We start from the raw sequence: 115,343 nt of genomic DNA on the forward strand, positions 1-115,343 counted from the left end.
CCTTTTCAGCCTTTCAAATCTTTCTTCTTTATCCTTTTCACTTATCCTCTTCCTCCGAAGCGGAGTGCAAATGTAGAAGAAAATTTCCGGGCTGCAAAACAATATGTAGAAATATCTTGTTTAAACCCGCTAAGATGCTGTGAGACAAGGCAAATTATTTGCACAGCTTTTCACAGTGCTTCGTGTAGCTTGTACAATAAGCGCTATGAGCTGGTTTGAACTTCAATTGCTAGGCACATACAGGCTTCAACTCGATAGACTCCTCTAGCTGTTTACAACAAATCTCAAAACGCTGTTTAACAATGCTTTATTGCCAGAGACTCCATTTTACCGGCACATTTTAGTGTTACAGAGGTGTGTTATTTATCTGTAGCGAAGAAAGATCCCCTACCCTTTTTAATGTCCAGGATTACCAACCTTCAGCCAAAACATGCATCTAGCTACATCCAGCTTGATGTAGCATATATATATATAGAGTATCAACCTTTACGATTTAATATCACCGCCATCGTACCAACCTCAAGTCTGCCGTCAAAACAAGTAGTAGGGTGACTAAAACGGCTTTCTTATTGCTCTTAAAGGGCTTTCCGACGCCTCTTAAACGCCTTTTCTTCGCCTGGAGGCGAACAATAGGCGAACAATACGCGGTCAAGAGGCGAACAAGAGCCGCTCAAGAACAAAAGCTGTTCGCTGCCCATCCCCCCTGTAGTTTTATATAGTACTTACAACTAAGGCTTATTCAAGCGGGTTGTCCACAGTTGATACTCCAAATAAGACTACGCCCCAAAGAAGTCCTGTGTTGATGCTATTATTCGAACCCCCATAACATTCAATAGCAAAGTTGCACCCTAGGCTCGGCTATTCGAAACTTTCAACCCGTCTGGACTTCGATTTTTCGACTGCTTATTAGCAATCCTAGGAGACCTGCTTAATTTTTGAAATATCTCATCGCACTAAACACTAATATTCAGTACATTAGCTTACCAGCCCAGATAGCGCTTTATAAAACAACCTACTCAGCTGATCTACATCCAGGAACTCGACTTGCACTTAACGCACTCTTTTTAAGCTGCCACCCGTCCTTACAATGCCCTAAGCTTTCTTCCAGAACACCTACGAAACTGAACAGGTCACAAGCATTCATCATTACTGCCCGTTTATGCAACCGATGTGATCCATCGCCAAGCTTGCAATCAACTTAAACCATCATATTATGAAAAACTTGAACATTAAAACCTTATTCCTGCTCGGTCTGATTGTTCTGCTGGGATGTGAAAAAAAGGAAGAAAACTTTGAGCGCGAGGCAAGCATCGATGTTGAAGCGGCGGCAACAGTACCACTATCGAAAGTACGGGTGCAGAACGAATTTGGAAAGTACTTTGAAGCGTTGGACACCATTTGTGCACCTTACCTCAGGTATACAACAAAAATGGACATTTCAAAAATTCCTAATGAAACGTTTGTGTCTACGTTACAAGATGGAAATTTAACAATGACTTTATCCTTTGGTGACGACAGTTCACCCAGGAAATACAACCCTACCACAACCGGGTGGTGGAGAAACTGGAATGAAAGCCCATATGTTGAAGAAAAAAATCCGCACGTGTTGATTACGAGTGACTGGTCTACAACTACCATAACGCTTTCCAAGAAATGTTACGTTTTTGGATTTGAGATGTCAGCACTCCTGAACTTTAGCAGTGACGATCCTGTTGTATATGGCGCAAGTTACCTGGATACAGACCGGCTACCTGACGATCGTCCGATCGGGCGAATATACCAGGAGGTGAAATCGCCTGGAGGTGCCCGGCTGTTTGCAGTTAAATCGGCAATTCCGTTTAACCGGGTGACAATCTACTTTACAGAAGGCTCAGCCACCTTCACCAGGGCCTATGCCATAACAAACCTGCGGTATGTGACGAGCAAGAAAATCTTTGAACAACATAATAACTGATCACCACCTCCTACATTGGAATACACAAAAAAGGGTACCTGACCGGTACCCTTTTTTGTGTATTCCTAAACTTGCGACTAATACTGCCCGGTAGCCAGCATCACCAAGGTACAAGCTTCAACGGGCTCAATCGCATTGCTCTTCAGCAATGCTTCCAACTCATCGTTTTCTGTACCTGGATTGAAGATCACCCTTTTCGGATTGGTCTTCAAAATATAATCGTAATATTCACTCTGCAAATGTGGACCTACATACATTGTAATCGTATGCACATCCTGATGGATCTCACCTGGCTTCTCAATGTCCACCCCAGCAACTGCCCCGTTCTTAATGCCCACATTGATGATGTCGTGGCCTTTAGCTTTAAGCATCTGAGCCGCCTTGTAAGCATATCGGCTGGGGTTTGGCGTTGCGCCTATGATTAATGTATTTTTCATAACAATATATATAAGGATGATAAAACAAGATTGTATTTAATCCATGCTTTACAACAAGTCCCCTAAATTAATGTTTTATTGAAACTTTAGCACAGCATTCGCGCAGTTGATGCCGTCAATTGCCGCAGACACGATCCCACCAGCATACCCTGCACCTTCGGCGCAAGGAAATAAGCCCTGCACCTGTGGATGCTGGAAACTTTCCTTATCCCTCGGAATGCGTACCGGGGAGGAGCTTCTGCTTTCCACACCTACCAGAATAGCTTCATTGGTATAATAACCTTTCATTTTCTTGCCGAATCGCGGCAGGGCCTGCTGCAAACTGGTAAATACAAAGTCTGGCAGGGTATCCTTTAGCATAACACTTTTCGTACCCGGCAGATAGGAGTTCTTCGGTAGATCGACGGACAAGCGGTTCTCTACAAAATCGACCATCCGCTGTGCGGGCGCAACAAGATCTCCGCCACCAAGCTTGAACGCCGTTCTTTCAATCGCGGCCTGAAAATGCATCATCCGCAGCGGATCCTCTCCTGGTACATCATTCAAGTTGATCTGCACTACCGTTCCTGAATTTGCAAAAGGGTTATTTCTTTTAGAAGGCGACCAGCCATTTACCACGATCTCTTCTTTATAAGTAGCACATGGTGCAATGATCCCCCCGGGGCACATGCAGAACGAGAACACCCCACGTTCTTCCACCTGCTCTACCAGGCTGTAGTTGGCCGGGGGCAGAAAAGGACTGCGGATATCGCAATGATATTGCGCGGCGTCAATGATCGCTTGCGGATGCTCAATGCGAACGCCAAGTGCGAAAGGTTTAGCCTCTACCAGAATGTTCTTCCGGTGCAGCAATTCATAAATGTCACGTGCCGAATGCCCTGTTGCCAGAATTACGGCATCAGCCAGCAGCTTCTCGCCGTCGTTTACAATCACGCCCTTGATCTTTCCTGACGACAGGATAAGATCAGTAACCTTACGGTCGAACTGCACTTCACCACCAGCTTCAAGAATGGTCTCCCGTATGGCAGTTATGATTTGGGGCAGCTTATTGGTACCAATATGTGGACGAGCATCAATCAGGATATCTTCTTTTGCACCGTGTTGTACAAAAATTTCCAGTACCTGATTTACATCTCCGCGTTTATTGGAACGAGTATATAATTTACCGTCTGAGTAGGTGCCTGCCCCACCCTCACCGTAGCAGTAGTTGGATTCGGTATTTACCAGCCCTTGTTTGTTAATGGCTGCAAGATCCCGGCGCCGTTGCTTTACGTCCTTACCGCGCTCCAGTACAATCGGCTTAAAGCCATTCTGGATACACTGCAGTGCCGCGAATAAACCAGCGGGACCAGCACCAACAATGAGCACAGACTTTTTATCCGCTACATTCGGATACTTTACAACATCGTTTTCCGGTTGGGGGACTTCGTCAATGAAAACGCGAACTTGTAAACGGTAAATGACCACCCTGGAACGGGCGTCAATGGATCTTTTCAGAATCTTGTAGTCATTTATTCTGGCCTGGTTGATCTTTAGCACATCTGCCAAAGTGTGCAAAATAACAGTCTTGTTGTCCAGATTTTCCGGAGCGAGTTTAATTTCTATGTCTTTTAGCATATTCCTGTCAGGTTTTTATCCTGAATCGTAACAAAGGTACAGAAATTGATTCTAAACCGTATATTAACGTGGATAAACCAATGTTATAGGTGAAGCTAAAATTTAAAACTTCATTTAATTAATTTTTAAGACATGAAAAAAATTGTATTAGTAGTTGTAGGTATTCTGGTTCTATTTGTGGTCTTCAGCGGTTGCAGTGGCTACAATAACTTAGTTCAACTTGATGAGGATGTAAAAACAAAATGGAGTCAGGTAGAGACACAATACCAACGCCGTTCTGATTTGATTCCAAACTTAGTGAGCACGGTTAAAGGTGCTGCGAAATTTGAGCAGACAACGCTAACGCAAGTTATCGAGGCACGTTCAAAAGCTAGCCAGATTACGGTAGACCCAACTAAACTTACCGCAGAGAACATTGAAAAATTTCAGAGTGCTCAAGGTGAGGTTAGCCAGGCTTTAGGACGTTTAATGGTGCTTACGGAAAACTATCCGCAGCTACGTGCCACACAACAGTTCAGCGATCTTTCCGTACAACTGGAAGGTACGGAGAACAGAATTGCAACCGCACGTCGTGATTTTAACCAATCGGTACAGACTTTCAACACGAAAGTACGCTCCTTCCCGAACAACCTAACTGCAGGTTTATTTGGGTTCCAACAAAAAGCTGGTTTCAAAGCTGATGCTGGTGCTCAAAATGCACCTAAAATTGAATTCTAATTTATTGATCACATCTGGTAAGGGTAAAGCTGGTTTTTTCTAAGACCAGCCTTACCCTTATCTTTATTATAGCAAGCTATGGCTATTTTCACAGAAGAAGAACAGGAACTTATTGCAGCGACCATTGCCGATGCGGAGAAATTAACCTCCGGGGAAATCCGCATTGCCATTGAAAAGCATTGTAAAACCGATGCTTTTGAACGTGCAACGGAATATTTCTTTAAGCTGGACATGGATAAGACGGCCGAGAAAAACGGCGTATTGATCTACCTGGCTTATGAAGACCATAAGTTCGCCATTATCGGCGACAGCGGAATCAACCGTGTGGTTCCGGAAGATTTCTGGGAGACCACGCAGATTGCGATGAAAGCGCATTTCGCCAGTGGGAACTATGCCAGTGGCATCATCGCCGGTGTTACACTTGCCGGTGAGAAGCTTGCCGTATTCTTCCCTACTGCGCATGATGATGTAAATGAGCTGCCTAACGACATCATCGATATGGATAAACATAAATTTTAACACGGCATGAAATTACATGATCTTGCAATCTACACCATGACAAAGATCATGTTACCTTCATCAATAAAACCAAACATACAACAGATGAAAAAACTAGTAATAGCTTTTTTACTGGCGCTTACCTGTGGAACTGTTTTTGGGCAGGACTTACCTGAGAAGCCCAGTAAACTGGTAAACGATTATACAGGAACTTTGTCCGCCTCGGAAGTACAGCAGCTCGAAAATAAACTGGTCGCCTTTGATGATTCCACTTCAACACAGATTGCAATTGCTATCGTAAAGACAGTTGGGGATTATGACATCAACGATTATACTTTACAGCTGGGCCGTAAATGGGGCGTTGGCGGTGCCGAGAAGAATAATGGGATCATGATTGTAGTTGCCCTTGGCGACCGGAAGATCTCCATCCAGACAGGTTATGGTGTAGAGGGTGCCTTGCCAGATATTTATACCAACCGGATTATAGAGACAGATATCAAACCTGCTTTTAAAGCCGGCGATTACTATGGCGGCCTGCAGGCAGGTACCGACTCTATGATCAAGTTGGTTAAAGGCGAATATAAGAATGATAACCCGCGTGCTAAAAAACGCGACAACAGCAGCGCTATTCCGGTGCTGATCATCATCATCGTTATCATCATCCTGATCATCAGAAAAGGCGGTGGCCGGGGCGGAAGTCAGGTTATCGGTGGCCGTGGTGTTGCAGATGCGCTATTCTGGAGCATGCTCCTTGGTGGCGGAAATCGCGGTCATCATGGTGGTGGCTTCGGCGGAGGTGGTTTTGGCGGGGGCAGCGGTGGCGGAGGCTTCGGCGGTTTTGGCGGCGGAAGTTTTGGCGGCGGTGGAAGCAGCGGCAGTTGGTAATTAAAACAATACATGGAAATTAAAAAATGGGATAAGCTTTCCACAAGATATGTGGTTAGAGAAAAATGGGCTACGTTACGTGTCGACACCTGTAAACTGCAGGACGGCGTTATTAAAGATGATTACTATGTACTGGAATACCCGAACTGGGTTAATGCTGTAGCCATTACCAAAGAAAACAAGATGATCCTGGTAAGGCAGTATAGACATGCTGCAGACATCATTTCCCTGGAGATACCCGGTGGTGTGATCGATGGCGATGAGGATCCGGCAGATGCCGTAAAAAGAGAGCTATTGGAGGAAACCGGCTATTCCTTCGAAAACATTGAGTTAATTGCAACCTTATACCCCAATCCGGCGACATCCACAAATCAGACTTTCACCTACCTGTTAACCGGTGGCGAGAAAACGCATGAACAAAGCCTTGATGAACACGAGTTCCTGGCCGTGGAAGAGTATACGCTTGAAGAAGTTAAACAGTTGTTATTGAACAATAAAATTGACCAGGCATTACACAGTGCGGGTATCTTCTATGGATTGGCGAAACTTGGTGTTTTAAGTTAGCATTTACTTCAAAAAAGAAAGGCCCTTATGAACGTTCATCAGGGCCTTTCTTTTTTGAAGTGAATTTTAGCTCATCTTCAGCTTCTTCTGGATATCGTGTACATATCCTTTAAATTTCTTGTCTGTTTCGATCAGATCTTCCACAGTTTGGCAGGCATAGATTACGGTTGAGTGATCTCTTCCGCCAAAGAATGCGCCAATAGTCTTTAACGATGATTTCGTATGGCTCTTAGAAAGGTACATCGAGATCTGACGGGCCTGAACGATCTCACGTTTACGTGTAGGTGATTTTACCATATCTACAGGAACCTCGAAATACTCGCATACCAACTTCTGTATGAACTCCATTGAAATCTCTTTAGAAGTGTGCTTAATGAAATTCTTAAGCATTGTTTTCGCAAGTGCCAGGTCAATTTCCTTCTTGTTCATGGTGGACTGAGCCAGCAATGATACCATCGCGCCTTCCAGCTCACGCACATTGTTATCAATGTTATGGGCTACATACTCGATCACCTCTGAAGGTAACTCAATACCGTCTGCATACATCTTCTTTTTAAGGATGGCAATTCTGGTCTCCAGGTCCGGCACCTGTAGGTCGGCAGAAAGGCCCCACTTGAAACGGCTTAACAAACGCTCTTCTAATCCGGATAGATCTTTTGGTGATTTATCAGAAGATAAGATAACCTGCTTGCCCGATTGATGCAGGTGATTGAAGATGTGGAAGAAGATATCCTGTGTTTTCTCCTTACCGGCAAAGTTGTGCACATCATCCATGATGATTACATCCATCGCCTGATAGAAGTTTACAAAGTCATTAATGGTGTTGTTCTTCAAGGAATCCACAAACTGCTGACAGAACTTTTCACAAGAAACGTAGATGACCAGCTTGTCTGGCATGGTTCTCTTGATTTCATTTCCGATAGCCTGTGCAAGGTGTGTTTTTCCAAGACCTACACCACCATAAATCATTAGTGGATTAAAAGAAGTACCACCTGGTTTAGCAGCAACAGCATAACCTGCAGAACGGGCTAAACGGTTGCAATCTCCCTCAATGTAGTTTTCGAATGTGTAATTAGAATTTAACTGTGGGTCAACATTCAGTTTCTTCAATCCTGGGATGATGAATGGGTTCTTAATGTCTTTGTTGATGGCTACAGGAATAGGCATCGACTGGATCTTCGCTTCAGCTCCGTTACCGTTGGAAGGCATGTTCGTGGTGTATGGATTACCCGTGCTTGAGGACTTGTCAACAACGATGTTATATTCCAGTCTTCCTTCATCCCCAAGTTGCTTTTTGACAGTCTTACGAAGCAATCCAACATAGTGCTCTTCCAGCCACTCATAGAAGAATAAACTAGGCACCTGTATGGTTAAAACTTTGCCATCTAACTTAAGGGCTGTGATCGGCTCGAACCAAGTTTTGAAACTTTGGCTCGGGATGTTATCCTTAATGATTTGAAGACAGTTTTTCCACACTTCGGTACAAGTTTTTTCCATTGTTATTCTTAATTTGTTGGTTTACAGTGACGATAGGAGCGTAATGAATTGGCTCATTCGAGAGATCAAAAATTCAAAAAATTATCAACAAAATGAACAGAAATTTGATTTAAATCGTAACTGCTTAAGACGTAGCTGCATACCTCACCGAACTTCAACGTTTAATGTGGATAACTCTAAAATCGGCAAATAAATTGTGCAAATCCGGTTATTTTTAGTATTCACCAAAAGACGCTCTCAACACGTCCGCAATTTCACCCAAAGTGGCATAAACCTCCACTGAAGCTAATATAAAGGGCATTAAGTTGCTTTCTGTTGCTGCTGCAGCCCTTAAATCATCCAGCGTTTTTTGCACCAAATCGGCATTCCGCTGCGTTTTCAACAATCTTAGCTGCTCCATCTGAAAAGTACGGATGGATTCATCAATTTCCATGGTTTCAGTAATGTTTTCAAGATTTTGAGTAAACTTATTAACACCGACAATGATCCGGCTGCCGTTCTCCACCTCCAGCTGGTGTTGATAACTTGCTGCAGCAATCTCGTTCTGGATGTAGCCGTTCTCGATGGCTTCGACCGAACCGCCCATCGCGTCGATCTTTTCGATGTAAATTTGGGCTGCCTGCTCGATCTCGTCGGTTAGTGCCTCTATGAAATAGGAGCCCGCAAGAGGGTCTACAGTGTCAGTTATCCCACTCTCAAAGGCAATGACCTGCTGGGTGCGCAGGGCGATCTTGGCAGCCGCCTCGGTAGGCAATGACAGGGCCTCATCATAGCCATTTGTATGCAAGGACTGGGTGCCGCCAAGCACTGCCGCCATGGCCTGGTTGGTTACCCTGATCACGTTGTTCAGGGGCTGTTGAGCCGTCAATGTAGAGCCCCCGGTCTGGGTGTGAAAACGGAGCATCTGCGCCTTCTCATCGGTCGCGCCAAGACCTTTTGTGAGGCCTGCCCACATCCGCCTTGCGGCTCTGAACTTGGCGATCTCTTCAAAGAAATTGTTGTGACAGTTAAAAAAGAAGGACAGTCGTTTTGCGAATACGTTAATATCTAAACCCTTCTCTAAGGCGGCGTTTAAGTATGCTTTTCCATTAGCTAAAGTGAAGGCCAATTCCTGCACCGCTGTAGATCCTGCCTCGCGGATGTGGTATCCGGATATGGATATGGTGTTCCACTTGGGCACCTCCTTACTGCAATATTCAAAGATGTCGGTGATGATACGCATGGAGGGTTTAGGCGGATAGATATAGGTGCCACGGGCCGCGTATTCCTTAAGTATATCATTTTGTATGGTACCGGAGATCTTCTTCAGGTCAGCGCCTTGCTTTTTGGCCAATGCAATGTACATCGCCAATAATATAGAAGCCGTAGCATTAATGGTCATGGAAGTGGTGATGTCTTCCAGCTTGATGCCATCGAAGAGGATCTCCATATCTCTTAAAGAATCAATAGCTACCCCTACTTTTCCGACCTCTCCTTCTGCCATGTCATGGTCGGAGTCGTAGCCGATCTGCGTGGGCAGGTCAAAAGCCACCGACAAGCCCATGGTACCCTGGCTTAGGAGATAGTGGTAGCGTTCATTGGAAGCTTTAGCAGTAGAGAATCCGGCATATTGGCGCATGGTCCAGAGCCGGCCGCGGTACATATCTTTCTGTATACCCCTTGTAAAAGGAAATGCTCCGGGCTTTTCAGGTGTACGATTATAAGGTGGATAAGTTTCTTTGATTTCAATACCAGAACTGGTCACAAATTTCTTTTCAGTCATGTCAATGAGGTCTAGGCCTACGGATTTTTGTTTAAGTACCGTAATAATTAATGCTTTCGCATCAACAAAAATGTACAAATTATTTATATTAATTATATTTGTTATTCCTAAAATGAAACAAGATGAGTACAGCAGTTGATACAGCATTTGCACCTGTTATTTTTACAGAAGGCGCAGTAAAAGAACTACTTAAGCTGAAAGACCAGCAAGAGATCGGTGAAAACTTTGGCTTACGTGTTGGCGTAGAAGGCGGAGGTTGCTCGGGCATGAGCTATGTGTTGGGTTTCGACCAGAAGAAAGAAGGCGATCAGGAATTTATCATCAGCGGAATTAAGGTTTTCATGCATAAAGCACACCAGATGTACCTTTTAGGAATGCAGGTGGACTGGCAGGATGGCTTAAATTCCAGAGGATTTACTTTCAGCAATCCGAATGCAGCAAGTTCATGTGGATGCGGCAGCAGTTTCTCCGTATAAATAGTAGATATTCTTTGTAACATATCACAGGGTCCCGTTGTCTTAACAGCGGGACTTTTTTGTGAAGTCCCTTTATTGGCTAACCACATACTTCAATGACTTATCAAGAAAACGTCCGGCTCGCGCTGCAATCCATTCAAAGTAACCGTCTGCGTACCATGTTAACGGCATTGATCATTGCGATCGGACTCATGGCACTGGTAGGCATTCTAACAACCTTGGATGCAGTTAAGAAAAGTATGACGGACGCTTTCTCTAGCATGGGTGCCAATTCCTTTACCATCCGCAACCGCGGGATCGGTATTCGTGTAGGTGGCTCGGGCCAGCGACCAAAACCTTTCCCGGTGATCCGTTACGAAGATGCCATCAAATTTAAAGAACAGCTTAATACACCAGCTACCGTAGCGGTGACCATTAGGGCCACTGGGGGAGCAACAGCGAAATATGGTTCGATTAAGACCAATCCGAACATCAGCGTGCAAGCCATTGATGAAAATGGACTTGCTGCACAAGGACTGGAACTCGTAGAGGGACGGAACCTGAACAAGTCGGAAATCTTCACCGGTACCAATAACTGCATCATCGGAAATGAATTGAAGACCACCTTGTTTAAAGATGAATCTCCGATAGATAAGATCATAAACGTTGGTAACAACAGATTGAAGATCATTGGGGTCTTGGATGCTAAAGGCTCGAGCATGGGCAATAACAGCGACAGATCCGTTTACGTACCACTGCTTAGAGGAAAACAGATGATCACCAGCTCCGAGCCTTCCTATACCATCACGGTAATGGTGCCGAGCAATGATCTAATGGAGAACATCATTGGTGAATCGACCGCGGAATTCCGGAACATTCGGAAGCTCAAAGTTAAACAGCCTAACAATTTCGAGATCACCAAGAGTGATGCCGTAGCACAAACGCTATTCGAGAACCTGGCCTTCATTGCAATTGGCGGTGTAGCCATCGGAGCAATTACGCTCATTGGGGCTTCCATCGGACTGATGAATATCATGTTGGTTTCGGTAACGGAACGTACCCGGGAGATCGGGATCCGCAAAGCTATCGGCGCCAATCCCTCAACCATCCGTAAGCAGTTCCTGATCGAAGCGGTGATGATCTGCCTGTTTGGTGGTGCGCTAGGCATATTGCTTGGAATTGGTCTCGGGAACGCCATATCGCTCGCCATGGGTGGTACTTTTATTATCCCTTGGCTGTTCATCGTTGGAGGCTTTGCACTCTGTGTGTTTGTAGGTATTATTTCAGGCTACTATCCTGCTAAGAAGGCATCTAAACTCGACCCCGTAGAAGCTTTACGTTACGAATAACTATCTATACCGCGTAAAAGAATTAACCCGGTTAGTTCCCTGCCAGCACTGCTGGCTTTGTTACTAACCTGGCATATACAAAGAAGGGTGCCGATAATTTATCGGCACCCTTCTTTGTATAGGAACTTATCTATTACTAACGCGCTTTGTACTGCGTGTCATAGTAAGCCTGGTAGTTTCCAGAAGTCACGTCTTTCAACCATTCCTCATTCTCCAGGAACCAGTCTACGGTTTTTGCCAGACCTTCTTCAAACTGCAGGCTTGGTACCCAACCCAGTTTTTGCTGGAGCTTAGTAGAGTCGATCGCGTAGCGAAGATCGTGGCCTGCACGGTCAGTAACATAGGTAATCAACTTTGCAGATTCACCCGCTGGTCTTCCTAGCTTCTCATCCATGATACCGCATAGCAGGTTAATCAGATCAATGTTCTTCCATTCATTATGACCGCCAATATTATATGTTTCACCGCTTGCCGCCTCATGAAAGATCACGTCAATTGCGCGTGCATGATCTTCTACCCATAACCAGTCGCGAACGTTCTCTCCTTTTCCATAAACCGGAACAGGCTGATTGTTCTTGATGTTATTGATGGCAAGTGGGATAAGTTTCTCCGGGAAATGGTGCGATCCATAGTTATTTGAACAGTTGGAGATCACCACATCCAGTCCATAGGTATCATGATAAGCACGTACAAAATGATCTGAACTTGCCTTTGACGCTGAATATGGGCTATGTGGATCATACGCCGTGCTTTCGGTAAACATACCGGTTTCCCCCAAGGCACCATAAACCTCGTCAGTAGATACATGATAGAACCTTTTACTATCGTAGTGTCCTTTCCAGTATGCTCTTGCGGCATTTAAGAGGTTTACCGTGCCAATAACATTGGTCATTACAAAAGCTGTCGGATCCGAGATCGAGCGATCAACATGCGATTCTGCAGCCAGGTGAATTACAGCGTCAAAGTTTTCAGCTTCAAACAGATTGTTCATCTCGGCAGCATCTGTAATGTCCGCCTTTACGAATCTATAATTTGGCTTATCTTCAACATCCTTAAGATTTGCCAGGTTGCCAGCATAAGTTAGTTTATCGAGATTTACAATCTCGTACTCCGGATAAGTGTTCACGAATCTCCGTACAACATGTGAACCGATAAAACCGGCTCCACCGGTGATTAAGATTTTTTTCATGGGGTATATTGTATTAAATGAAGCATTTTCAGCCCACACCTGCTAGAAACTTTCTGGTAAGCCTAAGGCTTCGGCAGTTTCTGCAAATTTGGGCGTATATGCCTTTTTGAGCAATTTATTTAGCGCGTCCTGCAGATCAAACTGCAGGTCTTCATGTAGTTTCAGGAATTTCTTATAAACGGAAAGTGTCGTACGTAGAAAGTACAACACCATCCGGTCATTATATTTACTTAAAGTGGCGTGAATACTTGCGGTCAGCACCAGTGGAATCTGGTTCAGCAGCTGCATACGAAGCTCAATTTCCGAGTTCAGATCTTTCGTTACTTTATAGTGGTGATTGATCTTACCATTGAGGGTACGCAGCAGAAGCAGGGTATCCTTCACGTTGAACCTGGTATTTGCTGTCAGGGCAGCGATGTTATCTTCAATCAATTCTGAAAGGGCCAATCTTCGTCCTTCCAAATCTGAAGCATCCTCCAGCAGCTTGAAGTGCAAGTGTTCGGTAAGGATCTTATCTTTCGCAATCAACCGCAGCAGCAGCTTATCCTTTTCCTTTGCAGGCAGAGCAGTGATGGCGTATTTAAGATCCTTATGTTCGCTTAAAACCATTAAAACGGGTTATCTTTCAAGTACTTCTCCCAGTTCCATGCCGAACGCATCATCTCCTGAATGCCAAGTTCAGCCTTCCAGCCTAGTTCATTTGCAGCTTTGGTCACGTCTCCGTAAACCTGCTCAATATCCCCTTCTCTCCTTGGACCAATCTGGTAATTTAGCTTTTCACCTGTTGATTCTTCAAAGGCATGGATGATCTCCAGTACCGATGAACCTTTACCGGTTCCAAGGTTAAACACCTCATAATTAGCGCTGGCCACCTTACTTTCCAAACGCTTAATAGCAGCAACGTGCGCTTTAGCAAGATCTACCACGTGAATGTAATCGCGGATCGCACTGCCGTCCGGGGTATTGTAGTCGTTACCATAAACCGTTATCGGACCACGTTTGCCTATCGCAGACTGTGTGATAAAGGGCACCAGGTTCTGCGGTACGCCAATCGGAAGTTCGCCGATCAGTGCAGATTCATGGGCGCCTACAGGGTTAAAATACCTTAAAGAGGTCACGAACAGCTCCGGGCTCACTGCACAGGCCTCAGACAACATTTCTTCAGCGATCTGTTTGGTGTTACCATAAGGAGATTCCGCTCTCTTAACCGGGGCAGCTTCTGTTACCGGCAACTGGTCTGGCTGGCCATATACTGTACACGATGAAGAGAATACAAAATCAATCTTGCTGTTAAAAGCAAAAAGCAGGTTAAGCAGTGAGTAAAAGTTATTCCTATAGTACTTCAGAGGTTGCTGTACCGACTCCCCTACTGCTTTGAAAGCAGCAAAATGGATCACACCTGTAATGTCTGTGTTTGACGCTACAAAGTCCTTTACTTTTGCTTCATCACATAGATCCAGCTCTACAAACTCCGGCTTCTTACCGGTGATTGTTTCTAGCTGGTTTAATATCTTAGGATTTGAATTTGAAAAATCATCAACGATGATGACATCATAACCTGCTGCATATAGTTCTACTACAGTGTGTGAGCCGATGAAGCCCGTACCACCGGTAACTAGTATCTTTGCCATTTACTATTTATTATAAGTTGTAAAATCTTTATGTTCAACGTTAACCAAAGCTTCTTGAGGAAGGGTTTTAAAATATTCATAGGTGATCTTCAAACCTTCTTCCCTGCTCACCTTCGGCTGCCATCCTAAAATCTCTTTTGCTTTTGTGATATCCGGACGACGCTGTTTTGGATCATCCACCGGAAGATCTCTAAGCACCAGCTTTTGTGTGGTACCAGTCAGTTTAATGATCTCCTCGCCAAACTGCTTAATCGTAATTTCATCCGGGTTACCGATGTTCATCGGTAGTGCATAGTCGCTGAATAACAAACGATAAATACCCTCGATCAGGTCATCCACATAACAGAATGAACGGGTTTGTGAGCCATCGCCAAACACGGTAAGATCTTCACCCCTTAGCGCCTGACCAATAAAAGCAGGTAATACACGTCCATCATTCAGTCGCATTCTAGGACCATAGGTATTGAAAATCCTTACAATCCTGGTCTCCAGACCGTGGAAAGTATGATAGGCCATGGTCATGGCTTCTTGAAAACGTTTCGCTTCATCATATACACCCCTGGGACCAACCGGGTTTACATTACCCCAGTATTCCTCAGGCTGTGGATTTACGTTTGGATCACCGTAAACCTCCGAAGTAGAAGCGATGATCATTCTTGCACCTTTAGTACGTGCAAGTCCAAGCAGGTTGTGGGTACCCAGGGAACCTACCTTTAAGGTTTGAATCGGGATCTTTAAATAGTCGATTGGACTTGCTGGAGAAGCGAAATGAAGTATATAGTCCAGGTCACCAGGAACATATACAAACTTTGACACGTCATGATGCGCAAATTCGAAGTTCTCCAGTGGAAATAGGTGTTCAATATTCTTTAAATCTCCGGTAATCAGGTTGTCCATTGCAATCACATGGAAATCTTCTTTTATAAACCTGTCGCACAAGTGCGAACCTAAGAAACCGGCAGCACCGGTGATTAATACTCTTTTGCGTTTCATTTATTTGAGATATAAGTAAGGGTATGACGTTGTACGATTGCAATAGCCTTGGCCGTCTTTAAACTGCCTTTTCTTTAAATTTGTTTCCCTTTAATTTAATTCGGGTATCTTCGGCTAAGATAATAAATAAACATACAAAATGATTTTCCTTTATAATATTGGCATTTTCCTTTACGGACTGATGGTCAGGCTCATCGCTACATTTAACCCTAAAGCGAAACAATTTGTAGAGGGCAGAAAACACATCTTCAAACAAATTGCTGAACGCATCAGCAATGCCGACAAACATATTTGGTTTCATTTCGCTTCGCTTGGTGAATTTGAACAGGGCCTCCCGGTGCTGGAGAAAATCAAGGCAGAATACCCCGGTAAAAAGATCGTTGTAACCTTTTTCTCTCCCTCAGGATATGAGGTCCGGAAGAACTATGCCCTTGCTACAGGTGTATTCTATCTGCCATTGGATACCCGCAGCAATGCAGAAAGGTTTATTGAAGCGATCAATCCTGAACTTGCCATATTCACAAAGTATGAATTCTGGCACCATTACTTTAAAGCACTTTCCGCGAGGGAAATCCCGCTATTTCTGATCTCCGGTATCTTCCGTCCGGATCAGATCTTTTTCAAATTCTACGGCGGATTTAACCGTAACATCCTTAGGCAGGTAAACTGGTTCTTTGTACAAAACCAGCAAAGCGTAGATCTGCTGAAGTCATTAGACATCACTCAGGTAAGTATTGCAGGCGATACCAGGTTCGACCGGGTAGCCGAGAACGCAGCAAATCCGCCAGCCTTAACATTGGTCCAGACTTTCGCGGAAGGCAGTAAGGTCTTCATCGCCGGAAGCACTTGGCCCGCAGATGAAAGCATGATAAAAGCCCTTGACGCAGAAATTCAAGACTGGAAGATCATTCTTGCGCCGCATGAAATTGCTGCTGATCACCTGAAGCAGATCGAGAGCCTTTTTCCAACAGCCATCCGGTATTCAAACTTAAATGCTGAAAATGCCGCGGCATCGAGAATCCTGCTAATCGACAACATCGGGATGTTATCCTCCCTTTATCAGTATGCCCGTGTAGCCTACATTGGCGGTGGATTTGGCGTGGGCATCCACAATACCTTAGAAGCAGCAGCCTTCGGCCTGCCCGTGATCTTCGGACCAAACTACCGCAAATTTCAGGAAGCACATGACCTGCTAAAGCTGGGTGCCGCAAAAAGTATAGAAGAAGAGCAGTCGTTAATTACTGCTTTCCAGCTGTTGAAAAACAACCAGAAAGCAGCACAGCTTGCCAAAGAATATGTAGCACAACAGAAAGGTGCCACCGCAAGCATCTATGATAAGATCAGGAAATACCTGAATTAATTTTTAATCATCTGGATCATCGCTTCGATCCATTTCGGGTGATCATTTAGGCTGGCAACCAACTGTACTTCATCGCCACCAAGCTTCTTAAACTCCTCCCCGTATTCAACGGTAACCTCGTATAAGGTCTCCAGACAATCTGCAACGAATGCCGGACAGAATACCAACAGCCTTTTCTTCCCTTGCGCAGCCAGATCTTTCAGCACATCACTAGTGTAGGGTTGCACCCATGGTTCCTTACCCAGGCGGCTCTGGAAGCATACCGAAAACTTCTCCGAAGGAATGTTCAATTCTGCGGCAATCAAACGTGCCGTATCATGACTTTGTGCGGAATAGCAAAACTTGTTTACATCAGTAAGTCTGGAACAGCAATCCGCAGTTTTAAGGCAATGTTTTCCAGAAACATCACATTTGATCAGCTGACGTTCCGGTAAGCCATGAAAGCTAAATAACACATGATCATACGTTTCCGGTTGATACTTTTTCGCATTATCCGCAAAAGCCTCAATCATCAGTTTATTATCATGGAAGGAGTTTACAAAGCTCACATTTGGTATGGTTGGCCATTTTCCAACGATCTCCATCACCTTCTGAATTACAGAACCTGTACTCGCAGAAGCGTATTGCGGGAACAAAGGCAACACCCGGATGCTATCCACCAGCCCTGCCCGGAGTTTCGCAAGTGCAGACTCAATCGAAGGATTCTGATAACGCATTGCGAGCTCCACCTGGTATTCGTCACCAAGCTGTTCGCGAACCATCGCCAGCTGTACTTCACTGAAATACAACAAAGGCGAGCCATTCTCATCCCAGATCTCTTTGTATAATTTTGCCGTCTTAGGGCTCCTGAACGGAACAATAATACCGCGAACCAACAGGTTCCGGTTTAAAGTAGGAATGTCAATCACACGTTCATCCATCAGAAACTCATCAAGATACTTACGCACATCCTTCACCTCCGGACTATCCGGCGTTCCCAAATTCACTAATAGTACACCCTTTTTTCCCATATATATTCAGGCATCAAACCGCCTGATTCGTTTAAATTTTAATATAATTGAATTTCTTCCTTAACCTTTTCCATGAGCCACATTGGAGTGGATGTTGCCCCACAAATGCCGACACGATCGTTCGGACTAAACCAGCTTTTATCAAGCTCATCAACAGCAGATATGAAGTAGCAATGTTCATTATATTTCTTGCAGACATCATACAAGACCTTTCCATTGGAAGACTTCTTACCAGAAACAAATACAATCTTGTCATAATCGACCACAAACTTTGCGAGATCTTCATATCGGTTGGAAACCTGTCTGCAGATCGTGTCATTCGCTTTTACGTCATAACCTTTATTGATCAGGTGATCCTTAATGGCGTAAAACTTATCCGTGCTTTTAGTCGTCTGGCTATATAAAGTGAACTTTTGTGGCAGGTTCAGCTGCTCCAACTCCGCAACATCCTGGAAAACCAGGGCTTCCCCGTTGGTCTGCCCCTGTAAACCGATCACTTCCGCATGTCCATGTTTACCGAAGATCACGATCTGTTCTTTTTCATCATGGGAATTCTTGATGCGGTTCTGCAACTTTAACACCACCGGGCAGGATGCATCGATGAGTGTAAGCTGATTTTCTAAAGCAATCTGATAAGTAGATGGCGCCTCCCCATGTGCACGGATCAGCACTTTCTCCTGGCGCAGGTTCTTCAGGTCATCATGATCAATGATTCGAAGCCCTTTGTCGGTAAGCCTTTTCACCTCTTCATCGTTGTGTACAATGTCGCCCAGGCAATACAGGTAATCCTCCCGGTCCAGAATATCTTCTGCCATATCAATGGCATAAACCACGCCGAAGCAGAAGCCCGATGCTTTGTCAATGTTTACAGCTAAATTATAACTCATCCAGGTTGCAAGTTTAAGCCACAAATTTACACAAAAAGGCAGTACATTATTACGACTTCTGTTTACCGGAGGTCAATAATTGTTTGCTCAGCGCTTTTACGTAAATCACCAGCAGCATGGCCATTTGTAAGGGATGGGTAAGCACGGTGTATACCGGGTTTTGGAGGGTTAAAAAAGCCGTCATCACCCGGGAAAGAAAAATCAGTCCGATTGGCAGCACCAGCACCTTGATGTCAAAACCGATCAGCACAATTAATGGCCCTAAAACCACGAGAAAGACATAAAGAAAGGCTACCAGTAAGTTGCCATTGAAGTACAATTTCAAGTTTTCAGCCGCAGTAGACAATGCTTCTTCGTCATTATGTTTCGGGCGTTTATACAGGAAAGTATTGCCCAGCAACACCTCCGCTTTCTGCTGGTCCTGCTTCACCATCCTGAGCAACTCGGATGGCCCCTTTTTCAGATCAAGGCGCCCCAGCCATTCATTGGCAAAGCATTTTTCTGCATCGACAAAAAGACAATCCCGGCTTGAAACCGAAAGCACCGGCGTTCTAAAAAGCCGTACCAGTCGTAGCGGAACCATATTCAGCAGTATAAAATCGCTCAATGGAACCAACAGCTGCTGCCGGAAACTTTTTACAACCTGCGTTGGAATAACACTGATGATGCCGAGTTTAAAGATCCGGATTCTATAGATCAAGGAATTCAGCAAGCCTGCCTGAATATGGGTGTTTGAGTCCAGCAGCATCAGGTAATTCCCCTGGGCACGGCTCTCAATCCATGAATAATCGTTTAAGTAGCCCTGAAGCATCGAAAAGCGGGCGTCCTGGCTGCAGAATTGGGCAACGGTTTCTTCATCATGCTGTTCCATTTCGTTATAGCAGATGAACACTTCAAAGTTGGAGAAATCCTGCAGTTTTATAGAATCCAAGAGGTTCAGAAGATTGCTTTCTTCATTCCGCAGCATGATAACAATGGATACGGAGGAGGCAAAAGCAGGTCGGAAAGCACTAAGTTTAGGGTTGGATAGAAAATTAAATAGCGTTACGGTAAACCGAAGCACAAGGAAAACGAGTACCGTAAACGTAAAGACGATCATATCAACTTAAATAAACACCGTCTTCCTCATTAGGTACATCCATCACAACATCAATATGCTCTTTTAATACCGTAGCCATTTTCAGCCCTACAAAATCAGTTGCTATTGGAAAGATCTTATGACTCCTGTCTACCAGAACAACCGTTCTGATCTTCTTATGCGGCGTATTCAGAAATACACCGAGCCCATAAGCAAGGGTTCGACCGCTATTTAAAACATCATCTACGATAATGATCACCTTGTTCTTCCATTTCGCCTCCTCAAGGTCGGTTTTGGCAACCAGTTTACTGTTCTCTTTTTCCAGGTCAATCCGCAGCAGCAAAATATTAAGGCTTGAAATCTCCTGAAGTTTGCTTTGCAGCCTTAATGCAAACTTGTAACCTCTATCCCAGATACCAGCAAGCACGATCTCCTTCTCATTTAGGTTATCTTCCAATATCTGGTACGCTATCCTGTTAATCTTCTGCTGAATTTGTGTTTTGTCTAAGATGAGTAATGGAGAATCTGCCATAGAATATGTTTTACCCTGCAAAAAGAACAATTTAAACGGGTTTAATCAAATATCCTAAAAATATTTACTTTTCACTGCAACGTTTTTGAAGCATCTGCGTCTAATCCATAAACATACCAAGCAGAACATGAGAAAGATCTATACAACATCAGCCATCCTGTTTATCGGCGCCTTGTTATTTAGCAGCAGCGTATTTGCACAATACACTAAGAACATCGCAGTCAACAACTTCAGCAAGGTCAGCGTGTCCAGTGGCATCGATCTATACCTTAGCCAAGGCAGCACAGAGTCCGCTAAGGTTGTTGGAGACAAGGAGCTTGTAGAGAAGATTGTGCTTCAAAAGGAAGGGAACCATTTAACCATCAGGTTCAAGGAAAACAGCAGCTGGTCTGGCATGTTCAGAAATAGACAAGGCATAAAGGTGTACCTGAGCTTCAAGAATTTAGATGAACTTTCTTCCAGTGGCGGTAGCGATGTGTACACACAAAATACGATTAAGACCAATAGGTTAACCTTGGCCAGCTCCGGCGGTTCAGACGTAGACATGAATATCGTCTGCAAAGACATTTCCATAAAGGCAAGTGGAGGTTCAGATGTTGACCTTAAAGGTTCGGCAACGAATATGAATCTGGATATCAGCGGCGGTAGTGATGTAGACGCTGAGGCTTTCAGCGTAGACTACGCAAAGGTACATGCCAGCGGTGGTTCAGATGCAGATGTCCGCGTAAACAAGGCGCTTGAAGCGGATGCAAGCGGCGGCAGTGACGTTACTTTCAGCGGTGATGCTTCTTACAAGAAAACATCATCTTCCAAAAGTGGAAGCGTAAAGCGTAAAAATTAGTTAGTTTGAGTTTTTAGTTAAGAAACCCGGCCGGATGGATGTCCTGCCGGGCTTTTTTATGCACGTTTGGTCTTGTATGGGTAGTAAATGAAGTTTGCACCTTCAGGCACAATCACAAATACACACATGAAGTCCTCAGGCTTCTTGTAGCTTTTCAAAAACAGCACCTTCTTTTCAGGGTTGATGATACCTTTTTCCACAAACTCCTCCAAGGTAGAAGCCTGTATCGTCCAGTTGGTATTCAACTCCTCGCGGTTCAGGATCACTTCGCCGATACTTACACTGTGCTGATGTGCAATAAAAATCGGATGTGAGGAAATTCCCTCAAACATGATGTCAATGGCCACCTCCCGGATGGAGTCTGCATACAGATCCAGATCCTTCTCGAGACTTACCAGCGGACTCTCCTTCTTCTTGTCTTTCTTTTCGCCTTCCGGCTGCTGGGGCATTAATTCTTCTATATCCATTAATTAGCTTTAAGTTTAAGTAAAACAACGTTCTCCACATGTTGTGTGTGAGGAAACATATCTACTGGTTTAATCCGGACCACATTGTATTTCTCATTCAGCAATGCGATGTCTCTGGCCTGCGTTGCCGCATTACAACTTACATAAACAATCTTCTCGGCTTCCATTTCCAGCAAACGGGCTACCACATCCGCGTGCATCCCCGCACGTGGTGGATCGGTAATAACGACATCCGGTTTACCATGACTTTCAATGAATGAGGCTGTAAGAATGTCCTTCATGTCACCCGCATAGAAGATGGTGTTGTCAATGCCATTCAGCGCACTGTTAAACTTGGCATCTTCAATTGCAGTTGGAACATATTCAATACCTACCACTTGCTTTACGCCACCGGCCACAAAGTTTGCAATGGTACCTGCACCTGTGTAAAGGTCATAAACCAGCTCATCGCCTTTAAAGCCAGCAAACGCTTTGGTAATCTTATACAGTTCATAAGCCTGTGCCGAGTTCGTCTGGTAAAACGACTTCGCACCGATCTTAAATTTAAGACCATTCATCTCTTCAAAGATGTGATCGCGACCTGCGAAGGTGATCACTTCCTGATCAAAGATGGTATCATTCTTCTTTTGATTGATGATGTAAAGTAAAGACGTAATTTGCGGAAACTCCTGCTGCAGATAGGTCATCAACCCCTCGATCTGCTCCTGCTCCACATAAGCGAATACCACTACCACCATCACTTCTCCTGTTGAGGAGGTCCGGATGATCAGGTTACGCAAATTGCCAGTATGATTACGCAGATCATAAAAACTAAGTCCCATACGCAATGCATAGTTCCTAACCTGATTACGAAGCGTATTTGAGGGTTCTGCCTGCAAATAGCAGTGCTGAATGTCTAATATCTTATCGAAACGCAAGGGTACGTGGAAACCAAGGGCATTCATCTCCAACTCGGAGGTATCATCCATGTCACCGCGGTTCAACCAGCGTTTGTTCGAGAAAGTATACTCCAGCTTATTCCGGTAATAGGTATCTTCTGCAGAACCCAAAATAGGCTCCATCATGGAGGTATCCACTTTACCCAAACGCTGTAAAGCAGCTTCTACACTTTTATATTTAAATTGAAGCTGTGCTTCATATTGCATGTGTTGCCACTTACAACCGCCACAGGTGCCAAAGTGCTGGCAAAAAGGATCTGTCCTAAGCGCAGAACTGGTGTGCAAGGTTTCTATAACCGCTTCTGCGAAGTTCTTTTTCTTTCTAACTACACGTGCATCAACCACATCACCTGGTACGGCTTTCTCTACAAATACAACAAGATCTTCCGCTTTTGCAACACCCTTACCTTCTTCTGCGATATCAATTATGTGCAAGTCCTGAAGGATACTTACTACTCCGTCTTTTCTTTTTCTACTCATCAGAATGCAAATTTAAGATTTTTATGCATGAAGGAGGAAAAATTCAGGCAATAGCAAGCCCATGTAACGTTTTAACGGTACACAGGAAACAAGAAATCAGGATCTCAAACTTCTACTTGTCAAAGAATTTTAGTAAAAAACCAAAAACACCCCCAACCAGGTTAAAGCTCATATCAAATTTCTCCTCTACCAAAACTGAAAATTCTAAAACCTCTTTGCTCATGATAAACGGCGATATATACCAAATATAGCAGATTTCATACCAAAAACTAGAACGGTCTATGTTAAGAATTTGTAAAGTAAAACGCCGGACCTGCTACAAAGATTTATAAAGCAGCTTTAACCAAGAATGGAAGCAGATCTTTTTGGAAACTCACAAAGTTTTTTCTAACGTCAGACTCGCTAACGGAGGTAAATGCAAATGAAAATACAATGCTTTTGCTCGCTTTAAGCAAAAATGCAAGGCCCTCACGTCGGGAAGGATTGTTTTTAAAATGATCCAGTTCCAGATATGCTGCCAATAGCAGCGATTCCAACTGATCCGATAAATGTTTCAGAAACTCCTGCGAGTTGGCATTTTCGCGAACGAAATCCCAACCGATAAATTCATTACACACGGTATAGGTTAACCGGCAGGTTTTCATCACCAATGCAGTAAGATGGGCTTCCTCATTGGTAAACTGGGCTTTGTTCTTCAGGATCTCTTTCAGGTTCAAATCCAGGTAGTCCATCAGAATGGCGTCCAGAATCTGCTCCTTACTTTCAAAGTACTTGTATATGGTAGCCTTGGCGATACGCGCCTTCTTGGCAATCTCATTTACACTGGTCTTATGATAGCCATATTTGCGAAATAAGTCCTTTGCGGCCCTAATTATGCTTTCTTTAATCTTTTCTGGTTCCATTTAATTAGTGACCTGTATTAGTTGACTGCCCTGAATGCGGACGGTATACGTTTTTAAATAGTGAACTGCCGGGGCTTTCTGTGGACTGCCATCCATCAGTAACCATTTGGCCCCGGTACAAGGATCTGTAACGGTAATACCACCGGCATCCGGTACAATCTTACACAAATTCTCCGGATTAACAGGACTGCAGCGGTCATAAGCTTTATAACCTGTTGCGGTAGCAACAATAAGCAGGCCTGCAACACCCACATCAGGCACCTCATAGATACCATTCTTTGCCTGAATGTTAAACTGCTGAATGGTAAGCGAATAGTTTAGCGGAATCTCCGGCACATACCCTTCCCCTTTCGAGCAGCTTAGCAATACCAGCAACAGCAACCATATATACTTAGGCTTGCACAATACGTCTAAATTAATGCACTTTTAAACTGCTTAAGGAAACGTACATCGTTTTCAGAGAACAGACGCAGATCCTTAATCTCGAACTTCAGGTTGGCAATACGTTCGATACCCATACCGAAAGCAAAACCGCTGTATTTCTTGCTGTCGATACCACAGTTTTCCAGAACATTCGGGTCAACCATACCACAGCCTAAAATTTCCACCCAGCCGCTGTATTTGCACAGCTGACAGCCATCACCTTTACAGATCGTACAGCTGATGTCCATCTCTGCTGATGGCTCTGTGAAGGGGAAGTAAGATGGTCTGAAACGCACCTTAGTACCTTCACCATAAAGCTCCTGCACAAAGTAAAATAACGTTTGCTTCAGATCAGCAAAAGAAACCTTCTCATCAACATATAAACCTTCTACCTGGTGGAAGAAGCAGTGTGCACGCGCAGAAATGGCCTCATTGCGGTACACCCGGCCTGGCATCAAAGCCCGGAAAGGCGGTTTACCATGCTCCATCATCCGCACCTGTACCGAAGAGGTATGGGTACGCAGGGCAATATCCCCTTTTTCACCGCCCTTTTTGATGAAGAACGTGTCCTGCATATCTCTAGCAGGGTGCTCTTCAGGGAAGTTTAAGGCCGAGAAATTATGCCAGTCATCCTCAATCTCCGGTCCTTCTGCAACGATGAAACCAAGTTTATTGAAGATCTCCACAATCTCTCTTCGAACCAATGCAAGTGGGTGACGGGCACCCACTTCAAATCCTTCGCCGGGTAAGGTCAGGTCCATACCGGCATCTTTGCCGCCCTGCTCCTGACTACTCTCTTCTTTTAAGCTTTGGTATTTTGCTTCTGCAAGTTGCTTGAATTCATTTAACACCTTACCCAGCGTTCTTTTCTCCTCTGGTGAAACGGCTTTAAACGCATCAAATATATCTTTGATTATCCCCTTGGTACCAAGGAATTTTATTCTGAATTGCTCCAGCTCATCCGCATTCGTCGTGCTGAATGCATTGATCTCCGCTGTGTATTGTGTTATCTTGTCTTGTAACATGCCGCAAATATACTGCTTAAAAAAGAATTATATTACTCCAAGGTCCTTACCAACCTTGGTGAAAGCTTCAATGGCTTTATCTAAATGATGTTGCTCATGTGCTGCCGATAACTGTACCCTGATCCTGGCTTTTCCTTGCGGAACAACCGGATAGTAGAAACCAATCACGTAAATACCTTCGTCAAGCATCTTCGCGGCAAACTCCTGTGCAAGCTTGGCATCATATAACATTACCGGTACGATCGGGTGAATACCCTCCTTAATATCAAAACCCGCTTCCGTCATTTTCTTACGGAAATACATGGTGTTGTATTCTAGTTTGTCTCTTAATGCTGTCGTCTCGTTCAGCATGTCCAGCACCGCTACTGAAGCGCCCGCAATACCCGGAGCCAAAGTATTGGAGAAAAGATAAGGTCTTGAACGTTGGCGCAGCATATCGATGATCTCTTTACGGCCGGCAGTAAAACCACCTGAAGCACCGCCAAGCGCTTTACCCAATGTTCCGGTGATGATGTCAATACGGTCCATCACGTCATAGTGCTCATGTGTACCGCGACCGTTCTTACCCATAAACCCCGAGCAGTGCGACTCATCGATCATCACTAAAGCTTCATATTTATCTGCCAGGTCGCAGATCTTGTCTAGCTGCGCAATGGTACCATCCATGGAAAATGCCCCATCGGTCACGATGATCCGGTGTCTGCAGCCCTTAGCTTGTTGCAACTGCGCTTCAAGATCGGCCATATTATTGTGTTTATACCGGAAACGTTTGGCTTTACATAAACGCACACCGTCGATGATCGAAGCATGGTTCAGTTCATCGGAGATGATGGCATCCTGATCATTGAACAGGGGCTCAAAAACACCGCCATTCGCGTCAAAAGCTGCAGCATACAAGATGGTATCTTCCGCACCAAGGAAGCTGGATAACTTTGCTTCCAATTCTTTATGCACATCCTGCGTACCGCAAATAAATCGAACGGATGACATCCCATAACCATGTTTATCCAATGCTTGTTTTGAGGCTTCAATAACCCTTGGATCTGATGATAACCCAAGATAGTTGTTTGCACAGAAATTGATCACTTCCTGACCAGTGCTCACTTTGATATCGGCACCCTGGGGACTGGTGATGATTCTTTCACGTTTGTATAATCCGTCTTTCTCGATTTGTTCTAGTTCTTGTTGAAGAACCGGCTGCAGTGTTTTGTACATAAATGTCTATATTGATGTACCAAAGTTAGGCAATTCCCACCTTTGCTGCTAACCCTAATCATGATGAGTTGTCAAACTTTCATACAGGAGATGCTGTTAACGCATATCTTTAGGGCATTAAACGGCCTCTTAATTCATTTATGAACAAACTCTTTCTCGTTTTCTTACTAATTCTCTCAGGTTTTCAGCAAGTCCATGCACAACAAATTAAGGTTCGTGGAACGATTAAAGACACTCAGGGTGCAGCGGTTTCCTTCGCTTCTGTTTACGTTAAAGAAACAAGTAAAGGCACCTCAGCAAATATCGACGGGGTGTACACCATCATGGTTGACCCAGGACAGCATACCCTGTTATACAAAGCTATCGGGTTTAAACCAGTAGAGATCACGATAAACCCAGCCGAAGGGCTTAGGCAAGACGTGGTCCTGCCTACAGAAACCTACACGCTGGAGGGGGTAACCATCTCCGCCAATGCGGAAGACCCTGCCTACGAGATCATCCGGCAGGCCATAAAAAGAAGAAAAGCACACCTGGAGGAAGTGGAGGAATTCAGCTGTAATGTCTACATCAAAGGCCTTCAAAAGCTGGTTGGCGCACCTAAAAAGTTCTTCGGCAGGGACATACAGAAAACGCTGGATCTGGATACCAACCGCAAAGGCATCCTCTATCTCTCCGAATCACAGTCCATCTACAACTACCAGCAGCCCGACAAAATTCACGAAGAAATGATCTCTTCAAAGGTTGCAGGCCGGAATAATGCCTTCAGTTTCAACAAAGCTTCAGACCTGAACATCAACTTTTACAATAACATGCTGCTGGAAAACGTATTAAGTTCCCGTGGCTTTGTTTCTCCACTGGCAGATAATGCCCTGTTTTATTACAACTATAAGTTCCTGGGTATGTCTACCCACAGCGGCGAAACCATCAACAAGATCCAGGTCATTCCACGCAGAGAACATGACCCCGTATTCCGGGGGATCATGTACATCACCGATGACAGCTGGCGCTTACTGGGTGCAGAACTTTACCTGACTAAAAACACCGGGGTAAACCTGATCGATACATTGAACATCAAACAGCAGTTTATCAAAGTCGATAATGCCTACATGCCTTCGAATGTTAATTTTCAATTTAATGGTAATGTGATGGGCTTTAAGTTCGAGGGCTACTACCTTGGCGTTTACACGCAGTATAACCTGCGCCCAAACTTCCCAAAAGGCTTCTTTACCGGCGAGCTGCTGAAAGTACCGCAAACGGTAAACAAAAAGGATTCGATCTATTGGGCGGAAAACCGGCCAATTCCGCTAACATCCGAAGAGCGGGCAGACTATATCCGTAAAGATCAGATCGAACAGCTGAAAGTTTCCAAACGTTACCTCGATTCATTGGAGCGGAGCATCAATAAATTCTCCGTCAGCAGACTCCTGTTGAGCGGTCATAGCATCAATAACCGTTACGACAAGCGCTATCTGAAGTTGGATCCGGTGTTAAAGTCCATGTTTTACAATACAGTGGAGGGCATTGGTATCAACTACGGGCTCACCTATCTACAAGAACTCTCTAACTACCGCTCCTATACCATACGCCCTGAAGTCCGATACGGCTTCGCCTCGGAGACGGTCACCGCAAATCTGAACGCGACCTACATTTACAACCCGGCAAAAAGGGCCAGCATAAACTTCGGTGTGGGTTCCGGTGTGTACGATCTAAACCGTTATGGCACCATGACGATGCTATCAAATTCGTTGAACAACCTGTTATTCGAACGAAACTTCATGAAATTATACCGGAAGTCGTTCCTTTCCGCAGGTACATCCAGGGAAATCTTCACCGGATTACAGGGTAATGTAAACCTGGAATATTCGGAAAACAGGTTCCTGATGAACAATACCAGATTTAGGTTCTTTGAATACAGCGACCGTTCCTTCACTTCCAATAACCCATTCACGCCAGAAGCGGAAATACCATTGTTCCCTGACTACAAGGCCCTGACAGCTCGTGCCACCTTAACCTACAACATCGGCCGCAGGTTCATCACCCGTCCTGAAGGCAAGTTTTACCAGGAATCCAGATACCCGGAGGTACAGCTAAGCTATAGAAGAGGTATCAAAAACGTATTTGGTAGTGACGCGGACTACGACCTGCTGAACCTTGAAATATCACAGGAGCGCATTGGCGAAGGCTTATGGGGCTTCTCTTCTTTTATGATCAGTGCCGGTAAATTCCTGAACCGTGAAACGGTGTACTACCCGGATCGTAAACACTTCCGTGGTAACAACTCCCTGACCACCCTGCCGAATTTGCGCAAGTTCCAGTTTCTGGATTTCTACGAATACAGCACGGATCAGCAATACTTCGAAGCCCATTTTGAGCAGAACTTCGCCGGATTGATCATGAATAAATTACCGGTCATCAGGAAGCTAAAGCTGGAAGAACTGATCGGCGTTAACTTCCTGACGCAGCCCGACAAAAAGAATTACAAGGAATACTACTTCGGGCTGCAACGGTTGATATTCCGTGCAACCTATGGCTTTGCCTATGATGGTAACAAGAAAGTGCAACACGGATTCCGCATTTCATACGGCTTCTAGCGCGGCTGCCGCAGTACACCTGGTACCACAGGCAGCCCTTCGTTTCCGTCCGCACTCAGTGATTGTACGGCAAAGAAGTAGTTGTCTTTGGAATATGGAAGCTTAATGTTGGTTTCTGCAGTGAAGAACTTCTTTTGCCATACCGGACTGGAAGTCTCACGCATCAGTACATAATAGCCCTTTGTTTTACCGGTTGCCGGTGCTTTCCAGGTTAAACTTGTTGAATTGCCCAGTCCAGCAACCAGCATATTAACTTCCTGCGGCAGGGAAGGCGATTTCGCAAGGTTAGCCAGGTTACTCAGGTTCATAGCGGTATTCTTACGCAGGTATTCAAAGTCCATATACACTACCAGATCGCCGTATGCAATCCCGTTTTCCTTACGTACATCCTGGTGCTGGTGATAGAAGTTCTCGTTCATCTCGGTGATGCGCACAGCTGCATAGCCCTGTTGCTGGTACGGCGTATGATCGCCACCGCGCAGAAAACGGTCTGGGCGGTAGATCATCATCACCTGCAGGTTGTCCACGTAACGTTCGCCGGTTTCCTTCACATAACGGGCAAGCTGCCTCGACGGACTTTCATTCTCCAACCCCATAGACCGGATGGTTGCAGCCTTTTTCGCATCCAGCTCATAAACAGGAAGTCCCTCACTAAAAACACGAACCTGTGTATTGTTGATGATGTTCGTTTCATTGCTGTTGTTACTGCCCATAATGTCGTTGTTCAATACCGCAGCGATCTCCCAGTTATCGCGTTTGGCATTACGTGCCATAAAACCGGAGCCCAACAGCCCCTGCTCTTCCCCGCATACGGCCACGAAAATTATGGTAGCCGGGAAATTGTGTTTACTCATGATCCTGGCACATTCCATAACTGCCGCGGTGCCGCTGCCATCATCATTCGCACCAGGTGCATCACCCGTACGGTCCATCACGTTGGTACGCATATTATCCATGTGCCCGCTGATGATGAAAATACGTTTATCGTTCGGATCAGAACCCTTCAGGGTCGCCACCACATTGGTAAGCAGCACAGGCACATCAATACGGCGGCCGTCGGGCTGGTAAGTCGAGGTGTCCAGCTTGGCGGTTAATCGCCCGCCAGAAGTCTTTGCATAGCTATTAAAACGCGACAGGATCCACCTGCCGGCAGCACCAATGCCGCGCTTTTTGTCGGTAAGCGAACTCAGGGTATTGCGTGTACCGAAACTGACAAGTTTCTCCACGTGCGCTTTAAGCGAATCGGCGGAAACTTCTGTGACCATACCAGCAATCTCCGGGTCTTTATTGATCACAACAGGTGATTGTGCAGTCGCTGTAGCATACAAGCCACAGGCAATAATGAGCGTAGAAATTTTTTTCATGGGAATAATTTACCTAAACATAAAAAATAAAATGCCACCCAGGGGCGGCATTTTAAATTAATCTATAAGAGGTGGTTGAGGTTGACAATGGTGTAATTTTTACACTAACTAAGATAGGGTATTCAAATTGATAATGTCAAGCAGTTCCGGTATTTATATTGTAACAGAATTATGCACATGAGATATACAGTATGAGAAAGGTATGTGACAGGTTTTCCGGCTGTGGTTATCATGGCCTTGACAGGGGGTTGACAAGGGGTTGACAAGGCCTTGACAAGGCTAAAGCCTTGCGAACCCTTTGTTAACTCCTTGTCAATACCACTCCAGTTCAAAACCCGGCCCAGGTTAATGGCCTTGCTATTGACAATCGTCAGCGATTTACTTACTTTTGCAACATTTTAACGCCGTTTGCAGCGGTATCAATAACTTATGACACAGTATCAAACCTTACTTTATTACTGCTATTCCCCAATAGCGGAGGCTGAACAATTTGCCGCCGATCATCTTGCATTTTGTAAATCACTGAACCTTACCGGAAGGATCATTGTCGCTGACGAAGGTCTCAATGGCACCGTTTCAGGAACCAAGGAATCTTGTGAAGCTTATATGGCGGCGATACATGCTGATCCGCGATTCGCCAAAACCGAGTTTAAGATAGACGATGTTGCCGAGCCTTCTTTCATGAAGATGCACTGCCGCTACAAAGCAGAAATTGTGCACTCTGGCTTACGCGACAAGACCATCATTGATCCGAATAAACAGACTGGAAAACACCTGGAGCCGGAAGAGTTTAAAAAAATGATCCACGAAGAAGATGTGGTGATCCTGGATGTGCGTTCCAATTATGAACATAACCTTGGCCGCTTTAAAAACGCAGTGACCCTTGACATGGAGAACTTCAGGGATTTCCCGGATAAGATCAATGAGCTTGCGAAATATAAAGACAAGAAGATCCTGACCTACTGCACTGGCGGTATCAAATGTGAGAAAGCAAGTGCTTTGCTATTGCATCACGGCTTCAACGATGTCTATCAGTTACATGGTGGTATCATTAAGTACGGAAAAGAGGCAAAAGGAGAAGATTTTGAAGGTAAATGTTATGTATTCGATAACCGGATCGCCGTGGACGTGAATACGGTAAACCCAACAGTGGTATCTAAATGCTACAACTGTGGAACGGTTACACCGAAGATGATCAACTGCGCTAATCCAGAGTGCAACGAGCACATTACACAGTGTGATGCTTGTGGCGAAAAGATGTTAGGATGCTGCAGTGATGCCTGCATCAGCAACCCACGCCGCCGCACGTATGATGGTACCGGATATTATGTGAAAGTACCGCAACCTGTTAAAGTTCCGGCGAAATAATTACCTTCGTTACTGAAAATACCTCAGTATGAAGCGAAGTAATCTATACCTTATTCTTTTGATCTGTCTGGCCTGCATGTCACTGCAGCTGAAGGCCCTTGCACAGGATGCACGTCCTTTCTGGTCAGAAATTGAAGCCTTTCAAAAACAGGATAGGCTTGCTATGCCAGCGAAAAACGGCATCGTGTTCGTAGGCAGTTCCTCCATACGGATGTGGAAAGATGCGGAGCAGACATTCAAAAAGTATCAGGTGATCAATCGTGGATTCGGCGGATCTACACTCGCAGATGCCATTACCTACCTCGACTACCTGGTGTTCCCTTATGAACCTCGCCAAGTGGTGATCTATAGCGGTGAAAATGACGTCGCGATGGGCGTTAGTGCAACAGAGACCTTTGACCGTTTTAAAACGCTGGTTACTAAAATCAGGGAAAGACAACCAGAGGTCCCATTGATTTATCTTTCCATGAAGGAATCACCATCACGTCAGCAATATCGTGACACCCTTTTGAAAGCGAACAGCATGATCAAAGATTATATCGCGACCATGTCTAAGGCGGTCTATGTAGACGTAAATGCTAAAATGCTCGATAGAAATGGGAATACCCGGCCGGAGCTTTTTCGCGAGGACATGTTACACATGAAAAAACCGGGCTACGACATTTGGAAAAAGGCACTTCTGCCACATTTGTTAAAACCATAAAGTTAATCCTTAACCATTAGCGATGAAAAGACTTCCGTTGATCTTATTGACTTTATTGTCACTGGCAATAAAGTCGAATGCCCAGGATCTTACACCGTTTGTAAAAGGTATTTACGCCAACAAACAAGACACCATCCAATACCGCGTTTTATTTCCGGAGCATTTCGACCCAAAACAGAAATATCCGGTGCTTTTCTTTTTGCATGGTGGCGGCGAACGGGGCAATGACAATGAGGCACAGCTGGTTCATGGCGCAAAGCTGTTTCTGGAACCGGGTATCAGAAAAGAATTTCCGGCAATCGTGATCTTTCCACAGTGCACAAGGGATTCTTATTGGTCGAACACCATAGCTTCAACAGACTCCCTCGGTAAACGTCATTTTGAATTCAGGAAAGGTGGAAAGCCTACTAAAGCAATGCATGCGCTGCTTGGCATGGTCGACAATTTTCTGGATAAGCCATATGCGGATAAAAAGCAGGTGTATATCGGGGGACTTTCGATGGGCGGTATGGGTACCTATGAGATGCTCAGAAGGAAACCACGAACATTTGCTGCGGCATTTGCCATCTGCGGTGGCGATAACCTTGCGAACGTAAATAAATACAAAAAGGTTCCACTTTGGATCTTTCATGGTGGAAAAGATGATGTTGTTGATCCAAGGTTCTCCAAAGAGATTGCCGATCAGCTTAAAATAATTGGGAAAGAGGTGAAGTACACCCATTACCCGGAGGCCAATCACAACAGCTGGGATGCTGCATTTGCAGAGCCTACCCTGCTGCCATGGCTGTTCTCACATAAAAAATAAAGAAGGTTCAGATCATTGATGTTATTTCAGAAAAACGGTTTCAGACGTTTTCTTTTGTTCTTTGTATGCTGCTTAAGTATTTTCAGCAACCTTGCTGCCGAAGATATCAAGCGCATTGGTGTACCCTACATCCAGAACTACAGCAAAGACATGTACAGTTCTGGCAATCAGAACTGGTCCATTACACGAGATAAACAAGGGGTAATGTACTTCGGTAACGGGGAGGGCCTCTTAAGTTACGACGGCAAATATTGGAAACAATATGAGATGCCTGGACGGCAGATTGTACGATCGGTCGCTGCTAATAAAAATGGCAGGATCTACGTTGGCAGCTATGCCGAGTTCGGATACTGGAGCATCAAAAATAACCGGATGCAGTATACCTCGCTGAAGGGCTTGGTTCCGAATACACATGCTTTAGACAGTGAAGTCTGGAAGATCTATGCGGAAGGAACGCGCACCATCTTTCAATCGTTTTCGGCGATCTACATTTTTCAGGACAACAAGGTTACGGTGATAGAACATCGTGGTTCGTTGCTGTTCTTGCATCAGGTGGGCAAGCGGTATATTGCTGAAGTGCTTGGTCAGGGATTATTTGAACTCCAGGGTAATCGCCTGGTTGCACTTAAAAATGAAGGCCTGGTAAATCCTTCAGATGTCCTTTCCATTTTGCCCTTTAAGGACAGGCAGCTTCTAATTGGGACGCGAAAAAATGGTTTGTACCTGTATGATGGACGGCGCTACCGCCAGTTCAAAACACAGGCTGATGAATTCCTGCAGCGTTACCAGCTGAATAACGGAACAAAGATCTTGAACAAATACTATGCATACGGCACGATTCTGAATGGTTTGGTGATCCTTGACGAAAGTGGTGCTGTCATTCAGCGGATGAATAAATCAACCGGGTTACAGAACAATACCGTTTTGAGCATTCTTGCCGACCAGGAGCAAAATCTTTGGCTGGGATTGGATAATGGTATAGACCGCATTGAGCTGAACTCACCTTTAAACTTCTACTTTGATAAGGTCGGGCAATTTGGCACCGTGTACTCCAGTCTTATTTTCGAGGGTAACATTTACCTGGGCACCAATCAGGGGCTGTTCTATAGCCGCTGGGCGCCGGAGGGTGGAAATGCATTTGATTTCAAACTGATCCCCAACTCTCAGGGACAAGTATGGGAACTGAAAAATATCGATGGTCAGCTGTTTTGTGGGCATAACGACGGAACTTTCCGCGTAAGTGCTGGTAATCTGGAGCGGATTTCTACAGCCAGTGGCGGCTGGACGATCACCAGGCTACAACGTGACCCTGAATATCTAATACAGGGCACCTACAATGGCTTGGTGTTATTTAAGAAAGATGCTTCCGGGATCTGGCGATTTCATCATAAGATCGAAGGTTTCGTGGAACCTTCCCGCTATGTAGAGCAGGATGCTAAAGGCGACATCTGGGTGAGTCACCCGTATAAAGGCCTTTACCGCCTTACCTTAAGTGCAGATCTTAAGAAAGTAACGGCTTCAACTTCTTATGATGAAAAAAATGGCTTACCCAATAACATCAACATCAATGTATTTCCTTTTGAAAATAAACTGATTTTTTCCTCCGATAAAGGCTTTTACCTCTATGACGAGGTAAGTAACAAGTTCAATCCCTATACAGCACTGAACAAAGAACTTGGGGTCTTTGCGGGATCGAACAAGATCATTCCAGCTGGCCGGCACCGATATTGGTTCATCAATCACGGGAAGACAGGCCTGGCCGATTTCAGTGTACCGGGGAAAGCGAAAATTGAGTCTGAACGTTTCAGCGTACTTGATGGCCGCATGGTGCAGTATTACGAGAACATCAGCAAAATCAGTGAGGGCATTTACCTGATCAGTGCGGATGATGGCTTTGTGGTCTATAATGAAGCAACGCTGGCTGCAACCAAGGATGTTAAACAACTGCCATCCGTGCTGATCCGTGGGCTCTATGACCTAACCGATACCTACAAGGTAATTTCAGAACATGGAAGCACAAGGGATCCCATCGAGATGGCTTACAGCAGGAACAACATCCGTATCTCCTATTCCCTTCCTTATTACCGCAATGCCAATGTCCGGTATCAGTACAAGCTGGAAGGCTATTCTAAAGACTGGTCAGATTGGAGTACGGCTTCACAGAAAGATTTCACCAATTTAAGCTGGGGTAAATACAGGTTCCTGGTGCGTGCATCCATAGATCGCGAGACACAAAGTAAGGTTACCGTATTTGAATTTGAAGTGCTACCACCCTTCTATGCCACGAACTTTGCTTATTTCATTTACCTGCTTCTGCTTGTTGGGCTGGCCTATCTATCCAAACGTTTATACGAGCACAAACTGCTGCAGGACAAACAGCGGATAACGGAAAAGCTGCAAAAGGAAAAAGATGAGTTCCTGAAGCGGGAAGCAGAACATACCGAAAAGCAGATCATCAAACTTGAACACGAGAAGCTGCAGGCCGAACTCGCCAGTAAGAACCGTGAACTTGCGAACTCGGCAATGAGCCTGGTTTATAAAAATGAATTGTTGCAGAAACTAAGTCAGGAAGTTGCTAAATTGAAAGACGGCACCGGCAAGTTGATCTCGGAAGATCAGCAACGGAAAATTCAGCAGATCATCACCGAAGGCATGAATGATGAACGCGATTGGGTACTGTTTGAAAACAGCTTCAATGATGCGCATGATAGCTTCTTCAAAAAGCTAAAAACAAAACACCCCGAACTGGTGCCAAATGACCTTAAACTTTGTGCTTTTCTGCACATGAATATGAGCAGTAAAGAGATGGCTTCCTTGTTAAACATTTCACTCCGGGGTGTGGAAATTCGCCGCTATCGCTTACGGAAAAAGCTGAATATACCGCATGATATGAACCTCACCGAGTTCCTGATGAGCATTTAATACTACATCAACACTACATCAGGGGGTTAAAAACCCCTTCACACCCAGTACCCAACAAGGGTTTGTACCCCTTTCTCAAAAACACGTTAAATCCCCAACAATCAGGCAGTTCGGCTGTTATACAACATATTACGTCTCTTGTACGAATACACATCCGCTTCCTGATGTATTCATGTATAGGTGAATATTTTGGGATACAGCATTTTGTGCCTGAGATTTAGCCTTCAATATATTTCAAATATAAACGAGTATGAAAAGAATGTTTACAAGAATCTCTGTTCTGACTTTTCTTGGGTTACTTTTTATCAGTAATGCTTTTGCCCAGAATATTACCATTACGGGCATAGTTACAGATGCCGCGGACCGGTCGGCAATTCCAGCTGTAAGCATTGTGGTAAAAGGCACAACTACAGGAACACAAACAGACGCAAATGGAAGGTATTCCATCGCTGCACCAGCAAACAGCACCCTGGTATTTACTTATATCGGTTACACCACCAGAGAGGTGCCTGTTAACAATCAAACAAGCCTTAATATTGCATTACAAACAGAAGCCCAGAACCTGGAACAGGTTGTTGTGGTGGGTTACGGTACGCAGCGAAAAGTTGACGTAACCGGATCTGTAAGTTCCGTAAAAGGAGAAGACATTACCAAACAAGCATCGGTTAACCCGGTAAGTTCCTTGCAAGGCCGCGTGGCGGGTGTGTCTATCACCAACAACGGTACACCTGGTTCCTCTCCGCAGATCACCATTCGTGGTACGGGTACCATTTATGGTAACACCGGCGTGTTATATGTGGTAGACGGTGTTTGGTATGACGATATCAACTTCCTGAACCCGGCCGATATTGCCAATATCAGTATCCTTAAAGATGCATCCAGCCAGTCGATCTACGGTATCCGTGCAGCGAATGGTGTGGTATTAGTAACGACAAACCGCGGTAAAAGAGGTGACGCCACCATTAACTACAACGGTTATGTAGGTTTGCAAAGCGTAACCAACGCCGTGGAGATGACCAATGCAACAGAATATGCAACTGCGGTGAACGAGTTGTATGGTCTGCTAAATCAAGATCCATTATTTACAAACACCAATCTTGGTGAAGGTACCAACTGGAGTGATGTGATCCTGAGAGATGCAATGGTAACGAATCACCAGATCTCCGTTAATGGCGGTGGGGAAAAATCTACTTACAACTTATCACTGGGTTATTTAAACCAGGATGGTATTGTGGAGAACAACAACTACAAACGTTATACGGCAAGGTTGTCCAGCGACTTCCAGATTTTCGAGCCTTTGAAAATCGGTTATAATGTTACTGGTAGTTCAAGTGCTTCGAAAGATGCTCCGGGCTCTATTTTCCGTGGCATGTACGCTGCCTCGCCTGTAGTACCGGTATTTAACCCTGATGGCAGTTACGGAGATCCAAACACCTTTAATCTGGGTAACGGAAGTAACATGAACCCGCAGGCAACTTTGGACTTCTTTAATCAGCGTACTGCACGTTATAAAGTAACCGGTAACGTGTTCGCGGAATTGAAGTTCTTAAAAGATTTCACCTTCAAGACCAGCTTTGGTGGTGACTTTGGACAAGAAGAAGTTCGCTCTTATACCCCTAAATACTTCGCTACCACGGCACAGAATGCGACGGTAAGTGTGTTAGGTGTTAATCGCGTGGAAGACAGAAACTGGATCATTGAGAATACCTTGTCTTACGACAAGACCATCAACGATCACAAGTTCACCATTTTAGCTGGACAGACTGCGCAGCGTTTCAAGAGATATAACTTAAACGCTACTGCCCAGAACGTACCATTTAGCAGCGATGCAGATCTATATCTAAGCTTAGGTGATGCGGCCAGTCGTGTAATCAACGATAGTGGATCCTTAAATACCGCAGCTTCTTATTTTGGTAGACTAAACTATTCCTTTGCAAACAAATATTTATTGAACGCTTCGATCAGAGCAGATGGTGCCTCACAGTTCTTCGGCGGATCTGATCTTTGGGGCTATTTCCCTTCCATTGGTGCAGGCTGGGTGATCACAAATGAAGATTTCATGAAAGATCAAACCATATTCACCAATTTGAAACTTCGTGCTAGCTGGGGTAAAGTAGGTAACGCAGGGGTACCATTTAATCCAACTACACAACTTGTATCGCAAGGTGCGAACTTGATCGCGTACTTTGGTGGACTTCCTTATACCGGTGCCGGTATCACCACTCTTGTGCCACCAGCATTATTCTGGGAGCGTAGTGCAGGAACAGACATCGGTTTAGAAATGGGTTTTCTTAAAAACCGATTGAATGTAGAGTTAGATTACTACAACAGAACTACGGAACAGGCAATCTTTGATATTCCAATTTTTGGATCGCTGGGTACCTCTAACAGTAGATTAATTGGCAACCAGGCTGACTTCCGTAACCGTGGTTTTGAAGTTAGTGCAACCTGGTCTGACAAGACTGCTGGTGACCTGACCTATACCATCAGTGCCAACCTTGGTATCAACAACAATAAGGTGCTTGAGGTAACTACCGGGAATAACCCGATCTATGCCGGTGGAACTGGTCTTACAAGTGGCGCCCTGGCAACCAGAACCGTTGCAGGACGACCTATTGGTGAGTTCTTCGGTTATCAGGTAGCGGGTATCTTCCAAAGCAATGAAGAAGCGGCTGCATCTCCACAAGCGGGAACAACCGCCGGTGATTTCAAATATGTGGATCAGAACGGCGACGGTTTAATCGATGGACGCGACCGTATTCCATTGGGTAACCCAAATCCAAAATACAATTATGGTGTGAACACCAACTTCGCGTATAAAAACTTCGACCTGACCCTGGATATCCAAGGTGTTGCTGGCGTAGACATTTACAATGCGAACCTGGGATACCGTTTCGGTAATGAGAACTTCACAAAAGAGTTCTTCGACAACCGTTGGACGGGACCTGGATCTACCAACAGCTACCCATCTGCTAAATTGGGTGGTTCAACCAACTACCAGCCGAACGAATTCTATGTAGAAAGCGGTGCTTATGTTAGGTTGAGAAACGTTCAGTTAGGCTATTCTTTACCTACTGAGCTGGTAAGTAAATGGAAAATGAGAAAACTAAGGGTATTTGCAAATGCACAAAATGCCTTGAACTTTTTTGGCTACAGAGGCTTCAGCCCTGAAGTTGGCGGATCGCCGACCAATGCAGGTGTGGACGCCAATGTGTATCCATTGTTTGCAACTTATAATGTTGGTGTAAATGTTACATTTTAATTGAACTAACCATGAAAACCCTAAATAATACCTATATCATTAAAAGTCTGGGTGTAGCTTTATTATCGACGACACTCCTGGTATCCGCTTGTAAAAAAAGCTTCCTGGATGTTGACCCACAAGCACAGCAGCCATCATCACAATTCTGGACCTCCGCCGATGATGCAACCAAAGCGGTAAATGCAATTTACGCCAATCTACGCTCCTGGGAGAATGTAGCCTTCCCTGCTTTGGTTATCGAAAGTGTCGGTTCCGATGAAGCGGATAAAGGTAGTACGCCGAATGACGCAACCTTCTGGAATCTGTATGATACCTATACCGTAACCTCTACCGAGGGGTCACTACAGAGCTTCTGGACCGGTCAATACCAGAACATCAATCTTGCCAACCAGGTGATTACGAATATTCCGGCAATTGAGATGGATGAAAATCTAAAAGCAAGATTCATTGCCGAAGCGAAGTTCTTACGGGCTTTATCTTACTTTAGATTGGTGCGGGCTTATGGAGATGTGCCTTTAAGGATTTCCATACCGAAAGACGCCTCTGAATACAACGTGCCACGCGCAGCAAAGGATCAGGTTTATGCACAAATTGAGCAGGATTTAACTGATGCGGCCACTGTACTTCCGCAGAACTACCCTGCTACAGACCTCGGACGCGCTACCAAAGGAGCAGCATTGGGATTACACGCCAAAGTAGCTTTATACCAGAAAAAGTGGAACGACGTGCTGTCGCTGACCAATCAGGTAATGGGCATGGGTTATGCGTTGTTTCCGGACTATGAAAAGCAATTTCGTACGGAGAATGAAAATAACAGTGAATCTGTGTTTGAAATCCAGGCAGAATTGCTTCCAGGTAATGGGCCTGCGTCGAATTCTCAGTACAGCCAGGTTCAGGGTGTAGCTGGTGTACCTGGTGGCGGATGGGGCTTCAATGTACCATCAACGGCATTATCTGCAGCATATGAGCCAAATGACCCAAGAAGGGATGCTACCATCATCTTTAGAGGTGAAATTACTCCTCAGAGAGATACCATTCCAACGACGGTTCCCAATCCAATGTACAACCAGAAGTCGTATGTACCATTCAGACTTCGTGTTTCCAATTTTAATGAAGGAGCGCAACAAAACATCCGCGTGCTGCGCTATGCAGATATCCTGTTAATGAACGCTGAAGCTGCGAACGAACTCGGAGATGCTGGTCGTGCATTAACCTCCCTTAACCTGGTACGTGCCAGAGCAAGAGGCAATAATCCGCTGACTGTATTACCTCCGGTAACTGCAACAGATCAGGCAACACTTAGAAACGCGATCTACAAAGAGCGTCAGGTGGAACTTGCGATGGAAAACGACCGCTATTTCGACGTCATTCGTCAAGGTCGTGGACTGGAAGTATTTGGTCCTAAAGGCTGGAAGGCTAATAAGAACGAAGTATGGCCGGTACCACAACAGGAGATTGACCTGAGTGGTGGCTTACTTACCCAAAACCCCGGCTACTAATACACACACAAACCCTTATCTATATTTTAACTTGAAGGTTGCCGCATCAACGGCAACCTTTTTAAAATCAAGACTATGCTAAAGATTAACCAAAGGCAACTCCTAATCCTCGCAGTTGTATCTTTATTCTCCTGTCTGAGCATCACCGCATCGGGGCAAAAGAAAACTGCAAACTACATTAAACCGGAGTTGAAGATCAAAAAAGGGCTGACGGATGATCAGCTACTTGACCTGGTGCAGAAACAAACCTTCCGCTATTTCTGGGACTTTGCACACCCGGTAAGCGGCATGGCACGGGAACGAAGCAATCGCTCCTTCGACTATGGCGATGAAGTGGTGACTACAGGCGGTACTGGCTTCGGTGTTATGGCTACCATTGTTGCCGCGGAACGTAAGTTCATCAGCCGCGAAGAGGCTGCAGCACACACCAAGAAAATTGTGGATTTCCTTTGGAAAGCAGACATGTTCCATGGTGCTTTTCCGCACTGGCTAAACGGTGCAACGGGAAAGGTCATTCGTTTTAGTCCTAAGGACGATGGTGCTGATATTGTAGAAACCGCATTTCTTTTCCAGGGACTGTTGACCGCGAAACAATACTATACAGCAGATAATGCCGTAGAGCGGGACATCCGTAATAAGATCACCTGGATGTGGGAAGGCATTGAGTGGGATTGGTTTACCCAAGACCAGAATGTTCTTTACTGGCATTGGAGCCCTAATAACGGCTGGAGCATGAACCACCAGATCAAAGGCTGGAATGAATGCCTGATGACTTATGTGTTGGCAGCGGCTTCGCCAAAAAACTCCATTAGTCGTAGAGTATATGAAGATGGATTCGCCAATAACAATACTTTCTTCAATGGGAAAAAATACTTTGACATCACACTTCCCTTAGGCTTTGAATACGGCGGTCCGCTGTTCTTTTCACATTACTCCTTCCTGGGACTTGATCCAAGAGGATTAAACGATGGCAAGGCCGACTACTTTGAGCAGAATAAGGCACACACGCTGATTAATCGTGCCTACTGTATTGAAAATCCAAAAGGCTACAAAGGCTACAGCGCAAACAGCTGGGGTTTAACTGCAAGTGACAGCTGGCAAGGTTATGCGGCACATTCACCGACGGAAGATCTGGGTGTAATCACCCCTACTGCGGCTTTGTCGTCCTTCCCTTATACCCCGGAATATTCTATGCAGGCTTTAAGACACTTTTACGAGGATAAAGGTGATCAGATCTGGACCGAATATGGATTTGCAGACGCTTTTAGTGATCAACACAACTGGGTAGCGAAGTCGCACCTGGCGATTGATCAAGGGCCAATCATCGTGATGATCGAGAACCACCGCAGCGGATTGTTGTGGAAGCTTTTTATGAGCAACCCGGATGTAAAAGCAGGTTTAACCAAGCTGGGCTTTAAAAGTCCGGCTTTAAATCCATAGTATGTTTAAGAGAACTCCACTTTTGATTGCTTTATTATTGCTGTCTGTGCAGTTAATTGCACAGAAGAAACAGCTTACCTATTGCAATCCAATCAACCTGGATTACGGCTATACGCCTATCCCCAACTTCGCTACGCAAGGTAAACACCGGGCGACTGCTGATCCGGTAATTGTGAACTATAAAGGCGACTATTACCTGTTTTCCACCAATCAATGGGGATATTGGTGGAGCAGTGACTTAAGCAACTGGAACTTCGTGTCCAAATCTTTCCTGCGCCCCGAGCACAAGGTTTATGATGACCTCTGTGCGCCTTCTGTATGGATACAGGGCGATACCATGCTGGTTTTCGGTTCTACCTATGCCCGCAATTTCCCGATCTGGATGAGTACCAATCCGAAGGGTAATGACTGGAAAGAGGTGGTGGAGAACTTTGACATCGGTGGATGGGATCCGGCACACTTTGTAGATGATGACGGGCGCTTATACATGTACAACGGCAGCAGCAATGTTTACCCCTTGTATGGTGTGGAGTTAAACCGGAAAACCTTTGAGCCGATTGGTACCCGCAAGGAGCTGTTGTTACTACGCCCGGATCGCTACGGCTGGCAGCGCTTTGGCGAACACCTGGACAACACCTTTCTGGATCCATTTATGGAAGGTGCCTGGGTAACCAAACACAACAACAAATACTACCTGCAGTATGGTGCCCCAGCAACAGAATTTAGCGGCTATGCAGATGGTGTAGCTATAGGTACAACGCCGCTTGGGCCTTTCGAACATCAGTCGCTGCCCCTATCCTGGAAAGCGGGTGGATTTGCCAGAGGTGCAGGTCATGGTGCAACCTTCCAGGACAACTGGAAGAACTACTGGCATGTATCCACGATGGTCGTATCGGTGAAGAATAACTTCGAACGACGGATCGGGATCTGGCCGACTGGCTTTGATAAAGATGATGTAATGTACACCAACACAGCCTTTGGAGACTATCCGCATTACCTCCCGACGAAGGCTGATAATCATCTAAAAAGCAGGTTTACTGGTTGGATGTTGCTAAACTATAACAAACCCGTACAGGTTTCGAGCACCTTAGGTGGCTACCACGCAAACAACGCCGTGGATGAGCGCATCAGGACCTACTGGAGTGCAGCAAGTGCCAAAAATGGCGAATGGATCCAAACAGATCTGGGCCGTGTTTCCACCGTACATGCTGTACAGTTGAACTATGCTGATCAGGATGCAACATTCCTGGGTAAACAGCAGGGCATTTACCACCAATATCAACTTCTATACAGCGTAGATGGAAAGAAGTGGCAGTTGCTCGTAGATAAGAGCAAGAACAAAACCGATGTTCCACACGATTACCTGGAGCTCGAAAAGCCGGTAAATGCCAGATTCATCAAAATAGTTAACATCCACATGCCGACTGGAAAGTTTGCGATTAGCGGTTTAAGGGTATTCGGAAAGGCAGATATCGCGAGACCTGCTCCTGTTAAGGACTTCATGGTTTTAAGAACTGAAAAAGATAAGCGAAGCGCCTGGATCAGGTGGATCACGAATGATGACGCCTATGCTTACAACATTTACATTGGCACGGATCCCGACAAGCTGTATAACTGCATCATGATCTATGGTGCTAACGAGTACTGGTACAAAGGCATGGACAAAGAAAAGCCATACTACTTCCGTATTGAGGCATTGAATGAGAACGGACAATCAAAATTGTCGGACATCATTAAGGCAGAATAAAGACAAGAAATGAATATGAAAAAATCAACTTATCTGATGATAACTGCACTGCTTTTTAGCAGTGGCGGTGGGTTTGCACAGACGAAGCCAGCGGCTTCTGCAAATCCGAAAATGAATTCGTTTATTTCGACACTGATGTCGAAAATGACGATTGAAGAGAAAATTGGCCAGTTGAACCTGGTGACCGGTGGAGAGGCTACAACGGGCTCTGCGGTAAGTTCGGATGTTGAAGGTAAAATTCAGCGTGGCCAGGTCGGCGGTATTTTCAGCATGACCACGCCACAACGCATCCGCAAAGCGCAGGAGATTGCAGTCAACAAAAGCAGACTTAAGATCCCTTTGATCTTTGGTCAGGACGTGATCCATGGTTACAAAACCACTTTCCCTATTCCACTAGGTCTGGCAGCAACCTGGGATCTGCCCTTGATCCAGAAAACAGCAAAAATAGCAGCAACAGAAGCTAGTGCAGATGGTCTGAACTGGACCTTCTCCCCTATGGTTGACATTTCGAGGGACCCGCGCTGGGGCAGGATCTCGGAAGGCAGTGGAGAAGACACTTACCTGGGTTCAGAAATCGCAAAAGCGATGGTAAAAGGCTATCAGGGTGATGACCTGACCAAATACAACACCATTATGGCTTGTGTAAAACACTTCGCCTTGTATGGAGCTGCAGAATCAGGTCGTGATTACAATACCACCGACATGAGCTTACACCGCATGTACAACGAATACCTGCCACCTTACAAGGCAGCGATTGATGCTGGTGCAGGTAGCGTGATGACTTCCTTTAACGACATCAACGGTGTGCCTGCGACTGCAAATAAGTGGTTGATGACTGACCTGCTGCGTAAGCAATGGGGCTTTGATGGTTTTGTTGTTACAGATTATACTGCCGTTTCCGAATTGATTGATCACGGACTTGGCGATCTTCAGCAGGTATCTGCTTTATCCTTGAAAGCTGGTGTGGAGATGGATATGGTAAGTGAGGGCTTTTTGAACACCCTTGGAAAATCGCTGAAAGAAGGTAAAGTAACCGAAGAACAGATTAACAATGCCTGCCGTTTGGTTTTGGAAGCAAAATATAAACTCGGCTTATTTGATGACCCCTTCCGCTACTGCAATGACGCAAGGGCGAAAAAAGAAATCTTAACCCCTGCAAACCTGCAAGCTGCACGTGAGGTAGCGACACAAAGTTTCGTGCTATTGAAAAACCAGAACAATTTGTTACCGCTTAAGAAATCGGGTACCATTGCGCTGGTAGGACCATTGGCAAATACCAGGAGCAACATGCCGGGTACCTGGAGTGTGAACGCTGAATTGAACAACACGCCATCCTTGTTGGAGGGTCTTCAAACTGTGGTTGGCAAAAATGTAAAGATCCTGCATAGCCTGGGTTCAAACTTGCTTTCGGATCCTGCTTACCAGGAAAGAGCGACCATGTTTGGTCGTGAGATCCCACGTGATAACCGTACTGAAGAGGTAATCATCCAGGAAGCGGTAGAAAATGCTAAAAAAGCGGACGTTGTTGTTGCAGCTTTAGGTGAAAGTTCGGAGATGAGCGGCGAAAGTTCCAGCCGTACAGACCTGGAGATTCCAGATGTACAACAACGTTTGTTGGCTGCCTTGTTAAAAACTGGCAAGCCGGTGGTATTAGTACTATTTACCGGCAGACCATTGGCATTGAAATGGGAAAGTGAAAATGTACCTGCGATATTGAACGTTTGGTTTGGTGGTACGCAGGCTGCCCCAGCGATTGCAGATGTGCTTTTTGGAAATGTAAATCCTTCAGGAAAGCTTACCGCAACCTTCCCGCAGAATGTTGGTCAGGTGCCAATCTATTATAGCCATAAAAATACCGGCCGGCCATTGGAAGAAGGAAAATGGTTTTCTAAGTTCCGCTCCAATTACCTGGATGTAACCAATGAACCACTTTATCCTTTTGGCTATGGATTAAGTTATACCACTTTCAGTTATGGTGATATCAAGTTGTCTGCATCATCTTTCAAAGCTGGTGAATCCATTACAGCGAAAGTTACGGTGACAAACACTGGAAACTATGAAGGCAAGGAAGTAGTTCAGCTTTATACCCGTGACATGGTGGGCAGCATCACCCGTCCGGTAAAGGAGCTTAAAGGATTTCAGAAGATCAGCTTAAAGCCGGGTGAAAGTAAGGAAGTGACTTTTGCACTTACGGCGGATGATCTGAAGTTTTTCAACGCCGATCTGCAATATGTTGCGGAGCCGGGCGATTTCAAGTTGTTTATTGGATCAAACTCCAGAGATGTTAAAGAAGCGGACTTTAAACTGCTATAATTGTTATCAGGAGCAAAATAAAAAAAGCGGCTTACACCAGGTGTAAGCCGCTTTTTTTATTTCATTTATTTAACTTTAGTCTGCCATGTTATGGTAAACCGCCTGTACATCGTCGTCTTCCTCCAGCTTATCAATAAGCTTGAAAACATCAGCAGCCTGCTCTTCGGAGATTGGCGTGGTAGATAAAGCTACACGCTCCAGTTTGGCACTCTTCATTTCAACACCTAGGTCTTCAAGCGACTTCTGCATTTTACCGAAGTCTTCGAATGCGGTCTGAACAACTGCAATATCATTTCCTTCTTCGTCAGATTCCAGGTAGAGTTCCTCAAGTCCGGCATCGATCAATTCAAATTCCAGTTCTTCAAGATCGCGATCACCTGGTATAAATCTGAAGATTGATTTACGGTTAAAGATAAAATCCAGGGAACCTGTTTTACCAAGGGTACCGCCGGTCTTATTGAAATAACTACGAACGTTGGCTACGGTTCTGTTGGTATTGTCGGTAGCAGTTTCTATCAGGATGGCTACACCATGTTGTGCATAACCTTCATATACGTGTTCTTCGTATCCGTTCTCATCCTTATTTGATGCACGTTTGATGGCAGCGTCGACGCGATCTTTCGGCATGTTCACCGCTTTCGCATTCTGAACGGCCGTACGCAGTCGGGAGTTGGTATCAGGGTTTGGGCCGCCATCTTTAACAGCCATTACGATCTCTTTACCTATACGTGTAAACTGGACAGCCATTTTTGCCCAGCGTTTAAATTTTCTTTCTTTTCTAAATTCAAATGCTCTTCCCATTGTATTTTGTTGAAGGGGTTACCTTATTTGTTTTTTAAATTGTCTAACATATCCGAGGTCATCTTTGCCAGATCAAACTGTGGTTTCCATGCCCAATCTTTGGTGGCGAAGGAATCATCGATAGAACTTGGCCAGCTGTTGGCGATAAGTTGGCGCGGATCATTGTTGGTGTAAGTTAGCTCAAAATCCGGAATATGCTTTTTAATTTCCGAGGCGAGCACCTCTGGGGTAAAACTTACACCTGCGAAGTTATAACTAGATCTGATGCTGATGTATTGTGCGGGTGCATCCATTAATTCAATTGTACCACGGATTGCGTCATCCATATACATCATTGGCAGCTCGGTGTCCGCATCCAGGAAGGACGCGTAACTGCTTTTTTTCAAAGCATCATGGAAAATATGGATGGCATAGTCTGTGGTGCCTCCACCTGGTGCAGCTTTCCAGCTGATCAGTCCTGGGTAGCGGATGCTTCTAACGTCAAGCCCGTATTTCTGGTTATAGTATTCGCACCATCTTTCACCTGCCAGCTTACTGATACCGTAAACGGTGTTTGGGTCCATGACACAATATTGTGGGGTATTGTTCTTTGGTGAATTCGGACCGAATACAGCGATAGAACTCGGCCAGTAGACTTTGGCAGTTTTGTAAGTCAAAGCAAGCTCAAGCACATTTAACAAGCCGTTCATGTTCAGGTCCCAGGCAAGTTTTGGATTTTGTTCGCCGGTTGCGGATAATAATGCTGCTAAAAGATAAACTTGCGTTGGTTTATACTTCTGGAAGATGGTATTTAAGGTATCTTTTTCCAGAACATTGACGAACTCAAAAGGACCTGAATTTTTGATGTCATAGTCTGGGCGGCGGATATCGCACGCGATTACATAATCCTCGCCGTAAATTTTTCTAAGAGCGGTAACAAGTTCGGTACCTATCTGCCCGTTGGAGCCTAAAACAAGTATTTTCTCACGCATTAAATTAAAGTTTTGGCAAAGGTAAAAAAAGCAGTGAAACCTGCGCAAAATGTTTGGTTTTGTCAAGGGAAGTACCAGCTATTGCACAACACCAACAAAAAAGGGCTAACAACCTGAAGTTATTAGCCCTTATTCAGCTTTTATAAATATTAATAACCTGGATTTTGCACCAGATTCTGATTGGTCAATTGGTTGTTTGGAATTGGGAACAGCAAGTATTTCGGATCATCAACTGTTTTTTCCTGTGTAGGTGTCAGATACTCGCCAAAACGGATGAGGTCTTGTCGTCTCACACCCTCCCAAAAGAATTCCCTTCCACGCTCGTCTAAAAGATTCTGCAGCGTTAGGCTCGTAAATGCTGTAGCCCCACGTACTGCTCTCAAACTGTTTACAATGGTCAAGGCTGGTCCGTTTTGTGAAGTTCTCAGTAATGCTTCAGCTTTCATCAGCAGTACATCCGCATAACGGAAATATACCCAGTCATTTTCGGACACTCCGGTTGCCAGGTTGGCATAGTCGATTGGATATTTAATTACCCGAATCCCAGCAACCTCAAGGTGGTTGGGATCTCTTTCGATTATACTTACTTCAGGGGTAAAAATCAGGTTATTACCCCTTCTGTCCTTCAGCAAGGTTCCGGTTTGGTTAACCTGCTGGCCAACTAAAAACCCAACTTTCACTCCACTAACATTGGTAACTCCAGGGTAGTCTCCACCTCTGCGCTGATCGTTAGCTTCGAATTTGTTATAAAATCCGGATAGCGTAGAAAATCCATTGTTTCCACCAGGGCTTTGACTATAATGTAGTCCGGCTATCCAGGTGCTGTTTACACCACCCGCACTTGCCCCACCAATATTCTGCGCAGTAAAGATATTCTCCTTGGATAGCGCATCATTGTTCGGGGCAAAATTATCAAAGTAGTTTGCAGATAAAGTGTATTTACCCGAATTGATGATTTGATCGGCAAGGGTAATCACCTGGTTCATGTCCGCAGCGTCAAAAGTTGGCGTTTGGCGGTTTAGAAACGCGCCCTTATTCAGGTAGCATTTCATTAGCAACACCCGGGCTGCGTCCTTATTGGCGACATGAACAGGTCCATCCGGAAGATTCGGAAGGATTTCGTTCAACTCTGCGACGATAAAGTCCCAGGCCTCTGCTGCCGGGCGAACCCTTGATGGCTCCGTAACTTCTTCTCCAGGATCACGGTAAGGCACCTGACCCCATCCATCAAGAATAGAGAATTGTGCCATTGCCCGAAGAAAGCGTGCTTCAGCTTCCTGTACAGGTGTGGGACTGAATTGCAAAAGGTTGGTCGCCGCATAAGTGACACTATTTAAATCACGGAAAACACTGGATATCCGCGGATGATCTGCAGACCATCTATGTAAGTGTAATGCCCGCCAAGCGCCATTATCATCCCAGTCACCTGCTCGCGTCGGTGCAATGGCTTCATCTGTTGGAAACTCCTGCAAGGCCCACCAACCGTAGGTACCTTGATAGGGACTACGCATTGAGGTATAGGCTGCATCTAATAATGATGGAACGTTGCCTGCACCTAAATCAGCATTACCCACTTGTCCATTTAATTTTTCGTCCAGTTTGGTGCAGCCCGTCGCAAAAAGCGCGACAGCGACAAAAGCTGCTATATATTTATTCTTCATGTTCTTTAAATTTTATTATAGTGAAAAGTTTACCCCAAAGTTGAAAGTTCTTGCCGTTGGATAAGAAATGTACTCGATACCTGCTGATGGAACACCATTAACATTCTTGTCGACATTCACCTCCGGATCAAAACCTTTGAACTTGGTGATTACAAATAAGTTCTGGCCGTTCACAAAGATGTTTAGGGCTTTGATGGACTTGCCCACATTTCCAATGTTGTAGTTGATGGTTGCGTTTGCAAGTTTTAGATAGTCGCCCTTTTCCAGGTAACGGGAGGAAGCAGCAATTGGGTTTGCCAACGACTCCTGAATTGGGGAGTTTAACAAACCACTTGCGATGTTCTTGCCAGTGCCAAGGTTGGAAAGCGGTAGTACCGAGTTTGCAGTGTTGTTATACAGGTCTTGACCGAGCGATCCGTTAAAGTTTGCCGTTAAGCTTAAATTCTTATAGCGGAAGTTTGTGGTTAATCCCAGTATCACTTTAGGGTTCGGATTACCTACATAATAATAGGTATAACCTTCGTCAGTATACGTCGAAAAACCATTTGCATCAAGTCCATTGAATTCTCTGGTTACGAATGCAAAAAGCGGAAGCCCACTCTGGATGACCTGAACAGTAACGTCGCTTAAACCTTGTCCGCTTAAAGCACCGGTATTGATGAGACCAGTATTTTGATTCTTCACGGTGTTATTCATGAAGGTTGCGTTTCCACCCAATGACCATGAAATATCTTCTTTCTCAATGATACTTCCAGACAATGCAACTTCTAAACCTTTATTGATGATCTCTGCTGGCAGGTTGGTCCAGGTAATGGAAGCTCCAGGGGTAGAAGGATAGAACGGTGTACGAGGGAACAACAAGTCAGTGGTCTTTTTATGGAAGTAATCAATGGAACCGCTCAGCTTGTTATTAAATAGTCCGAAATCAGCGCCAAGATTGATCTGTGTATCTGACTGCCATTTCAGGAACCTGTTGGCATTGTTTACCCCTGCTGTGGATGGCCCACCGGTGTAAGTTAAATTGTATCGTTGCAAAGCTGCACCTGATGGGAATTCCTGATTTCCAGTCAGACCATAACCAGCCCTGATCTTCAATTGGTTTAGCCAGGCAACATCTGTCAGAAAACTTTCATTCTTGATGTTCCATGCTGCTGCAAACGACGGGAAGTATCCATACCGGTTTTCAGATCCGAATTTGGTCGAACCATCCGCACGGAAGGTTGCTGTTAAAAGGTATTTATCTGCGTAATTAAAAATAGCTCTTGCAAAAAACGACTGCAACTGCGTGGTTGGATCATTGAACGAGCTAAGACTGCGGTTTGCCGGGGTGGTCGCCTGCATCACGTCAGTATAATCAGCATCAAGGTCGCCAAATCCTCTGGCAGTGCTTACAAGACCTTTATTAATATAGTTCGTATACTCATAACCAAGGACAGCGTTCAAGTTCAATTTTGAAGCAATCTCCTTATTGAAGTTTAAGGTGTTTGTAAATTGCTGTGTAACCAGTTCACTATTGGCATAACTTGCAAAACCGCCGAGGAAGTTCGGTAGATCTGCTTCAATGCCGGGAAGGTTCAGGTAACTTCTGGTGGATGCTCTTCTAATACCTGTACTGTAGTTGATACTGGCTAGCATTCGATATTCTAAAAAGTCTGTGATCTTATAGTATGGAGACACCGATCCCAGAATTGTAGAAACCTTTGACTTGTCGCTAGAAGCTTCTGACATTGCAAGTGGATTCACAATGGATGACCGGGGTTCAATAAACAATGAACCATCAGGGTTGCGGAATGCCCGGGTAGGATTCCAGGATAGTGCCTGACTGATTAAACTGCCTCTGAATCCTGCATCCGTGGTGATCGGTGCAATATTTTCCAGATACTGGCTGGTCACCAAGTTAATGTCCATGCCAAGTTTTTTGCTGTCGAGGAATTTAAAATTGCCATTTACCGCGGCACTATATTTTTTGAAATCGGTTTTCTTGATAATACCTTGCTGATCCTGGTAGCCGAAAGATGCCCGGTAAGTATTGTCCTGATTACCGCCACTCACAGCTAAAGAGTAGTTTTGGTTGTAAGCGCTACGGGTAATTTCATCCATAGCATTCACGTTTGCACCAAAGTCAAACTGGCTCACGCCATATCTGTTTAATGCTGCACGATACGCATCTCCATCAAGAACATCAATTTCTCTGGCCATGTTGCTTACGCCGGCTGATGCGGAAACATCAACTTTGGAGGCGCCAGTCTGACCACGTTTGGTTGTGATTAATACGACACCATATGCCGCACGTGAACCGTAGATTGCTGTTGCAGAAGCATCCTTTAAGACTTCCATGCTGGCAATATCAGCAGGGTTGATAAAGTTCAATGGATTTCCTCCGGGTACATTTCCTACTCCACCGCTTGCAGAAGGACGTGCGGAGCGGTTATCGAGCGCAACACCATCTACAACGTAGAGTGGCTGACCAGAACCGGTGATGGCGGTATTACCACGGATACGAACGGTAGTAGAACCCCCGGGCTGACCACTGTTGTTTATCATCTGAACCCCGGCAACTTTACCCTGGATCAACTGGTCGGGTGCGTTCAAGGGACCCTTGTTGAAGTCTTTGGCAGAAACCGTGGTTGCTGCACCGGTGAGATCGCTCTTTCGAACGGAACCATAGCCAACGACAGTTACCACATCAAGCTCGGTCGAGCCAGCAAGGGCTACGTCAATGGTAGTTCTGTTGTTGATTGGTAAGGTCTGGGTTTCCAGTCCGACGAAACTGAAGGCTAGTTGGGTGACATTTGCCGGCACCGTGATGGCAAAACGACCACTTGCATCGGTTAGCACTTTGACGGTTGCACCGACAGCAGACACGGTGGCACCTGGGAGTGCATTGTTTTCATTATCCCGGACAGTACCGCGAATTACAGTTTGCGCAAATGCTGCTGCATTAACAAACAGCAACAGAAAGCAGCATAGGATAAGTTTTTGAAACTTTGAGAAACGAGGGACATTGTAAAAAACGCCTCGGTTCCCTGGAGGTAGAGCTCTGTTCATAATGTTTTATTTGGTTGGTTAATAATATTAGAGTCAGTTAAAAAATCATCATATAAGAGCAAAAAACATGAAGAGATTCTCTACTAACTTTAGTATCAACAATATACGCTTTAAACCTAATTTACAATAGTTATTCAACGAAATGTCGAGGCATTTTCACGCTATGTTCACGAAATTTCACACTCGGTAAAAATTTTGTTAGAATGTGTTGGTAGATTGACTGAATATTAGTTATGTTTAAACATTGTATTAAGCGATAGATAACTGATTTTCTAACCTTTAAATTTTAGCATATGTAGGAACCCCCTTTTCTAACCAAATTAATTCACCAACTAACCAAATATTTTATGTTTAAAAATTTACTAAGTTCTAAAAGAAAGATCTTTCTTTTACTTACTTGCATGCTCCTGTCTTTAGGATTGCATGCACAGGTCAGAATCACCGGTAGAGTTACCAGCAGTGACGATCAGTCACCGATTCCCGGCGCTTCCATTAAAATCAAAAATTCCGCACAAGGTACCATGACCGATGGAAATGGAGCATTTGCTATACAGGCAAGTCCATCCGACGTGCTCGTTATTTCTTTCGTTGGTTATCAATCAACGGAGGTCACCGTAGGTAGCCGTACCACGGTTAACGTCACTTTGAGACAAGAAGACAATAACCTGAACGAAATTGTTGTAACTGGTTATACCGCTCAACGTAAAAAGGATCTAACAGGTTCTGTTGCCGTTGTGGACGTTGCACAATTAAAGTCACAACCAGCAGCCAGTGCCGTTGAAGCTTTACAAGGTAAAGCATCCGGTGTTCAGATCGTTGTTGACGGTGCACCAGGTTCTACGCCACAAATTCGGGTAAGGGGTGTGACTACCATTAACAACAATGATCCACTTTATGTTGTTGACGGTGTTCCTTACGAAGGAAAACTCAGCTGGTTAAACCAGAATGACATTGAAAGCATGCAGGTGTTAAAAGACGCATCCTCCGCATCTATCTATGGTGCCAGAGCGAACAATGGGGTCGTGATCATCACCACTAAAAAAGGTGTTCAAGGTCCACCAAGAATTACTTTTGACACTTATTACGGTTTACAGGCACCGAGAAAGAGTTCTTTCCCGGAGATGATGAACCCTCAACAATATGCAGAGTATGTTTTCGCAACATTCCGTAATGCGGGGCAAACGCCAACAGGAAATAACTATGGTAATGGTGCAACACCTGTATTGCCAGAGTATCTTCTTGCTGGCAGTAAATCTGGCCAGGAAGTGACTCCTGCTGATGCTGATCCTGCAAAATACAGTAATAATCCAAATACTTGGTATCAAATTACAAGAGCAAACCAAGCGGGAACTAATTGGTTTGAAGAAATTACAGAAGTTGCGCCGATCCAAAATTATCAGCTTGCAGCTTCTGGTGGTGGTGAAAACTCTACCTACAGTTTTTCTTCCGGCTATTTAAATCAGGAAGGTACGATTAAGTACACTGGCTTCAAACGCTATAACGTTCGTGCAAACACCTCTGTATCTGCACTAGATAAAAGATTGCGTTTTGGTGAAAACCTGCAATACAGCTATACCGAAGGCGTGGGTCTAGGTGTTAACGCCAATACTTCTGGTGAATACCAGGATGAAGGTAGTCCAATTGGATGGGCATACCGCATTCCAACGATCATCCCGGTTTACGACATCATGGGTAATTATGCTGGTAGTAAAGGTAGCCAGTTGGGTAATGCTGAAAACCCGCTTGCTGTACTTTACCGTGGTAAAGACAACTTGAACAAAAGCAATTTCTTTTTCGGAAATGCATTTGCTGAGTTGGACATTGTAAAGGGGCTAACTGCTAAAACAAGCTTTGGTTTACGTTACGAAAACTACAACGGTATTAGCATGCGCTATCCAAACCTTGAATTCTCTGAAGGTAATAACTCCAATAACTTGAACGAATTCCAAGGTTATACCACAGAATGGACTTGGACAAACACCTTAACTTATGCCACTACCATTGCAGAAAAGCACAGAATCAACTTGTTGGCAGGTACTGAAGCCATCCGTTCCAGAAACAGACAACTGAATGGCGGTCGTAATGATTTCTTTTTACTTGGTGATATGGACTACTATTACTTAAATGTAGGTTCATCAAACATCAGCAATGCAAGTTCCGGAAGTGTGGGCTCTTTGTACTCGTTATTTGGTCGTGCAGATTACGCTTTCAACGATCGTTATTTAGCAAGTGTGACTATTCGTCGTGACGGATCATCAAACTTCGGTGAAGAAAATAAATACGGTTATTTCCCTGCAGCAAGTATCGCATGGCGTTTATCTGAGGAAAGCTTCCTGAAAGATAAAGTAACCTGGCTTCAAGACTTGAAATTCCGTGCAGGTTACGGTGGTACCGGTAACCAAAGAATTCCGGTTAACCAGTACGTAAACCGCTTCCAATCTTCGATCTCGAGTGCTGCTTACGGCTTCGGCGGCGGAAATGCAGTAACGACCGGACTATGGCAACAAGATTATGCGAATCCTTCTATCAAATGGGAATCCTTAAGATCGCTTAACATTGGTGTGGACTTTACTTTGTTTGATTCCGCTATTGATGGATCTTTTGACTGGTATGATAAAAAGACCAGTGATATGCTTTATCCGGTACCATTGCCGTCTACGGCCGTTGGTCTAGGAAGTTCACCTTATGTTAACGTGGGTGATATGAGCAATAAAGGTATCGAGCTTTCCTTAAACTATCACTATGGAAGAAATGCAGACAATCCATTTAAGTTTGATTTAGGTGTTAACTTTTCTAGAAACGTTAACAAAATTGTAACGCTTGCCCCAGGAATTGCTCAACAGCCTTACGGTAGCTTTAGAAGCTTAACAACTAGTATCCTTCAGGAAGGTCAACCATTTGGTGCATTCTATGGCTACCAGGTTGCTGGAATTTTCCAGAATGATGCTGATATCGCCGGTAGTCCAGCTTACAGCGGTGCTCGTGTTGGTGGATTTAAATACCAAGATATCAATGGCGATGGCATCATCGATCCAAAGGACAGAACCATCATTGGTAATCCTAACCCGGATTTTTATTATTCATTTAGCTTAAACGCTTCATACAAGAACTTCGATATCGCCATGTTCTTCAATGGCGTACAAGGAAACGACTTGTATGACGCAAACCGGTACTTCACCGACTTTTCAACATTCGCAGGTGCTAGAAGTACGCGTCTGTTAAATGCCTGGAGTCCGACCAACACTTCTAGTCTAATTCCTTCCCCGTATAATAATGCTGCAGAAATTGAATATGCTTCTTCCAGCTATTATGTGCAGAACGGCAGTTTCTTCCGTATGAAGAACTTGCAAATTGGCTATTCATTACCGGCACAAAAAGTATTTGGACCTAGAATCGGAATAAACAAACTTCGTATTTACGCAAGTGCAACTAACCTATTCACCATTACAGATTATACCGGCCTGGATCCAGAGGTAAGTCAGGAATCAAGTACATTCTCTGCACCAGGTATTGACCGTGGTATTTATCCGAACTCACGTCAATTCTTATTGGGCTTAAGTGTAGGTTTTTAATGATTAAATAGAAACAGTTATGAAAAAGATTAATTATATATTATTAGCGGTGATGCTCTCTACTGCGACGATAAGTTGTAAGAAAGAGTTCCTAGATAAAAAGCCGCAGGGCCAGTTGAACGTCGATCAGATTACAAGTATTGATGGCGTTGAAGGTTTACTAACTGGAGCTTACGGCTTGTTAAACGGAAACGTGAATGGCACCTGGGGTAACTACGCAGCTGGACCAAGCCAATGGTTATTGGGAGAGGTAACATCAGACAACGCGCATAAAGGTAGCGATAACGGTGACCAACCAAACATGAATGCCCTTGAAAGGCATGCGCCGACCAGCACGAATGACAACTTAGCAAACCTTTGGGAAAGATATTACGAGGGCATTGCACGTTGTAACAATACACTTCGTGTGTTGGCCTTGCTACAATCATCCTCTAATGGAGTTAAGTTTTCGGATGCCAGAGCTACTGAAGTACAAGCAGAAGCAAGATTATTGCGGGCGCATTATTATTTTTACCTGGTTCGTGCATTCAAAAACGTTCCGTTGATTACGGAGGCGACCACCGAACCAGCTGTTGACAATACCGCAGATGTTTATCCTGCAATTGTTTCAGACTTAACTTTTGCAGTTCAAAACCTTGGCGTGACCAACTCGAAAGGACAAGTTGGACGTATGAACAAGACCATTGCACAAGCTTATCTTGGTAAAGTTTATTTGTATCAGAAACAATATGCTGAGGCTTTGCCTTTATTCAATGAAGTGATCACTTCAAAACCTGATTTGGTGGATATGCCATTTAAGGACAACTTTGATATTACCAAAGAAAACGGTCCGGAAGCAATCTTTGCAGTTCAACATTCTGTTAACGGTGACGGTACTGGAGGAGATAACGGAAACGTAGGTGACATGTTAAATTATCCTTACGGCGGTACAGCGAAAACAACCTGCTGTGGGTTCTTCCAACCTTCGATTGACCTTGCAAGTTCATACAAAGTGAATGCGGCTGGTCTTCCATTTTTGGATAATACCTACAGAAATGCACCATTCAAATCTGATTTCGGCCTAAGTGCTACTGAAAAAGCAGCGTATCAACTAGAGCGCTCACTGACGGTAGATCCACGTATGGATTATACTATGGGAAGAAGAGGCGTACCCTATCGTGATTGGGGAATTATGGAAGGTGACACCTGGATTCGTGAAGCATCAACGGGTGGTCCATTTGTACCGTACAAAAACTCCATTGAATTCGCACAATTTACAAGTGGAACAGCGCCTGGAGCAACAAACGTGAACGGATTGAACGTGAACGTGATTCGTCTGGCAGACGTTTACCTGATGGCTGCGGAATGTGAAGTGGAGTTAGGCAATCTTGGACGGGCCTTGACACTTGTAAATGCCGTTAGAGCTCGTGCAGCAAAACTTCCTGTTGCCACGGACAAAGTTGTTGGGGGAACTCCTGCAGCAACCTACCGTGTTAACCCATATCCTTCTTTCCCGGATGCAACTTACGCAAGAAACGCTGTCAGGTTTGAAAGAAGACTTGAATTGGCCATGGAAGGTCATCGGTTCTATGATCTGGTACGTTGGGGTATCCTTAAGCAAACACTTGACAGCTACTTCAATTTCGAAGGCAATTATCTCTCTACTTTAAAAGGAGTAACGATTGACCCAGCTGATGAGTATTTCCCAATTCCTCAGGATCAGTTAGATAGAAGTAACGGTATTCTGAAACAGAATCCTGGTTATTAAAATCATAATCCTGGATCAAAAGAGGCTGGATCACACTGATTCAGCCTCTTTTGCGTTTACACGATTTTTGAAGTTGTCCAGAATACCTGGAGTTTGGCGACCAGTCAGCAGTAAAACCGAGACTATTATAATAGCTTTTACAAAATCCAAGATCATGACACAGCCGCTATGTGTAATGTGTGCATACTGCACAAAACGCGTAACAAATACATTATAGAGTAAAAATTAATGTTTAGGTATTAGGCATTCCAAATAAATTTTTCTCTATTTTAGATTTTGTAAGAAATTGAATCCTTTAACAACTAAATATAAACCACATGAATAGAAGAGACGCAGTTAAAAGTTTCGCCTTTTTAATGGGAGGCGCATTATCTGCTACAACTATTGGCGTATTCCTTGAAGGATGCCAGCCTTCGAAAAATTCTTCGGAAAATTTATTTTCAGCAGATCAGGAGAAAATGCTCGCTGAGTTAGCTGACACCATCATTCCTACTACAAAAACTCCTGGTGCTAAAGCTGCTGGTGTGGGACCTTTTATTTCACTGATGATGAAAGATTGCTATCCTGAAGAGGCACAAAAGGCATTCGTTGAAGGACTTGAGGAGTTGGAGAAAGAATCAAAAGATAAATTCAAAAATTCTTTTGTGAGCCTGACGCCTGAACAACGCACAGAAATTCTAGGTAAATTCAGAGAAGAAACCATCGCTGCGCAGAAAAAAGATAAAGAAGAGGCGACCAAACTTCAGGAGAAAGAAGCTGCAGAGCTTGAAAAGAAACCGGAAAAAGAAAGAGCTGGAAATCCAATGGCTGCTAAAAAACCAGCAACCAAACATTACTTCTTCGCGATTGCCCGTGACCTGACCATCCTTGGCTACTTTACCTCTGAGATCGGCGCAACACAAGCTTACGAATACATTGATATTCCAGGCAGATATGACGGTTGTGTGGATATGAAACCAGGTCAAAGAGTTTACGCATAATTTTTAATAGAAATGAACTTAAATACAAAAGCTACAGCACAAAATACCTATGATGCCATCGTAATCGGTTCGGGAATCAGTGGCGGTTGGGCTGCAAAAGAATTAACAGAAAAAGGTTTAAAAGTACTTTTACTGGAACGCGGAAGAAATATAGAACACATCAAGGACTATACTACGGCAATGAAAAAGCCATGGGAATTTGAGCACCGCGGCCGCCTGACAGAAGAACAAAAAAGAACACACCCCGTGCAAATGCGGGATTATCCATATCAGGAATTTAACGAAAGTTTCTGGGTTAATGACTTAGACTGCCCTTATACCGAGGTAAAACGTTTTGACTGGTACAGAGGTTTTCATGTTGGTGGAAAGTCACTGATGTGGGGCCGTCAGAGCTACCGTTTCAGCGACATTAACTTCGAAGATAACTTAAAGGATGGTCATGGAAATGACTGGCCGATTCGTTATAAGGACCTGGAAAAATGGTATGACTACACGGAGCGTTTTGCCGGTATCAGTGGACAAAATGAAAACTGGCCTGCGCTTCCGGACGGGCAGTTCCTGCCTCCAATGGAGATGAACTGTGTAGAAAAGTCCGTTAAAAAACGTATTGAGGATCACTACAAAAGAGAAAGAATCTTAACGATTGGCCGTACTGCAAACCTTACAGTTCCTCATAAAGGACGTGGAAAATGTCAGTATCGTAACCTATGTAGCAGAGGCTGTCCTTTTGGTGCTTACTTCAGTACTCAATCTTCTACCCTACCGGCTGCTGTTGCAACCGGAAACCTGACCTTACGTCCTTACTCATTGGTGAGCCACATCATCCATGATAAAGAGACCAAGAAAGCTAAAGGTGTGATGGTGATTGATTCCGAGACTAACGAAAACATGGAATTCTTTGCAAAGATTGTGTTTGTAAACGGATCAACATTAGGTACTACCCATATTCTTTTAAACTCCACTTCAGACGAACATCCTAATGGACTGGGCAATGCTAGTGGTGAGCTTGGACACAATTTAATGGACCACCACTTCCGTTGCGGTGCATCTGGTATTGCGGAAGGTTTTGATGATAAATACACTTACGGCAGAAGAGCAAATGGTATCTACGTGCCTCGCTACCAAAACATGGGTAACGACAAACGTGATTACCTAAGAGGCTTCGGTTATCAGGGTGGTGCGAGCCGCACCGGCTGGCACCAGGATGTTGCTGAACTTGCATTTGGTGGTGATTTTAAAGACCAGATGACTGTTCCAGGTGTTTGGCAGATGGGCCTTGGTGGTTTCGGAGAAGCATTACCGTACCACGATAACAAGGTTACACTTGACAAAACCAAGAAAGATAAATGGGGCTTACCTGTTCTGGCCATCGACTGTACTTTCAGAGAAAACGAAACCAAAATGCGTGAAGCAATGAAAAATGATGCTGCTGAGATGCTTGAAGCTGCCGGTTTGAAAAACATTGTTACTTATGACAATGGTTCTACTCCAGGTATGGCAATCCATGAGCAGGGTACTGCAAGGATGGGTAATGATCCAAAGACTTCTGTATTGAATAAATGGAACCAAATGCATGAGGTTAGCAATGTATTCGTGACTGACGGTGCTTGTATGCCTTCGATTGGTTGTCAGAATCCATCATTAACATTCATGGCACTTACCGCCAGAGCAGCTGATTATGCTGTTTCCGAACTTAAAAAGGGAAATCTATAATGGCAGAAAAGAAAATAAGAATGGGAATGGTTGGCGGTGGCAAGGATGCCTTTATTGGTGCCGTTCACCGTATAGCTGCAAACATGGACGGATTAATTGAATTGTGCTGCGGTGCATTCAGTTCTAATCCCGAAAAGGCAAAAGCTTCCGGCCGTGCCCTTTTTATAGAAGATAATAGAAACTACGGCAGTTATGCCGAAATGTTTGAAGCAGAAAGTCAGCTTCCTGCAGATCAACGGATGCAATTTGTGAGTATTGTTACGCCTAACTTTGCACATTTTGAGCCTGCGATGTTGGCACTGGAATCGGGATTTCATGTCTTGATCGATAAGCCGATGACGCTAACACTGGAAGAAGCAAAGAAATTGCATTCAAAAGCTACAGAAACCGGATTATTGGTGTGTTTAACGCACACCTACTCTGGTTATCCGATGGTGAAACAGGCAAGACAGATGGTGAAAGCCGGTGAACTTGGGCGCATCAGAAAAGTTTGTGTCGAGTATCCGCAAGGCTGGTTGAGCCTGCCTTCTGAAAATGAAGGTAACAAGCAGGCTTCATGGCGTACTGACCCATCAAAAAGCGGCATCAGCGGCTGCATGGGAGACATTGGTACGCATGCTGCACAACTGGCAGAGTATATATCAAACCAAAAGATCTCACATATGTGTGCAGATCTAAACATTGTCGTTGACGGACGTGCCTTAGATGACGATGGAAATATTCTGCTGAAGTTTGATAATGGCGCAAATGGAATCTTGATGGCTTCTCAAATTGCAGCCGGCGAAGAAAATGCCTTGTCTATAAAGGTATATGGAGAGAAAGGCGGCTTGGAATGGCATCAGGAAGAGCCTAATACCTTGAAGCTTAAATGGCTTGATGCGCCAGCACAGATCTACAGAACAGGGCATGATTACCTAAGTTCATACGCTAAGCACAACACCAGAACACCATCAGGCCATCCGGAAGGGTATCTTGAAGCTTTTGCGAATATCTACCGCAATTTTGTGAGTACGATAGATAAGGTAAGCGCTGGTGAAACACCTTCGGAGGAGATGCTGGACTTCCCGACTTCGGAAGATGGTGTACGCGGAATGGCATTTATTGAGCATGTAGTCGCTTCAGGTAAATCAGACCAGAAGTGGTATGAATTTAAAATTTAAAGATGACAACAATAAAAGGACCGGCTATCTTCTTAGCCCAGTTTATTCAGGAACAGGCGCCATTCAATTCTCTTGAAGGGATATGTGAGTGGGCGGCAGGATTAGGATTTGTCGGCATACAAATGCCAACTTTAGATGATCGTTTTATCAATCTGAAACTGGCTGCTGAAAGTAAGACTTACGCGGACGAATTAAAAGGAAAAGTGAACAGCTTTGGTCTGGAAATAACAGAATTATCCACACACCTGCAAGGACAGCTGGTAGCGGTAAACCCTGCATATGACTTGGCCTTTGATGCTTTTGCTCCGAAAGAGCTACATGGCAATCCTCAGGCAAGAACAGCGTGGGCGGTACAGCAGCTGAAATATGCGGCAAAAGCCTCCCAGAACCTTGGTCTGAATGCGCATGCCACCTTCAGTGGATCACTGTTATGGCATATGTTTCACCCATGGCCACAACGTCCTGAGGGATTGGTAGAGGCTGGCTTCAAGGAGCTTGCAAAACGTTGGTTGCCGATCTTAAACACATTTGATGAATGCGGCGTTGACGTTTGTTACGAGATCCACCCGGGTGAGGATCTATTTGACGGCATAACTTACGAGATGTTCCTGGAGAAAGTAAACAACCACCCTCGTGCATGTCTGCTTTATGATCCATCACACTTTGTACTGCAGCAACTTGATTATATTCAGTATATCGACTTCTATCACGAGCGTATTAAGGCCTTCCATGTAAAGGATTCCGAGTTTAACCCTACTGGGAAACAAGGCACATTCGGCGGCTATCAGAGCTGGGCAAATCGTGCAGGCAGATATCGTTCGCCAGGTGATGGACAGGTGGATTTTAAAACCATCTTCAGCAAATTGACGCAATACGACTTTAAAGGTTGGGCGGTAATGGAATGGGAATGCAGTCTTAAAGACTCCAATGTTGGTGCAAGAGAAGGTGCTGAGTTCATTAAAAAACATATTATTCCAGTGACAGACAGAGCCTTTGACGACTTTGCTGCAACAGGCGCTGATGAAGACTTTAACAACAAGATTTTAGGATTATAGCCCGAAGAGCCGGGAACAACAATACACTTATGAAAAAACTAACTTATTTACTTGGATGCCTGACCTTTGTTTTTGCATCCTGCGGTGGTGGCGATTCAACGAAAACAGAGTCTGCCACAACCAATACAGAGACCACTGCAGCTGCCGGTGAATCAGGTGCTGTTCATAAAGGAAAACAGCTGATCGATAAATCGGACTGCCTGGGTTGCCATAATGAAACCACAAAGGTGATCGGTCCTTCTTACGTTGATGTGGCAGAGAAATATCCAATGAGCGAATTGAACGTAGACGAATTAGCGGATAAGATCATTCGTGGTGGAGCTGGTGTTTGGGGCGATGTACCAATGACACCACACCCGGATTTATCTAAAGAAGACGCAAAAGAGATGGTTAACTACATCTTGTCTTTGAAAAAATAATCATTCTTTTAAACCAAATATAAGCAATGGAAAACAAGACAAATGATCAAAACGTCACAACCAGGCGTTCATTTTTGAAATCTGGTGCGATTGCGGCAGCTGCCTTTACAATTGTACCACGTCACGTTTTAGGTGGAAACGGCTTTTTAGCACCTAGTGACAGATTGATTATCGCCGGCATAGGTGTTGGTGGAAAGGGACAATCGGATATTGCGATGTTCCACAAAAGCGGTAAAGCGGACATCGGATTTCTTTGTGACGTGGATACCCGTCGTGCCGCAAACTCAGTGAAAGCATTTCCAAAGGCTAAATTCTATAAAGACTGGCGCGAGATGTTAGATAAAGAATCTAAGAACTTCGACGCTGTGTCTGTTTCTACACCAGACCATAACCATGCTGTACAGGCTATGGCTGCAATGCAGCTTGGCAAACACGTGTATGTACAAAAACCACTGACACACGACATTTATGAAGCGCGTGCCTTAACCGCAGCGGCGAAGAAATATAAAGTCGTGACCCAAATGGGTAATCAGGGTGCCTCGAATGATGGTCCCCGTCAAATGAAGGAATGGTATGATGCAGGGCTTATCGGTGATGTACATACCGTTTATGCCTGGACCGACAGACCGGTTTGGCCACAAGGTATTCCATGGTCTACCAACAAAGCGGAAGTACCAAAAGAGCTGGATTGGGATCTATGGTTGGGTACAGCTCCGTACAAAGATTATGTAGATAAACTTGTTCCTTTCAACTGGAGAGGTTGGTGGGATTACGGAACTGGTGCATTAGGTGATATGGGCTGTCACTTGTTGGAAGCTCCATTCAGCGTCTTGAACCTGAAATATGCCAGTGAAGTTCAAGCAAGCGTAGGAACAGTTTATGTTGACGAGTTTAAACGCGGTTATTTCCCGGATAGCTGTCCTCCATCAAGCCACGTAACGTTAAAGTTCCCTAAAACAGATAAAACTAAAGGCGAAGTAACTGTTCACTGGATGGATGGCGGTATACAGCCGGAAAGACCTGAAGAACTGGAAGCAAATGAAGTATTCGGAGATGGTGGAAACGGAACCTTGTTCATCGGAACCAAAGGTAAAATGATGGCAAGCACCTACTCTGCAGATCCTAGACTACTTCCATTAAGCAGAAATAAAAGCATTAACGTTCCTGAACGTTTTGCAAGAGTAAAAGATGGTGCAAATGGTCACTATGCACAATGGGTTGAGGCTTGTATTGCTGGACACGGCAAAAAAGAAGTTAGTTCTCCTTTTGAAATTGCAGGTCCGCTTACCGAAGCGCTACTTATGGCGAACCTTGCCATCCGCGGCGTAGATGTTCAGGCGAAAGATGCACAGGGCAGAACCATTTACCCAGGACGCAACATCAAGTTACTGTGGGATAACGACAGTATGAAGGTCACCAACTTCGATGCTGTTAACCAGTTTGTAAAAAGAGAATACCGCAAAGGCTGGACCCTTGGCGCTTAATAGAATCTTCTAACCTAAATAACGCCCGGTAAAGCCGGGCGTTATGATTAAACTCAAATGATGAAAAAATATATTTTTTCCGCTTTAGTGCTTACCGCATTATTCAATACAAATGCTGTGAATGCACAGGAATCAAAGAAAATAGCAGGTTGGCATCCGTATGGCGATGAAAGCGCTGCACACGGTTGGACCTTTGAAAAAGGTGTGATTCACCTGGATCCAAAACTACGCCAGGGACACGGCGTTGACCTTGTAACCGATAAAGAATATGAGAACTTCGAAATGAACCTGGAGTGGAAGATTGCACCTAAAGGCAATAGCGGCATCATGCTGTATGTTCACGAAGATCCAAAATACAAGCAGACCTACGCTACAGGATTAGAGATGCAGGTTTTAGACAATGAGGGACATCCAGATGGCAAGATCACCAAACACCGTGCGGGAGACTTATACGACCTGGTTAAAAGCACTTCAGAGCCCGTAAAGCCGGTTGGAGAATGGAATAAAGTAAAGGTCGTAAGTAAGAACGGTAAGCTTGATTTCACCTTGAACGGTGTGAAGATTGTTTCAACGACCTTGTGGGATGAGAACTTCAAGGCTCTTGTAGAAGGTAGTAAATTCAAAGGCTGGGAAGGCTTTGCTGCCTACAAAAAAGGTAGGATAGCCTTACAGGACCACGGCGACGAGGTATGGTACAGAAACATTTCCATTAAAGAACTTAAATCTAATTAACGCTGAATACACAATGAACTTAACCAACCGTATTAAACTATCAAGCATGATGTTCCTGGAATTTTTCATCTGGGGCTCATGGTTTGTTACACTGGGTACTTTTATCGGAAATAACCTGCAGGCCACAGGTTCTCAAAGTGCCGCAGTCTTTTCCACACAATCCTGGGGAGCGATCATTGCCCCGTTCATCATCGGGCTTATTGCAGACAGATTTTTTAATGCGGAAAGAATCTTAGGTGTTCTACACCTGATTGGTGCAGTACTGATGTATCAAATGTATCAGGCACCGGATATCTCCTCGTTTTATCCTTATGTACTATCGTACATGATCTTGTTCATGCCAACCTTGGCGCTGGTAAACTCTGTTTCTTTTAACCAGATGAAAGACCCTGAGAAGGAATTTTCAACCATACGCGTATGGGGAACCATCGGCTGGATCGTTGCAGGTTTATTGATCAGCTTCGTCTATCATTGGGATTCTCCTGAAGGTATTTCAGCAGGATTTTTAAAGTATACATTCCTGATGGCTGGTATCGGATCTCTTGTTCTAGGTTTATTCAGTTTCACACTTCCAGCGACACCGCCAAAAGTATCAACTGGTGAAAAGGTTAGTGTGTCTCAGATTTTAGGACTGGATGCGCTTAAGCTTTTAAAAGATAGGAACTTTGCTATTTTCTTTATATCCTCTATTCTGATCTGTATTCCATTGGCGTTTTACTACCAAAATGCGAATCCTTTCTTGTCAAACATCGGACTGGATAATCCCACTGGCAAAATGACGATTGGACAGATGTCTGAAGTTTTATTCCTGCTGTTGTTACCTGTATTCTTTACCAGATTTGGCTTTAAGAAAACAATTCTGGTGGGTATGCTTGCATGGGCAGTTCGATATGCACTGTTTGCATATGGAAACGCTGGCGATTTAAGTTTTATGCTGATCATCGGTATTGCATTACACGGTATTTGTTATGACTTCTTCTTTGTATCGGGTCAAATTTATACCAATTCAAAAGCGGGTGAGCAATTCAAGAGTGCTGCTCAAGGCTTAATTACTCTTGCAACTTATGGTATCGGAATGCTAATCGGATTTGAAGTTGCCGGAATGATTACGGATACATACAAGCAAGCTGATGGGACTTTCGACTGGAGCATGATCTGGATTATTCCAGCTGGAATTGCGGCAGTAGTTTTTATTCTTTTCGCATTATTCTTTAATGACAAGGAAAAGGTAAAAGTAGAAGGTATTTAAAAGATAAAAATGGAACAAAAAAAAGGTAGACGGGATGCCTTGAAGAGTCTTGCGATTGCTGGTGTAGCGCTGGGTACACCCATGACACTTCAGGGATTCACGCTAAAATCTGATACAAAATTGGCACTAAAAGGCAACGTAAACCATGCAGTATGCAGGTGGTGCTTCGATAGCATCAATCTTGATACATTATGTATCGAATCAAAAAAGATGGGCATTACTGGGATTGACCTTGTCGGTCCAAAGGATTGGCCAACTTTAAAGAAGCATGGTCTTACCTCTTCCATGTGCAATGGTGCCGAGATCAATCTTGTAGACGGATGGAACGACCCGAAGTTTCATGAAACGCTCATCAAGAGCTATTCGGAAATGATTCCGCTTGTTGCTAAAGCCGGATATAAAAACTTGATCTGTTTCAGTGGAAACAAACGCGGGAAAGATGATGAAACCGGATGGAACAACTGTGTAGCAGGTCTCAAACAAGTGATCGGCATTGCCGAGAAGCACAATGTTGTACTGGTGATGGAATTGCTTAACAGCAAGAAGGATCACAAAGACTATCAGTGTGACCGCACCTCCTGGGGCGCTGAACTGTGCAAACGCCTGGGCTCTGAGAACTTCAAGTTATTGTACGACATCTATCATATGCAGGTTGATGAAGGCGACGTTATTCAAAACATCAGAGATTATCATCAATATATTGGGCACTACCATACCGCGGGTGTACCTGGAAGAGCGGAGATTGATGAAAGCCAGGAACTCTATTATCCTGCAATTGTGAAAGCCATTCTTGCAACAGGATTTAAAGGCTTTTTAGCACAGGAGTTTATCCCGCGGGCAAAGGATAAACTTGGCTCCCTGAGAGCAGCGATCAATATTTGCGACCAATAAAAAATTACTATGAACTCCAGAAGAACATTCATTAAACAAGCCGGTATTGCAGCAGCAGCCGGCTTAGTGCTTCCTTCCTTTGCCTGTGTCAAATCATCCAAAGTTGTAGGATTACAGTTATACTCCCTAAGAGAGTTGCTTCCGCAGGATCCAAGAGGCGTCATCGCCAAAGTGGCTGCAGCAGGTTATAAAGAGGTAGAGACCTACGGTTATTCTGCTGAAGGCGGATTTTGGGGCCTGGATCCAAAGTCGTTTAAAAACCTTTTGATTGAAAATGGCCTGACCGCTCCAAGCGGGCACTACGGTATCGACAAATACATACAGGATGGTAACGAAGAAGAACTAAAATCTTTCATCGCCGCAGCAAGTGCAATCGGCAGTGAATACCTTACGGTACCTTACCTCGGTGACGCGCTTCGCCAGAATGCAGACGATTACAAGAAAGTTGCAGCAAAACTCAATCAGGCAGGTGCCTTATGTAAGGCATCAGGTTTAAAGATCGCTTATCACAATCATGACTTCGAACTGAAGTCCTGGGGCGAAACCACCGGACTGGAGATCATGCTTAAGGAAACCGATCCGAAGTTAGTAGATTTTGAGATGGACATTTACTGGGTAGTGAGATCAGGCAAAGATCCCATACAACTTTTCGACGCATACCCTGGAAGATTCACCATGTGGCATGTCAAAGACATGGACAAGGCGAACAACGAAAAAAACATTGAAGTTGGAAGTGGTGGAATCGACTATAAAACGATCTTCAAAGGCGCTAAAAAAGCCGGCTTAAAGCATGCCATCATGGAGCAGGAAAACTTTGATATGGAGCCTTATGCGAGCATCACCCAAAGTCAGAACTACATTAAAACTGAATTACTTTAAAGTGTTATAAAGTTTAAGCATATTTGTTGAAAAGAAAGCCCACAATTTCGTGGCATATTAGAAAAAGCGTAATATATAGATGAAAGTCGCAGTTGTAGGTGCCACAGGTTTAGTAGGCACTGTAATGTTGAAAGTATTAGAAGAGCGTAACTTCCCGTTAACTGAATTAATCCCTGTAGCATCAGAAAAGAGTGTTGGTAAGGAAATCAGCTATAAGGGTAAGAAGTATGCTGTCGTAAACATTGATACTGCAATTGCGATGAAGCCTGCTATAGCCCTTTTTTCTGCTGGTGGAGACACTTCTCTTGAACATGCTCCTCGTTTTGCAGAAGCAGGAACCATCGTTATCGACAACTCCTCTGCCTGGAGAATGGATCCAACGAAAAAGCTGATCGTACCGGAAGTTAATGCACATGTGCTTAATATAGACGATACCATTATTGCTAATCCAAACTGTTCCACTATTCAAATGGTTGTGGCCTTAAAACCCCTACACGCCAAATACAAGATTAAACGTGTGGTGGTATCAACTTACCAGTCTGTAACCGGAACGGGTGTAAAGGCGGTTACCCAGATGATGAACGAACGTCAAGGTATTACCGATGGTCCAATGGCTTACGCCTACCCTATCGATCTAAATGTAATTCCTCAGATTGATGTGTTCCAGGAAAATGGTTATACCAAAGAGGAAATGAAGATGATCAAGGAAACGAAAAAGATCCTTGATGATGACACGATTCGCATAACCGCCACTACTGTACGTATCCCTGTAATGGGTGGACACTCAGAATCTGTAAACATCGAGTTTGAACAGGATTTTAATGTAGAAGAGGTACGTTCAATTTTGGCGCAGTCAAAAGGCATTACAGTAGTTGATGACATTGCGAACCTGAAGTATCCAATGCCGAAAGATGCACATGAAAAAGATGATGTCTTTGTTGGCCGCATCAGAAGAGATGAATCACAGCCAAACACTTTAAACATGTGGATTGTGGCGGATAACCTACGTAAAGGTGCTGCAACAAACGCCGTGCAGATTGCAGAACTGTTAATCCAAAAAGAGTTAATTTAATTCATAAACACCAGAATGTGATGTTGAAATTGTAAGCAATTTCGGCATCACATTTTTTTATGCCCAAAAACTTCGCCACATGTTAAAGTCCTCCATAAAGCTACTTTCATTATCGCTGCTGTTCATCTACACTTCGGCAAATGCCCAGCTTGCCCAAAGGCTCGATCGGGCTTTCAATGTACTTAATGCCGACAGCCAGGCCAAATATGCAACTACGGCTCTAGTGGTGCTTGATGCGGAAACAGGTAAGCAAATCTATGGGCGAAACGAGCATGTGGGTTTAGCCACGGCATCAACCCTGAAAGTCATCACCTCAGCAACGGCTTTTAGCCTGCTGGGTAAGGATTTTAGGTATCAAACCACTCTGGCCTATTCGGGCAATATTGCTCCAGACGGCGTGCTTCATGGGGATCTGCTGATCGTAGGTGGTGGCGATCCTACATTAGGGTCCTGGAGATATGCAGAAACAAAGGAACATCAGATCCTGAACCAATGGGTGAAGGCCATTCGGGAAGCAGGAATTAAATCGATAGCGGGAAAGGTTGTGGGAGATGATTCGCTTTGGGGCAGCAGCTCGCTGCCGGAAGGATGGATATGGCAAGATATTGGTAACTATTACGGCGCCTCTCCTTCGGCCCTGTCGTGGCGGGAAAACCAGTTCGACCTGCACTTAAGACCGGGTAATGGTACCGGGCGTCCGGTAGCGCTGCTAAGGGCTGTACCCGAGATGTCTTACATCAACATCATCAATGAACTTAAAACTGGTCCTGCGGGTTCAGGTGATAACGCCTATGCGTTTCTTCCGCCACTAGCGAACATCGCGTATCTCCGCGGTACATGGGGCGCCGGAATATCCAAAAAAGGTATTTCCGCGGCATTACCAGACCCCGCTTTTGATGCGGCTTACCGCCTGCAGGATACGCTTAAACGCCTGGGCATCTCCAGCACCGAAGAACCAACTACCGCCAGGAGATTAATCGCAGAAAAGAAGAACCAGCCAACCATTACGGCCAAGCTTGCCACCCTGAGTTCCCCGGCACTCAGCGAAATCATTTATTGGTTCAACAAAAAGAGCATCAACCTTTACGGTGAACACCTCATCCGTACCCTCGCCTGGCAGGCAAATAAAGATGCTACCACCAGAAATGGTGTTAAAGAAGAGCTGAATTTCTGGGCCGCCAAGGGAATAGATAAAAACGCGTTGAATATTGTAGATGGTAGCGGACTTTCACCAGGTACACGGGTCACCCCAGCCGCGATGGCAAACATCCTCTTTCAGGTGCAAAAAGAAACCTGGTATCCGGACTTCCTGAAATCCCTGCCAATCAATAATGGTATGCAGCTCAAGAGTGGTTCAATAAGTGATGTACAAGCCTATGCGGGATACTACACCGCAGCAAATGGTAAAAAATACGTCATCGTGATCAACATCAATAACTACTCCGGTTCAAAAATATCAGGTAAACTCTTCCGGGTACTCGATGTACTAAAATAATGGCTGCAGATTACCGGTAACATAATAGCCACTTTTGAGCGACTTCCTCATAAATTCTTTAAATTGCGATTGAATCGTCCATTTATAGAATCTTGATGAAGAAAATATTTCAATTACTATGCCTGCTGTGTGTTGCCGGGCAGGCATACAGCCAGGAACAAAATCAAATTGCCAGCACCACAGAGGTAGAAACCGCTCCAGCTGCGGTGACCAGACCCATCGCCATTATACCTGAGCCCGTATCCCTGGTAAAAAATGCCGGTGTATTCGTACTGCCAAAAAAGGTGCTCATACAAGCAGATAAATCAACATCCGTAAAACCGGCCCTTGATTATCTACAGCTGCATTTATCCATTCCAACAGGCAGCTTTGTAACGACACAGACTGATGCCACGACAGAAACCATCAGGTTTGTGTTAAACCCACAAGCAAACCCAACCTTGGGCAAAGAAGGTTATCAGCTTTCAGTAACACCTAAACTCATCACCATCAAAGCAAATACCGGTGCCGGCTTATTTTATGGTGTTCAGTCCCTATTACAACTTTTCCCAAAGGAAATCGCCTCCAAGGAACTTGTTGAAGGCGTAAAATGGACCTTACCATGTGTAGAGATCACCGACTATCCTAAACTTGCCTGGAGAGGTTTGATGTTCGATGTAGCACGTCATTTCTTCACTAAAAATGAAGTAAAACAGTACATCGATGCCATGGTGAAATATAAATACAACCTATTACACCTGCACCTAACGGATGATGAAGGCTGGAGATTGGAAATCAAAGGATTACCTAAATTAACGGAAGTTGGTGCATGGCGGGTTAAAAAAGAAGGCAACTTCGGCGATTTCGTTCCCCCTACCCCAAATGAACCCAAAGATTACGGAGGATTTTACACGCAAGATGATATCAAAGAGATCATTCAGTACGCTAAAGACCGGTATGTAGATATTATGCCAGAGATTGACGTGCCAGGCCATAGTCTTGCGGCCATCGCATCTTATCCAGAGCTTTCCTGCACACCAGGTGCGGAAAAATACCAGGTACGTTCCGGCGAAAAAATCATGGACTGGTCCCGCGGCGCTCCCCCTATCGCCCTTGTAGATAACACCCTCTGCCCTGCAAACGAGAAAGTTTATGCTTTTCTGGATACGGTGCTTACACAGGTCGCAGCACTATTCCCATTCGAGTACATCCATATGGGCGGCGATGAGGCACCCATCAACTTCTGGCAAAAGAACGATGCCATTAAAGCATTGATGCAGCGTGAAGGCATGAAAAGGATTGAAGAAGTTCAGGGCTATTTTGAACGCCGCGTAAAAACAATCGTGGAGTCCAAAGGCAAAAAATTCATTGGATGGGATGAAATCCTGGAGAACCCAATGCCGGCCAATACTACGGTAATGAGCTGGAGAGGTATGAAGTATGGCATTGAAGCCGCACACAAAGGGCATGAGGTCATCATGAGCCCAACCACCTATGCCTATATCGACTATATGCAGGGCGACGCGATCACCGAGCCTAAGGTTTACGCAACGCTAAGGCTAAACACTTCGTACGAGTTCGAACCCGTTCCAAAAGGTGTAGATACCAAGTTAATCAAAGGTGGGCAAGCAAACCTATGGACAGAACAGGTGTACAACATCCGCCAGGCGGAATACATGACCTGGCCGCGGGGAATGGCTATTGCAGAATCAATCTGGTCACCCTCATCTAAAAAGAACTGGAACAACTTCTTCAGCAAGGTTGAAGATCATTTTGACCGTCTTGATCTTGCCGAAACCAAGTACTCTCCAAGTGTGTACGACCCGATCTTTAAAGCTTCAAGAGCTGCAGACCGATCCTTAGTGATAGACCTGAGCACCGAAGCCCCGGGCATCGACATCTACTATAGTTTTGATAACTCTGAGCCGGATCGTTTTTATCCAAAGTACAGCGGAAAACTAACGCCGCCGAAAGACGCCACGATGTTTAGAGTAGTGACCTACAAAGGAAAAAAGAAAGTCGGTCGCATCATCAGTATGCCGATTGACGAGTTGAATAAAAGAGCAGGAAAAAGATAAAACTTGAGGTATTTCGTTCATATTGGCTATAACGGCCTGCATTATGGCGGCTGGCAGAAGCAGCCAGGCGTTGCAAACGTGCAGGGTGTTCTGGAGAAGTTCCTCAGCCAGGCGCTTAAAACACCCATAGCCATCAATGGCTGTGGCAGAACAGACGCCCATGTGCATGCCAGTCAGTTTTTCTTTCATATGGATGTTGAGCAGGAATGGGATTTCGATCTGATGTTCCGGCTCAACAAACTCCTGCCGCACAATATCGCCGTGTTCGACATCATACCGGTAGAAGCGCAGCGCCATGCCCGCTTTGATGCCGTAAAACGTTCCTACGACTACTTCCTGCATACCTATAAAAACCCGTTCTTACATGGACTGAGCTCGTATTACCTGCTGAACGACCTCAAATTAGACGAGATGAAGCGGGCTGTAGATTTACTGCCGAAATACAAGGATTACCGCTGTTTTTGTACCAGTCCGGATAAGTATGAACACACGGTTTGCAATGTGATGTCTGCTGATCTGTTAACCGATCAAAAGGGCGAGAAGCTACGTTTTCAAATCTCCTCTAACCGGTTCCTGAGTAAAATGATCCGTATTATTATGGGACAGCTGTTGAAGGTCGGCAAGGGGCAGTTGAGTGTTGATGGCTTCGAACATTATCTGATCTCCAGGGAAACACCCGAACTGATTACCCCGGCACATCCGCAGGGACTTTACCTATCCAAGGTAACTTACCCCTATCTAAACCTGCCGCCAAGAGAAGAATTCTCTTCATTTCTACAGAACCAGTCGGCAGATATCTGGATACCTATTTAAGTCCGGCATTACGCACCGCGGAATGAAGCGACTCCGTAGATAGGCTAATTCCATTGATAATGACCTTAGCTTTATTGTAATAAGGAAGGCGGTCTTCCAGTTTCTCCCGGATAAACTCAACCATTTCATCCGAATTAAGGTCCTTCAACAAGGGCCTTTTATGTTTTCCCTGCTCCAACCTTTTGGCAAGCGCTACAGGTGGCATATCAATAAAAACAGTAAGACCATGATGATTCATCCAGTCCATATTATCGTAGTAACAAGGTGTGCCCCCACCCGTGGAGATCACACAGCTGTCTGGATAGGCAAAGGTCTGTAGTGTCTCCTGCTCCAGTTGCCGGAATGCCTCCTCTCCATATGCCGCGAAATACGCTGGGATGGACATGCCTGTTGCCGTAGTGATCTGATGATCCAGATCAAAAAATGGGTAGTTTAATGCTGCTGCAAGGCGCTTTCCTGAAGTTGTTTTGCCGCTGCCCATAAAACCGATTAAGAATATTTTCATATCAAAGGAATGTTGTTCAAGCGGGCTTACTATGCCAGCTTTACCCGGGGATCTACAAAAGCATACAAGATATCTACCAATATATTGATCACCACGAATACAAATGCGATAAACAGGATGGAGCCCATCACGACCGGGAAATCCGACATCTCCAAGGCGAAAACCGTCGCTCGCCCTAAGCCATTGTATCCAAAGATGTACTCCACAAAGAATGATCCCGCAAGCAGCGATGCAAACCAGCCGGAAATTGCGGTAATCACCGGATTCATGGCATTTTTCAAAGCGTGCTTATAGATGATGGCGTTCCTGCCAAGTCCTTTTGCCCGGGCTGTGCGAATGTAATCCTGCGCAAGTACATCCAGCATCGCACTGCGCGTTAGCTGCACGATGATGGCTAAAGGCCTTAATCCAAGGGTAATCATTGGCAGCCACAGGTTTTTCCAGGTCATGATCTCCCCTTCAAAAGGATCGTAGCTGTATAAGCTGCCCGACATGTTCAGCCCCGTAAAATCGCTTAGTACAAATCCAAAGAGCCAGGCAATGATGATCCCCGCAAAAAAAGAAGGTGCCGAAATGCCCAGTATGGCAAAGGAATTTGCCGCATGATCTATCCAGCTATCACGATTTACTGCCGACAATATCCCGAGGAACACGCCAATCAGCGTTGCAAAGATCATTGCAGTCGCAGCAAGGATAAAAGTATTGGGTACAGTTTCGGCCAATATCGTGGTCACATCCCTTTTGGTCTGATAGGAACGGCGTAGATAAGGTACTTTCAAAGCGATAACTTCCTCCCCCAGCCCAATAAGTTTCACATAGTTGTATTTCTCCTGCTGATCTTTCCCATGGAGCCCTATTGGCGACAGATCGTTCAGGTATAAAAAGAACTGCACCGGCTTAGATTTATCCAGGCCAAATTCCTTTTTCACGGCTTCTAAGGATTGTACATCTGCACGTTGGCCCATGGTCATCCTTGCAGGGTCGCCGGGAAGCACGTTGAATAACAGGAAAACGACCACGATCACTCCTGCCATAACAGCCAGGCCATAAAGAAACTTTCTAAAGATGTATGGCCACATATTATTTATTGAAATATTGCTGCTTTAATTCTTCATAATCCGGCAGAAAAGCCGCACTCCATTTGTCCACAACAACGCCATTTTTAAACAAAAGTAAACCTGGACTGGAGCGTACCATGCTTTTTAAAGGCACCGCGTCTGCATAAAAAACTTCTATGAACAGCTTGTGCCGCTGGCTAAACGCTTGTGCATCCTGTGCAGCGTTCGAGGTAAGCAGCACCGTACGAACATTGAACTCCTCTGCAGCCTTCAATGCCAGCGCATTAATGGCCCCAAAGGAAGCAGTGTCGGTCTTTCGGAGATCATAGGCCACCACAACCAGGTTGTAGTAAGGATTCTCGATCAATTCTTTAGTATAATCAGTGCCCGAAGCATCAGAAATGTTCAGATCTTTTATTTTCACCTCATAACCCTTCTTTACCAGGCGACGTTCCGGATCACCAATGATCTCCCAGCTTTCATCCTCCCAGATCCCGGACTTCATGTAGTCTTTGTCGTTCATAGACTTGGTTTCACCACTGCCTTTATGCTTCATCTGATACACAATCTCAAACTCATCACCCTTTTCTCCCGCCGGAATTTTCATGAGTTCCGGCACGTTGTTCCCAACTTTATAAGGCAGAAAATCTACGATCGGAAGCGCGTAATAGGTGTATAACGTAAAAGCAAAGGATAGTGCTGTAACTACAATCAGGATCGCCATTGCCGGCTTTGAAGTCTTTGTAATAGGCACAATTCTGGTCCGGTTCAGGTATAAATAGATAATCATTAGCAAAAGCACCAGATCTTTTCCAAAGGATTGCCATGGCGTTAATGGAATTGCGTCGCCAAAGCAGCCACAGGAAGTAACAACCTTAAATACGGCAGAGACAAAAGTCAGGAAAGTGAAAAAGATGATGGTTATCAGTAATGCGAGCGTCACCTGTTTACTCCAGAAGCCACAAAGCAACAGAACACCAAGCACAATCTCCACCACACAAAGCAGCATGGCGATACCAGTGGCAAATTCGCCTAAGAAGGGAATATGAAAAACATCGAAATACTCCTGCAATTTATAGCCAAATCCCATCGGATCATTAGCCTTGATCAAGCCAGATAGTATAAAAAGCAGTCCTACGAATCCGCGGGAAAAGTTCAAAGCGATGTTTTTCATGGTAATGGTTTATTTCAGCCCCAGCTTTATCAACGCAAAAACAGCATAGTTTATCATATCCTGGTAGTTTGCCGCAATACCTTCAGATACCACTGTTTGGCCGGCATTATTTTCAATCTGTTTCACGCGTAAGATCTTCATCAAGATCAGGTCTGTTAAGGAACTGATCCGCATATCGCGCCAAGCCTCTCCGTAGTCATGATTTTTCGCAAACATCAGCTCCTTGGTCGTGTTCACGTGCTTCTCAAATAGGTTTTGCACTAAGGTAACATCCAGTTCATTTGGATCTTCGGCACTCAGGTCCATTTGCATCAGCGCAATGACGCAATAATTTACAATGCCAATGTATTCCGAGGTGATATCTTCGCCGACCTTATTAACTTTAGTTTCTTCCAGCGTACGAATTCTTTGCGCTTTGATGAAAATCTGGTCGGTAATGGACGACAACCGGAGGATGCGCCAGGCGGTACCATAATCTTTGGTTTTTTTAAGAAAAAGCGACTTACAAACCGCAATAACTTCGTCGTATTCTAATGAGGTATCTTTTGCCAAAACAATGAAAAATTTAGTCTAAAGCTGTTCTAATACTGTATTTTTGCATCAAAACATGGCTAAAGATACATTTTTAAACCGAAAGACGACACTCAACATCAAGGGCAGATTGTTTGATCTGCGTACACCGCAGGTGATGGCAATTCTCAATATCACCCCCGACTCTTTCTATTCAGCCAGCCGCACCGCCTCTGTTGAAGAAGCGCTACAAAAAACCGGGGATTTCCTGAATGCCGGTGCAACAATGATCGACATTGGTGCCTATTCCTCCCGCCCGGGTGCGGCCGATGTAAGCGAACAGGAAGAGTTGGACCGGATTGTACCTGTAGTAGAAGCTTTAGTGGCGAGGTATCCTGAAGCCGTTTTATCCATAGATACCTTCCGTGCGGCGGTTGCTAAGGCAAGTGTAGAGGCTGGCGCACACATCATTAATGACATTTCAGGCGGCACGCTCGACGAGCGGATGTTTGAAACGGTGGCCAAGCTAAACGTTCCTTACATCCTCATGCACATGAAGGGTACGCCGCAAACGATGCAATACGAGGCAGCCTACGATGACGTCGTATTAGAAGTCGTGGATTACTTTGCCAAAAAAATCGCACAACTCCGGGCATTGGGCGTTAAGGATATCATCCTGGATCCCGGTTTCGGATTTGCAAAAACACGAGATCACAGTTATGAATTGCTGAACCATCTGGAAGATCTTAAAATATTTGGCTTGAGCTATCTTGTCGGGTTTTCACGTAAATCCATGATTTCCAAGTTCCTGAAGGTTGATCCGGCAGATGCCCTGAATGGAACCACTGTACTCCATACTATTGCGTTGCAAAAAGGTGCCAGCATCTTGCGTGTACACGATGCTACTCCTGCTTTGGAGTGTATAAAGTTGGTGGAGCGCACACAACGCCGTTGATATATTTTACTTAAATTGCCAGAATGAAAGGTTTTGATTTTGATTTCGATTTCATAAAGATCACTGCAACGGATGTCGTAGACATCTTTCTGGTTGCCATGCTGATCTACTATGTGTATAGTCTGATCAAGAACACGCTCGCCGTAAACCTGCTTCTGGGGATGTTCATGATCCTGATCTTCTGGTTCGTTGTGGATAAGCTGCACATGAACATGCTATCAACAATCATCAAGAAGTTCATGGATGTCGGCATCATCGCACTCATCATCATCTTCCAACCCGAAATAAGGCGGTTCCTCCTGCTTATCGGGAAGAACACCTTTCTACAGAAGAATAAAGCGTGGTGGGGTTACCTTTTCGGTAGTAAAACGATAGAAGTGAACAATTTGGTTCGCATCCGGCCAATTATTGAAGCTTGTAAAAGCATGAAAAAGAGCCGGACCGGTGCACTTATCGTATTTGTGAAATATTACGATGATCAGCTGTTTGCGAACAGCTGTGAAACCATCGACTCCCGGATCTCCAAAAGATTACTCGAAAGTATTTTCCAGAAAAATAGCCCCTTGCATGATGGCGCTGTGGTTATTTCGGAGAATAAGATTAAAAGCGCAAGCTGTATCCTCCCCTTAACAGACAATGATACTTTGCCTCCGCAGTTTGGTTTGCGCCACCGGGCAGGAATCGGTATTTCAGAAAACACCGATGCAGTTGCCGTAATCGTTTCCGAAGAAACGGGCGAAATTGCCTATGCTAAGCAAGGTCGGGTAAGGATGAATGTATCCTTTGGCGAACTTGAAAAACTGCTGAACAAAGATTTTTGATTTTCAGGCACTTACCCCCCCTCCATTAAACATTTCACCATCAGGTACTCATCCTGTAGATTAGCCAAGACCATTAAGCCCATTAACGTGGGGTTAACAGGGGGTTGACAGGGGGTTGACAAGGCCTTGACATGGCCTCCGACTAGTCAACCCCTTGTGAAGCCCAGGCTAAGACCTTGTTTGTACTTAATCGAACAACTGAAGGTTATGAATAGACACCAAAAAGAAAAGGACCGCCAATGGCGGTCCTTTCAACGCGATAAGGCGTTTAATCTTTAATTAGCAATATTGTTCAAAAGCACCAACTAAGCTATCGGCAATCATTTGAGCCGGACGGCCTTCAATCTGATGACGCTCAATCATATGAACCAACTTACCATCTTTGAATAATGCCATTGAAGGAGAAGATGGCGGGAAAGGCATCATGTATGCTCTTGCTTTATCTACTGCATCTTTCTCCATACCTGCAAAAACAGTAACCAATTTGTCTGGATGTTTTTCATTCGAAGCAGCCATCTTTGCCGCAGGGCGCGCATTAGCAGCTGCACAACCACAAACAGAGTTAACGACTACGAACACGGTTCCTTCGCTGTTGATAGCAGAATCTACTTCTTCTGGAGTTTTCAATTCCTGAAAACCTACGTTGGTTAATTCTGCACGCATTGGTTCTACCAAATATTCTGGATACATATCTTAATTTTTAAAAGGTTCTTAAATTATAATCAAAGATAGCGTACAAGGTTCTGGCATCAAAGCTAATCGGCAATGATCCAGGTGTTTTTACCTTTATATTACGCTGGGCTAATTAACCAGGCGTTCAACTTCGTGCACATGCGCTTTAAAATCAGGGCATTTGTTTAGTACCACGCTCGCACTGTAATCTACGATGCAGATTATTTTACAGCCATGTTTCTTTAAATTCATGTGCTGTTCTGCAATGATATCATAATCGTCTGAGTCAAACTTCCGGTAGCCCGTCTGGGTGTCGAAATAGATAATTCTGTACATGTTGCAAAACTTTTCCGCTTTAAACGGCAAAACAGATCCTGTAGTTCAGGAGAAATTGATTACTTAACTTAAAATTGAGTCACATACAAGGGATCGAAAATCATTCCATCAATGCTGTCGCAATGATTGTTGAAATCGGTGCATTTTTGCTTAATGGATTGCCTCGCATAATCGACCACACAGATCACCAGGATTTTCTGTTTACGAAGCTGTTCTGCATTTGCGTGGATCTCTGCACCATTATCGGAATCAAAGGATCTATAACCGGCATCGGGTTCTAAATAGATAAGTCTGTACATAAAATCGCGGTTTGAACAAAAGAGTTCAAATTTATAGAGCCTGACAACCCATTAAACCCCCTTTTCCATACTGAGAATACGGTGTTTCTATTGCAACAAACGCCCGTGCCAATTGCGCTTTTCTTCCGAATTAGCGTCAAGCACTTACCAGGGAACACACTGGGCCTAAAGCAGGACTGCCAATTGCAGTATACTGCTTGTAAAAAACCAAATAAGACATTAAGGCCCTCCATGGTGGTTAAAACTCAGTATCCATTCGTCCGAAAGGAAAAAGCGATGGGGAAAAAAGCAACACTTTGCGGAGGCTTTGTACAAGTCGAATAATCAAGTATTGTAAAATTTTTTAAAAAGTTGAGTAAAATGCCACTACACCACGGAAACACCATCGAGAAAGTAATCAGAAGAGAGGGACATTCTTTAACCGATGTAGCAAGGCTGGCACGAGTAAACAGACGATCGGTGTACAACTGGTTTATGAAGCCCAAACTTAAGCCCGACATCATCCACCGGATTGGGCGTGTCATTGACCATGACTTTTCAATTGAATTTCCTGATCTTTTTACCTCCGAAGACTTCAGGACTAAACAAAAAGCTGAACCAGCAGTGGCCCCTGATGTTGAAGAGTTCGACATTTGGAGAGAAAAGTACTTGGATCTGCTGGAGCGATACAATATGCTTCTTGAGTATGAGGAGCGTAAACATCAAATTTCAGAAGCTCATGTATAAAATCGTCTTTATCAATACCCAAAATAAGCTTTACAAGCTGGATCTTCATAAAAATCCTAGTGACCGATTCATTGAAAAATGCCAGCATGCTGGATACAGGGTTATTTGCGTCATGGAGAACGAAGTTGTAAAAATCAAAAATCCGAATATCACAGAGCGCTTTTTACAAGAGTTTAGTTACGAGCAGAACTAGTTCTACAAAAGCAGACTACTTCTTCGTACCAAATGGTTTTACGCTAAGTGAAACGGCTATACCCCGTGACCTTAGATTATAGTCGTAATAACCAATGCCCGTCAAAGGCAACTTTAAAAACGGCTGTACACCGATGCTGACTTTATCCGACACTTTTCGATCGACACTTATAGAAAGATTGGCAACACCGAAAATATGCTGATTTTGATTGTTGATCTCTAATGCGGTAGTCTGTTCTACCCCATCCGGACCAGTATTCCTATACTTGTACTTTTCTTTAAGCATAAAGTAGCTTGAAAGTCCGGAGTTTACGCTCACACTGTAATTCTTTTTCCTCAAGAGCTGGTAATTTACATTTACAGGCACATCAATTACAAAGCAATCGGCATTCAAGGCCCAGGGCCTTGCACTTTCGCCGTATGCGGAGCTAAGAGTACCGCCGTAATCATATAATTTCCGGGCATATATTGCACCGCTGGATACACTAAGCTTTTTGCTTATTGGATAGGTGACCAGGAGGCCAAAGTTAGCGCTGATCTTGGTACCTATACTGGTTCTGGAATCGGTAACATCGGGGGCAGCCAACAAGGAAAGGGTAATCTTTCCTGGCCTAGGACCAAAATTTTCAACACCCACCACCCTCCGGTCAGCCTTTTGTCCCGCAGCTACAATTTGCCCGCTTTGCTGCACAAGCTCCAGGCCGATGAGCAGATCCTTGTTCTTTTCCCTTAACTCGATGTTGGATCGTATCTGAGGCTGAGAAACCCCGTACAGCATTGGGATTTCCTTTTCCGAAGCCGCGATTTTTGGTCGGTTCAATTGCGGATTCGCCGGCCGGGCTGTACGGCGAGCGTTCTTTGCATAGGTTTGTGGAGGCAGAGTACCTAACTTGTTCTTTTCGTCAGAAGGCTTCATTGGACCTAAGGGCGCGGAGTTTCTATCGGTCCTGCCAGGCTTAGCTTTAGCATTAAAATCTTTAGCCGGATCTATTGGGGCCGTTTGATCAGACAAAAACAGGAACATAACCAGTAACAAAGCCGCGGCAATCCCAGCTCCGGCATAGATCCAAAGCAAACGCCTTTTACTGGCCTCGCGGGCAGCTAGCTTTTCTGCCATCTTTTCCCAGTCCAGCGCGTTAAAAGGGATATCCGGATCATCCATCCCCCGTTTAAATAACTGATCTATTTCATTGTCCTTTTTCATTCGTGTTTATTTATTTGCTGCATCGCCTCCCCACCTATACTGTCATTATTCTTGTCAAAAGCCAGCAGCTTTTCCTGCAATTTCTGTCGTGCCTTAAATAGGTTTGACTTCGATGTGCCGACAGAAATATTCAGCAATTCTGCAATTTCCTCATGGGTATAGCCATCAATGGCATAAAGGTTAAAAACCATCCGGTAGGCTGGCGACAGACTTTGAATCATGATCAACAGATCTTTATAAGCTAAATCCGCGTGTATAGCCGCTTCCTGACCAATATGGATATGATCGTTGATATCGTCATGATTACTGAACTTTAAGTTCAGCCGGTATTTGTCGATTGCAGTATTGGTAATGATCCTTGCAAGCCAGGTTTTGAAGGGTTTGGATTCATCGTACTTGTCTATATGGGTAAACACCTTTAGAAAACCCTCATTTAACACATCGCCCGCGTCAAATTCATTTAACGCATACCTCCGACATATACCCATTCCATAGCTATAGAATTCCTTATAGAGCAGATACTGACTGGATCTGTCTTTCTGAATACATCCTTTGATGATTGCCTGCACCCTATAAATATACTTTTAAAATATGCCGTATCTGAGGCGTATACGTCCAAAACCCGAATAAGGTTGCCTGGATTACAAAAAATAAAATATCTGCAATCCGGGCAACCTTAAGGACTGCAGCAGCGTAACCTCAACAATAAACCTAACTGTCAATCTTAAACTGAGCACCATGTTAATCAACTACAAAAATGCGCTGCGTTTTTTGTCTATTCTGGCGATCATACTCGTGTCGTCCTGTTCAAAAAACGACGGCCCCGACACACCTCCGGGTGGCGAACCGCCAGCAAATGGCAAAAAAATTATATTGAAGATTTCGGCGAACACCACCTTTGGTGACATCCTGACGGATGGAAACGGGAGAGCGCTCTACTTTTTTGCGCCGGATGTTAAAGGGACATCTGAATGTATCGAAGGCTGTGAGGCTGTGTGGCCAGTATTTTATGCCGACGATGCTACTTTGCCGGCAGGCCTGACCGCTGCAGATGTTGCAACGATCACCCGTGCAGATGGTAAAAAGCAGACGACCTATAAAGGCTGGCCATTGTACTATTATGCACAGGATGCAACAAGCAGCGAAGTAAAGGGCGACGGCATCGATGACAACTGGTTCGTAGCGAAGAGCAATTATGCGATCATGCTTGGAGAGGCGCAATTGGTTGGTGAGGATGGCAAGAACTACAGCGCAGATAACAAAGAAGGCACAGGCATTACGCGATATCTTACTGATGGTGCGGGCCGGACGCTCTATGCTTATGCACCAGATACCTTCAACAAAAACAATTGGACCAAGGATGATCTCTCCAACGATGCGATCTGGCCGATCTACGGATCTTCAGAGCTGGTGCTGCCATCTGTAATCACGGAAAACATGGTGATGGAAATTACATCTGCTGGTAAAAAACAGCTTACGTTCAAAGGTCACCCATTGTACTATTACGGCCCAGACACCAAAAGAGGCGAAACCAAAGGCGTCAGTGTACCTGCACCAGGTGTATGGCCGGTGTTAACGCTCAATTCTCCAGCACTTGAAAACTAAGTCCTATGAACAAGCATTTTCGTATTTTCCTTGCCATCACCATGATCTATTTGCTGCTGGCGAGTTGCAGCAAGAACCAGGCTGAAGAACTTGCCCCAGAACAGCCCGAACCACAAAAAGTAACCTACAATAACTTCGCTCAGGCGCTTTTTCAAACCAGATGCAGCGGCTGCCACGCTCCGGGAAATCCCGCAGCCGCTGCATTCACTTTCAACGGCTATACCTCTGTAACCGCGAATGCGGAACGGATCAGACAGGCCGTGATTGTCACCAAGCGTATGCCTCCCAATGGAAGCTTATCCGCTGCAGAACTGCAATCCTTAAGTAAATGGTTTGAAGACGGAATGCCTGAACAATAATCACGAATAGCCATGAAATTCATCCCCTTAATTATAATATGTAGCCTGTTTAATGTAGTTACTCAGGCACAGAACATCCTGATCAGCAATAATGCTGCGGTTTCTTTCTTCTCCAGTACTATTTTGGAAGATATTGAGGGCAAAAGCAGCCTGGGTAGCTCTGCCATCAATGCAAACACCGGTGATATCATTTTTAAAGTACCCAACACCTCGTTTCGGTTTAAGAAAAAGCTGATGCAGGAACACTTTAATGAGAACTACATGGAATCTGATAAGTACCCGGTGTCTGAGTTTAAAGGCAAGCTCGAAAAGCCCATTGATGTAAGTAAAAATGGCAGTTACAACGTCCACGTAAGTGGTAAGCTCACTGTTCACGGGGTTACGAAAGACTATCGGAGTGTGGCCGAGATCGTTGTGAACAACGGTGTAGCAACCGCAAAATCGGTGTTTAAGGTGAAGGTTGCCGACCACAACATCAAAATTCCAAGCCTGGTATTCAAGAACATCGCCGAAATCGTTGAGGTACGGATACAGGCACTATATCAACCAAAAAAGTAAAATGCACATGAAGAAAAAGATATTTATGGCGCTGATGCTAAGTGCCACTTATGGTTATGGACAGGTTGAGCTGGAGAAAGAGCTGCTCAGTACAAGCGGAGCCCGTGAAAAGGTGAGCGCAACCTTTAAGTCCACCCGGCTCATCAATGGACATACAAATGAGACCATTCACAAGAACGAACTGGATTTTAAGGTAGACCACCGCTTTGGAGATATTGCAGGAAGCAATGGGGGATTAAGGCAGTTTTTTGGCCTTGACAATTCCACCGACATTAGAATTGGTTTTGAGTATGGCATATCCGACCGCCTTACGGCCGGCTTCGCCCGTGCAAAGGGTGCCACAACAGTGCAGCAATTGTATGAAGGCAGTTTGAAGTTCAGGTTGTTGGAACAAACCGTAAATGAACATATTCCTGTGGCGGTAACCCTGTTTGGAAGCAGCACCATTGCTGCAGTGCGGGCAAACCGCGAAGATCCCAGTTCGGCGACAGCCTATGAAAACTTTCAGGATCGGCTAAACTATGTGGCACAAATGATCATTGCCCGAAAGTTCAACAGCAACTTCTCTATTGTGATTACACCAACCTATGTGCACCGCAATTTCACGGTATTCCGGGACCAAAATGATCTTTTTGCTATCGGCGCAGGTGGCCGGGCTAAGATCAGCAAGCGCATGGCTGTAGTGATCGACTACTTTCTCCCTTTTAGAAACCAAGAAGATCAAACCTACCTGGAACAGGTGGGGAACAGGAAATTTTACAATCCTCTGGGCGTCGGACTGGAAATTGAAACTGGTGGTCACGTCTTCCATCTGAATTTCACCAATGCCACAGCGATACAGGAGGTGCAGTTTATTCCCGAGACGACCAGCAGCTGGACCAAAGGTCAATACCGCTGGGGATTTGGAATTTCCAGAAGGTTTACGCTAGGAAAGGATTAAAACCACAGCTATTTAAGCTTACTTTGATGGAGCAGTAATGCTCCCATAATCATTTAGCAAACAAGATCTTACCAGTAAAGAAAAATCCAAAAACTATGAAAAAGTGAGAAAATGTGTATATTTGAGTTTTGACATTGAAATGAAAAAACTTATACTTTTATACACTCTGGTATTCGCCTTCGGAATGGGCTTTGGTTATTTAAAAAATGGTTCCTGGAACATTCAAGACTGGGGCTACTTTAGTTCCAAATACGTTGCAATTTGGTGGATCGTAATGGGCTTTGCAGTCACCTTTTACTGTGTCGCTGAGCGATTACTCAAAACCAGAAAAGGATAGATCACTATCTTTTGTTTTGGAAGGGCTACTGAGAAGTTCAAGGTTCTTTTTCATTATACATTATCCTGGATGGCATGCAGGTGTAAGCTGCATGCCATCCAGGGGGTAGCATTTCCCAGAAATCATTTCACGGTTTTTACGAATGGCAGAGAAGAGCCTGACCAGGTGGAAGGTAACTTACCGTCCCATTTTTCGATCGCTTGTTGCTGAAGCAACTCAGGCGTAATTCCTGAAGAAATAATTTTATTCTCCAAAGCTTTTAGCTCAGCCAGCTGGTTTCGTTTACGCTGTTCAATGATCTGCTGATCCAAGACGGATACGTTTGTATTTACTTCATTACGGTTATCAATTTTCTTGGTTACTTTATCGCTAAATTCAAGTTGGCTGGAGAAGGTGGTCAGATTTAATCCCCTGTTGTTAAACTCTTTTTCCACCAGATTTTGCACACGTTCTTCAAAGCGCAGCGAACCTCCATTTGCCATCAGACTATCCGTGGTAAACTTCCGGCTTTCTTCCTTCATGATGTCATAAATTTTCGCTTCCAGAATATTGTCTTCAAGTGCACGCATGAAGTCCTCACCAGAACCCAGTTGCTTATTCTGGAAAACCACGTCCACTGCACGGCTTTCTATAACGGCATAACTGTAAGTGGGATTTGATTGAAAAGCGGTATTATCTGCCGCTTTAAGGCTTAATGGATCATCAAACTTCGCCCGTTGTTCAAATAAAGGCACCTGGAACAGTTCAGTTCCAGGATACAGCGTGTTTACCCTGCCCTTTGTAGTACTAAAATCTGCTTTACCTGCTTTTCCATAATTTTCCATCAGAACACCCACATAGTTGGGTGCAACCCTTTCACAGGATGATATGGTTAAAATTAAGGCGGCTGCAACCACCAGAAGCGCGATACTAATATTTCTTATCATATTGTTTTATTATATAGTTAATCAGGATTATAAGTGTTGCAATGCCCAGCAGAATACCGGCGTAGGGATTGAAATGGTTGAATATCCAGCCCGATAACCATAGCAAGAGCATAGCAGTTACAGCCAGAAGAATGGTTTTGTATGAAGTCATAAGCGATTAAAAAGGTTATTGCACCCGGAAATTGGCATGAAGTTGAGCGTTAATTACAAAAGCTTTGAAGATAATAAAAATATTTAATGGCAAACGAGGATCAGGGAGCCTATTTAGAAAGCAGAAGCATAATCGTTTTATGTCAAATTAAAATCCTTATCACACAGCATGTTATTGCTTCTTTGAATTTGCTTAAACTATTACCTACTTTTGTAAATAATTAGCAGGTCTTTTCTAGCTGGACTTTATAATTTTAAAAAGCTTTAACGATCCGCTAACTACCTATAAACAAGAACTTAAAACAATTCAATATGTCATCAGTAGAGACAACTTACGTTCCTTATAAAGTTAAGGACATTTCACTGGCAGAATGGGGCCGCAAAGAAATCGGATTAGCTGAAGCAGAAATGCCAGGTTTAATGTCTTTGCGTGAAGAATTCGGTCCTTCGCAGCCACTTAAAGGTGCGCGCATTGCAGGATGCCTTCACATGACCATCCAAACAGCAGTTTTAATTGAAACCTTAGTTGCACTAGGTGCTGAAGTTACCTGGTCTTCATGTAACATCTTTTCCACTCAAGATCATGCTGCCGCTGCAATTGCTGCTGCTGGTATTCAGGTGTATGCCTGGAAAGGTTTGAATGAGCAGGATTTTGATTGGTGCATTGAGCAAACCTTACACTTCGGTCCAGAGCAGAAACCATTGAATATGATCCTTGATGATGGTGGTGATTTAACCAACATGGTCTTTGACAAGTTCCCTGAACTGATTGCTGAAATCAAAGGATTATCTGAAGAAACGACAACTGGTGTTCACCGCTTATACGAGCGTATGAAAAACGGTACCCTGCACTTACCTGCAATTAACGTGAATGACTCTGTTACCAAATCTAAATTTGACAACAAATATGGTTGCCGTGAGTCATTGGTAGATGCGATCCGTCGTGCTACTGACGTGATGATGGCTGGTAAAGTAGCCGTTGTTTGCGGTTATGGCGATGTGGGTAAGGGTTCTGCAGAATCTTTAAGCTCACAAGGCGTTCGTGTTATCGTTACCGAAATTGACCCGATCTGTGCTTTACAGGCTGCAATGGAAGGTTATGAAGTTAAAAAACTGATGACCGCTGTGAAAGAAGCAGATATTATTGTGACCACGACTGGTAACTGCGACATCGTTCGTCCTGAACACTTCAAATTAATGAAAGACAAGGCGATCGTTTGTAACATTGGTCACTTCGATAATGAAATTGATGTTGCCTGGTTAAATGAGAACTATGGTGATACAAAAGTAGAAATCAAACCTCAAGTGGATAAATATACCATTGATGGTAAAGACATCATCCTATTGGCAGAAGGCCGTTTGGTGAACTTAGGTTGCGCAACTGGTCACCCAAGTTTTGTAATGTCTAACTCTTTCACTAACCAGACCCTTGCACAGATTGAACTTTGGACCAACCCTGGTAAATACGAAAACAAAGTATATACCTTGCCTAAGCATCTGGATGAGAAGGTTGCCCGTTTACACCTTGCTAAAATTGGTGTTGAACTGGATGTACTTGATCCACATCAGGCAGAGTATATTGGTGTTGCAGTTGAAGGTCCATTCAAACCAGACACTTACAGATACTAATTCGATCCATATCTTTTGGAAAAGGGGGAACTTCGGTTTCCCCTTTTTTGTGAGTTAACATTTTCATCTTACACCACGAAGTGTTTAATGGGAAGCGCTTTAGCAGCCAGTACCCCTACTGCGTTGCAAGCTGGCTGAAAACCATGAGCTACGCTGCTTGTTTATTCTTCACGATTAACTTTATATTTGGGCATGGCAAAACTATCTGTAAACATCAATAAGATTGCAACGCTGAGAAACAGTCGCGGTGGTAACAACCCGGATTTGGTTAAAGTTGCACTGGATTGCGAGCGCTTCGGCGCAGAAGGCATCACGGTTCATCCAAGACCAGACGAACGCCATATTCGCTATCAGGATGTTTTTGATCTTAAAGCAGTGATCAACACCGAATTCAACATTGAGGGGAATTGCAGTGAGCAAAAATTCGTGGATCTTGTATTGGCCAATAAACCTGCACAGGTCACCCTGGTACCAGATGCTTTAGGACAAATTACATCCAACCACGGTTGGGACACCATCACCCATAAATCCTACTTACAAGACATGGTGGCGATGTTTAAGGAAGCCGGTATCCGGGTTTCTATTTTCGTAGATCCTATCGCTGAAATGGTTGAGGCTGCCGCCCTAACGGGCACTGACCGTATTGAGCTCTATACAGAAGCATATGCGCATGACTTCTTTAAGAATAAAGAGGAAGCCATAAAGCCTTATGTTGTAGCCGCTGAAGCTGCGAATGCATTAGGACTAGGCCTCAATGCCGGCCATGATCTGGACCTGCATAACCTGAAGTATTTTTCCGAAAACATCCCCGGATTACTGGAAGTAAGTATTGGCCATGCACTGATCAGCGACGCCCTGTATTTAGGCCTGGAAAACACCATTCAGCTGTATTTACGGCAATTGTCAAACTAAGCTTACAAACAATAATTACGTTGCGTATGGGTTGGAAAATAGCTACCTTTGCGGCAACTTATTATTGCTATCATGAGCTTAAATATTAATTATAAAGAAGACTTTAAAGACCGTCATATTGCGCCCAATTCAGCGGATACTGATGCCATGTTATCCACTATTGGTGTTGGTTCTCTTGATGAGCTCATTGAACAGACCGTACCGCAGCAAATCAGATTGAAACAAGCTTTGAATTTGCCTGCAGCGAAATCTGAGAAGGAGTATCTTGAAAGTCTGAAACAAACCGCTTCTCTTAATAAGGTATTTAAATCTTATATCGGGCAAGGTTATTACGACACCATCACGCCTGCAGTGATCCTGCGCAACGTGATGGAAAATCCAGGATGGTACACCCAGTACACGCCTTACCAGGCTGAAATTGCGCAAGGCCGTTTACAGGCATTGCTGAATTTCCAGACCATGGTGCTCGACCTTACCGGAATGGAGATCGCTAATGCTTCCTTACTTGATGAAGGTACAGCTGCTGCGGAAGCCATGTTTATGCAATATAGCTTGCGAAAAAACCAGTCGGCAAAGAAATTCTTTGTGTCTGAACTGGTTTTCCCACAAACTATAGACATTCTTAAAACCCGTGCTAATCCTTTTGGTATTGAACTGGTTATCGGCAACCATGAATCTGTTGATCTTAGCGATGGCTTCTTTGGCGCGATCGTTCAATATCCGGCAGGCAATGGTGAAGTATTTGATTATACTGCATTCGCTGGCCTGGCACACGATAATAACGTTAAGTTGACCGTTGTAGCGGATCTACTAAGCTTAACACTGCTTACGCCTCCAGGTGAATGGGGTGCCGACATCGTGGTTGGTACCAGTCAACGTTTAGGCGTACCGATGGGCTTCGGTGGTCCACATGCCGCCTACTTCGCCACCAAAGAAGAATATAAGAGATCTATCCCAGGCCGTATCATCGGTGTAACGATAGATAGCAATAACAACTATGCTTTACGTATGGCGCTCCAAACCAGAGAGCAGCACATCCGTAGAGATAAAGCCACATCAAACATCTGTACCGCGCAAGCGCTATTGGCGATTATGGCAAGTTTTTATGCTGTTTACCATGGTCCTAAAGGTTTAAAGCTTATTGCAGAACGCACACACGGTTTAGCGATATCGCTTGCAGCATCATTGGAGCAGATTGGCTACAAACAATTGAACAAAGCTTATTTCGATACCATTCAGCTTGATCTTGGTGATCTTAAAGATTCCATTCACCGCGAATGTATTGACAACGAGATCAACCTGAACTATCAGGGTAATATCGTAACCATCGCTTTAGATGAAACGACTTCCCTTGAAGATGTTAAGCTCTTAACTAAGATCTTCTCGAAAGTAAAAGGTATTGGTGCTGATCGTGTAGAAGTTGTAACGGAAAATATCAATACCGTTATTCCTGCTGCACTACAACGTACATCAGCATACCTGACCCACCCGGTTTTCAACAGTCACCACTCTGAGCACGAAATGCTTAGATATATTAAATCATTGGAAAGCAAAGACCTTTCTTTGACTCATTCCATGATTCCACTAGGTTCATGTACCATGAAACTGAATGCAACTTCTGAAATGATCCCGGTTACCTGGGCTGAATTTGGAAGATTACACCCTTTCGCACCAGCGGATCAGGTACTTGGCTATTATTCCGTTTTCAATGAGCTTAATAAATGGTTAAGTGAAATCACCGGCTTTGCAGCGATGAGCTTGCAGCCAAATGCGGGAGCCCAGGGCGAATATGCGGGATTAATGGTCATTCGTGCTTACCATCAGGATCGAGGTGATCACCACCGTAATGTAGCGTTGATTCCTTCATCAGCACATGGTACCAACCCTGCTTCTGCAGCAATGGCGGGCATGAAGATCGTCGTGGTGAAATCATTGGAGAATGGTAATATCGACGTGGACGACCTTAAAGCGAAAGCAGAACAATACAAAGAGGTGTTGTCTTGCTTAATGGTTACTTACCCATCTACCCACGGCGTATTCGAGGAAAGCATTATCGAGATCTGTAATGTGATTCATGAAAATGGCGGGCAGGTTTATATGGATGGCGCGAACATGAATGCTCAGGTGGGTTTAACCTCGCCTGCAAACATTGGTGCTGACGTATGTCACCTGAACTTACATAAAACCTTCTGTATCCCTCACGGGGGTGGCGGTCCTGGTATGGGCCCGATCGGTGTTGCACAGCACCTGGTAAAATACCTTCCTGGCCACGCCGTTGTAGATATTAACAATGAAAAATCTATTCACGCGGTTTCTGCTGCTCCATGGGGTTCCGCATCCATCCTGATCATTTCGCATGCTTATATTGCTATGATGGGTGGAGAAGGACTAACTGCCGCAACAAAATATGCTATTCTTAATGCAAACTATATGAAAGCTCGTCTGGAACAACACTATCCGGTGTTGTACTCTGGAAGTCAGGGCCGTTGTGCGCATGAGATGATCCTGGATTGCAGAGCCTTTAAGGCATTTGGTATAGAGGTGGTTGATATCGCAAAACGCTTGATGGACTATGGTTTCCATGCGCCGACAGTATCCTTCCCGGTTGCTGGAACGCTGATGGTTGAGCCAACAGAAAGCGAGCCTAAACATGAGCTTGACAGGTTTTGCGAAGCGATGATCAGCATCAGAAAAGAAATATCTGAAGTAGAAAGTGGCGTATCTGATAAGGTAGACAATCCTTTAAAAAATGCACCGCATACCGCAGTAACGGTTACAGGCGATGTATGGGAACATTCTTACAGCAGGAAAACGGCAGCCTTCCCATTGCCATATGTAGCAGATCATAAATTCTGGCCAGCAGTTGGACGTGTTAATGATTCTTACGGCGACAGGTCATTGGTATGTGCTTGTCCCCCGATAGAGAGTTACTCGGAAGAACTTGTTTAAAGTTTAAAAAATGAGGGCCATTTATTACGAATGGCCCTTTTTTTAACTATCTTAATCAATTTCGCATCTAATTTATATATTTAAACATTATACCAATTCCTGTTTTCAATATCAATGATGGATTCAAAAATAGATTTGCTGGTGATTGATGATGATGATATCAACATCTTTATTATAAAGAAAATTGTAGAAAAGACGGGCTATAACATCAACATGGTTGCCAAGACAAATGGACAACTCGCAATCGACTATCTTCGTTCGTTATCTGAAAACAACGAGCGTTTTCCGCAATTGGTATTGATCGACATTAACATGCCCGTTCTTAATGGATGGGAATTTCTGGAAGCTTATGATCACCTGGGCATATCACAACGTGTTGATATGTATATGCTCTCCAGCTCCGTTTATGAGAATGATATTGAAAAAGCAAAAACCTATAAAACAGTAAAGGGATTTATCTCTAAACCCCTTTCCATCAATCGCCTTATTGAATTATTTGACAGCCTGGCCGACTAATTAGATAATTGTAAACTGTCCTTCGTTGTACTTGATGTAACCTGTGGATTTAGTTTTAGCATGGTAGAATAAACAGTTCCAGTTTTCTGCAGCAGCCTTCTTTCCATATTCATCCCGAAGTTCCATCGCTTTCCGCCCATCGTAGTCATATTTAGCAATAAACTTACGTTGCAACTCTTCTGGCTCGGGCAATACATCCCCTCCAAAAAAGACCTTTTCCTCCCCTTCGCTAATAAGGAATGTTTGGTGATAAGGTGTATGAGCACCCGTTAGTTCAAATTGAATATGCTCATTGAAAACGCCACTTTCATCCAGGAATGCCAGCTGTGCGTTTCGCTGTAGAAATTCAAAGATCTCCGGCTTGTACGAGGAAGAGGCATTGGTAAAAGCACCCTCCCACTCACCCCTTTGAATTAAGTAGGTCGCATGCGGAAAGCTCAGTTCCATCTCCTCACCAACCCGGTGGATCATCCCCCCTGCGTGATCAAAATGAAGATGTGACATCAATACATATTCGATATCATCGGGGTTAAAACCAGCTTTTCTAATGTTGTTATGGAGAATCAGCTGCCCTTGTTCGTCGCTATAACCAAGTCCGGTATCCAATAACAACAAAGAGTTATTTAACTGAACCAGAAAAGGCTGGACATGTATAAATAAAGAGCCTTTACGATCTTTCGGATTGTCGGTATCCGCATTAAATGGAACGAATTTTTTGGAAGCATCTACAGAATAGGATCCTTCATTTAAGGTGAAAACTTTCAATGGATGTAGATATTTAATAAGAAGAATAATTAATGATATCTTTACGAATCAGGCTGCAAAGATAAGAAACCGCAATAGCTTAGCGAAGATGCAGGCTTTTTATTGCGGTAATCGCATGTTCTTGACCTGAGCTAAACAATACTATTGCAAATGAAAAAAAGATGGGTGCAGGCCGTAGCAGGCGATAAGGAAACGAGAGATTTGCTTGCACAACAGTTGAATATAGACCCAAGCCTTGCTGGAGTGCTTGTACAGCGAGGCATTAAAACCTTTGATGAAGCCCGGTATTTTTTTCGGCCTTCACTAAAAGACCTGCATGACCCTTTTTTGATGAAGGACATGGACAAGGCAATGGAGCGAATTGACCTTGCACTCGCGTCACAGGAGCGCATTCTGATCTACGGCGATTATGACGTAGATGGCACAACAGCGGTGACACTCGCTTACAGCTTCTTCAAACAGTTTACAACTGAGATCGAATACTACATCCCCGACCGCCATAAAGAAGGCTACGGAATATCTAAACAGGGCATAGACTATGCCGCGGAGCTCCAGTTTACCCTGATTATAGCCTTAGACTGCGGTATCAAGTCTGTTGAAATGATCGACTATGCGAATACGCTTGGCGTCGATTTCATCATTTGCGACCACCACCTGCCAGGGCCTACATTGCCCTCCGCGGTAGCGGTACTTGATCCGAAACGTGCCGACTGCAACTACCCTTTCAAAGAACTTGCGGGTTGTGGCATTGGTTTTAAACTTGCACAGGCATATTGCATGACACGTGGGTTGGGCGCCGAATGCTACCAGAAGTATATGGATCTGGTTATGGTGAGCATAGCGGCAGACATCGTGCCTGTGGTGGACGAAAACCGGATCCTGGCTTACCATGGGTTGATACAGCTTAATAACAATCCATGTACAGGATTGAAAGCGTTAATGGAAACCACCGGCAGAAAAAAATCTTTCACCCTTACGGACGTTGTATTTACGCTGGCGCCACGGATCAATGCTGCAGGCCGGATGGATCATGCACGTGAAGCGGTGAAAATGATGGTTTGCGAGGAAAAAGAAAGTGCAGATGTGCAAAGCCTGTTGATAAACCTGCAGAACACGGAAAGGAAAACCTCTGATCAGAACATTACCGCTGAAGCGCTGGAGCTGATCGGCACTTGTGAGATCCTGATGAACAAAAAGACAACGGTGGTCTACAATGAAGCATGGAACAAGGGCGTAATTGGAATTGTAGCCTCCAGGCTGACGGAAACGTACTTCAGGCCTACCATCGTGTTAACGCACTCGAACGGCTATCTAACCGGTTCGGCACGCTCCGTACCTGGATTTGATCTTTATGAAGCGCTGCTAAGCTGTTCAGATTTGCTGGTACAATTCGGCGGACACAAGTTTGCCGCCGGATTGTCTATGTTACCAGAAAATCTTGACAAGTTTTCAGAACGTTTTGAACAAACCGTTGCCGCAACGATTACCGAGGAGATGTTATGCCCGGAAATTGGTATTGATACCGAAATTCATTTAAATCAAATCACTGCTAAATTCCAGCGCATCATTGCGCAAATGGCTCCTTTTGGGCCTGGAAACATGGCGCCTGTATTTGTGAGTCATGGCCTGGAACTGGTTGGCAGGGTATTCATCGTAGGTGACAATCATATCAAATTAAGTGTAAAACAACAAAATTCGCCTATTTTTGACTGTATTGGCTTTGGTCTTGCTGAATATGAACATATATTAATGCAAGGAAAACCATTTTCTATGTGTTATACCATAGAGGAGAACATCTGGAAAGATCAGCACCGCATACAGCTGAACATTAAGGGAATCAACACTGATTAAGAAGATAAATGATATTAAGAGCTGAGCATCTAATAAAAAAATATAAACAGCGGACCGTTGTTAATGACGTGTCTTTCAGCGTGAGTCAAGGAGAAATTGTTGGTCTGCTGGGTCCGAACGGTGCGGGTAAAACCACTTCTTTCTATATGATTGTAGGTTTAATTAAGCCGAACGAGGGAAAGATCTTTTTAGAAGACGAAGACATCACCAAGGATGCCATGTACCGCAGAGCACAAAAAGGAATAGGCTACCTGGCACAGGAAGCTTCAGTATTCCGCAAGTTGTCTGTAGAAGATAACATCATGGCAATTTTGGAGATGACCGACCTGAATAAAGCAGAACGTCATGAAAAGCTGGAAGAGCTGATTAACGAGTTCAGCCTGCATAAAGTACGGAAAAACCGGGGCGATCTTTTATCCGGTGGTGAAAGGCGCCGTACAGAAATTGCAAGAGCCCTTGCGGCCAACCCTAATTTCATATTACTGGATGAGCCCTTTGCTGGTGTCGATCCAATTGCGGTAGAAGAAATTCAAACCATTGTAGCCAGATTAAAAGAAAAAAATATCGGTATATTAATCACAGATCACAACGTTCAGGAAACACTTTCCATTACAGACAGGGCTTACCTGTTATTCGAGGGGAAAATTCTCGAATCAGGCACACCGGAAGTACTGGCTGCCAACGAGATGGTAAAGAAAGTTTACCTGGGATCTAATTTTGTATTACGAAAAAAAACGCTGTAAACTAACCAAATATTAAACATGGCGATAGTCAACTCTCTTTTCACCTGGTATATGAAGAAGCGCGTCCACCAGATTGAGCTTTTCATGAAATATCCACTGGATGTCCAGGAAGAATGGTTCCACGAGTTAATTACCACGGCCTCAGACACAGAGTGGGGCCGGTTATATGATTATAATTCAATAGACACCCCCGATCAATTCAAAGAGCGGGTGCCCATACAAACCTACGATACCCTAAAACCTTACATTGAGCGCATGCTCAAGGGAGAACAGAATTTGCTGTGGCCGACGGAGATTAAGTGGTTTGCTAAATCTTCCGGCACAACCAGCGACAGAAGTAAGTTTATCCCCGTATCTGAAGAGTCGCTACAAGAATGCCACTTCAAAGGTGGCAAGGATTTACTCTCCATATTCTGCAACAATAGGCCCAACAACCAGATACTAACCGGAAAAGGACTGGTACTCGGTGGCAGTCATCAGATTAATCAACTTAACGAAAACTCGTTTTATGGTGACCTTTCGGCTGTATTAATTAAGAACCTACCCATGTGGGCAGAATATTACCGCACTCCAGCAATTTCCATTGCACTGATGGATAATTACGAAGAGAAGATGGAGAAAATGGCAGAGGCGACGATCAAGGAGAATGTAACCAATATCTCTGGTGTACCAACATGGACGCTTGTGCTTGCAAAAAAAGTACTGGAGATTACTGGAAAGAAAAACCTGTTGGAAGTCTGGCCAAATCTCGAGCTGTATTTTCATGGTGCAGTGAACTTTGCTCCTTATCGCGACCAGTTTAGAGAGCTTATTCCATGTGATTACATGTACTACCTGGAGACGTACAATGCTTCTGAAGGATTCTTCGGTATTCAAGATCAGGTAAACTCTGACGAAATGTTACTTATGCTGGACTATGGTATTTACTACGAGTTTCTGCCTCTGGAAGATATCGAAGCCGAAAATCCAAAGACACTTTCACTTGACGAAGTAGAGTTAAATAAAAACTACGCCATTATCATTTCTACAAATGGAGGACTATGGCGCTACATGATCGGCGATACCATTCAATTTACTTCCATCTACCCCTTCAGAATCAAAATCACAGGAAGAACTAAACATTTCATCAATGCTTTCGGTGAAGAAGTCATTATCGACAATGCCGAGCGTGCAATTAGTCAGGCATGTAAAAGTACGGGTGCGAAATTCAAGGACTACACTGCTTGTCCGATTTACTTTAAAGGATGTGATGTGGGTGGACATGAGTGGATTATCGAATTCGATAAACAACCCGATAATTTCGACCGTTTTGTTGACGTACTTGATAATACTTTAAGGGAGGTGAATTCAGACTACGATGCAAAGCGATTTAAAGATATGGCATTGCGGCGTCCACAGGTACATAACGCAGTTCAGGGAACTTTTTATAACTGGCTGAAAAGCAAGGGCAAATTAGGCGGACAACACAAAGTTCCGCGGCTTGCGAATGACAGAAAGTATGTCGAGGAGATATTGAAGGTCATGAAGATGCAATAACTGGGTTTTTTCCGCAAAATTAAAAGTATAAAACGCATATTTTTTTTTGAAACAATAGGATTATCCGCAACTAATAAATAAATTTGTAGTGTTAACTACTTAACAACAATTAAGATCACGAAGGATTTTAGCTTAAAAAGAAGAGTTAACCCAAGTAATAAACACTCAAATTGAACAGGCAATGGTAATCGATAATCAACAAGAAGTACAAACAATAACCCTTAATGGCACTAACTATTCTCTTAATCTGAGAGAAATCGAAACTTTCATGCAACAATGTGATTTGTTCATGGATGCAAATCAGAACGAATTCGACACAATGACGCAGATCATTTCAGATCAACTGATCGACAATGCCAATGCAAATACCTCCGTTCCTGAACTGAGAGCTCAACTTAAATTTCTTCGTGAAGTTTCTTTCCTGTTAAGGTGTATGTTAAGTCCAGCAGGCCCTACCAGCAAATACTAGTCTTTGCTTGACATAAAGTCAAGCAAAAGCTGATTATACTTCTCGAGGAGGTCTATATATTTATCTTTCCAGTAGGTAGAATTAATCTGCTCATTTTCATCATTCAGAAAGTGATGATGCTTATTCAGCTCGTCTTTTGGATAGAGGCTTGGGAATTCTGTTGAAAAATCATGATTGATCACATTTCCGATTCTGAAGATGATTTCAGACTTTAAATGTTTTTGATTAAACCAGTTGTATACAGATCTCCTGTTTACATTTGTTAAGCGGGCAAGTTCACTGATGCTGTAACCTTTACGGCGAATGATACGTTCAACTACTTGGCCATAATGCAAATCCATATATTTCAAAATTCAGGTATTATGTATATATTCTAGTTCTATCTGGAATTTCAAAATCCTTGGAATACATCGAGGCGTCATTCAAAGCATTCCAAATAGAATATGTTTTAATTCTGAACGAATTTATTTTAAACTATTGAAAAAATAGTATCGACAGACCTATTGTGTAGGTTATCGTAAAAGAGTGTGTAAAAAATCGCCAACCCAGCTGAATTCAGCGTACAGCCATATAACAGACCCAGAAAGCAATAAGACTTTTGGCCTTTTGTCTTTAACTCAGACGATTATTCTGGCGCCCAAAGTGATCATTATTGTCGCCACCACAATTTTCACAAACTTTCCCGTAAACTTTCTCGAAGACCTACACAACTGCCCAGTATTGCGGTTATAGCCTGAATTCTGGCGCTAAATTTATTCCTGAGTGAATAATTATTGGTAAATTGATAATTAACAACTCGAGTTCATTTAGCTTTCGATCATGCAAAATCGCTATAACTACTTATTTCGACTAACCATTGCTTTAAGTGATTTAGCCATTATAAATTTTGCGCTATATGCGACCTTTTTCCTGCATAATTCAACCTATTCCAAGTTTGATTACCTGGATTTCAGCCTGCTGATTACCTTGGGCTGGTTCCTCCTGGCTAAAATGCTTGATCTATATAACAGGAGGACCATCCAACATAAGATGCTCTTCTTAACCACTTTGAAATGCATTTGTCTGCATTTGATGTTCTTTTTAATGTACAATACAGTTAAAGGGTTTCCTTTTGACTGGATCTTCAGTGCACTTTATTATGGTTCCTCTGGTGTACTTTTGCTCCTCAACCGATATTTCGCGACCCTTATCTTCCCTATTCTATCCAGAAGTTTAAAAATGAGGGCACCGGTAGCACTCTTAGGTGTAAATCCAACGAGCATAAGATTGGCAAACTATTTCCAGAAGCATGAAAAGGAATACAGCTTTGCAGGATTTCTAAACAACAAGCCAACAAGCTCCAATACAGCTGAACTTATTGAAGGGTTTAAAGAGCAGATCCGGGAGGCGGTAAATACAGGAATCAATGAAGTCTATATTTCACTTGCTCCTGATAAAATCAGGGACATCGATAGCCTGGTTACGGAGGCACGAAATCAATGTATCAGGCTAAAGTTTGTTCCAGACTACAGCCAGATCTTAAGTAAAAAGGCAAGCTTAAACAGCCTGAATGATTTTCAAGTCATCAACCTGACCGGCTCCTGTGTTCAGGATAACATGGACGATCGTGTAGTGAAGCGACTATTCGATATCGTTTTCAGCCTGTTTGTAATTATCTTCATCTTCAGCTGGCTATACCCTATTCTGGCCCTGCTCATTAAACTGGAGAGCCCGGGCCCTGTGATCTTCAAACAGGAGCGAAGTGGGCGCAACAACGTTCAATTTTACTGCTATAAGTTCCGCAGCATGCGCGTAAATGCGGATAGCCATCTTCGTCAGGCAAGTAAGAATGATGACCGGATTACCAGGATCGGCCGCATCCTTCGAAAAACAAGCCTCGATGAACTACCGCAATTTTTCAATGTCTTGCTCGGCAACATGAGTGTTGTCGGCCCCCGCCCGCACATGTTAAAGCATACAGAGCACTATCGTGAAGTGGTAGATCAGTATATGGTGAGACACTATATGAAACCTGGAATTACCGGTTGGGCACAAGTGAATGGCTATCGGGGAGAAACTAATGAACTTGGCTTGATGGAAAAGCGCGTAGAGCACGACATCTGGTACATGGAGAACTGGTCCGCCTTTTTAGACATCAAAATCGTGATCATGACTGTTCTAAATGTGCTCAAAGGTGAAAAAAATGCTTATTAAAAAAGGGATGGCACTTAACTGTACCATCCCCACTATATATAATTAGAAATTGGGCGTGTGATTATTTGCCGAGTCCGGCATTCAAAAAGCCATAGTAAGCTTCTTTTGGTTTATAGTTTCTATCGAACAATAAAGGATAGTCATGATCTGAATTCGCGTAACCTTTGTTGAAATAGGAGGTTTTATCAGATACACCCCAGGTTGTGATACCCCATTGCAAGTGTTTTGGAACAACCTTCATGTACCCACTCACAATTTCGTAGTATTTAACGCCCTGTGCTTTTTCAAGTTCTGCCGTTAATGCAAAGGTCTTCGGCATGCCGTATTTCACTGAAATATCCAACTCGGAAATGTGAATCAATAAACCTTTGTCGGCGGCAAGCTTTAGATTATTGGTGATCAGTTTTGTATCTATTCTCAGGATAGTGTGAAGTTGAAAACCCATGCCATGAATTGTTATTCCTTGTTTTTTGGCTTCATCTACAATGTTCAGGAGTTCCTTCATTTTCTTACCACCAAACTCCTGGCCGTAATCATTCAAGAATAACTTTGCCTGCGGATCTGCTTCCTGAGCATACTTGAAAGCTTTGATCACCCAATCCTTTCCAAGTTTACGATACCAGATGCTATTGGTGTAAACACCACCTTCTTTAACAGGCTCATTAACCACGTCCCAAGATTGTACCCGACCTTTGAAATGTCTCATCACGGTTGTGATATGATCTTTTAACAGTTGCTCCCAAGCTGCTTTATCACCCTGAAACTCTTTCACCCATTTAGGCTCATTTGTGGCATGCGACCATACCAATGTATGGCCATGAACTTTCATGTTATGCTTTTCTGCAAAAGCAACCACAGCATCAGCCTTCGCAAAGGTGTATTTATCTTTAGAAGGGTGAACATTGCCCCATTTGAAATCACTTTCGGAAGTCACTCTGGAGAACTCTCTCGCAACAGTATTTCCGTATTGCGGGTTTTCCAGTAATTCTTTAACCACTGCTGCACCTACAGGAAAGTCAAACACGTTCTTTAGCACAGTAGAAGCTGATGGTTTTGGCTGCGTTACTGCAGGCGGCACTGGTGCCGTAGGTGTTGTAGGGCTCTCTGGCGTGGAAGAGCCCGGAGTTTCGCCGCCATTTGAACCTGGTTCACCTTTTTCTGTATCGTTTCCAGCATCCTCGTCGCCGCCATCAGGTGTTGAAGAACCCTCGCCACCGGCACTGGAGTCCTCCCCTGAAGGTTTCCCAGGTGTTTTAACATCACCAACAAGGTTGTCCTTGGTCTCTACTGGAGTTAACTCATCTTCCAGGGAAGAAGAACAGCTACTAAGACCGGTTGAAAATAGAAAAATTGCTAAGGCAGCAAATCTAATGCTGCGTTGTGTTAGGAAAGTCAGGCCGGTAAACCTCATTGTTGTTGAATATAGGGATGGATACTGTGTTGTTTAACACTGCAAATCTACGTAACTAAATACGACAAATACTAATTAATTTAATATTTATACGGTATAAATCACGTGAAGTATCAATTGAACAGCAATCAGAAACTCAACTACTTACACTAAGACACGAACATAAACCAAGAAGAATAAATCAGCATTTTCATATACAGTAATATTAATAAAAAGATAGGCAATAACATGCATCTTTCAAATAAATTAACAATACATTATCGCAAATAAAATGAAGTACGAAAGAAAATAAGATGTTTTTACCCGCCACCTGCGTATTACCGCAATACACTTAGATGAACTGAAAATAAATTAAAATTAAACTGTCAGGCGCGACGGAAATCGTCTAGCGATATGCTTGGAGCTAAGAAGGTTATGTCTATAGCTAAAATTGATGGGTCAGGCTGATTGAAATTCCACATTAGAAAACCCTTTTGGCAGGCAATTACCGTCATACGGTATTTAACGCAAACCGAACGTTCAGAACAATAAGAAGTATAAGTAAACTTCAAAACATCAAGAAGAAAAATCAATAATGTTATGAACAGAACCTAATGTTATAAGCAGAACCGCGCTAAAGACAAAGCAAGCGTCGGGAAGCAGTAGTACTCGACTTGATCCTTGATCCGCAGGATCGATTGAAAATGATAGAAACAAAAAAAGCCCTGCATTTCTGCAGGGCTTTGCTCCCGAAGCTGGGCTCGAACCAGCGACCCTCTGATTAACAGTCAGATGCTCTAACCAGCTGAGCTATTCGGGAAGCTGGCGCCTAAACAGATGAGCCGTTACCGAAGCAACCTACCTCCTTTGTTTTGGGTCCGCAATATTATGGTTTTTAAATTATTATTGCAAAAAGTTATTTCACAAAATTGCTAAGTAGCAATACCTCAGTCAGAATCATATTTAAGGTCAATCCAAACCATTCGCAGGCAAGGTCAAATCTTACCGTTAAGCACCATTCCAGCTACAACAGCCAAAGCCTTGCTCCAACCAAGAGGACTTAAAATGCAGATTAATGAGAGTTTTGTAGAGCAATAACCTCGAGAAAATTTAACGCAGAGACGAAGTTTAGACGAATACACCTCGGATTTCTGGAAAAAATAGGCATAAAAAAACCCTGCATTTCTGCAGGGTTTTTGCTCCCGAAGCTGGGCTCGAACCAGCGACCCTCTGATTAACAGTCAGATGCTCTAACCAGCTGAGCTATTCGGGAAGCTGGCCATCCAAAAGAACTTATCCTATCGTAAACAACAAGCCTCGTTCGTTTTGGGAATGCAATATTAGGGCTTTTAAATTATTTATGCAATCTTTGCGAAGAAAAAAATTACAAATATTTTAACACAACTTATATGAGCCTGATAATCATAGGTACTGTAGCTTTTGACGCAATCGAGACCCCCTTTGGAAAAACAGATAAAATCGTAGGTGGTGCCGCTACCTACGCCAGTTTAGCCGCTTCTTACTTCTATAATAAAGTGAAAATCGTTGGTGTTGTCGGGGACGACTTCCTGCAACAAGATATCGATACCTTCAATCAACACGGCATCAATACCGAAGGACTGCAAATCAAAGCTGGAGAGAAATCATTCTTTTGGGCTGGAAAATACCACAACGACATGAACAGTCGCGATACGCTGGCTACAGAGCTGAACGTGCTCGCTGACTTCGATCCCATCATTCCAGAAAGCTACCAGGACTGCGAGTACCTGATGTTAGGCAATCTAACGCCACAAGTTCAACAAACGGTCATCAAACGCCTTCAGAAGCGTCCTAAGTTGATTGTACTGGACACCATGAACTTCTGGATGGACGTGGCTATGGACGATTTGCTGGAAACCATCAGCATGGTAGACGTACTTACCATCAATGATGCAGAGGCACGTCAGCTATCCGGAGAATATTCCCTTGTAAAAGCTGCAAAGAAAATCCTTAACATGGGTCCTAAGTACCTGATCATCAAAAAAGGTGAACATGGCGCTTTATTATTCCATGAAAATCAGGTTTTCTCGGCACCGGCATTGCCACTTGCAGAGGTTTTTGATCCAACAGGAGCTGGCGACACGTTTGCAGGTGGATTCATCGGCTACCTTGCCAAAGTGGGAACCATTAATTTTAACAACATGAAGAATGCCATCATCTATGGCTCTGCCTTAGCATCATTCTGTGTAGAGAAGTTTGGTACAGAACGTATTTTAAACCTCACAGAAGCTGAAGTTGCTGGTAGAATCCAGGAATTTGTAAAACTAAGTGCTTTTACAATCGAACCATAACCCCATATAAACTCCTGGGAGCAAAGCTTTCAGGAGTTTAAAACCCCAATCACTTCAAACTTCTCAAATACGGAACGCGTATGCGGCGCATCCTTCAGCTCGTCCGTAAGGTCCTGCCCTGCCCAGTGTTCGTAGTGCTTGCCATTACGCCACAAGCGGCTCGAGGTCACATCGTAGATCTTACCTTCAAAAGCGACCCAGATCTCCGGCTTATCCTGCCCATTTCGCAATGCAAGCTGCTGCTTAGTATAACTATTCATATATCATTCCTTAATGAGCCTTAATCAACTGCAAGTTCCTGAATAAGCTTGTAGCGCTTTTTAAACACTTCAAAAAGAAAAACAGCGATCAGCATGATACTAAACAACAGGAAGAAGCTCTCAAAAGGCACATAGAGGAGCCTGAATTTAATGGTATGCTGTTCATTGAACCCGAAGTAGCCCAAATAATGAAACTGCAGCACAACGGCTAAATACGCCAATACTAAAACCAGGTAGGCACGGTAGAAGCGGTACATGAAGCGGATCTTATTTTTATATTCAACAAGAAACAAGGTCAGGATCATCAAAGCGAATGTAAAAACCGGATACCATTTGGTATAAGCAAAAAAGATCATCGCGATACAAAGTCCCATCAGGATATTACTCAATGCCAGGCTATATTTCTCATAAGGCTGAGCAGGAAATCTTTCGTTTAAAAAGTTGTAAATCGCAATTCCGGCAAATGGAAACACAAAAGCACTAAGAATAACTTCATAGGGGATACCAGAATTATCGGCGCCTGCAAACCGGGAAAGATCGTAGCTAAACACCGCTATCCTTTTAAGCACCAGAGTTGCAATCATAAAGATCACCCCTGCCCCAAATACCGCAGGCAATAAAGCTTTCCATAACTTGCTTTGGGAAGATTGAATATAGAGGATCAGGGAAATGACCAGCAATACGGCCAGGGATATCAGATAAGTACTCATTCAGCGTAACAGAATTAGCTTCAAAAATAGGATTTAATCCCATTAACCCGCCGCCGCTCAACAAAAAACCAACATCATCTTGCATTGCCACAAGAAAATGAGTGCAAAAAAAAGACTGTCCGGCAAACGGACAGTCTTTTTTTGTTCCTTGGATAGCTTTAAACTACTTCAGCACCCAATACATCTTTAGAATAGGTTTTAAGGTATTTTTTCAAGATCTGACGGGCTACATGAATCCTGGTTTTCACCGTGCCGATCGGAATATTTAATATCTCCGCAATTTCATGGTATTTATAACCTTCAAAGTACTTAATGAATGGCACATAATATTCTGGCTGCAAAGTTGCAAGCGCCTTATTGATGTCGCCAATGATAAACTTGCTGTCGCTTGTATTTTTTGTTGCACTATAGTGCAGATTAGATGATGAAATTTCCTCTGATTGGGTAATCAGCGAGTTTGTCTTTACCAGACGTCTGTAGTTGTTGATAAAGGTGTTTTTCATAATGGTAAATAACCAACCTTTAAGATTTGTACCTTCTTTAAATTTACTGTAATAAGTTACTGCCTTTAACATGGTGTCCTGAACCAGATCATTAGCATCCTCCACGTCCTTAGTAAAATTTAAAGCGAATGACTGTAGAGAACCGGCATGGTTGTTTAGCTGAAGATTAAATTCATTTTTTGTCATAATGATTTAAGTTTTAAAGGTTTAAATGCAAGACAAACTCGAATTGGAATATCTGTGGCTCTCCAAGTTTGTTTAATCTTGCACACTTAAATGTTATACAACATGTGTACCAAATGAATTTAGCTTTCCGGATTCAGGTAGTTACCGGAATGATATCGAAAGAAATACTCGGATTTAAAGTATATTAACCTCTCTTTCGAGCGCAATTCCAAATTTATCAGCCACAGCCTCAATTATTTGTTCTGAAAAATTATACACTTCCAGTCCAGTAGCGCCGCCATGATTTACAAGCACCAGGGCCTGATTTTTCCAGGTACCGGTATTCCCGGAAACTATACCTTTAAATCCGCATTGTTCAATTAACCAACCTGCAGCAAGCTTTACCTTACCAGGTCCAGCCGGGAAGTTTACAACCTCTGGAAAATTCGCCTGCGCGCGCTCAAATTCCGCCACAGAGATTACAGGATTTTTAAAGAAGCTACCCGCATTTCCAATGGTTGCAGGATCAGGCAGTTTACTCACCCGGATCTCTGAAACCACTTTTGCAACATCTGCTATGCTGGGCTGTTCAATCCCCCGTCGTTGAAGCTCCTGCTGGATCGCACCATACTGCACGTTCAGCTTTGCCGACCTGCTTAAATGATAACTTACGGAGGTAATAATGTATTGACCTTTTAAAGAAGACTTAAAAACACTTTCGCGATAACCAAAGCCACAGTCATCATAACCGAAGGTCCGCTTTGCACCAGTTGCAATTTCAACCGCAGTACAGCATTTGAAAATATCTTTCAACTCTACACCGTAGGCACCGATGTTCTGCACTGGAGAAGCTCCTACGGTTCCTGGGATCAGGCTCAGATTTTCAATACCGCCATAACCATGACTTACACAATAGTCTACCAGGTATTTCCAAGATACGCCAGCTCCGGCACGCACAACAACCTCATCACTGCTACCTTGTCCCTCTGGTTCCAACACCGCTATGCCAGGAATACTAATCTTGAGTACAAGTCCATCATAATCCTTGGTAAACAACATATTGCTTCCACCGCCTAAAACAAGCACCTGTTTCGTTTTTATAAAATCAGACTGTAACACGCTGATCAGATCAGCTTCCGAATTAATCTCCACAAACCATCTCGCAGATACATCTATACGAAATGTATTATAATTCACTAATGATACGTTTTCTTTTATAACAGGGCCCATTTATTGCTTTTTGAAATGCTTGCAAAAGTAATTCTAAAGAACAGTATTAAATATCATTTACTAAATAATAAATTTACTGCATAGTTTACGCTCAACACTTTTGGACAGGAATATTTAATGGAAAATCAGGATAAAAAAAGAAACCTTATCATCAATGCTGCTTTGTTGCGGTTTGCACATTACGGACTGGCAAAAACAACAATGACAGATATCGCCAAAGATATATCCTTTTCAAAAGCCCTCCTCTACTACTACTTCCCCGACAAGCTAAGCCTTTACGTGAGCGTTATTGAGCACCTGATGCATACCATCAGCAAAGACATTCTTAAATCTGTCGAAAAAACCAATACCTGCACTGAAGGTGTGCTCATGGTCCTTCAAAAAAGACAGGGATACATTCAAAAGTATTACAACCTGATGGAATTTAATAAGCTCATCGGCCCCGAACTACCGGATGATCTTTATGAGAAATTTTCCAGAGCCCGTGCCTTTGAGCTTAAAATCATCGCTTCCCTACTGCGCCGCGGGGTAGAAAAAGGTGAATTCCAGGTCGACAATATCAATCTGACAACCGAAATACTTGTCGAAGCACTCAGCGGAATACACTTCAATATCCTCAGCCGTCATAAAAACATCTGCCCTAGTCAGGAGCAGTTCAAACAGATCTTCATCAAAGAAAAATTCCTCGCAAAGATCTTTCTTTCAGGCCTGTCAGCTTCATAGTGTCATAAAAATGCAATATTCCAGATGAGCAATATGCTATGATAGCATAACAACTTTTATGGTCGTACCTTTGACTACAATATAATAAAAGTCAGAAAGTTTAAAGGTAGAATGGTAGAGACAGATAAAAAAAGAGAACAAATTATAGAAGGCGCTATCAAGCGGTTTATTCATTTTGGAATCAATAAGACTACGATGAATGAGATTGCTGAGGACCTTTCCGTATCCAAACCTTCATTATATTACTATTTTCCGGACAAAACCAGCCTCATACTCGGAGTTGTGGAAAAGATCTTCAATGATTTCTTTGAGGCGATAATCAAGGAAAAAAAAGACCATCGCTCTATTGAGGTGATTATTCCGAGGCTTATTGAGGTCAAACACCGCTTTTTTCAGAAATACTATATGCTTCACTTGAGTGGGGGCGCTCCGGATTCGGCATTAAATTCTGCGGAGCTGCGAAACTTTGTAGAGAAAATGCGCTCTAAGGTATTGAGCTTCCATGCAGCACTCTTTCAGGAAGCCATTGAAAGAGGTGAGATCGAGGCGCAGGATAGCAACAGAATTGCGGATCTGTACATGAACAGTCAGGATGGCTTGACCTCATTATGTATCATGCAAGGCAATAAAGAACTGATGCCGGGTAAAAAAGATTTAAAGAATATGCTTGAAAGACAGCTGGCCCTTGCCAACTTATTTGTCAAAGGCTTAAAAAACCAATAACCAGAAACAATTAACAATGAAGATTAAATTTAAACAGTTAAAAGTCATTCCGCTATTGCTGCTGGGGCTGCTTTTATCAAACTATGTTTCGGCACAACAAACGCTCACCCTCCGTGATGCGGTAAATTATGCCGTTGAGAACAGCAGTAATGTGCGTAGATCCAAGTTAGACATCCAAGCCGGGAAGTACAAAACCCAGGAAGTGAGAGCACAAGCCTTGCCGCAAATCACCGGTAACGGCGGATTAACATACAACCCGATCATCGGCCAGTTGGTCGTAGGCGATCAAAGTTTCCAGCTCGGAAGAAAATGGAATGCCAACGGCGGTGTACAGCTCAACCAACAGCTTTTTAATCAGCAGGTGTTTACTGGCCTTAAGGCTGCGAAAACCAGCGAACAATACTACCTCCTCAACGAGAACCTTACCGAGGAGCAGATCATTGAGCAAGTTGCAAATACTTACTATCAGGTGTTGGTAAACCGCCAACAACGTAATGTAATCGACACCAACATTAAAAATGTTCGTGTTGTAGAACGCATTATCCTGAACCAGTATCAGAATGGATTAGCGAAGAAGATCGACGTAGACCGTATCAAGGTTAACCTAACCAATCTTGAGAATCAGCGCGACCAGGTGATCAATGCAGTTACGCAGCTGGAGAACCAGCTGAAATTCTACATGGGTATGCCTGTAGAAACGGAGATTGAACTTCCTACCACTGAACTTACAGAAGTTAAAGGCTTGCCTTCCATGGCAGATACGGTGGATTTAAGCGGCAGAACAGAGATCAAATTACTTGACGTGCAACGTGAACTGCTGGGGCTTCAGAAAAAAGCTTATATCTCCGAGTACTACCCTACCCTGTCATTAACTGCAAACTATTCTTCCACCGGACAGAGTGATAAATTTGATTTGTTTAAACGCAAAAGCAACAGCACCGCTTTCTGGTATGACGCTTCCGCAATTGGCCTTACCCTGAGGGTGCCCATCTTTGACGGTTTTGCTACGCGTTCACGAGTAAGACAGGCGAATGTTGAGATCTTAAAAGCAGAGGAAGATCGTAGAGAAACAACCAACGCATTAAACCTGGCCTACGAGAATGCGAAAATTGCATTGCGCAACAGCATCAATACCATCAACTCGCAACGTCAGAACGTTCAGCTTGCAGAAGAGATCTATCAAAGCACGCAGAACAACTATAACAACGGGTTGGCGGCACTGACAGATCTGCTGGATACCGAAAATGCTTTAACTGAAGCACAGAACAGCTATACACAGGCGCTGCTTAATTATAAGATCGCCGAAATTCAACTTATAAAATCAAACGGAAATATAAAATCGCTATTAAAATGAAAAGAGGAATTATTATAACCTTAGTTGTTGTCGCTACACTTGTGGGCATATGGCTGGTTCTAAATAACAACAAGAAAAACAATGATGCCAAGACTGCAATCGTATCAGAAGGTAGTGGTGCTGTAAGCGTTCGTGTTGCTTCAGTTCAAAAACAAGCCGTGGATTTAGACTTTAGTGCCAACGGTAATTTTGTGCCCGGCACCGAGATTAACTTTCTATCAGAGAATGCCGGAAGGGTAACCAGAATCATGGTAGACGAAGGTGACCGCGTGACCAAAGGTCAGGTGCTTGCGCTTATCGATGCCGAAATTTTGAACACGGACAGAGAAACCGCTGAAGCTGCTTTGCAAAATGCTATCCGTGACGAAGCCAGATATAGCAGCTCATTTACTACAGGCGGTGTTACCCAGCAACAGTTGGACCAGGCACGCCTTGCAGTTAAAAACGCAAGATTAAGGTTGCAAAGTGCATCCCGTCGTGTGAGTGATGCAAACATCAAATCACCCATCAATGGTATCGTAAATAAAAGGTATATCGAAGTTGGTGCATTTGTAACCGCTCAAGGTACCCAGTTATTTGAGCTGGTGGATGTTTCCAAACTTAAACTCAGGGTAAATGTGAACGAGAACCAGGTAGCCAATCTTAATGTAGGTGATGAGGTTCAGATAAAAAGTAATGTTTTTCCTGCGGATAGCTTCACCGGAAAAATCACCTTTATCGCTGCAAAAGCAGACAATACACTCAACTTCCCAATTGAGATCGAAGTGGCAAACACCAAGTCGAACAAGTTAAAAGCGGGTATGTATGGTACTGCAATTTTCAAGTTCCCTAATCAGGCACCTACCATCACCATCCCACGTGGATCATTCATTGGTAGCGTTAGTAGCAACCAGATCTTTGTACTGGAAAATGGAAATACCGCGCGGGTACGCAAAGTGGTAACCGGCCGGATCATCGGTGATCAGGTTGAAATTCTTGATGGCTTGAAAGAAGGTGAGACCGCAATTGTAAGCGGGCAGATTAACCTGGTTGATGGCAGCCCGGTAACCGTGATCAAATAATTGAAAGCATAGCTTTCATAAACATTAAAAAAGATTCTGATGAAAATAACAGAAATATCAATCAAACGACCTTCATTGGTAATTGTGGTGTTCACCGCACTATCCTTGCTGGGACTGCTGAGCTACTTCTCATTGAGTTATGAGCTTTTGCCGAAGTTCAGCAATAACGTGGTCTCCATCTCTACCATCTACCCTGGTGCATCACCAAGTGAGGTGGAAAATAGTGTTACCAAGAAAATTGAAGATGCAATCTCCTCTATGGAGAACATCAAGAAGCTGAATGCAGTTTCTTACGAGAGTTTGTCGGTGGTAACCATTACGCTGACCGATAAAGCTAACGTCGACCTATCGTTGAATGATGCGCAAAGGAAGGTAAACTCCATCCTGGCAGATCTTCCGGATGATGTTGAACAGCCATCCCTGAGCAAATTCTCCCTGGATGACCTTCCGGTGATCACCATGTCTGCTTCAGCAAATATGGATGATGCTTCCTTTTATGACCTGATCGACAACCGTATTGCACCAATCGTATCCCGTGTAAACGGTGTTGCACAGGTGAATTTGATCGGTGGTCAGGAGCGTGAAATTCAGGTGGGCTTAATGGCGGACAAGCTACAAGGATACAACCTTTCTGTACCGCAGGTACAACAGGCTATCCTGAGCTCAAACCTTGATTTCCCTACCGGAAGTGTTAAAACCAACGAACAGGATATCCTCATTCGTCTTTCGGGTAAATACCAGAACATTGACGAACTGCGCAACCTGGTTGTTGCAACCAGCCCCGATGGTGCTCAGATTCGCCTGTCGGACGTTGCTGATGTGCAGGACAGACAAAAGGAAGTTGACAAACTTGCCCGTATCGACCGTCGTGGTGCGATCGCTATCCAGATCATTAAGCAGTCTGACGCGAATGCCGTGGAAGTGAGTGAAGGTGTACATGCCACCATCGCAAAGCTGATGCAGGATTACAAAACCAATGACCTTAAGATCAATGTCGTAAACGACAGTTCAATATATACCCTGGAATCTGCCGACGCGGTAATCCACGATTTGGTACTTGCAGTAATCCTGGTAGCGTTTGTGATGCTATTCTTCCTGCACAGTTTAAGGAACGCGCTGATCGTAATGGTTTCCATTCCAGCATCCCTGATCGCAACCTTTATCGGTATCCAGATGTTTGGCTTCACGCTGAACCTGATGTCGCTGCTTGGACTTTCCCTGGTAGTGGGTATTCTGGTCGATGATGCCATTGTGGTATTGGAAAATATCTACCGTCACATGGAGATGGGTAAAAACAAGGTGCGTGCCGCATACGATGCTACAAGCGAAATTGGCTTTACCGTAGTATCCATTACCCTGGTAATTGTGGTAGTATTCTTCCCGATCGCCATCAGTACTGGTTTAGTATCAAACATCCTAAGACAGTTCTGTGTGGTGGTGATCATTGCGACCATGTTATCATTGGTTGCTTCCTTTACCATTGTACCACTGCTCTCCTCCCGTTTCGGTAAATTGGAGCGTATTGAAGGTAAAAATGCATTCGGAAAATTCATCTTGTGGTTTGAAAAGCAGCTACACAAATTCACCAACTGGATCACTGGAATTTTGGAGTGGTCGCTTGCCAACCGGGGTAAAACCATCGGCCTGGTATTCCTGATGCTTGTCGCATCTTGCGGATTGATCCCTGCCGGATACATCGGTACCGAGTTCTTCCCGAAGAGTGATAAAGGCGAGTTCCTTGTTCAGCTGGAAATGCCCAAAGATGCATCTATTGAACAAACCAATTATGCAACCCAAAAAGCAGAAGCTTTCCTAACCAAAAAGCCGGAAATCACGCAGTTGATCACAACGGTAGGTCAGGCAAGTGGTGACTTTGGAGGTACACAGGCCACTGCATACAAGTCGGAAATCAACGTAAGACTGGTAGACCGTAAAGATCGCGCTGATGAAGCCAGTATTTACGCGACCAAAGTTAGCCGTGAGTTAGCGAAGAGCCTACCGGGTGTTAAAGTTAAAACGGTACCGATCAGTATCCTGGGTATTGCCGAGAATGCGCCGATTGAACTCGTGGTAATGGGCTCAGACCTGGATAGCGCCATGCGTTATGCAACGGCTGCACAGGAAGTGTTACGTAAGATCAAAGGTTCTGCCGAGATCAAGCTGTCTGTTGAAGAAGGTAGCCCGGAGATCAACGTTCAGGTAGACCGCGATAAGATGGCCGCTTTGGGCCTTTCACTTCAAACCGTGGGTCTAACCATGCAAACTGCATTCAGTGGTAACACTGACGGTAAGTTCAGAAAAGGTGAGTACGAATACGACATCAATATCCAATATCAGGCTTTTAACAGGCAAGACATCAACGATGTGAGTAACCTGATTTTTGTAAATAACGCCGGACAACAGATCAAACTTTCGCAGTTTGCAGCTATTAAACAAGGTTCAGGACCTAGTCAGCTGGAACGACGTGATAAAAGTACATCGGTTTCCGTGAAAGCGCAGGCAATTGGTCGCCCTACCGGTACCGTTGTGGCTGAATTCGAAGCTGAACTGGAACGTCTCGAGCAAACCGGTGAGTTAAAGAAGCCTTTAGGTGTAAGTTATCTTTGGGCTGGTGATGCAGAAAACCAGGGTGAAGGTTTCGGTACTTTAGGTATCGCCTTACTATCTTCTATCCTGTTGGTGTACCTGATCATGGTAACCTTGTACGACAGTTTCGTGTATCCATTTGTGGTAATGTTCTCGATCCCACTATCGGTGATCGGTGCTTTACTTGCGCTGGCTTTAACCAATAACGCCCTGAACATCTTTACGATCCTTGGTTTGATTATGTTGATCGGTTTGGTTGCGAAGAACGCGATTATCCTTGTCGATTTTACAAATCAAATGAAGGCCGAAGGAAAGAGCACGCACGAAGCATTAATTCTGGCTAACCATGCGCGATTAAGACCAATCCTGATGACTACCATTGCGATGGTTATTGGTATGCTTCCAATTGCATTGGCAGGTGGTGCCGGTGCGGAGTGGAAAAACGGTTTGGCCTGGGTAATTATCGGTGGATTGTTAAGTTCACTTTTCCTAACCCTGATCATTGTTCCGGTAATGTATATGATCTTCGACAGGATCCTTGATAAACTTGGATACAATAAAAAAGGGGTAACCATCGAAGAACTTATGGTAGAACCTTACGACCATAAAGAGGTTAAAGAATACGAAATGGAACATACGCATTAATCATATCTTTCTTTCCAGAAAAGGCCGTGTCAATTTTTGACGCGGCCTTTTTTGTATATAACCTGCGGCGACATCAGCGATGATACAGCAAGGGAACTTAAACACACCTGACCCACACCTGACCCACATCAAACGCACATCAAACGCACACCAAGCGCACACAGCTGTGTGTCTGGTGTGTTTGAAGTCTGTGTTTGTTCTGAATGTCAACTGCTACCTTCCCGAAGCTTTTCTACCGTTTGTACACCAATCAC

General features: G+C 44.1%; 98 protein-coding genes and 2 tRNA genes. 58 read left to right on the forward strand and 42 right to left on the reverse strand.

The features are described from left to right. Positions 1-1,213: 1,213 nt before the first annotated feature. Complete coding sequence (locus ACTHQF_RS15760) at positions 1,214-1,954, forward strand: hypothetical protein (protein WP_440431661.1); 741 nt, start codon at positions 1,214-1,216, stop codon at positions 1,952-1,954. A gap of 77 nt (positions 1,955-2,031) precedes the next feature. On the opposite strand, the gene ACTHQF_RS15765 is transcribed toward ACTHQF_RS15760, so the two are convergent. After that, complete coding sequence (locus tag ACTHQF_RS15765; protein ID WP_440431663.1) at positions 2,032-2,391, reverse strand: CoA-binding protein; 360 nt, start codon at positions 2,389-2,391, stop codon at positions 2,032-2,034. A gap of 75 nt (positions 2,392-2,466) precedes the next feature. Then, positions 2,467-4,008 carry an NAD(P)/FAD-dependent oxidoreductase gene (locus ACTHQF_RS15770; protein ID WP_440431664.1) on the reverse strand — a complete coding sequence of 514 codons (1,542 nt, stop codon included), beginning with the start codon at positions 4,006-4,008 and terminating at the stop codon, positions 2,467-2,469. 132 nt (positions 4,009-4,140) lie between these two features. Here ACTHQF_RS15770 and ACTHQF_RS15775 point away from each other — a divergent pair, with 132 nt between their 5' ends. The 4 genes from ACTHQF_RS15775 to ACTHQF_RS15790 all read left to right on the forward strand — a co-directional run bounded on the left by ACTHQF_RS15775 (position 4,141) and on the right by ACTHQF_RS15790 (position 6,672). Next, positions 4,141-4,725, forward strand: a complete 585-nt coding sequence (locus tag ACTHQF_RS15775) for a LemA family protein (protein ID WP_440431666.1) — start codon at positions 4,141-4,143, stop codon at positions 4,723-4,725. Positions 4,726-4,803: 78 nt separating this feature from the next. Continuing rightward, positions 4,804-5,244 carry a TPM domain-containing protein gene (locus ACTHQF_RS15780; protein WP_440431667.1) on the forward strand — a complete coding sequence of 147 codons (441 nt, stop codon included), beginning with the start codon at positions 4,804-4,806 and terminating at the stop codon, positions 5,242-5,244. An 84-nt stretch (positions 5,245-5,328) separates the two neighbouring features. Beyond that, positions 5,329-6,108, forward strand: a complete 780-nt coding sequence (locus ACTHQF_RS15785) for a TPM domain-containing protein (protein ID WP_440431669.1) — start codon at positions 5,329-5,331, stop codon at positions 6,106-6,108. A 12-nt stretch (positions 6,109-6,120) separates the two neighbouring features. Further along, positions 6,121-6,672, forward strand: coding sequence for an NUDIX hydrolase (locus ACTHQF_RS15790; protein ID WP_440431671.1), 552 nt, complete (start codon positions 6,121-6,123; stop codon positions 6,670-6,672). Between the two features lie 66 nt (positions 6,673-6,738). Here ACTHQF_RS15790 and dnaA read toward each other — a convergent pair whose 3' ends face one another. Next, positions 6,739-8,169 (reverse strand): chromosomal replication initiator protein DnaA, encoded by a 1,431-nt coding sequence (gene dnaA / locus ACTHQF_RS15795; RefSeq protein WP_440431673.1) that lies wholly within the window; start codon positions 8,167-8,169, stop codon positions 6,739-6,741. 214 nt (positions 8,170-8,383) lie between these two features. Next, entirely contained in the window at positions 8,384-9,931 is a 1,548-nt protein-coding gene (locus ACTHQF_RS15800; protein ID WP_440431674.1) for an acyl-CoA mutase large subunit family protein, read from the reverse strand. 122 nt (positions 9,932-10,053) lie between these two features. On the opposite strand from ACTHQF_RS15800, the gene ACTHQF_RS15805 reads away from it, so the two are divergent. Beyond that, on the forward strand, positions 10,054-10,407 hold the full coding sequence (locus ACTHQF_RS15805; RefSeq protein ID WP_440431676.1) for a HesB/IscA family protein: 354 nt from the start codon (positions 10,054-10,056) through the stop codon (positions 10,405-10,407). A gap of 95 nt (positions 10,408-10,502) precedes the next feature. After that, positions 10,503-11,735, forward strand: coding sequence for an ABC transporter permease (locus tag ACTHQF_RS15810; protein ID WP_440431678.1), 1,233 nt, complete (start codon positions 10,503-10,505; stop codon positions 11,733-11,735). 136 nt (positions 11,736-11,871) lie between these two features. Here ACTHQF_RS15810 and rfbB read toward each other — a convergent pair whose 3' ends face one another. From rfbB to ACTHQF_RS15830, 4 genes are read right to left on the reverse strand one after another with little or no spacing between them, the layout of a single operon-like run. Beyond that, complete coding sequence (rfbB, locus tag ACTHQF_RS15815; protein ID WP_440431680.1) at positions 11,872-12,924, reverse strand: dTDP-glucose 4,6-dehydratase; 1,053 nt, start codon at positions 12,922-12,924, stop codon at positions 11,872-11,874. Positions 12,925-12,966: 42 nt separating this feature from the next. Then, positions 12,967-13,533, reverse strand: a complete 567-nt coding sequence (locus tag ACTHQF_RS15820) for a hypothetical protein (RefSeq protein ID WP_440431682.1) — start codon at positions 13,531-13,533, stop codon at positions 12,967-12,969. After that, on the reverse strand, positions 13,533-14,555 hold the full coding sequence (gene galE, locus ACTHQF_RS15825) for a UDP-glucose 4-epimerase GalE (protein WP_440431684.1): 1,023 nt from the start codon (positions 14,553-14,555) through the stop codon (positions 13,533-13,535). Before galE ends, ACTHQF_RS15820 begins: the two co-directional genes overlap by 1 nt. A gap of 3 nt (positions 14,556-14,558) precedes the next feature. Further along, positions 14,559-15,548: a UDP-glucuronic acid decarboxylase family protein gene (locus ACTHQF_RS15830; protein ID WP_440431686.1), complete on the reverse strand. Its 990-nt coding sequence runs from the start codon at positions 15,546-15,548 to the stop codon at positions 14,559-14,561. A gap of 139 nt (positions 15,549-15,687) precedes the next feature. On the opposite strand from ACTHQF_RS15830, the gene ACTHQF_RS15835 reads away from it, so the two are divergent. Then, on the forward strand, positions 15,688-16,908 hold the full coding sequence (locus ACTHQF_RS15835) for a 3-deoxy-D-manno-octulosonic acid transferase (RefSeq protein ID WP_440431688.1): 1,221 nt from the start codon (positions 15,688-15,690) through the stop codon (positions 16,906-16,908). On the opposite strand, the gene hemH is transcribed toward ACTHQF_RS15835, so the two are convergent. Genes hemH through ACTHQF_RS15855 form a run of 4 tightly spaced genes read right to left on the reverse strand, consistent with a single transcriptional unit; the run spans position 16,905 to position 20,415 of the window. Next, positions 16,905-17,918: a ferrochelatase gene (gene hemH / locus ACTHQF_RS15840; protein WP_440431690.1), complete on the reverse strand. Its 1,014-nt coding sequence runs from the start codon at positions 17,916-17,918 to the stop codon at positions 16,905-16,907. The genes ACTHQF_RS15835 and hemH overlap by 4 nt on opposite strands. 38 nt (positions 17,919-17,956) lie before the next feature. Further along, entirely contained in the window at positions 17,957-18,805 is an 849-nt protein-coding gene (locus tag ACTHQF_RS15845; RefSeq protein ID WP_440431692.1) for a 4-hydroxy-3-methylbut-2-enyl diphosphate reductase, read from the reverse strand. A gap of 49 nt (positions 18,806-18,854) precedes the next feature. Beyond that, positions 18,855-19,904: a glycosyltransferase gene (locus ACTHQF_RS15850; protein ID WP_440431693.1), complete on the reverse strand. Its 1,050-nt coding sequence runs from the start codon at positions 19,902-19,904 to the stop codon at positions 18,855-18,857. 1 nt (position 19,905) lies between these two features. Next, a complete protein-coding gene (locus tag ACTHQF_RS15855; protein WP_440431695.1) occupies positions 19,906-20,415 on the reverse strand; it encodes a phosphoribosyltransferase family protein in 510 nt (169 codons plus the stop codon). A 127-nt stretch (positions 20,416-20,542) separates the two neighbouring features. Between ACTHQF_RS15855 and ACTHQF_RS15860 the strand changes: the two genes are divergently transcribed. Beyond that, the gene (locus ACTHQF_RS15860; RefSeq protein ID WP_440431697.1) at positions 20,543-21,256 is read left to right on the forward strand and encodes a head GIN domain-containing protein; all 714 of its coding nucleotides are present in this window, start codon (positions 20,543-20,545) and stop codon (positions 21,254-21,256) included. Positions 21,257-21,312: 56 nt separating this feature from the next. On the opposite strand, the gene ACTHQF_RS15865 is transcribed toward ACTHQF_RS15860, so the two are convergent. The 6 genes from ACTHQF_RS15865 to kbl form a co-directional block, all read right to left on the reverse strand. Continuing rightward, positions 21,313-21,723, reverse strand: coding sequence for a hypothetical protein (locus ACTHQF_RS15865; protein WP_440431699.1), 411 nt, complete (start codon positions 21,721-21,723; stop codon positions 21,313-21,315). Further along, the gene (rlmD, locus tag ACTHQF_RS15870) at positions 21,723-23,141 is read right to left on the reverse strand and encodes a 23S rRNA (uracil(1939)-C(5))-methyltransferase RlmD (protein ID WP_440431701.1); all 1,419 of its coding nucleotides are present in this window, start codon (positions 23,139-23,141) and stop codon (positions 21,723-21,725) included. Before rlmD ends, ACTHQF_RS15865 begins: the two co-directional genes overlap by 1 nt. A 326-nt stretch (positions 23,142-23,467) precedes the next feature. Beyond that, on the reverse strand, positions 23,468-24,043 hold the full coding sequence (locus tag ACTHQF_RS15875) for a TetR/AcrR family transcriptional regulator (protein ID WP_440431703.1): 576 nt from the start codon (positions 24,041-24,043) through the stop codon (positions 23,468-23,470). Beyond that, positions 24,044-24,448, reverse strand: a complete 405-nt coding sequence (locus ACTHQF_RS15880; protein ID WP_440431704.1) for a hypothetical protein — start codon at positions 24,446-24,448, stop codon at positions 24,044-24,046. It abuts the gene before it with no gap. A gap of 5 nt (positions 24,449-24,453) precedes the next feature. Further along, on the reverse strand, positions 24,454-25,491 hold the full coding sequence (gene pheS, locus ACTHQF_RS15885; protein ID WP_440431706.1) for a phenylalanine--tRNA ligase subunit alpha: 1,038 nt from the start codon (positions 25,489-25,491) through the stop codon (positions 24,454-24,456). Positions 25,492-25,518: 27 nt separating this feature from the next. Beyond that, on the reverse strand, positions 25,519-26,706 hold the full coding sequence (gene kbl, locus ACTHQF_RS15890) for a glycine C-acetyltransferase (RefSeq protein ID WP_440431708.1): 1,188 nt from the start codon (positions 26,704-26,706) through the stop codon (positions 25,519-25,521). Between the two features lie 140 nt (positions 26,707-26,846). On the opposite strand from kbl, the gene ACTHQF_RS15895 reads away from it, so the two are divergent. Continuing rightward, entirely contained in the window at positions 26,847-29,297 is a 2,451-nt protein-coding gene (locus ACTHQF_RS15895) for a DUF5686 and carboxypeptidase regulatory-like domain-containing protein (protein WP_440431710.1), read from the forward strand. On the opposite strand, the gene ACTHQF_RS15900 is transcribed toward ACTHQF_RS15895, so the two are convergent. Beyond that, positions 29,294-30,661, reverse strand: a complete 1,368-nt coding sequence (locus tag ACTHQF_RS15900; RefSeq protein WP_440431711.1) for a M20/M25/M40 family metallo-hydrolase — start codon at positions 30,659-30,661, stop codon at positions 29,294-29,296. The two genes, ACTHQF_RS15895 and ACTHQF_RS15900, sit on opposite strands and share 4 nt — an antisense overlap. A 429-nt stretch (positions 30,662-31,090) precedes the next feature. On the opposite strand from ACTHQF_RS15900, the gene trhO reads away from it, so the two are divergent. The 9 genes from trhO to bglX all read left to right on the forward strand — a co-directional run bounded on the left by trhO (position 31,091) and on the right by bglX (position 46,720). Next, the gene (gene trhO, locus ACTHQF_RS15905) at positions 31,091-32,029 is read left to right on the forward strand and encodes an oxygen-dependent tRNA uridine(34) hydroxylase TrhO (protein WP_440431713.1); all 939 of its coding nucleotides are present in this window, start codon (positions 31,091-31,093) and stop codon (positions 32,027-32,029) included. A gap of 28 nt (positions 32,030-32,057) precedes the next feature. Next, on the forward strand, positions 32,058-32,732 hold the full coding sequence (locus ACTHQF_RS15910) for a GDSL-type esterase/lipase family protein (RefSeq protein WP_440431715.1): 675 nt from the start codon (positions 32,058-32,060) through the stop codon (positions 32,730-32,732). A 22-nt stretch (positions 32,733-32,754) separates the two neighbouring features. Then, complete coding sequence (locus ACTHQF_RS15915) at positions 32,755-33,537, forward strand: prolyl oligopeptidase family serine peptidase (RefSeq protein WP_440431717.1); 783 nt, start codon at positions 32,755-32,757, stop codon at positions 33,535-33,537. An 18-nt stretch (positions 33,538-33,555) separates the two neighbouring features. Next, a complete protein-coding gene (locus ACTHQF_RS15920) occupies positions 33,556-36,459 on the forward strand; it encodes a ligand-binding sensor domain-containing protein (protein ID WP_440431719.1) in 2,904 nt (967 codons plus the stop codon). Between the two features lie 250 nt (positions 36,460-36,709). After that, positions 36,710-39,721, forward strand: a complete 3,012-nt coding sequence (locus ACTHQF_RS15925) for a SusC/RagA family TonB-linked outer membrane protein (protein ID WP_440431721.1) — start codon at positions 36,710-36,712, stop codon at positions 39,719-39,721. A gap of 11 nt (positions 39,722-39,732) precedes the next feature. Continuing rightward, a complete protein-coding gene (locus tag ACTHQF_RS15930; protein WP_440431723.1) occupies positions 39,733-41,220 on the forward strand; it encodes a RagB/SusD family nutrient uptake outer membrane protein in 1,488 nt (495 codons plus the stop codon). Positions 41,221-41,295: 75 nt separating this feature from the next. Further along, positions 41,296-42,660 carry a glucoamylase family protein gene (locus ACTHQF_RS15935; protein WP_440431725.1) on the forward strand — a complete coding sequence of 455 codons (1,365 nt, stop codon included), beginning with the start codon at positions 41,296-41,298 and terminating at the stop codon, positions 42,658-42,660. 1 nt (position 42,661) lies between these two features. Next, positions 42,662-44,407 (forward strand): family 43 glycosylhydrolase, encoded by a 1,746-nt coding sequence (locus tag ACTHQF_RS15940; RefSeq protein WP_440431727.1) that lies wholly within the window; start codon positions 42,662-42,664, stop codon positions 44,405-44,407. Positions 44,408-44,416: 9 nt separating this feature from the next. Next, complete coding sequence (gene bglX / locus ACTHQF_RS15945; protein ID WP_440431729.1) at positions 44,417-46,720, forward strand: beta-glucosidase BglX; 2,304 nt, start codon at positions 44,417-44,419, stop codon at positions 46,718-46,720. A gap of 75 nt (positions 46,721-46,795) precedes the next feature. On the opposite strand, the gene ACTHQF_RS15950 is transcribed toward bglX, so the two are convergent. From ACTHQF_RS15950 to ACTHQF_RS15965, 4 genes are all read right to left on the reverse strand, one after another. Then, complete coding sequence (locus ACTHQF_RS15950) at positions 46,796-47,521, reverse strand: YebC/PmpR family DNA-binding transcriptional regulator (protein WP_440431730.1); 726 nt, start codon at positions 47,519-47,521, stop codon at positions 46,796-46,798. A 23-nt stretch (positions 47,522-47,544) separates the two neighbouring features. Beyond that, positions 47,545-48,492, reverse strand: a complete 948-nt coding sequence (locus tag ACTHQF_RS15955; protein WP_440431732.1) for an NAD-dependent epimerase/dehydratase family protein — start codon at positions 48,490-48,492, stop codon at positions 47,545-47,547. A gap of 149 nt (positions 48,493-48,641) precedes the next feature. Then, positions 48,642-50,153 (reverse strand): RagB/SusD family nutrient uptake outer membrane protein, encoded by a 1,512-nt coding sequence (locus ACTHQF_RS15960; RefSeq protein ID WP_440431734.1) that lies wholly within the window; start codon positions 50,151-50,153, stop codon positions 48,642-48,644. Positions 50,154-50,168: 15 nt separating this feature from the next. Then, positions 50,169-53,201, reverse strand: coding sequence for a SusC/RagA family TonB-linked outer membrane protein (locus ACTHQF_RS15965; protein WP_440431736.1), 3,033 nt, complete (start codon positions 53,199-53,201; stop codon positions 50,169-50,171). 347 nt (positions 53,202-53,548) lie between these two features. Between ACTHQF_RS15965 and ACTHQF_RS15970 the strand changes: the two genes are divergently transcribed. From ACTHQF_RS15970 to truA, 16 genes are all read left to right on the forward strand, one after another. Beyond that, a complete protein-coding gene (locus tag ACTHQF_RS15970) occupies positions 53,549-56,773 on the forward strand; it encodes a SusC/RagA family TonB-linked outer membrane protein (protein WP_440431738.1) in 3,225 nt (1,074 codons plus the stop codon). Between the two features lie 19 nt (positions 56,774-56,792). Beyond that, positions 56,793-58,520: a RagB/SusD family nutrient uptake outer membrane protein gene (locus tag ACTHQF_RS15975; RefSeq protein WP_440431740.1), complete on the forward strand. Its 1,728-nt coding sequence runs from the start codon at positions 56,793-56,795 to the stop codon at positions 58,518-58,520. 317 nt (positions 58,521-58,837) lie between these two features. Further along, positions 58,838-59,500 (forward strand): gluconate 2-dehydrogenase subunit 3 family protein, encoded by a 663-nt coding sequence (locus tag ACTHQF_RS15980; RefSeq protein ID WP_440431742.1) that lies wholly within the window; start codon positions 58,838-58,840, stop codon positions 59,498-59,500. Between the two features lie 12 nt (positions 59,501-59,512). After that, positions 59,513-61,213 carry a GMC oxidoreductase gene (locus ACTHQF_RS15985; protein ID WP_440431744.1) on the forward strand — a complete coding sequence of 567 codons (1,701 nt, stop codon included), beginning with the start codon at positions 59,513-59,515 and terminating at the stop codon, positions 61,211-61,213. Beyond that, positions 61,213-62,373: a Gfo/Idh/MocA family protein gene (locus ACTHQF_RS15990; RefSeq protein WP_440431746.1), complete on the forward strand. Its 1,161-nt coding sequence runs from the start codon at positions 61,213-61,215 to the stop codon at positions 62,371-62,373. The genes ACTHQF_RS15985 and ACTHQF_RS15990 overlap by 1 nt, the downstream gene beginning before the upstream one ends. Before the next feature lie 2 nt (positions 62,374-62,375). After that, positions 62,376-63,428 (forward strand): sugar phosphate isomerase/epimerase family protein, encoded by a 1,053-nt coding sequence (locus tag ACTHQF_RS15995; RefSeq protein WP_440431748.1) that lies wholly within the window; start codon positions 62,376-62,378, stop codon positions 63,426-63,428. 29 nt (positions 63,429-63,457) lie between these two features. After that, positions 63,458-63,847: a c-type cytochrome gene (locus ACTHQF_RS16000; RefSeq protein ID WP_440431750.1), complete on the forward strand. Its 390-nt coding sequence runs from the start codon at positions 63,458-63,460 to the stop codon at positions 63,845-63,847. 26 nt (positions 63,848-63,873) lie between these two features. Beyond that, positions 63,874-65,331 carry a Gfo/Idh/MocA family protein gene (locus ACTHQF_RS16005; protein ID WP_440431752.1) on the forward strand — a complete coding sequence of 486 codons (1,458 nt, stop codon included), beginning with the start codon at positions 63,874-63,876 and terminating at the stop codon, positions 65,329-65,331. A 60-nt stretch (positions 65,332-65,391) separates the two neighbouring features. Further along, the gene (locus tag ACTHQF_RS16010; protein ID WP_440431754.1) at positions 65,392-66,063 is read left to right on the forward strand and encodes a 3-keto-disaccharide hydrolase; all 672 of its coding nucleotides are present in this window, start codon (positions 65,392-65,394) and stop codon (positions 66,061-66,063) included. Positions 66,064-66,076: 13 nt separating this feature from the next. Further along, positions 66,077-67,312: a nucleoside permease gene (locus tag ACTHQF_RS16015; protein WP_440431756.1), complete on the forward strand. Its 1,236-nt coding sequence runs from the start codon at positions 66,077-66,079 to the stop codon at positions 67,310-67,312. Positions 67,313-67,321: 9 nt separating this feature from the next. Further along, entirely contained in the window at positions 67,322-68,203 is an 882-nt protein-coding gene (locus ACTHQF_RS16020) for a hydroxypyruvate isomerase family protein (RefSeq protein ID WP_440431758.1), read from the forward strand. Between the two features lie 9 nt (positions 68,204-68,212). Further along, complete coding sequence (locus tag ACTHQF_RS16025) at positions 68,213-69,082, forward strand: sugar phosphate isomerase/epimerase family protein (RefSeq protein ID WP_440431760.1); 870 nt, start codon at positions 68,213-68,215, stop codon at positions 69,080-69,082. Between the two features lie 79 nt (positions 69,083-69,161). Next, the gene (locus ACTHQF_RS16030) at positions 69,162-70,154 is read left to right on the forward strand and encodes an aspartate-semialdehyde dehydrogenase (RefSeq protein WP_440431762.1); all 993 of its coding nucleotides are present in this window, start codon (positions 69,162-69,164) and stop codon (positions 70,152-70,154) included. 79 nt (positions 70,155-70,233) lie between these two features. Beyond that, positions 70,234-71,649 carry a D-alanyl-D-alanine carboxypeptidase/D-alanyl-D-alanine endopeptidase gene (gene dacB / locus ACTHQF_RS16035; protein WP_440431764.1) on the forward strand — a complete coding sequence of 472 codons (1,416 nt, stop codon included), beginning with the start codon at positions 70,234-70,236 and terminating at the stop codon, positions 71,647-71,649. A 95-nt stretch (positions 71,650-71,744) separates the two neighbouring features. Beyond that, the gene (locus tag ACTHQF_RS16040; RefSeq protein ID WP_440431766.1) at positions 71,745-73,706 is read left to right on the forward strand and encodes a beta-N-acetylhexosaminidase; all 1,962 of its coding nucleotides are present in this window, start codon (positions 71,745-71,747) and stop codon (positions 73,704-73,706) included. Between the two features lie 3 nt (positions 73,707-73,709). Further along, entirely contained in the window at positions 73,710-74,519 is an 810-nt protein-coding gene (gene truA, locus ACTHQF_RS16045; protein WP_440431768.1) for a tRNA pseudouridine(38-40) synthase TruA, read from the forward strand. Here truA and ACTHQF_RS16050 read toward each other — a convergent pair. From ACTHQF_RS16050 to ACTHQF_RS16065, 4 genes are read right to left on the reverse strand one after another with little or no spacing between them, the layout of a single operon-like run. Beyond that, complete coding sequence (locus ACTHQF_RS16050; RefSeq protein WP_440431770.1) at positions 74,512-75,024, reverse strand: shikimate kinase; 513 nt, start codon at positions 75,022-75,024, stop codon at positions 74,512-74,514. The genes truA and ACTHQF_RS16050 overlap by 8 nt on opposite strands. 29 nt (positions 75,025-75,053) lie before the next feature. Further along, positions 75,054-76,103 carry an ABC transporter permease gene (locus tag ACTHQF_RS16055; RefSeq protein WP_440431772.1) on the reverse strand — a complete coding sequence of 350 codons (1,050 nt, stop codon included), beginning with the start codon at positions 76,101-76,103 and terminating at the stop codon, positions 75,054-75,056. A gap of 1 nt (position 76,104) precedes the next feature. Further along, the gene (locus tag ACTHQF_RS16060; protein WP_440431774.1) at positions 76,105-77,256 is read right to left on the reverse strand and encodes a BT_3928 family protein; all 1,152 of its coding nucleotides are present in this window, start codon (positions 77,254-77,256) and stop codon (positions 76,105-76,107) included. 9 nt (positions 77,257-77,265) lie between these two features. Beyond that, positions 77,266-77,808, reverse strand: coding sequence for a DUF1599 domain-containing protein (locus ACTHQF_RS16065; RefSeq protein WP_440431776.1), 543 nt, complete (start codon positions 77,806-77,808; stop codon positions 77,266-77,268). 55 nt (positions 77,809-77,863) lie between these two features. Here ACTHQF_RS16065 and folP point away from each other — a divergent pair, with 55 nt between their 5' ends. Together folP and cdaA are read left to right on the forward strand one after the other, a co-directional pair. Continuing rightward, positions 77,864-78,721, forward strand: a complete 858-nt coding sequence (gene folP, locus ACTHQF_RS16070) for a dihydropteroate synthase (RefSeq protein ID WP_440431778.1) — start codon at positions 77,864-77,866, stop codon at positions 78,719-78,721. Between the two features lie 23 nt (positions 78,722-78,744). After that, positions 78,745-79,542: a diadenylate cyclase CdaA gene (gene cdaA, locus ACTHQF_RS16075; RefSeq protein ID WP_151154077.1), complete on the forward strand. Its 798-nt coding sequence runs from the start codon at positions 78,745-78,747 to the stop codon at positions 79,540-79,542. Between the two features lie 279 nt (positions 79,543-79,821). Here the strand turns inward: cdaA and ACTHQF_RS16080 are convergent, their stop codons facing one another. From ACTHQF_RS16080 to ACTHQF_RS16090, 3 genes are all read right to left on the reverse strand, one after another. Continuing rightward, positions 79,822-80,232, reverse strand: coding sequence for a BrxA/BrxB family bacilliredoxin (locus ACTHQF_RS16080; RefSeq protein WP_440431780.1), 411 nt, complete (start codon positions 80,230-80,232; stop codon positions 79,822-79,824). A 111-nt stretch (positions 80,233-80,343) separates the two neighbouring features. Further along, the gene (locus ACTHQF_RS16085) at positions 80,344-80,550 is read right to left on the reverse strand and encodes a hypothetical protein (protein ID WP_440431782.1); all 207 of its coding nucleotides are present in this window, start codon (positions 80,548-80,550) and stop codon (positions 80,344-80,346) included. Between the two features lie 68 nt (positions 80,551-80,618). Continuing rightward, positions 80,619-80,849, reverse strand: a complete 231-nt coding sequence (locus ACTHQF_RS16090) for a hypothetical protein (protein ID WP_440431784.1) — start codon at positions 80,847-80,849, stop codon at positions 80,619-80,621. Between the two features lie 360 nt (positions 80,850-81,209). Between ACTHQF_RS16090 and ACTHQF_RS16095 the strand changes: the two genes are divergently transcribed. Next, positions 81,210-81,575, forward strand: coding sequence for a hypothetical protein (locus tag ACTHQF_RS16095; protein ID WP_440431786.1), 366 nt, complete (start codon positions 81,210-81,212; stop codon positions 81,573-81,575). 208 nt (positions 81,576-81,783) lie between these two features. On the opposite strand, the gene ACTHQF_RS16100 is transcribed toward ACTHQF_RS16095, so the two are convergent. Together ACTHQF_RS16100 and ACTHQF_RS16105 are read right to left on the reverse strand one after the other, a co-directional pair. After that, complete coding sequence (locus ACTHQF_RS16100) at positions 81,784-82,971, reverse strand: hypothetical protein (protein ID WP_440431788.1); 1,188 nt, start codon at positions 82,969-82,971, stop codon at positions 81,784-81,786. Then, a complete protein-coding gene (locus tag ACTHQF_RS16105) occupies positions 82,968-83,540 on the reverse strand; it encodes an RNA polymerase sigma factor (RefSeq protein WP_440431790.1) in 573 nt (190 codons plus the stop codon). Before ACTHQF_RS16105 ends, ACTHQF_RS16100 begins: the two co-directional genes overlap by 4 nt. 169 nt (positions 83,541-83,709) lie before the next feature. Here ACTHQF_RS16105 and ACTHQF_RS16110 point away from each other — a divergent pair, with 169 nt between their 5' ends. From ACTHQF_RS16110 to ACTHQF_RS16130, 5 genes are all read left to right on the forward strand, one after another. Further along, complete coding sequence (locus tag ACTHQF_RS16110; protein WP_440431791.1) at positions 83,710-84,576, forward strand: COG4315 family predicted lipoprotein; 867 nt, start codon at positions 83,710-83,712, stop codon at positions 84,574-84,576. Between the two features lie 5 nt (positions 84,577-84,581). Continuing rightward, a complete protein-coding gene (locus ACTHQF_RS16115) occupies positions 84,582-84,935 on the forward strand; it encodes a c-type cytochrome (protein ID WP_440431793.1) in 354 nt (117 codons plus the stop codon). Positions 84,936-84,947: 12 nt separating this feature from the next. Continuing rightward, the gene (locus tag ACTHQF_RS16120) at positions 84,948-85,493 is read left to right on the forward strand and encodes a YceI family protein (RefSeq protein ID WP_440431795.1); all 546 of its coding nucleotides are present in this window, start codon (positions 84,948-84,950) and stop codon (positions 85,491-85,493) included. Positions 85,494-85,500: 7 nt separating this feature from the next. Beyond that, entirely contained in the window at positions 85,501-86,433 is a 933-nt protein-coding gene (locus ACTHQF_RS16125; protein WP_440431797.1) for a DUF5777 family beta-barrel protein, read from the forward strand. A gap of 139 nt (positions 86,434-86,572) precedes the next feature. After that, on the forward strand, positions 86,573-86,770 hold the full coding sequence (locus ACTHQF_RS16130) for a hypothetical protein (RefSeq protein WP_440431799.1): 198 nt from the start codon (positions 86,573-86,575) through the stop codon (positions 86,768-86,770). A gap of 122 nt (positions 86,771-86,892) precedes the next feature. On the opposite strand, the gene ACTHQF_RS16135 is transcribed toward ACTHQF_RS16130, so the two are convergent. After that, a complete protein-coding gene (locus ACTHQF_RS16135; protein ID WP_440431800.1) occupies positions 86,893-87,696 on the reverse strand; it encodes a hypothetical protein in 804 nt (267 codons plus the stop codon). A 462-nt stretch (positions 87,697-88,158) separates the two neighbouring features. Between ACTHQF_RS16135 and ahcY the strand changes: the two genes are divergently transcribed. From ahcY to ACTHQF_RS16155, 4 genes are all read left to right on the forward strand, one after another. Further along, on the forward strand, positions 88,159-89,475 hold the full coding sequence (gene ahcY, locus ACTHQF_RS16140) for an adenosylhomocysteinase (protein WP_440431802.1): 1,317 nt from the start codon (positions 88,159-88,161) through the stop codon (positions 89,473-89,475). 192 nt (positions 89,476-89,667) lie between these two features. Further along, positions 89,668-90,387, forward strand: a complete 720-nt coding sequence (locus tag ACTHQF_RS16145; RefSeq protein ID WP_440431804.1) for a pyridoxine 5'-phosphate synthase — start codon at positions 89,668-89,670, stop codon at positions 90,385-90,387. 72 nt (positions 90,388-90,459) lie between these two features. After that, positions 90,460-93,336: an aminomethyl-transferring glycine dehydrogenase gene (gcvP, locus tag ACTHQF_RS16150; RefSeq protein ID WP_440431806.1), complete on the forward strand. Its 2,877-nt coding sequence runs from the start codon at positions 90,460-90,462 to the stop codon at positions 93,334-93,336. Between the two features lie 114 nt (positions 93,337-93,450). Next, entirely contained in the window at positions 93,451-93,852 is a 402-nt protein-coding gene (locus ACTHQF_RS16155; RefSeq protein ID WP_440431808.1) for a response regulator, read from the forward strand. Here the strand turns inward: ACTHQF_RS16155 and ACTHQF_RS16160 are convergent, their stop codons facing one another. Next, complete coding sequence (locus ACTHQF_RS16160) at positions 93,853-94,617, reverse strand: MBL fold metallo-hydrolase (protein ID WP_440431809.1); 765 nt, start codon at positions 94,615-94,617, stop codon at positions 93,853-93,855. 150 nt (positions 94,618-94,767) lie between these two features. Here ACTHQF_RS16160 and recJ point away from each other — a divergent pair, with 150 nt between their 5' ends. The 4 genes from recJ (at position 94,768) to ACTHQF_RS16180 (ending at position 99,216) form a co-directional block, all read left to right on the forward strand. Then, positions 94,768-96,468, forward strand: coding sequence for a single-stranded-DNA-specific exonuclease RecJ (recJ, locus tag ACTHQF_RS16165; RefSeq protein ID WP_440431811.1), 1,701 nt, complete (start codon positions 94,768-94,770; stop codon positions 96,466-96,468). Between the two features lie 8 nt (positions 96,469-96,476). Continuing rightward, entirely contained in the window at positions 96,477-97,211 is a 735-nt protein-coding gene (gene lptB / locus ACTHQF_RS16170; RefSeq protein ID WP_440431813.1) for an LPS export ABC transporter ATP-binding protein, read from the forward strand. Between the two features lie 18 nt (positions 97,212-97,229). Continuing rightward, positions 97,230-98,747, forward strand: a complete 1,518-nt coding sequence (locus tag ACTHQF_RS16175) for a GH3 auxin-responsive promoter family protein (protein ID WP_440431815.1) — start codon at positions 97,230-97,232, stop codon at positions 98,745-98,747. A gap of 181 nt (positions 98,748-98,928) precedes the next feature. After that, positions 98,929-99,216: a hypothetical protein gene (locus ACTHQF_RS16180; protein WP_440431817.1), complete on the forward strand. Its 288-nt coding sequence runs from the start codon at positions 98,929-98,931 to the stop codon at positions 99,214-99,216. Here ACTHQF_RS16180 and ACTHQF_RS16185 read toward each other — a convergent pair. After that, positions 99,213-99,557: a helix-turn-helix domain-containing protein gene (locus ACTHQF_RS16185; protein ID WP_151154096.1), complete on the reverse strand. Its 345-nt coding sequence runs from the start codon at positions 99,555-99,557 to the stop codon at positions 99,213-99,215. The two genes, ACTHQF_RS16180 and ACTHQF_RS16185, sit on opposite strands and share 4 nt — an antisense overlap. Positions 99,558-100,035: 478 nt before the next feature. On the opposite strand from ACTHQF_RS16185, the gene ACTHQF_RS16190 reads away from it, so the two are divergent. Then, positions 100,036-101,409: an undecaprenyl-phosphate glucose phosphotransferase gene (locus ACTHQF_RS16190; protein ID WP_440431819.1), complete on the forward strand. Its 1,374-nt coding sequence runs from the start codon at positions 100,036-100,038 to the stop codon at positions 101,407-101,409. Between the two features lie 61 nt (positions 101,410-101,470). Here ACTHQF_RS16190 and ACTHQF_RS16195 read toward each other — a convergent pair whose 3' ends face one another. The 3 genes from ACTHQF_RS16195 to ACTHQF_RS16205 form a co-directional block, all read right to left on the reverse strand. After that, on the reverse strand, positions 101,471-102,820 hold the full coding sequence (locus ACTHQF_RS16195; protein ID WP_440431821.1) for an endo-1,4-beta-xylanase: 1,350 nt from the start codon (positions 102,818-102,820) through the stop codon (positions 101,471-101,473). A 725-nt stretch (positions 102,821-103,545) separates the two neighbouring features. Further along, a tRNA-Asn gene (locus ACTHQF_RS16200) sits at positions 103,546-103,619 on the reverse strand. A gap of 379 nt (positions 103,620-103,998) precedes the next feature. Beyond that, a tRNA-Asn gene (locus ACTHQF_RS16205) sits at positions 103,999-104,072 on the reverse strand. A 136-nt stretch (positions 104,073-104,208) separates the two neighbouring features. On the opposite strand from ACTHQF_RS16205, the gene ACTHQF_RS16210 reads away from it, so the two are divergent. Then, the gene (locus ACTHQF_RS16210; RefSeq protein ID WP_440431823.1) at positions 104,209-105,129 is read left to right on the forward strand and encodes a PfkB family carbohydrate kinase; all 921 of its coding nucleotides are present in this window, start codon (positions 104,209-104,211) and stop codon (positions 105,127-105,129) included. Positions 105,130-105,158: 29 nt separating this feature from the next. On the opposite strand, the gene ACTHQF_RS16215 is transcribed toward ACTHQF_RS16210, so the two are convergent. The 4 genes from ACTHQF_RS16215 to murB form a co-directional block, all read right to left on the reverse strand. Further along, the gene (locus ACTHQF_RS16215) at positions 105,159-105,389 is read right to left on the reverse strand and encodes a cytochrome b5 domain-containing protein (RefSeq protein WP_440431825.1); all 231 of its coding nucleotides are present in this window, start codon (positions 105,387-105,389) and stop codon (positions 105,159-105,161) included. A gap of 20 nt (positions 105,390-105,409) precedes the next feature. Next, positions 105,410-106,099 (reverse strand): lycopene cyclase domain-containing protein, encoded by a 690-nt coding sequence (locus tag ACTHQF_RS16220; RefSeq protein WP_440431827.1) that lies wholly within the window; start codon positions 106,097-106,099, stop codon positions 105,410-105,412. Positions 106,100-106,257: 158 nt separating this feature from the next. After that, on the reverse strand, positions 106,258-106,788 hold the full coding sequence (locus ACTHQF_RS16225) for an RNA polymerase sigma factor (RefSeq protein ID WP_440431829.1): 531 nt from the start codon (positions 106,786-106,788) through the stop codon (positions 106,258-106,260). Between the two features lie 174 nt (positions 106,789-106,962). Further along, positions 106,963-107,997, reverse strand: coding sequence for a UDP-N-acetylmuramate dehydrogenase (murB, locus tag ACTHQF_RS16230; RefSeq protein WP_440431831.1), 1,035 nt, complete (start codon positions 107,995-107,997; stop codon positions 106,963-106,965). A gap of 117 nt (positions 107,998-108,114) precedes the next feature. On the opposite strand from murB, the gene ACTHQF_RS16235 reads away from it, so the two are divergent. From ACTHQF_RS16235 to ACTHQF_RS16255, 5 genes are all read left to right on the forward strand, one after another. Then, on the forward strand, positions 108,115-108,720 hold the full coding sequence (locus ACTHQF_RS16235; protein WP_440431833.1) for a TetR/AcrR family transcriptional regulator: 606 nt from the start codon (positions 108,115-108,117) through the stop codon (positions 108,718-108,720). A 111-nt stretch (positions 108,721-108,831) separates the two neighbouring features. Beyond that, complete coding sequence (locus ACTHQF_RS16240; RefSeq protein ID WP_440431835.1) at positions 108,832-109,443, forward strand: TetR/AcrR family transcriptional regulator; 612 nt, start codon at positions 108,832-108,834, stop codon at positions 109,441-109,443. Positions 109,444-109,459: 16 nt separating this feature from the next. Next, positions 109,460-110,797: a TolC family protein gene (locus ACTHQF_RS16245; protein ID WP_440431837.1), complete on the forward strand. Its 1,338-nt coding sequence runs from the start codon at positions 109,460-109,462 to the stop codon at positions 110,795-110,797. Continuing rightward, entirely contained in the window at positions 110,794-111,858 is a 1,065-nt protein-coding gene (locus ACTHQF_RS16250) for an efflux RND transporter periplasmic adaptor subunit (protein WP_440431839.1), read from the forward strand. Before ACTHQF_RS16245 ends, ACTHQF_RS16250 begins: the two co-directional genes overlap by 4 nt. 39 nt (positions 111,859-111,897) lie before the next feature. Continuing rightward, positions 111,898-115,089 (forward strand): efflux RND transporter permease subunit, encoded by a 3,192-nt coding sequence (locus tag ACTHQF_RS16255; protein ID WP_440431841.1) that lies wholly within the window; start codon positions 111,898-111,900, stop codon positions 115,087-115,089. Positions 115,090-115,343 lie beyond the last annotated feature (254 nt).

Source organism: Pedobacter sp. SAFR-022, assembly GCF_051965375.1.
GTDB lineage: Bacteria > Bacteroidota > Bacteroidia > Sphingobacteriales > Sphingobacteriaceae > Pedobacter.

Coding starts and splice junctions, on each gene's coding strand:
- ACTHQF_RS15760 (WP_440431661.1), top strand. CDS start 1,214: ATGAAAAACTTGAACATTAAAACCTTATTCCTGCTCGGTCTGATTGTT.
- ACTHQF_RS15765 (WP_440431663.1), bottom strand. CDS start 2,391: ATGAAAAATACATTAATCATAGGCGCAACGCCAAACCCCAGCCGATAT.
- ACTHQF_RS15770 (WP_440431664.1), bottom strand. CDS start 4,008: ATGCTAAAAGACATAGAAATTAAACTCGCTCCGGAAAATCTGGACAAC.
- ACTHQF_RS15775 (WP_440431666.1), top strand. CDS start 4,141: ATGAAAAAAATTGTATTAGTAGTTGTAGGTATTCTGGTTCTATTTGTG.
- ACTHQF_RS15780 (WP_440431667.1), top strand. CDS start 4,804: ATGGCTATTTTCACAGAAGAAGAACAGGAACTTATTGCAGCGACCATT.
- ACTHQF_RS15785 (WP_440431669.1), top strand. CDS start 5,329: ATGAAAAAACTAGTAATAGCTTTTTTACTGGCGCTTACCTGTGGAACT.
- ACTHQF_RS15790 (WP_440431671.1), top strand. CDS start 6,121: ATGGAAATTAAAAAATGGGATAAGCTTTCCACAAGATATGTGGTTAGA.
- dnaA (WP_440431673.1), bottom strand. CDS start 8,169: ATGGAAAAAACTTGTACCGAAGTGTGGAAAAACTGTCTTCAAATCATT.
- ACTHQF_RS15800 (WP_440431674.1), bottom strand. CDS start 9,931: ATGACTGAAAAGAAATTTGTGACCAGTTCTGGTATTGAAATCAAAGAA.
- ACTHQF_RS15805 (WP_440431676.1), top strand. CDS start 10,054: ATGAGTACAGCAGTTGATACAGCATTTGCACCTGTTATTTTTACAGAA.
- ACTHQF_RS15810 (WP_440431678.1), top strand. CDS start 10,503: ATGACTTATCAAGAAAACGTCCGGCTCGCGCTGCAATCCATTCAAAGT.
- rfbB (WP_440431680.1), bottom strand. CDS start 12,924: ATGAAAAAAATCTTAATCACCGGTGGAGCCGGTTTTATCGGTTCACAT.
- ACTHQF_RS15820 (WP_440431682.1), bottom strand. CDS start 13,533: ATGGTTTTAAGCGAACATAAGGATCTTAAATACGCCATCACTGCTCTG.
- galE (WP_440431684.1), bottom strand. CDS start 14,555: ATGGCAAAGATACTAGTTACCGGTGGTACGGGCTTCATCGGCTCACAC.
- ACTHQF_RS15830 (WP_440431686.1), bottom strand. CDS start 15,548: ATGAAACGCAAAAGAGTATTAATCACCGGTGCTGCCGGTTTCTTAGGT.
- ACTHQF_RS15835 (WP_440431688.1), top strand. CDS start 15,688: ATGATTTTCCTTTATAATATTGGCATTTTCCTTTACGGACTGATGGTC.
- hemH (WP_440431690.1), bottom strand. CDS start 17,918: ATGGGAAAAAAGGGTGTACTATTAGTGAATTTGGGAACGCCGGATAGT.
- ACTHQF_RS15845 (WP_440431692.1), bottom strand. CDS start 18,805: ATGAGTTATAATTTAGCTGTAAACATTGACAAAGCATCGGGCTTCTGC.
- ACTHQF_RS15850 (WP_440431693.1), bottom strand. CDS start 19,904: ATGATCGTCTTTACGTTTACGGTACTCGTTTTCCTTGTGCTTCGGTTT.
- ACTHQF_RS15855 (WP_440431695.1), bottom strand. CDS start 20,415: ATGGCAGATTCTCCATTACTCATCTTAGACAAAACACAAATTCAGCAG.
- ACTHQF_RS15860 (WP_440431697.1), top strand. CDS start 20,543: ATGAGAAAGATCTATACAACATCAGCCATCCTGTTTATCGGCGCCTTG.
- ACTHQF_RS15865 (WP_440431699.1), bottom strand. CDS start 21,723: ATGGATATAGAAGAATTAATGCCCCAGCAGCCGGAAGGCGAAAAGAAA.
- rlmD (WP_440431701.1), bottom strand. CDS start 23,141: ATGAGTAGAAAAAGAAAAGACGGAGTAGTAAGTATCCTTCAGGACTTG.
- ACTHQF_RS15875 (WP_440431703.1), bottom strand. CDS start 24,043: ATGGAACCAGAAAAGATTAAAGAAAGCATAATTAGGGCCGCAAAGGAC.
- pheS (WP_440431706.1), bottom strand. CDS start 25,491: ATGTTACAAGACAAGATAACACAATACACAGCGGAGATCAATGCATTC.
- kbl (WP_440431708.1), bottom strand. CDS start 26,706: ATGTACAAAACACTGCAGCCGGTTCTTCAACAAGAACTAGAACAAATC.
- ACTHQF_RS15895 (WP_440431710.1), top strand. CDS start 26,847: ATGAACAAACTCTTTCTCGTTTTCTTACTAATTCTCTCAGGTTTTCAG.
- ACTHQF_RS15900 (WP_440431711.1), bottom strand. CDS start 30,661: ATGAAAAAAATTTCTACGCTCATTATTGCCTGTGGCTTGTATGCTACA.
- trhO (WP_440431713.1), top strand. CDS start 31,091: ATGACACAGTATCAAACCTTACTTTATTACTGCTATTCCCCAATAGCG.
- ACTHQF_RS15910 (WP_440431715.1), top strand. CDS start 32,058: ATGAAGCGAAGTAATCTATACCTTATTCTTTTGATCTGTCTGGCCTGC.
- ACTHQF_RS15915 (WP_440431717.1), top strand. CDS start 32,755: ATGAAAAGACTTCCGTTGATCTTATTGACTTTATTGTCACTGGCAATA.
- ACTHQF_RS15920 (WP_440431719.1), top strand. CDS start 33,556: ATGTTATTTCAGAAAAACGGTTTCAGACGTTTTCTTTTGTTCTTTGTA.
- ACTHQF_RS15925 (WP_440431721.1), top strand. CDS start 36,710: ATGAAAAGAATGTTTACAAGAATCTCTGTTCTGACTTTTCTTGGGTTA.
- ACTHQF_RS15930 (WP_440431723.1), top strand. CDS start 39,733: ATGAAAACCCTAAATAATACCTATATCATTAAAAGTCTGGGTGTAGCT.
- ACTHQF_RS15935 (WP_440431725.1), top strand. CDS start 41,296: ATGCTAAAGATTAACCAAAGGCAACTCCTAATCCTCGCAGTTGTATCT.
- ACTHQF_RS15940 (WP_440431727.1), top strand. CDS start 42,662: ATGTTTAAGAGAACTCCACTTTTGATTGCTTTATTATTGCTGTCTGTG.
- bglX (WP_440431729.1), top strand. CDS start 44,417: ATGAATATGAAAAAATCAACTTATCTGATGATAACTGCACTGCTTTTT.
- ACTHQF_RS15950 (WP_440431730.1), bottom strand. CDS start 47,521: ATGGGAAGAGCATTTGAATTTAGAAAAGAAAGAAAATTTAAACGCTGG.
- ACTHQF_RS15955 (WP_440431732.1), bottom strand. CDS start 48,492: ATGCGTGAGAAAATACTTGTTTTAGGCTCCAACGGGCAGATAGGTACC.
- ACTHQF_RS15960 (WP_440431734.1), bottom strand. CDS start 50,153: ATGAAGAATAAATATATAGCAGCTTTTGTCGCTGTCGCGCTTTTTGCG.
- ACTHQF_RS15965 (WP_440431736.1), bottom strand. CDS start 53,201: ATGAACAGAGCTCTACCTCCAGGGAACCGAGGCGTTTTTTACAATGTC.
- ACTHQF_RS15970 (WP_440431738.1), top strand. CDS start 53,549: ATGTTTAAAAATTTACTAAGTTCTAAAAGAAAGATCTTTCTTTTACTT.
- ACTHQF_RS15975 (WP_440431740.1), top strand. CDS start 56,793: ATGAAAAAGATTAATTATATATTATTAGCGGTGATGCTCTCTACTGCG.
- ACTHQF_RS15980 (WP_440431742.1), top strand. CDS start 58,838: ATGAATAGAAGAGACGCAGTTAAAAGTTTCGCCTTTTTAATGGGAGGC.
- ACTHQF_RS15985 (WP_440431744.1), top strand. CDS start 59,513: ATGAACTTAAATACAAAAGCTACAGCACAAAATACCTATGATGCCATC.
- ACTHQF_RS15990 (WP_440431746.1), top strand. CDS start 61,213: ATGGCAGAAAAGAAAATAAGAATGGGAATGGTTGGCGGTGGCAAGGAT.
- ACTHQF_RS15995 (WP_440431748.1), top strand. CDS start 62,376: ATGACAACAATAAAAGGACCGGCTATCTTCTTAGCCCAGTTTATTCAG.
- ACTHQF_RS16000 (WP_440431750.1), top strand. CDS start 63,458: ATGAAAAAACTAACTTATTTACTTGGATGCCTGACCTTTGTTTTTGCA.
- ACTHQF_RS16005 (WP_440431752.1), top strand. CDS start 63,874: ATGGAAAACAAGACAAATGATCAAAACGTCACAACCAGGCGTTCATTT.
- ACTHQF_RS16010 (WP_440431754.1), top strand. CDS start 65,392: ATGAAAAAATATATTTTTTCCGCTTTAGTGCTTACCGCATTATTCAAT.
- ACTHQF_RS16015 (WP_440431756.1), top strand. CDS start 66,077: ATGAACTTAACCAACCGTATTAAACTATCAAGCATGATGTTCCTGGAA.
- ACTHQF_RS16020 (WP_440431758.1), top strand. CDS start 67,322: ATGGAACAAAAAAAAGGTAGACGGGATGCCTTGAAGAGTCTTGCGATT.
- ACTHQF_RS16025 (WP_440431760.1), top strand. CDS start 68,213: ATGAACTCCAGAAGAACATTCATTAAACAAGCCGGTATTGCAGCAGCA.
- ACTHQF_RS16030 (WP_440431762.1), top strand. CDS start 69,162: ATGAAAGTCGCAGTTGTAGGTGCCACAGGTTTAGTAGGCACTGTAATG.
- dacB (WP_440431764.1), top strand. CDS start 70,234: ATGTTAAAGTCCTCCATAAAGCTACTTTCATTATCGCTGCTGTTCATC.
- ACTHQF_RS16040 (WP_440431766.1), top strand. CDS start 71,745: ATGAAGAAAATATTTCAATTACTATGCCTGCTGTGTGTTGCCGGGCAG.
- ACTHQF_RS16050 (WP_440431770.1), bottom strand. CDS start 75,024: ATGAAAATATTCTTAATCGGTTTTATGGGCAGCGGCAAAACAACTTCA.
- ACTHQF_RS16055 (WP_440431772.1), bottom strand. CDS start 76,103: ATGTGGCCATACATCTTTAGAAAGTTTCTTTATGGCCTGGCTGTTATG.
- ACTHQF_RS16060 (WP_440431774.1), bottom strand. CDS start 77,256: ATGAAAAACATCGCTTTGAACTTTTCCCGCGGATTCGTAGGACTGCTT.
- folP (WP_440431778.1), top strand. CDS start 77,864: ATGGCTAAAGATACATTTTTAAACCGAAAGACGACACTCAACATCAAG.
- cdaA (WP_151154077.1), top strand. CDS start 78,745: ATGAAAGGTTTTGATTTTGATTTCGATTTCATAAAGATCACTGCAACG.
- ACTHQF_RS16080 (WP_440431780.1), bottom strand. CDS start 80,232: ATGTATCCAGAATATTTGGTAGAACCAATGCGTGCAGAATTAACCAAC.
- ACTHQF_RS16085 (WP_440431782.1), bottom strand. CDS start 80,550: ATGTACAGAATTATCTATTTCGACACCCAGACGGGCTACCGGAAGTTT.
- ACTHQF_RS16090 (WP_440431784.1), bottom strand. CDS start 80,849: ATGTACAGACTTATCTATTTAGAACCCGATGCCGGTTATAGATCCTTT.
- ACTHQF_RS16095 (WP_440431786.1), top strand. CDS start 81,210: ATGCCACTACACCACGGAAACACCATCGAGAAAGTAATCAGAAGAGAG.
- ACTHQF_RS16100 (WP_440431788.1), bottom strand. CDS start 82,971: ATGAAAAAGGACAATGAAATAGATCAGTTATTTAAACGGGGGATGGAT.
- ACTHQF_RS16110 (WP_440431791.1), top strand. CDS start 83,710: ATGTTAATCAACTACAAAAATGCGCTGCGTTTTTTGTCTATTCTGGCG.
- ACTHQF_RS16115 (WP_440431793.1), top strand. CDS start 84,582: ATGAACAAGCATTTTCGTATTTTCCTTGCCATCACCATGATCTATTTG.
- ACTHQF_RS16120 (WP_440431795.1), top strand. CDS start 84,948: ATGAAATTCATCCCCTTAATTATAATATGTAGCCTGTTTAATGTAGTT.
- ACTHQF_RS16125 (WP_440431797.1), top strand. CDS start 85,501: ATGAAGAAAAAGATATTTATGGCGCTGATGCTAAGTGCCACTTATGGT.
- ACTHQF_RS16130 (WP_440431799.1), top strand. CDS start 86,573: ATGAAAAAACTTATACTTTTATACACTCTGGTATTCGCCTTCGGAATG.
- ACTHQF_RS16135 (WP_440431800.1), bottom strand. CDS start 87,696: ATGATAAGAAATATTAGTATCGCGCTTCTGGTGGTTGCAGCCGCCTTA.
- ahcY (WP_440431802.1), top strand. CDS start 88,159: ATGTCATCAGTAGAGACAACTTACGTTCCTTATAAAGTTAAGGACATT.
- ACTHQF_RS16145 (WP_440431804.1), top strand. CDS start 89,668: ATGGCAAAACTATCTGTAAACATCAATAAGATTGCAACGCTGAGAAAC.
- gcvP (WP_440431806.1), top strand. CDS start 90,460: ATGAGCTTAAATATTAATTATAAAGAAGACTTTAAAGACCGTCATATT.
- ACTHQF_RS16155 (WP_440431808.1), top strand. CDS start 93,451: ATGATGGATTCAAAAATAGATTTGCTGGTGATTGATGATGATGATATC.
- recJ (WP_440431811.1), top strand. CDS start 94,768: ATGAAAAAAAGATGGGTGCAGGCCGTAGCAGGCGATAAGGAAACGAGA.
- lptB (WP_440431813.1), top strand. CDS start 96,477: ATGATATTAAGAGCTGAGCATCTAATAAAAAAATATAAACAGCGGACC.
- ACTHQF_RS16175 (WP_440431815.1), top strand. CDS start 97,230: ATGGCGATAGTCAACTCTCTTTTCACCTGGTATATGAAGAAGCGCGTC.
- ACTHQF_RS16180 (WP_440431817.1), top strand. CDS start 98,929: ATGGTAATCGATAATCAACAAGAAGTACAAACAATAACCCTTAATGGC.
- ACTHQF_RS16185 (WP_151154096.1), bottom strand. CDS start 99,557: ATGGATTTGCATTATGGCCAAGTAGTTGAACGTATCATTCGCCGTAAA.
- ACTHQF_RS16190 (WP_440431819.1), top strand. CDS start 100,036: ATGCAAAATCGCTATAACTACTTATTTCGACTAACCATTGCTTTAAGT.
- ACTHQF_RS16195 (WP_440431821.1), bottom strand. CDS start 102,820: ATGAGGTTTACCGGCCTGACTTTCCTAACACAACGCAGCATTAGATTT.
- ACTHQF_RS16210 (WP_440431823.1), top strand. CDS start 104,209: ATGAGCCTGATAATCATAGGTACTGTAGCTTTTGACGCAATCGAGACC.
- ACTHQF_RS16215 (WP_440431825.1), bottom strand. CDS start 105,389: ATGAATAGTTATACTAAGCAGCAGCTTGCATTGCGAAATGGGCAGGAT.
- ACTHQF_RS16220 (WP_440431827.1), bottom strand. CDS start 106,099: ATGAGTACTTATCTGATATCCCTGGCCGTATTGCTGGTCATTTCCCTG.
- ACTHQF_RS16225 (WP_440431829.1), bottom strand. CDS start 106,788: ATGACAAAAAATGAATTTAATCTTCAGCTAAACAACCATGCCGGTTCT.
- murB (WP_440431831.1), bottom strand. CDS start 107,997: ATGGGCCCTGTTATAAAAGAAAACGTATCATTAGTGAATTATAATACA.
- ACTHQF_RS16235 (WP_440431833.1), top strand. CDS start 108,115: ATGGAAAATCAGGATAAAAAAAGAAACCTTATCATCAATGCTGCTTTG.
- ACTHQF_RS16240 (WP_440431835.1), top strand. CDS start 108,832: ATGGTAGAGACAGATAAAAAAAGAGAACAAATTATAGAAGGCGCTATC.
- ACTHQF_RS16245 (WP_440431837.1), top strand. CDS start 109,460: ATGAAGATTAAATTTAAACAGTTAAAAGTCATTCCGCTATTGCTGCTG.
- ACTHQF_RS16250 (WP_440431839.1), top strand. CDS start 110,794: ATGAAAAGAGGAATTATTATAACCTTAGTTGTTGTCGCTACACTTGTG.
- ACTHQF_RS16255 (WP_440431841.1), top strand. CDS start 111,898: ATGAAAATAACAGAAATATCAATCAAACGACCTTCATTGGTAATTGTG.